Source organism: Exiguobacterium sp. PvP048 (assembly GCF_040549175.1).
Lineage (GTDB): Bacteria > Bacillota > Bacilli > Exiguobacteriales > Exiguobacteriaceae > Exiguobacterium_A > Exiguobacterium_A artemiae.
In genome coordinates, this window is the sequence record NZ_JBEPSU010000004.1 from 115,344 (window position 1) to 196,937 (window position 81,594).

Sequence of the window (81,594 nt, forward strand, 5' to 3'; positions counted from 1 at the left end):
CTGACAACGTCATCCGGTACCCTGATTTCAAAAGGTCTCGCCTTGACTGTCATCGGCGGATTGACGACGTCAACACTCTTGACGCTCATCATCGTCCCGGTCGTCTACGAGCTCTTCTTCTTCAAAAAAGTAAAAAAAGAACGTCAATCTTAATCTAAAAAAATCCTCCCCTCTTGATGAGGGAAGGATTTTTTTGATTATTTTTCGAGCAATTCATCTGTCCGATCAATCGTTCCATTATGTTTCGCGACCAGTCCATCCAGTACGGATGGTTCGAATTCTTCCCCGATTGCAATGATTCCCGTCTTACCAGGTGGAATCACACCAAGTGTCCGTTTAAATGTTTCTTGAACAGCTTGATTCTCTTTTAAGTCTTTTGATCCGCCAATCAGCATCCCGGTCATCGAACCTAATAAAATACCGAACGGTCCCCCGAGAATCCCGACTGCCATACCGATTAAAGAACCTTTAAAGGCTTTGTTGGAGCCGCTCAAGTCGACAGCATCTTCAAAGGAAAAAGCTCCGCTTTCACTTCGTTTAATGACAGCGATTTGTTCAAAATCGACTTGGCCATTCGCATGATATTTCTTTAATTCACTGAATACCTGATACTAGGTCGCTTCTTCTTCAAATGTAAAGGTCATGATATGGTGCTTTTCTTCTTTTTTCGCCACAACTTTCCACCTCTTTCGAAAAAAGACAGACCGCTGCTGCTGACGATGAGGAATACACCATTTCTTTACCATTTAAAGCTTGAAGTGAAACCTGTTACGGTGTACTTGGTTTACCCGGTGCCAATTGATAGTATTCTTCCATTGTCAATCCGGTCATTTTCAGCTGCGCCGCAAGCGTTGCTCCGACATAACGGTAATGCCAACTTTCATATGTGTAGCCTGTCCATGATTCTTTTCCGAGCGGGTAACGGAGATGGAATCCAAAACGGTGGGCATTGGCAGCCAGCCATTTTGCTTCTTTTGTACTTGAGAAGCTGAACTTGGCATATTTTGATGAATCGGCGCCTCCGATATCAAAACCCAGTCCTGTTTGATGTTCACTTTTTCCCGGCTGGGCACTGTACGTGCTGGCTTTCTCAAAACCATCCCGTGCCACATATTTTTCAAATAAGGCTTTTTGATACGCATATGAACGGTATGTACTGAATGCGACCAGCGTAATCTTTTCCGCTTTGGCAGCCCGTTTCATTTTTTCAAATGCGGCCCGTGCAACTGTACTTTCTCCCGGCGCATACGTCGAACGTAACGGAAGATTTGGATTAACGATTAATGTCTTGCCGATGCGTAACCCACCGATTTGTTGATCGGTCAGTAAATATTTTGTACTGGCATACCCTGTCTGTGTTCCATAACGAACTTTTGACCATGTCCCGAGTCGGCTGATTTCATTGACATAGACAGTAGTCGGAATCACTGCGACGACTGCTTTTGTTGTCGAAGCCCCGCTTCGAAGATTGAGCGGTGTTTTCGCCTGGCGGTAACTGGATGCTTCTGCGGCCAGTGAAAAACTGACGAGTGAGAGGAGAATCGCCAGTAACCCGATCACCGTTTGCTTTAATTTTTTCATATCTCTTAAAACTCCTTTTTTCCAAAACAGGGTAATTAGTCTTTAATTTTAGAATAACATTCATTTCAAAATGCCACCATTTTTTGTACAGGTGTAATCAAAATGAATTAATTCTCAGTTTGCCAAAAGAAGCTGGATTGTCCGACACAAGGATTGAATGTTCAGCCTTTCGGGTAAAGATTTCTTGTATGCGTTTTCTTTAAATAATGATTAGTATCAGTCAGGGGCGAATCTTATGACCATTTTAGATAAAGTGTTCATTGCCGTCTCTCTTCTTTGGTTATTCGAATTGTTTCTGTTCCGAAACCGTAAGAAGGAACCTTCTCCACTGGAAGAACGGCAAAGTTTTTATTGGATTTTAGCTACGTTAATCACCACAATCCTTTTTTCCGTTCTGTTCAGTGATTCAATTCGACTTCCCTTGTCACGTGAAATCGGATTGCTCCTTTTGACTTCCGGTGTCGTTCTGCGCTATTGGGGGATTTATCATCTCAAGCATCAGTTCACCCGCCATGTTGCTGTCAATCCGGGCGACCGGCTTGTCAGCACGGGTCCTTATCGGGCATTACGCCACCCCCTCTATTCCGGTCTGTTTTTTATCACGTTAGGTTTCCCGTTATACTTCGGGAATTTGTTTGTCACGTTATGTGCCGGAATCCTGATGTTCATCGCTTTGCTTCACCGTATTCGAATCGAGGAACAGATGTTAACCAAAGGATTTGGTCCTGCTTACACGGACTGGGCCCGCAAAAGAAAACGTTTGATTCCGTTTATTTACTAAAACATAAGGAGATGTGATTTTTTTGAAGAAACAGGCAGTCGTTATTGGAGCAGGTTTAGCAGGTATGTCAGCAGCAATCCGCCTTGCGGGAGACGGTTATGAAGTCACGATGCTAGAACAAAATGGAAATGTTGGCGGGAAATTAAACCAACGTAGCGGCCAAGGATTTACGTTCGATACCGGTCCTTCAATCTTGACGATGCCTTGGGTACTCGAACAATTGTTTACGAGCGTCCACCGTCGACTCGACGACTATTTGGAAATCGAACGCATCGAACCGCAATGGCGGACTTTCTTTGAAGACGGTACACAACTTGACGTCAAAGGCGATCTCCCGGGAATGCTTGAGGAATTTAAAAAAGTTTCCGATCAAGCGGATTTCGTCGAATTGTTCAGTTATTCTAAAAAGATGTATGACCTGTGTTTAGACAGTTTCTACAAATACAGTCTCGAAGATTTAAAAGACTTAAAAAAATACCATACGATGTCTGAATTACTTAAGATGGATCCACTCAATACAGTAGCAAGCGGTACAAAAAAACATTTGAACAACAAATATCTGGAGCAGCTGTTTAATTATATGGTCATGTACGTCGGATCCAACCCTTATGAAGCTCCTGCTGTCTTCAATCAAATGATTTATGTTCAGATGGGTCTCGGCATCTATTATGTCAAAGGTGGTATGTACAATATCGCCCGTGCCATGAAGACGGTGCTTGACGAACTCCGGGTGACCATTCACGTCAACACACCTGTCGCACGTGTCGTCACAGAAGGCAAGCGTGCAATCGGCGTGGAAACGACAGACGGTACATTTTATCCGGCTGATGTCGTCGTCTCGAACCTTGAGGTCATTCCGACCTATCAACATCTCATTTCAGAGAAAAAAGGACCAAAACAGGCTAAAAAATTAAATCAGTCATTCGTGCCTTCCGTTTCCGGTCTTGTTCTGTTACTTGGGGTTAACCGTGAATACAAAGACTTGAAACACCATAATTTCTTCTTCTCTGATAATCCGGAACGGGAATTTGCCCAAATGTTCAAGGATGGTGTTCCGCCAGAAGATCCAACGATTTATGTCGGTGTTTCTTCTAAATCCGATGCGTCACAGGCTCCTGAAGGAAAAGATAATTTGTTCGTCTTGACACACGTGCCACCACTGACGAAACAAGATGGAAAAACCGATTGGGATGCGTACCGTGAAGTCGTCCTCGATAAATTGGAACGGATGGGACTGACTGATTTACGCGAATCGATTGAATTTGAATACCGCTTTACACCAGAAGACTTGAAATCCCTATATGGTCCGAACGGTGGCTCGATTTATGGTGTGGCAGCCGATCGGAAAAAGAACGGTGGATTTAAGATTCCATCGAAGAGTGATCTCTACGAAGGTCTCTATTTCGTCGGTGGTTCCACACATCCAGGTGGTGGTGTCCCGATGGTCACCTTATCAGGTCAGCTGACAGCTGATTTAATCCAAAAACATGAAAAGGTAAAAGCATAATCAAAACAGGAGAAGGTCCCTTATCGAAGGGACAATCTCCTGTTTTTTTAGTTATGCTGACAAACTTCTTCAATCTGAAGGAAGGTTTCGTCTTTAAATGTCATTTGATACACAGCCGGCATCTTTAGCGTTTTCCAGAACGCATATCCATATGCCGGATCAAAATGTTGCATTAATAACACCATGATATTCCCGTGTGTTCCGATGACGACGGTTTGATCTTTATGTTTTTCTAGTAATCGTTTGATTTCAGGCACGATCCGCCGTTGTGCCGTAACGTTTGATTCACCTCCATACGGATTTTCATCCGGATGTTCCCATACATAACCGACAGCCTGTTGAAAATCCGGCAGTTCTTCGGGCGCCAATAACCGTTCTTGAAAAGCCGCTGCTTCTTGAATGACTAATCCATATTGTTCTGCTAAAGGCTGGACCGTCTCAATCGCTCGCCGATACGGACTCGCGTAAATCTGGTCCGGTTTAATCCCTTCAAAAAGAGTCGTCAGTTGTTCCGCATCGTATCTCCCTTGTTCTGATAAAGGACGCGCTTTTTCGTCTGTAGAATAGGTCGAATGCGCATGACGGACCAAATAAATTGTCGTTGTCATTTCAATTCTCCTTTTAGCTGTCTTTTGTCTGCTCCAGTAAACGATAACCCACACCTCGGACAGTCTCCAAATACTCATCGATTGGAAAACCGGAACGGCGCAATTTCTCACGAAGATGACGCATATGAGAATCAATCGTTCGTGGTTCAATCGATTGATCATTGCCCCACAGCGACAAAACCAATTGTTCTCTTGATAAGACGCCATTCACGGACGTCAAGAGTTTTCCTAAAAGTTGAAACTCTGTTTTCGTCAGTAAGATTTTTTGTCCGTCGAATGTACAATGATATCCTGCGACGTCATACTGCAGTCCATGAAATGCATACTGCTCCCGCTTTTCTCGACCAATCAACAGTTCGATTCGTCCTAATAATTCTCCTTCATGAATCGGCTTTGCCACATAATCATCTGCACCGACTTTGCGCCCCCGTAGCACATCTTCCATTTGATTCCGCGCTGTCACCATAATGATTGGAAAATCAGCCATTCGTCTTATATTTTCACACAACGTCCATCCATCCATATCGGGCATCATGACATCGAGTAAGGCCAAATCGATGGGAACGGTCTTGACGATGTCGAGCGCTTTTTCGGCCGTGTCGGCTAAATGACATGTATGACCATAGGGTACCAGATATAACTTCATTAATTGAAGCATCCGTTGTTCATCATCAACGATTAAAATTCGAGCCATTTCTTCACACCTTCCATTGAATCATCACACTCGTCCCGGCATTCTTTTCACTCTTGATATCTAATGTCGCATCGTGTGCTTGAACGATTGCCAAGGCAATCGTCAAACCAAGCCCTGATCCGCCCCGGCTTCGTGATCGTGACGGTTCACTGCGGTACAGACGTTTTGTCACATGGGGTAAACTTTCTTGACTGATGCCGCTTCCTGTATCACGTACTTGAAAATACGGTCCTGTTTCATTCCTGCCGTATCGGACGACGATTTCACCGGTTGCTGTATATTTTTTTGCGTTATCTAATACATTTATCAGCACTTGCTTGAGCCGAATTTCATCTCCTGCTATCTCTACCGGTTCCCCTGATACATGCAAATGCAGCCCTTTTTCTTCAATTGCAGGTCGCATTTTCTCTGTCGTCGAGACAATCAATTGATCGAGCGCAAGCGGCACTCGTTCGACTGAGAATGCATTCGTATCGGAACGTGCCAGTAACATCAGCTGTTCAATCAATGTGCTCAAATGATCGCTTTCTTCTTTGATAATCGACAGATAAGCTGTTTTTTCAGATTCCGGCAAGTTTGGACGATGTAATATATCTGCATAACCCTTCATGTAGGTCAGCGGAGTTCGAAGTTCGTGCGAGATATTTGCTAAAAATTCTGTCCGTTCACGATTCAAAAAATCAAGATCTTTTGCCAACTGTGTGATGGAGCGTGCCAGTGCCCCAAGCTCATCCGAGCGGTTTACCGGTAAATCCACGTCAAGGTTTCCTTCTTTCAACTTGGCCGTCGCACGCTCCATCTCAATGAGTGGTCTTGAAATCAATCGTGTACACAGCACGACAGTCGTAAGCGATAGAAGGACGGCAATGATACCAACTTGAATGAATTGTTGTCTTAACGGGTCGACGACTTGTTGAATTAACGTTTCCGGAGCAAACATGAAGACATGCCCACGATGAACACCTGAAATCGTGATTGGACTATCTGTCATAAAAAAACCCTTCGTTTCCGCTTGAGCTCTTAAAATCCGATCTTTTCGTTGTGTTTGAAATTCCGTATGGATAAGCTCTACTTTCATTTTGGGAGTAAGTGGATGCGAAGCCTTTAAAATTTTTCCTTTTTGATCCGTGATAACGACGGTAAATTCGGATGCTGATTCCATCAAACTGACATGTTCCAATGTTTCCGCATGAAATGATTCCTCGAGGACATCGCGGTGCGTGTTCCCTCGGTTCAGCAAACCGAGGACCACTTCATTCGTCCTTTGATTCACAAGGTTTAAATAGAGGGTACTGAACAGAATGCCGCCGATGACAAGAATGGCAGTCAAAAAAAGTAGACCAATGTAGTATGAAATATGCCGCACGCCCTGCTCCTCCTTTTTCTTCACTATTACGATACACTTTTCCAATGACTCATTCAGTCAGGTAATTGAATTGTCACTCTTTCTGCACGGTTTCTGCACGAAACACGGGTATAGTAGTCACATAACCAAATTACTACAGGAGGTCAATTTTCATGAAAAAACAACTACTCGTTACATCACTCGCTCTTTCTGCTGTCCTAAGTTTAGGTGCCTGCGGATCTGATTCCAATTCCTCTACTTCACACGATACGCATGATAATAAGAACGATTCCCATGCAGGGATGATGCATTCAAGTGATGGGAAAATTCCCGCTGGACTGAAACAAGCTGAAAATCCGAAGTTTAAAGACGGATCAGACGTCCTTCTGTCCTCTGATCATATGAAAGGGATGGATGGCGCAAAAGCAACAATCGTCGATTCATTTGATACAACAGTATATGAAGTCAGCTATACACCAACGAACGGTGGTAAAAAAGTCAGTAATCATAAATGGGTGATTCAGGAAGAACTCAACCCGGTTCCGGCTTCACCGTTGCAAGCAGGTGATGAGGTAACTTTAGCGGCTGATCACATGAAAGGGATGGATGGTGCAAAAGCGACCATTGATCAAGCCGATCAGACAACCGTGTATATGGTCGATTTTAAACCGACAACCGGTGGAAAAACGATTAAAAATCATAAATGGGTGACAGAAGATGAACTTCAAACCAATGATTAAAACAAAAAAACCCGCTCATCCAAGGATGAACGGGTTTTTGGTATGATTCTGACTGGGCTCGAACCAGCGACCTCTACCCTGTCAAGGTAGCGCTCTCCCAGCTGAGCTACAGAATCATGATGCAGTACGTTATGTACTTGCTAGGACATGTATTAATATAGCAAGAAACTAACCATCTGACAAGTACTTTTCTAAAAAAATATGAAAAATAAAAATGAACGGGGCTGAACTCAATGTTGATTCAGCCCCTCTCTTTTACTTATAGAATAGTCGTCACTTGATCGACCGGTAAACGGAGCGCCGGACGTTTTTTCGCGTCTTCGACTGCTTTCCCGACAGCAATCAACATGACCGGGACATAACGTTCGTCTGTAATAAACGTTTCTGTAAAGAGTTGGTGATTGAATCCGCCCATCGCGAGTGTCGAGAGTCCTTTTGCTTCAGCAACTAGCATCAGTTGCATCGCAGCTAAACTTGCGTTTGACATGGCTGCATCTCTCGCGTAAGCCTCGCTTTGATAAGCCCCTTCTACTTGTCCTTTGATCGAGTCAAACAAGTCTTCCGTCATGCCTCCTGCTTCTACAGCTGGTCCATAAACCGGATTATAGTTTCGGTTTGCCTGTAAATCCCCTAGTACGGCAATGACGACGGAAGAAGAACTGATGGCCGGCTGATTGTAAGCGATTGGAGCTAATCGTTGTTTCGCTTCTTCCGAATGGAAGGCAACGAAATGCCAATGTTGCAGGTTCCAGGCACTTGGCGCAGCTGTCGTCAATTCAACCAATTCTTGTACTTCTTTTTGTGAAAGCGTGAATGTCTCATCGTAATGACGAACTGACCGGCGTTCTGTCAAAATCGATAGTGTGTCAGATAATGTTTGATTCATAATGATCCCCCTCTAGGTACATCTGTTTACTATGTTATCGTATCATCCTCTACGCTTACCTGTCATATGACAAGACTTGCTAAAGAATCTTCTGTTATAAAACAAAGATTGACATACCGCTTCTGTACTAGTACAATAAAATAAATTCAGTGTTGTTTGCTGGTACATCCATATACTAAGAGGAGGAACACAATCATGGAACAACCCCTTTACCAAGAGACCTCTCCCGAGTTTTACCGTCAACTTCCGGTCAAAACCTGCTCCCATTGCGGAAAAGAAATGGATGAACAATGCGAATCGTATAAAACAGAATGTGATGAGTGTGCTGTTACAGAACACTAATCGCAAATTTGCTTGAAGAAGGAAGTCTACCGTAGCGGATGGACTTCTTTTTTTGTTTGAAAATATAACATTATTTCTATCTTAATCAACTTTTTTTGAATTACAGGTTCTCCAGTCATCTTTTTGTAATATTTTCGTTACAAATGAAACAGACAAAATGTTACATTTAACTCATAACATTTTCCGTAAAGGAGCTCAGACATCAATGGATTCATACAACTCAGGCAATCCCATCGGACTTGGTCCAAGATACCGAAAACCCAAACGAAAGTATTTCGCTAAGCTTTTGATCGTGCTGGCGCTGATTCTTCTTCCGATTGGCGGTTACATCGTTTATCAGTACTTGACTTCGACACAACAACAAGCGAGCGTAAAAACCGTCCAATCTTTACAGGAAGTTCCGACTCCGAACCTGGACAAGGCACGCGTCGAGAAATGGAACGGGATTACTAAAAAAGTGGCGTATCTGACATTTGAAGACGGACCGACCGCTTTGACTTCAGACATCTTGAAATCATTAAAAGAACAAGAAGTTAAAGCGACTTTCTTTTTGATCGGAAGTAACATCAATGAGCAACCGGATGTCGTCCGCTCGATGGCAAAGGCTGGACATTACATCGGACCACACAGTGAAACTCATGATTACGACACGTTGTATAAGAAAAAGCAGTATGTTCCCGAGATGCTGCGGGTACAGAAACAAATCAACCAACTGACGAATCACAGCCCGTTGTTGACACGTCCTCCTTATGGATCAACACCCGGCATTACCAAGTCGATTGCAAAAGAGATCGAACAGGCGAAACTTCGGGTGTGGGACTGGTCGATCGATTCGATGGACTGGTACTACAAAGACAGTGCGAAAGAAGTTGCGAAAACCGTTATCAACCGGGCAGAAGATCCGGTCGAAATCATCCTGTTACATGAACAACCGCAAACATTGCGGGCATTGCCTGCGATCGTCGCCGGACTAAAGAAAAAAGGATATCAATTTTCCGTCTATGATGAAGACTTTCATATCCCGTATAATTTCGCAAAATTCTCTAATTTGTAAGGAGTTACTTTCATGATCAAAAAACGGATGATTTTTAATAGCTGTTTCACTTGTCTCGGCGTCTTGTTTCTCAGTGCCTGCTCGAGCGATCCCGCTGCTTCGATATATAACCAGTTGGAAGAACAGGCCAAGTTTGAACGAAAAGCCGCAGCGATTGCTGAACAACGGACACGCCAAGACGAAATTTCCGTTAATACGTATCAAGCCGTTCTCGAAGCCGGAGCCGATGACATCAAACGGGCACAAAATGAACGGGAAGAATTAACCGCTTCGAATCAAGATCGTGTCGATTTGTTAAAGCAGGAAAAAACCATTCGTACCCGTGCTTTTGATGAGTTGGATCTTTCGGAACTAACGGGCAGCTTATCTTCGTTACCCGCCGCTAAAAAAGACGGGACCGCTCTTATTAAGGCCTTTAAAGAGCGGGAGAAAGCTTTTGATACGTTTTTAAAACGTTACACGGCAGCAATCGCGTCAGAAAAGAAAGTGCTCTCCTACTTGACCGAAAAACCGAACTTCGTTAAGATTGACGAAGCGACAGCTGATTTAAACCGGACTTCCCGTCAAGCGACAGAAGCACTCAAAACCTTTAATCGATTGACCGTCCGATACAATGAATTAAAGCCCGTCTTTTATAAAAAGGCTGGACTCAACATTAAATAACTCACACAGGTTGCAACCAAACCCTGTCCAAAAAACCTGGACAAGGCCCCGTTGCAACCTTTTTTGTGCGTTCTAAAACATGGAGGAATCTGTATGAATCGTTCAAAAGCAACACTTTTCGTCTTAATCGGCGCCATTAGTTACGGCGTCCTGTCGACAATCGTCAAACTGGCTTACGAGGCAGGATTTAATTCAGCCGCTGTTTCCGGAAGTCAATTTTTCTTCGGATGGCTGATGATTTTTGTCTTAGCCCTGCTGTCAAAAAATCTTCGTCTGAATCCGAAAACAGCTCTTACTTTAATGGCAATCGGGATTTCAAGCGGCACGACCGGTTACCTGTATTATCAGAGCCTACAAACCGTCTCCGCTTCAGTCGCCATCATTCTCCTCTTCCAATTCACATGGATTGGTGTCGTGATTGATTCGATTTTGGCAAAACGTCTGCCGTCGCGTTCTCATTTCTTGTCTGCCGTCCTATTGATCGGCGGTGCCATTTTAGCGAGCGCTGCTTATACGAGCGCCCTTGACGTGCGCGGTACGTTGTTCGGACTCGGCGCAGCCGTCAGTTTCTCGATCTTCCTGCTTGCGAGCGGACGGGTCGCAAACCATGTACCGGTCATTAAAAAAAGCTTTTATATGATGACAGGCGGACTTCTGTTCGTCATGATCATGTATCCACCTACGACATTCTTGACTGCAGCGAATTTCGAACAAGGACTGATCTGGTATGCCCTTCCGCTTGGTCTGTTTGCCTTAATTTTACCACCGCTGTTGTTCGCAGCAGGAGCTCCACACCTAAGTCCTGCCAGCGTCTCACTGCTTGGTGCAGCAGAACTGCCGACTGCCGTCATTTGTTCCGTCCTCATCCTCGGAGAGCATCTTTCCGGTTCACAGTGGATTGGGATCATCATCATACTGATTGGGATTTTCTATCCGATTTATATCAGCAGTTTGAAACAGTCGACCAGCTCTGCCCCACGTCAAAACGACCTTTCCTGATTAATCAGGAAAGGTCGTTTTTTTGACATTATTTTTGACGTTTCATCGCATCAGCGACAAATTCAACATCCGTCCCAATGATGATTTGGACATTTTTTGCCCCCATCTTCATGACACCTTTTGCGCCTGCCGCTTTAATCGCTGCTTCATCAATGATAGTCGAATCTTTCACTTGGAGACGGAGACGTGTCGCACAGTTATCAATCGATGTGACGTTTTCCGTTCCTTGTAATCCCGCAAAAATCCGGGCTGCTTGTTGCTCATACTTATCGTCCGATACCCCTGTGACCGGTCCTGCATCCGTCACAAGTGTTTCATCTTCACGCCCTGGCGTCTTCAAATCAAATTTCGTGATCATGAAGTAGAACAGGAAGTAATAGATGACCGCGAACACCAGACCGACGACCAGTAAAAGTAACGGCTTTGTCGCGATTCCGAAGTTCAGGACATAATCGATGAATCCGGCCGAGAAGGAGAATCCGTGCAGTATACCGAGCAGGTTGACGACTGCCATGGAAACACCTGTCAATACGGCATGAATAACATATAATACCGGAGATAAGAACATGAACGAAAACTCAATCGGTTCCGTAATCCCTGTCAGGAATGATGTTAATCCAAGACCAATCATCGCCCCTGCGACGGCTTTCCGATTTTCTTTGCGTGCCGCCATGACCATGGCTGCTGCTGCAGCCGGTAAAGCGAACATCATGATCGGGAAAAATCCGGCTTGATAAATACCGGCTGTCGGATCTCCAGCGAAGAAGCGTGCGATATCTCCATTCGCAATTGTTCCATCCGCTTTTTCATATGAACCGAAGACAAACCAGAAAATATTGTTCAAGACATGGTGAAGACCGACAGGAATTAACAGACGGTTGAAGAATCCAAACAGTGCGGCCCCTCCTGCTCCAAGGCTGACCATCCATTCTCCCGCATTATTGATTCCGTCTTCAATGAACGGCCATAAGTAACCAAAGACAAACGCTAAGACCAGCATAGCGGCTGACGTGATGATCGGAACAAAACGGCGTCCGCCGAAGAATGCTAACCAATCCGGTAATTTAATATTGTAAAATCGGTTGTACAACAAACCGGCAACGATACCGGCAATAATTCCGCCGAAGACAGCCATGTTGACCATTGATCCTAAGGTTGCCTGATTGGCAATGGAACTTAAGGTCGCTCCGTCCACTTTCGTCGAGGAGTCATTGACAATGGCGGCGATTGCATCGTACTTAGCCTGAATTTGAGCGTTCGAATAATCCTTGTTCATGGAGTCGACACCCGTTTTTAAGACCAGATACCCGACTGCTCCTGCCAAGCCGGCAGCGCCACTTGCATCAATCGATAATCCGATCGCGACACCAATCGCAAAAATTAGTGGAAGATTATCAAAAATCGCACCACCTGCTGCCACCATTAACGGAATATCCAACATATCGGCTGAACCGAGTCGAAGGACAATTCCCGCGGCTGGTAAAACGGCGATCGGCAGCATTAAAGCTTTACCGATTCGTTGAAGAAACTGCAACATATACTTCATCCTTTCCTAAATAAAAACAAATAATGACATGACGATGAAAACGCTTTAACATCTATTATTATTCCACATACACGTCTAAATGACTAGACCTTTATACATATTTTTCCATAAAAAAAGATCCCTTTAGATAAGGGACCTTACGGGTACAGATTAACGACGATTCGTATCTTCGAGATTCTGTTGAACATTACCAACTGTTTTTTTAGCATCGCCTTTAAGCTGATCTTTTTTGCCTTCACGTTCTGTTGATTTATCTCCTGTTGCTTTTCCGAGCGCTTCTTTCGCTTTTCCGGCAACTTTATCAACTAAACCATCCGTTTTTTTGTTTAATCCGCTATCATGTGACATGTTCATTACCCCCTATTTTTTTTAACGCATAGTAGTATGTTCCCACCTGAAACAGATTCAAACATTTCTCTGCTCTCATTTGCTCCCAGTCTTAGGGGTCCATCAATCGAAAAACTCCCTATCGCTTTCCGATAGGGAGTGGACTGTCACTGTGCAACCGAGACGCCGAGGACTTGTTCAATCCGTTCGAATGCCCAGTCTAATTCTTCTTTTGTGATGACGAGTGGTGGTGCAAAACGAATGACTGTCTCATGTGTTTCCTTGCAGAGCAATCCTTTTTCTTTTAATGCTTCGCAATACGGACGAGCAGCTTCTGTCAATTCGACACCGATGAACAGTCCACGTCCACGAACTTCTTTAATCATCGGATTGTCGATTTCTTTTAGACGGTTCATAAAGTATGTTCCGAGCTCAAGTGAACGTTCTGGCAACTTCTCTTCTTCCAAAACTTCGAGTGAAGCGACAGATACCGCACAGGCCAATGGATTCCCACCGAATGTCGAACCATGCGATCCAGGATTAAAGACACTCAGGATATCGTGGTTGGCAGCCACACAAGAAATCGGGAACACGCCGCCACCCAGTGCTTTTCCTAAGATGTACATATCTGGTGTTACATTGTCCCAGTCCGAAGCAAACCATTTACCCGAACGGCCCAGTCCTGATTGGATTTCATCCGAGACGAGTAGTACGTTTTGTTCCTTACAGACGTCTTGAGCATCTTTCAAGAATCCTTCGTACGGAATCAGGATACCCGCTTCACCTTGGATCGGCTCAACGATGAAGGCAGCTGTATTTTCCGTGATGGCACCTTTCAGTGCTTCCAAATCCCCGTACGGAATCGTTTTGATGCCCGGTAAGAGTGGTCCGAATCCGCGTTGATATTCGGCTTCTGTTGACATCGAAACAGCCGTCATCGTCCGACCATGGAAGTTTCCTTCGCAGACGATGATTTCGGCATCTCCCGGAATTTGTTTGACTTCGTACGCCCAGCGACGTGCTGCCTTGACTGCCGTCTCGACCGCTTCCGCTCCCGTATTCATCGGCAGGACCATATCTTTTCCTGTCAATTGCGCGACCTTTTCATAAAAGAATCCGAGCTGGTCATTGTGAAAGGCGCGGGATGTCAGCGTAATTTTATCCGCTTGCCGTTTTAAGGCTTCGATGATTTTCGGATGACGGTGTCCTTGGTTTACAGCTGAATAGGCACTAAGCATATCCATATACTCGCGGCCTTCCGGATCTTTAACGAAAACCCCTTCTGCCTCCGAGATGACGATTGGGAGTGGATGATAATTGTGTGCCCCGAATTTCTCTGTCTGTGAAATAATTTTCTCTGTTTGATTCATGATAAATCCCCCTTTTTTCACTTAGAGAACGCTTTCATTCTGATTATAACAGATTCAAACAGATAATCTTCAATCGAAATACAGGATTTATCCGCATGAAAATTGAATATACTGGGAATAGACAAGACAAGTGAACCGTCATCTCTGATCATTTAAAAGGAGTGTGCGTCCGTAATGGATCGTTCGACCATTAATTCCTATGAAACTGTCATGCAAGGATTTCCCTTACCTGCATTTATTCTGCACGTCGATTTAACTGTTCATTCCTGGAATGAGGCTGCCGAATCCTGCTGGGGCTGGTCGGCACAAGAAGTTATCGGACAATTGATTCCGCTCCTTGATCCGGAAGATGCTGCGTTCAGTCGGCAAATCTGGCATTCATTTTTAAAAAAACGACAATCGATCCAATTACCGAATACAACATTTCTGCATAAGTCAGGTGAACATTCAGCAGCGACGTTACTCGTCTCACCGCTCTTTGATGACAAAAATGAGCCGTTTGGTGCTTTTTTCTGTCAGTTGCCTTCTTCTACTCAACAAAATGCAAGCAAACCGTTATTCCAGGGATTGATGGATTTACGATATGCGTTTGATCAAATCGCTTGTGTCGCCATCTTCGACGCACGGGGAACGATTCAATATGCCAATGCCAATTTGACGGATATTACGGGTTTTTGCCCACACCTGTTGCTCGGTCAACCTTGGACGATATTACTAGATTCGTCTGAAGACGTCCTTCCCATGATTCGCTCTCAAATCAAGAAGAAAAAAGCCTGGTCCGGGAAGCTGTCCATATCGACACAGGATGAGTCTAAAAAAGTGTTTCATGCCACTTTGATTCCGGTTTATGACGTAAACGGTGTCCGTTTCCAACATCTTTTCATTGGTACCGATATTACGGAAACCGAACATCTCGAACAGGAACTTGATTTTTTAGTCCATCATAATGAATTGACCCATCTGCTGAATAGACGTGGCTTTCTTCGGGAAGGTCAGGTCTTATTCTCCAAAGCATCTGATGATCTCCCGATCTCACTCATCTTATTTGATATTGATCGTTTTAAAGTCATCAACGATTCCTTCGGGACACATGTCGGCGACCAACTTTTACAAGCGTTAGCCAAACGTTTGTCCGAACATGCAAAACAGCTGTTAACGTTCCATCCGACGAGTGACTTGTTTGGTGTGGTGCTCGAAGTCACAGACCGGAATGCCTTGTTCCAATATGCCCGGAAACTGCAACAAGTATTGCAACGTCCCTATTATATTAATGGGCATTCCTTAATCATCTCCTGTACGTTCGGAATTACCGTCTATCCTTCGGAAGCCAAATCACTTGAAGATTTGTACCGTCGTTCGGAGATGGCCCTGTATGCCGGAAAATCAATCGGCACAGGAACAATCCAGTATTTGACCCATGAAATGGATGAGCAGTTCACCCGGAAATTACAGCTCGAACGCTCATTATTTACGGCTTTAGAGGATCAAGCCCTTCATTTAGTCTATCAACCCATCATCAACTTGAAAACCAAGCATGTCGATGGTTTTGAAGCGCTGTTGCGTTGGAATCATACGGCACTCGGGAGCATTCCTCCGGATGAGTTCATTCCCCTTGCCGAAGAAGCGGCTTTGATTACACCCATCAACAACTGGGTCGTCATCGAAGCCTGCGAACGACTCGCACTTTGGCAGAAACAGATTGCACCTGATTTGACGATGGCCATCAACATTTCACCGCATCAGTTCCAAAGCGATTCGTTTGTCCGGACCTTACAGCATGTCGTGTCTCAAAAAAAGATCGATCCCCGATTCGTGACACTCGAACTGACGGAAAATATCGCAATTTTACAGACACAGCGGACAATTGAACGGATGCAACTGATCCAAGCGCTTGGTTTCCGATTATCGATTGATGATTTTGGAACAGGTTATTCTTCCTTACAATATTTGCGTGCTTTTCCGATTGATGAACTCAAGATCGATAAAGTCTTCATTGACGGCATCGATTTAGGAGAAAACGGGTTGCTCGACTCAATCATTCAACTTGGTCAAAACTTAAAGTTGAATCTGGTCGCAGAAGGCGTCGAAACGACGACTGCCCTGAGTTATCTGGAAGCGACCGCCTGCCAGCAGATGCAAGGATTCATTTTTTCCGAACCGTTGTCTGTTGAGGAAGTAGAACTGCGTTTTGGTTCATCCAATCCTGAAGAACCGGACAATAAGGACAACTAAAAAACAGGAGCCGGACTAGACTCCGGCTCCTGTTTTTCGTATAAAGACGGTTTTTGAAGTCCGCCGATGAGATTCGTCCATTGTCTTACAATTGAATTTGTCCACCGATCATCCCGTAAACTGCAACCGCAGCTAAGATAATTAAAATTCCACTCGCAATCATTTCGTAACGCGACATACCGCCCCGCTTCTGCTCCCGCTCCGCCATCAGATAGGCGATGATACCCGGTGCATAGACGAGGGCTGCGATGACGATATACCAAATCCCTGAAGCGTAGACGAGCCACAGTGAATAGGCGGCGGCAATCGTCGAGAAGATCAGCATCTTTGTATTGCGTTCTGCCCGTGAAAAACGGACACTGTACACGGCAGACAACAGATACGGCAACAATGCACAAATTCCGGCAATACTGGATAAGACTAAATACGTCTGTGCAGAAAATAAGGCGATACCTGCAACGAACTGGGTCGCAATTTGAGTGATCAGCAACGCACCGACCGGCGCCCCTTTCCGGTTCGTTTTGGCAAAGAACTTTGGAAAAGCACCGTCTTTAGCCACGAGATAAGAAATTTCAGACGCCAGAATCGTCCATCCGAGCAGTGCTCCGGATAACGAAATGATCAGTCCGACCATAATCAACGTTGCTCCAAACGGACCAATCGCAGCTTCGAGCACATAAGCCATTGTTGGTTCTTGTAATCCTGCTAACTGTTCCTGGTTCAAAACACCGAGCGATAAGACGGAAATCAGGATGTAGATGACAAGTACTCCGACAAGCCCTACGACTGTCGCCTTCCCGACATCACTCCGTTTGCTGGCGCGTGTCGACAAGACGACAGCCCCTTCAATCCCGACGAAGGCCCAAAGCGTCACAAGCATCGTTCCTTTGACTTGCGTAAAGATACTGCCTAATTCCGTTCCTTCTCCCCAAAAATTCAGGTTAAACGTCTTCACATTAAAAGCAATTGCTACCAATAAAATAAAAATCAAAATGGGAACGAGCTTTGCGATCGTCGTAATCAGGTTGACAAGTGTCGCTTCTTTAATCCCGCTCGAGACGATGAAAAACAGTCCCCATACGACAACGATACTCATCACTAACAAAAATACACGATTTTCTGATGAGAAAATCGGGAAAAAGTAACTGAGTGCATTAAAGACCAACGTTATGTTGGCAACTGTCCCGATCCAGGCCGAGACCCAATATCCCCAGGCGCTGTTAAAACCGACAAATCGTCCGAATCCTTCACGGGCATATGCGTAAATGCCGCCTTCAAGTTCCGGTTTACTGTTTGCCAAGTGTTGAAAGACCAGCGCCAGCATAATCATGCCAAGACCAGTAATTCCCCATCCGATTAGAATCGGACCTGCACTCGCTTTTTGAGCCATTGCTCCCGGCAGATTGAAGGCACCTCCACCGACCATCGATCCAATGACCATTGCGGCTAAAGCAAAAAAGCCGATTTTTTGTTGATTCATCCTCTAACACGTCCTTTATTTCTTGTATATCTATTCATATCAAACGTATATTAATTCGAAAGACACAAAATTCATTATAACAAAATCAAAGCCATTGTAAAGAAAGGATTTGATCAATATGAATTGGATCCATTCGTTCCAACTAGAGGACTTTTTTAAATTGATGATAGCCGCACTGTTCGGTATCATCATCGGATTCGAACGCGAAATCAAAAATAAGCCTGTTGGTATACGTACTAGCCTCGTAATTACCCTGATCAGTTGTCTGTTAACCATCGTATCCATTAAGTCTGTCGTGCTGTACAGTACGATTGCCCCCAATGTCCAAATGGATCCGATGCGTCTTGTCGCTCAAGTCGTCGCCGGAATCGGCTTCATCGGCGCCGGCGTGATTTTAAGACGTCCGCACGATATCGTCAGTGGTTTGACGACTGCTGCCATCATTTGGGCAGCCAGTGGAATTGGCATTGCACTCGGAGCTGGCTTTATCCTAGAAGCCACGTTTTTAGTCCTCTTTTTATTTTTTTCATTGGAAGGACTGACTTGGGTCATGAAGCGGGTCAACAATAGTCGATTCGAAGCTAACGTCATCGTTGCCCACCTGACTCTCGCAGCGGATACGGATGCTCAAACGGTCAAAACAGCATTAGAAAAAAAAGGAGTCCGCATTACTAATATCCGGTTACGCGGTCATGCGCGGCAGTTGACTTTACGGATGTATTCTCCTCATAAACTGACGATATTCATACTTTATGACTACTTGAAAACACTCAGAATTGAGCATATAGACCTTGATCAATAGAAATTGTCAGAAAATTTGTGTTGCATTTTTACTCGCTTTCACTTAAATTTACATTATGTTCACACTTTTCTGAAATCATTTCAATCTAATCGGGGGGTCATCTTTCATATGAAGAAACAAACTAAAATTGCCTTTGCTGGACTATCCAGCATGGCGCTGCTCGCAGTAGCAGCTTGTGGCCAAAGCAATGAATCAGATGGAAACTCTTCTTCCTCAAAAGAAAAAAAACAAGAGATGACACTCATCTCGACTACGGATGTGCCACAACTTGATCCAACAAAAACAACGGACTCAACATCCATCATCGTCACGAACAACGTCTTTGAAGGTCTCTACCGTCTTGACGGCGACAACAAACCGACTGCCGGAATCGCAGAAAGTGTCGAAGTATCAGATGATAAGAAAACATATACATTTAAACTCCGTAAAGATGCCAAGTGGTCAGATGGTTCAGCTGTTACGGCAGACGACTTCATCTACTCTTGGAAACGTGCACTCGATCCAAAAACAGGAGCAGAGTACGCATACATCCTTCAGGATTTAAAAAATGCTAACAAAATCTTAGCCGGTGAAGCAGAACTCGATTCGCTCGGTGTCAAGAAAGTAGACGATCAAACTCTTGAAGTGCAATTGGAAGCTCCGGCTCCATACTTCCTCGGATTGACAAGTTTCCCTACTTACTTACCACTCAAGCAATCGTTTGTCGAAGAAAAAGGCGACAAGTTTGCGACAAACGTCGACTCGATGCTCTTCAACGGACCATTCATTTTGGATAAGTGGCAATCTAATTCCGGTTGGACATATAAGAAAAACCCGGATTACTGGGATAAAGCAAACGTCAAAATGGAAAAAATCGATGTAAAAGTCGTTAAAGAAATTTCGACTGGTGTCAACTTGTTCGAGTCGAAAGACGTCGACTTCGCACCTATCACATCGGAGTTCGTCTCACAATACGAAAAATCCGACAACTACAAGACACGTCCAGATGCACGGATCAACTTCCTCCGATTCAACCAAAAAAATAAAGCACTTAAAAACGAAAACATCCGTAAAGCGCTTGCACTTGGTTTTGAAAAACAAGGAATTACAGACGTCATCTTAAATGACGGTTCAAAACCGGCTAACTTCATCGTCGCAAAAGACTTTACATTTACACCGGATGGCGAAGATTTCCGTGCCAAGTACCCGGATCTCCAAAGCTTTGATGCAACAGAAGCGAAAAAATCCTGGGATGCCGGCCTAAAAGAACTCGGTGTCAAAACAGTAGAACTCGATATGTTGTCACGTGATGAAGATGCCTTCAAGAAAGTTTCTGAATTCTTAAAAGGGGATCTCGAGAAAAACTTACCGGGTCTTACTGTCAACATCAAGCAGCAGCCGTTCAAAAACTTCCTTGACCTCGAGTCTAAAGGTGATTATGACATCTCTGCTGCCGGTTGGGGCCCTGACTATCAGGATCCAATGACGTTCCTCGATATGTGGTTAACAGGCGGAAGCTTTAACCGCATGGAATATTCGAACAAAGAATTCGATAAGATGATCAAAGAAGCAAAAGCAGAGCCGGATGAGGCAAAACGTTGGTCAACACTCCAGGAAGCTGAAAAAATGCTCTTGGCAGAAGACTATGCGATTGCTCCAATCTACCAAAAAGGTGAAGCGTACTTGCAACGTGCGAACATCGACAAACTATATCGTCACCCATTCGGAGCAGATATGAGCTTCAAATGGATGGAAGTAAAATAATTATTTCCTTACCGGTTGCCAATTTTTCCTTTGGTGACCGGTTTTTGTATACAACAAAGACCCCTTCTGCCGGAGCCGATCGGGGTCTTTACTGTGCGATTTGTTTATAAAATTCGATTTCTTCCCGCTGTCCTTCTTCGACAGCACGGAAAAATTCAGCAAAAAATGCGTACAAGACGGTTCGTTCCTGATAGGTCGGACCTGCCTGTCGAATGACTGAAAACGCAAGATTTCGTAACTGACGTTTTGTACGTCGATTATTCGGCAGTTCATGAAACTGATCGATAAACGAACGGTACACATCAGCAATCAATTTTTCATGACCTTCAAAATATGACTTATCCATTGAATCTGTCCTTTCTGATTGTTCTCTTCTTTTCTACGGAGTATCCTCCTGAAAAGTTTCATCAAGCTACACTTTTCACAAAGATATAAGACCTACTATAACAAGGATCAAATAATGATTCAACCGGAAAACTATTAAGAAAAGGTAAAGTCCACGTCATCACCTTTCGTGGACTTTACCTTTTCATTTAAGCTTGGACTGCAATATGTTGGAACGTTTTAACGTCAAACAATCCGCTGTCCGTTAACTTCAGATTCGGGATGACAGGCAAACAGAGGAACGACATCGTCAAGTACGGATTAAAGGAACGGTCGGCTTCTAATACATCAAGTGCATCATTGAGCGCTTCGAGTGTATCTCCGACTTCCTGGAAAGGACGACTCGTCATCAATCCAGCGATTTCAAGCGGCAACTCCGCCAGAACTTCTGTCCCATTGACCGCAATGACACCTCCACCCGCCTTAATCAGATGCTCTGCCGCAAGTTTCATCTCGGCATCCGATGTTCCGACGATGACAAGGTTATGCGAATCATGGGCGACCGTCGCCGCAATGGCACCTCGCTTCATGCCAAACCCTTTAACGATGCCGACTGCTGAGAAGTTGGTCGCATTATGACGCTCGATGACGGCGATTTTCAATAAGTCTTGTTCCGGGACGGGGACAAATTTCCCGTCCTGTAAAGGCACATCCAAAATCAAATGTTCCGTGACAATACTTTTCGGGATGATTCCGATGACATGCGCTTTCGGTTTTTCTAATACGAGTTCAAAAACTTGATCCGTGATCGGCTTCGTTTTCAGTTCGCCGCGCAATGTCGACGGTACCGCTATCTTTTGGGATGAGATGATTGTTTTACCGGCTCGGGCGACCGCCTGTCCATTGACGAAGACTTCCTTAATCGTCACTTGATCGGCATCCTGCAAAATGACAAAGTCCGCACGGCGTCCCGGGACGATTGCTCCACGGTCATTTAGTTGATACGCATTGGCTGCATGAAGAGAAGCCATCGCATAGGCTGTTTCACGCTTAATCCCGTGCTGTATGGCGTAGCGGATATTATAGTCGATCGTTCCTTCACGTAACGTGTCGTCCAGGTGCTTATCGTCCGTGCAGAAGAGGAATCGACCGGCATTGCTTTCCGTGACTGCGTCGAGCACTTCCTTGAGATTCCGGGCAGCCGATCCTTCCCGGACTTCGACGTATAATCCGCGACGTGCCCGCTCAATCGCCTCTTGTTTACTGACTGCTTCGTGATCCGTCCGAATACCTGCTACACCGTAGATATTCAATTCACGTGCGCCAAGTCCTGCGGCATGGCCATCGACCAGTTTGCCGGCACTCTCGATTTGTTCAATTTTTTTCAGCATATCACGATCAGCCCGTTCGACAGCAGGATAGTCCATGACTTCCCCTAAGCCATGCACTCCCGGATGCTTAACAAAAGGTTCGAGTGCCGCTGCATCGAGCGATGCCCCGGCATGTTCAAATGATGTCGCCGGAACACAGCTCGGCAACATCATTCGCACGTCAAGCGACAGTCCTGCTGCATCGTCCAACATGAACTGGAGCCCTTCCGCTCCCTTTACGTTCGCAATCTCATGCGGATCGGCAATGACGGTCGTTACACCGAGCGGTAAAATCGCCTGTTCGTATTCACTTGGTGTCACCATCGATGACTCGATATGGACATGGCCGTCAATGAAACTCGGCGCAATGAATTTTCCTGTTCCGTCAATCATTTCAATTCCTTCATATCCGTCGCCGACAGCGGCAATGTAGCCGGAATCTACCGCAACATCCGCTTGATACGTCTCACGTGTCATGACATCGATGACCTGAATGCCTTGATAGACGACCGCTGCTTTCTCTTTTTTGGCGGCAATGGTAATAAGTCGTGCCCGAATTGTCTGATTCATCCTGTTTCCTCCTGGTGTGAACGGTATTTTTACCATCTTACAATTAGTATGTAAGCAGTTGCAATTTATTTTTCCAACAGTCAAGATGAAAACGTACACTTGAAAGTAAAAGGGAGGAACAGACATGAAATATCGTGTAGGTCAATTGGTTCCAAACGTCGATCCGAGCGTCTACATCGCAGACGGCGCCAAAGTCATCGGAGAGGTCGAAATCGGTAAAGATTCGACTGTGTGGTTCAATACGGTCATCCGGGGAGATGAAGGTCCGATTAAAATTGGCGAGCGTGTCAATATTCAGGACGGATCCATGATTCATCAGTATGAAGGGTATCCGACCATCATTGAAGATGATGTCACGATCGGACACATGGCAATGATTCACGGAGGAATCATTCGCCAAGGCGCTTTGATCGGGATGTCGGCGACGATTTTGGACCAAGCTGAAATCGGAAGCGGTGCATTCGTTGCAGCCGGCAGTCTGGTCCCACCTAAAATGGTCGTTCCTCCGAATTCGATGGTCATGGGCGTTCCGGCAAAAATCTTTCGTGAAATCAGTGATCATGACCGGTTCATCATGGAACGGACGATCCGGAAATACGTCAAACGGGGTCAACAATATGCTGCTGACTGCACGCCACTCGAAGAAGATTTGACGACAATGTGAAAACGTTTACAAAGTTCACCTGTTTTTAACAATTTACCTCTCGTTTATTTACATCTCTCCCTTACACTGTAGAAGTAAGGCAGGAATCACGACGGGGGAGGATTTAAAATGACACCATTATTCGAAGAACGGTTGATGGCTGACTTGTTTTCATCCACAAATAATCCGAGTTACGGTTTGCCGACTTTACCTGTATACGAAACAGATGGGTTGACGAAAGAGTTGCAAGCACGTATTGTTAATGATGCCGAGCAAAAATCCTTGAGTTTAGGAATAATTCAATCAAGAGAGGAAGAACATGTATGATTCAGCAAAATACAGTTCGCGCTTGGCTCGCTAGTCGAATCAAAAAATAATGATCTACCAGGATTACCTATTTTCCAAAACGATATAGCGCGTCAGCGCGCATGATAAAGAGCCGAAGCGGATTCCCGCCTCGGCTCTCTTTTTTTACTTTTTAATGAGTCCTTCTTCAATCAAGAATTCACGTGCCACATCTTCCGGACGTTCTTTTTCGACATCTGCTTTAAAGTTCAATTCCTGCATCTTTTTATCTGTGATCTTATCTTTTAACAGGTTCAGGACTTCTTTTAATTCCGGATGTTCTTCGAGTGTTTCTTGACGAACAAGTGGTACAGCGTAATATGGCGGGAAAAATTCTTTATCATCTTCAAGAACTGTCAGATTAAACTTTTTCAGTAGACCGTCTGTCGAGAAGCTGTCGATGACATTGGTTTTTCCGTTCGTTAAAGCCGTATAACGTAATCCGCCGTCGACCGGCTGGACATCTTTAAACTTCATGTCGGGATATTTTTTCTTTAATCCCAAGTACCCGTCTTCGCGGTTGGCGAATTCAATCGTTGATCCGAGAATCAATCGGTTACTGACTGCTGCCATGTCGGAAACAGTTTTCAAGTCATATTTTTTAATATCTTCTTTTGTCATCGCAAGAGCGTACGTGTTGTTAAAACCGATTGGATCGAGAACATCAACCTGGCTCTTTTCCGGAATCATTTTTCCGACCTTTTTATAAACAGCTTCCGGATCAGTTTCCAGTTTTTGTTTCAGGACATCAATCAATAATGTTCCCGTGTACTCGACATAAGCATCAATTTCGCCTGTTTCAAGTGCTCCATAGGCGACTTTTGTTCCGCCGAGATTGAGTTGACGCTCGACTTCTAAATCTGTTTTGTCTTCAATGAGATCCGCTAACATATTTCCTAAAATCAATTGTTCCGTAAAGTTTTTTGAACCGATGACGATTTTATCCGTTTTTAAGAACGAATAGGCAACGGTTCCGCCAATCAATAGGAAAACAATCGCTGCAATTGCAATTTTCTTTCCGGCCGACATTGCTTTCCGGCGTTTACGGGCTCTGCTTTTCACCCGACCGTCCGCAAGCGGAATTCCGTTCGGCGCGACGGAATACTCAATCCGGCTAACGATGAAATCAATCGCTAATGCTAAGATGCCTGCAGGAATGGCACCGGCAAGAATCTGATTGTTATCAACAGTTTGAATACCGGAGAAGACCAGATACCCCAGTCCACCTGCACCGATGAAGGCAGAGATCGTCATCAGACCGACAGCCGTCACGGCAGAGATCCGAATTCCGGCCATCATGATCGGTAACGCCAGTGGAATTTGAACTTTACCCAAAATCTGACGATCCGTTAACCCGATTCCTTTCGCTGCTTCCAGCATGTCTCCCGGAATACTTGATAACCCGGTGTACGTGTTTTTGACAATCGGAAGCAGTGAGTAGAGAACGACCATGATAATAGCAGGTGTTGAACCGATTCCGATGAACGGAATCAGGAATCCGAGCAAGGCAAGACTTGGCACAGCTTGGACGACACTTGTCAATGCAAGGATCGGCTTCGCAAAACGTTGATACCGCGTGATGAGAATACCGATTGGAATTCCTAGTACAACGGCAATGACGACTGCCAACACAGTCAACTGTAAGTGTTCGAGCAATAAGTCAAAAATTTGACCGGTATTATTTTGAACATAATCTAAAAATCCATTCATTGAACTTCCTCCTCCTGAATGAACTGCTCACTCAAGACGGAAAGCAAGCTACTTCTTGTAATTAATCCACGTAATTGTCCTGATTTATTTGTTACCGGCAGATACCCTGTCTCTTCATGGTTCATGACTTCCAGTACATCAAGCAAGGAGTCCTGCTCATCAACAGCAACCAGCTCCCCTTCCATGACGTCTTCAATCCGGACACCTTTATCAGGAGCCGTTTGAATGTTCTTCAGTTTGACGATTCCCTGGAGGATACGATCGCGGTCTGTGATCAACAGGCTGTCGACTTTACGTCCGCGCATGATTTCAATCCCTTGCAGCAGCGTCCGTTTCCCACTGATCGAGACAGGATCTTCAATCATGATGTCCTCTGCTTTAATGAACGCCGGACTGCTCCAAATCTTATTTTTCCCAATAAAGGATTCGACGTATTCGTCTTTCGGATGACGTAAGATTTCTTCCGGTGTATCAAACTGAACGATTTCCCCATCGCGCATGATACAAATCCGATCAGCCAGCTTGATCGCCTCATCCATATCATGTGTGACGAAAACAATCGTCTTCTTGACTTCTTCCTGGAGGTTGAATAATTCTTCTTGGAGGTCATTTCGTGTGACGGGGTCAAGCGCACTGAACGGTTCATCCATCAGGATGACGTCCGGGTCATTCATTAAGGCACGGGCAAACCCGACGCGTTGTTGTTGTCCACCACTGAGTTCACTCGGATAACGGTCAATGAATTGTTTAGGATCAAGACCGACCATCTGTAACAGTTCTTCCGTCCGAACATCCATCTGATCGTGGTCTTTCCCTTCAAGCCCGGCAATCAATTGAATGTTCTCCCGGACAGTCATGTGCGGAAAGAGACCGGTCTGTTGGATGACGTATCCCATATGACGACGCAATTCAATCGTATCCGTCTTCATGATGTCCTTTCCGTTGACTAAAATCGTTCCTGACGAGGGTTCAATCAAACGATTGATCATTTTTAAGGATGTCGTTTTCCCACATCCACTCGGTCCGATGAACACAACCAGCTCGCCCTCTTTGATTTCGAGAGTTAAGCCTTTTAAGACAACGTTGTCTTTAAATTGCTTCCCGACGTTTTTAAATTCAATCATTCGTTTCCACTCCTTTTACTATTTCCATATACCATATGTTCCCTATTCATTTCAGGGCTAAACAATTATTTAAGATTAATCCGTTTAGACTCATAAAAATTCGGGAATTATTTCCCTATTTTTTAGTTTTTTTGCTCAAAAAGGGTAATAGATAAGTAGAGTCAAGTGAGAGGCAGTCATCCTAGAAAAAGGAGGCGACGTACACATGCACGGGAAATGGATTCGGATCATCATGATCATGTTAATATCGCTTTTTCCTTTCTTTAGTTACGGTTTGACGGCAGATGCAGCCAGTTCGACGTTTGTCACAAAAGGATCGACGACGAGTAAAGTCGTCGCACTGACGTTTGATGACGGAGCAGATGGTGGAAACATCACTAAGATTTTGAGTATCTTAAAAGCCAACAATGTCAAAGCAACCTTTTTCTTAACAGGTACCGGTGCCAATAATCATCCACAATTGATTAAAAACATCGCCACTGCAACTCCGACGCATCAGCTTGGAAATCACTCCTATACGCATCCTGATTTTACGAAATTAACCGCCACTCAGATGACGAGTGAACTCTCAAAAACCGAAAACTTAATCAAGTCATTGACCGGACGGACGACTAAACCGATTTTCCGCGCACCATTTGGCGCGAGCAACAGCGCTGTCCTTGCCGCCGTCGGGAATGCCGGATACACGAAAACGATTCAGTGGAACATCGATACAACTGACTGGAAAGGTATCAGTTCAACAGCCATTTTGGCGCGTGTCGTTCCGAACATCGTCCCGGGATCCATCGTTCTGATGCATACGGGGGCTGGTGCACCCGGTACACCGGTTGCACTTCCATCGATGATTTCGCAACTTAAAGCGAAAGGCTATAAATTCGTCACAATCTCCGAATTATTAAAATTGCCTCCAAGCGGCAGTAAAACGTATACGGTTAAATCGGGCGATACCCTTTATAAAATCGCCAACCTCTACAATGTCACCGTCGCTGCTCTCGCTAAAGCCAATAACATCACGAACTACAATCTGATCACTGTCGGACAAGTGCTTGTCATTCCGGGAACGACACCTCCTCCGCCAACAACAGTCACCTATACCGTCAAAGCCGGGGACACGCTCTACTCCATTGCAACGAAGTACGGCGTGACGGTCACCGCGCTTGCCAGTGCCAATAAAATCACGAATGTCAATTTGATTTCCGTCGGGCAAGTCCTTGTCATTCCGAAGTAACACAAAAGCGTCCCGGTCTTTACGACCAGGACGCTTTTGAATGTTTTCAGTTCTTAAGAAGACGGGATATTTTCAAGACCCAGATCACATTGAATTAAATCGACGTACGTCTGGCGACGGACAACTTCACGCGATTCACCTTGATTAACGAAAACAACAGCCGGTCGTAAAAATTGGTTGTAGTTGCTTGCCATCGAATAGTTATAAGCGCCTGTCCCGAAGACCGCTAATGTATCTCCACTGACGGGTTCTGCTAAATCAGCAGACTCAGCAACCAAGTCGCCGGATTCGCACGCTGCACCGACAACTGTCACATGACGTGTTTCTCCTTTGATTCGATTGGCAATGACGGTTTCGTACACCGCTCCGTATAGAGCAGGCCGGATATTATCCGCCATTCCGCCGTCCACCGATAGGTACGTTCGTACACCTTGTACTTCCTTGATAGCACCAACCGTGTACAGCGTCGTTCCGGCATTTGCGACGACCCACCGCCCCGGTTCAATCCCGATTCGCGGACGATCGATCGCAAGACACGTTGTTTCTTCATCGATGATCGCCATAACCCGCTCCATCGTTTGTTCGAAATCAAGCGGCTGATCATCTTGCGTATAGGCAATTCCAAATCCACCGCCGAGATTGACTTCGCTTGCGACGAAAGAAGTCCGCTCGCGAATCGTTTCGACGAATCCCATCATCGTCCGGGCCGTCCGCTCAAACAGTTCAATTTCTTGAATTTGCGATCCGACATGGCAATGAATACCGAGTAACACCAAATGTTCCGCTGCTAAAACAGCTTCGACGGCTTGCAGGTACGAATCATCATGCGTCGAAAAACCAAACTTCGTATCGACACCACCGGTCTGGATTTTCGTGTGCGCACCACCGATGACTTGCGGAACAATCCGGATCAGAACCTGAACGGTTTGACAGGTATCGCCCGCAATCTGGTTGAGTTGAGCGATTTCCTCGTAATGATCGATGACGATTTTCCCGACACCCTCTTCGACGGCATACCGTAAATCCTGCGTCGATTTATTTGAACCGTGGAAATAAATCCGTTCCGCCGGCACACCGGCTTTACGGGCGATGAACAGTTCGCCGCCTGTGACGACGTCAATGCCAAGACCATGTCGGACAACTTGCTGGTAAACGGCACCGATTGTCAAGGCTTTAGAAGCAAACGAAGCATACGTATTCGGATATTTCTTTAAAAAGGCGTCGCGTACGGTCGCCAGACGGTCCGTCAATTCACGTTCTGCCATGACATAAAGCGGTGTCCCGTATTGTTTGGCAAGCTCTGTTGCTGCCACCCCGTCAATCTGTAGTTCATTGTTTTGTTCCGTCAAATAGCGGCTTCCGTACATCTTGCTTCCCCCTTATAAATAACGATGTGTTAAACGCCACGAACGGGCACACATCTGTTCCGAATTATTGGCTGTCCCAGTCCGGGTGATGTCATCAATTTCGATGCCGTCTCCGTACAGAACAACTTTATCACCGATTTCCACCGTCGAATCGACGGCGATGAACGTATGACTCATAAATAACTTACTGATGATCGGATAACGTTTTCCGTTGATGATGACCGGCAGTGACGACCGTCCGCGGACAACCCCGTCCCCGTAGCCGACCGGCAGAACGGCGACACGAATCGCTGTCGGTGCCGTATACGACGTACCGTAGCCGACATGTTCCCCTGCTTCCACTTGACGAATCTCAACGACTTCCGTCGTCATCCGGAGTGAGGGGACGAGCCAATCCATTTTTTCGATCGGCGAATAGCCAAACAGGAATATACCGGGCCGGACGTAATTGCAACAGGCGAGGCGCGGATCATGCTTGACGATCGTTGCACTGTTTTCGGCATGGATATAAGTAAAGCTATGTTTCGCCTGTAACGGATTTCCGATTTCAAGGAACCGTTCAACCTGACCGTCGTGATTGGCTCCCGGTTCATCGGCAAGCGGGAAATGCGTGTAGAGCCCTGTTAACGTCAGCTCTTGCTCCCGTACGGTTTCAAGCACCGCTAATGCTTCTTCGAGCGAACTGACACCAAAACGGTTCATCCCGACATTTATTTTTAGATGCAGTTCAATTCCCGATAAATCCGCCTGATGACGTGTCAGCCAATCGAGCGAAGGAATTCCGAGCGCTACTCCATGCAAGCGGACCTCTTTAAAATCCGATGCCGGATTCATCGCCAGGACATAACTGTCTGGAAAATTCGTTTTGATTTCAATTGCTTCATAGACTTCCGCCACTGCGAAATGCCGGACACCGGCTTCCATCAATGTGGCGACCATTTCAATCATCCCTAAGTTGTAAGCATTGTTTTTGACCACGGCAAAAATCTGCTTGTTAGACCGGGCGAAAACCGATGCGACATTATGCCGCACCGCTTCCCGATCAATGGTAACGACAGTTCTTGAACTCATTCGGCGACAGCAGGTGTCACATGTGTCAACCAGTCCGCATATTGCGGCAATTGACCTGAGACCGTCTGTCGGTAAAGATCAAGCAACTCATCCGCGACAGTCCGTGTTCCGCCGTTGATGACGATGTGATCAATTTCTCCGACACTTGTAATTTCTGCTGCTGTACCCGTCAAGAAGATTTCGTCTGCGACGTATAACTCATCACGGCCGATATGACGCTCGACGACCGGATACCCTTGATCCTGCGCCAAACGCATGATGACTTGACGTGTGATGCCGTCTAATACCGAGCAGTCGAGTGAAGGTGTATAAATCGTGCCGTTTTTCAACATGAACAGGTTGGCGACACTCGCTTCACTGACGTTTCCGTTCATATCGAGGGCAATCGCCTCGTCGAATCCGTCACGTTGTGCTTCGCCTTTTAAGAGCTGCGAGTTCATGTAGTTGGCGGCAGCTTTTGCCTGCATCGGCATCATTGTCGACGAAACGCGGCGGTAAGAAGCGACTTTCGCACGGATACCGGCGCCTTTATCGAAGTACTCGCCCAGTTCCCAACAAGAAATTCCGACGTGAACCGTCGTATCTTTTGCCATCAATGCCTGCCACGGTGTACCGAGGAAAACAAACGGGCGGATGTAACAAGATTCAAAGCCGTTTTTGGCGACCAGATCAATTGTCGCTTGGACAAGTTCTTCCACTGTATAAGGAATCGTCACGTGATAGAACGCGCAACTGCGGAACAGACGTTCAATGTGTTCCGTCAATTGGAAAATCGCCGGACCATCCGGTGTCGCATACGCACGGATACCTTCGAAGAATCCGCTTCCGTAATGAATCGCATGGGACATGACGCTCGTATTTGCCTCTTTTGGATCATGAAAAACTCCGTCTAACCAAATTGCTTCTCCATACTGTGTATCCACTGCCATGTGTTTTCCTCCTCTTCGACGTCAATCAGAGTGAACGTAAATCATCCACCAATTGCGTCTTCTCTGCTGTTTTTTCGTCTTTCTGTTTGATGACGCGTGCTGGCGTACCAGCCACTACGCTGCCTGCAGGAACGTCTTCTGTGACGACACTGCCTGCTGCGACGACGGCATCTTTTCCGACGCGGACACCTTCAAGAATGACGGCATTCGCTCCGATTAAGACACCATCTTCAATGATGACCGGTGTTTTTGAAGGCGGTTCAAGAACCCCTGCGACCACGGCGCCGGCGCCGACATGAACGTTTTTGCCGATTGTACCACGTGCTCCGACAACGGCGTTCATATCAATCATTGTACCATCTCCGATTGATGCACCGATATTAATGATTGCTCCCATCATGACGACAGCATTGTCACCGATGACGACATGATCACGAATCCATGAACCCGGTTCGATCCGTGCGTTTAAATGGCGCGTATCAAGCATCGGTACGGCACTGTTCCGGCGGTCATACTCGACGTGAACTTCCGTGATCCGGTCTGCATTCTCTTCTAAGAAAGTTGACGCAAGTCCTGCATCCGCGAAGAAAATTTTAGATTGATCGGTTCCGAAAGCTGTTGCACCTTCAATCGTCAGTCCTGCCAGGTCCCCATTAACGTACAGTTTGACCGGTGTTTGTTTTTTAGCGTCTTTAATAAATTTCGCAATTTCAAAAGCATCAGTTAATAACATGTGAATCCTCCTGTGTGTAAAGCGTCTCCAGTGTATAGAGTCCCGCTGATTTTTGGATGAGTGCTTCTGCTGCCTTGATGGCACCTGAAGCAAAGACTTTTTTTGACAACGCCGTATGCTTGATTTCAATCAATTCGTCAACACCGGCGAACAATACTTCATGTTCCCCGAAGATCGTTCCGCCCCGCATCGAGTGCATCCCGATTTCATTTGCTTCGCGCTTCTCGCGTGTTGATTCCCGTTCGTAGACGGGTGTGACGTTCCGCAAATCTTGAATCGTCCGCAACAGCAGCTCCGCCGTTCCGCTTGGTGCATCGACTTTTTGATTATGGTGTTTTTCCAGCAGTTCGATATCGAATGCGCCGGCGAGCGGAACGAGTGTTTTTAACAGCTGTTGCATCATCGCGATCCCAAACGACATGTTATACGATTGGAAAATCGGAATTTGTGTCGAAGCATCGCGAATCGTCTGCAGTTCTGCTTCCGAGAAACCGGTCGTCGCAATGACGAGCGGGGTTTTCGTTTTGATCCCGTAAGCAAGCAAATCCGGTAAGAGACTCGGATGTGAAAAATCAATGATTGCATCCACTGACTCCGGCATTTCGGCAAGCGTACCGTAAGACGGTACCTGTTCCGCCGTTTTTGTTTTGTCGATGACGGCGACGACGGCATCCGGTGCCAGTTCATGCACGTAATGTCCCGTTGCCCCGTATCCGTGAATGGCGAGTCTCATCCAACCACTCCTTTGTAACTCCGCATCGTCTCAAGAAGATGGCTATGACCGGCTTCCGACTGGCGAACAAGCGGCAGACGCGGTGCACCGACAGCCAGACCGATTTCTTCGAGTGCTGCTTTGACCGGAATCGGGTTGACATCGCTGAACAATGCCGAGATGACAGGCATCAAATCACTTTGAATCCGGCGCGCCGCCGTATAGTCATTCGCAAGTAACGCTTCTGCCAGTGCTTGAGTTTCCGCCGGATATGGATTCGACAAGACGGAAATCACGCCTTGTGCCCCCCATGCCATATAAGGAAGAATTTGATCATCGTTACCGCAGAAGACTGCAAAGCCATCTGGTAAGGCCGTCATCAATTCCCCCATGAAACTGACGTCTCCACTTGCTTCTTTAAACGCTTGGATGTTCGGATGTTTGGCAAGTGTGACGGCTGTTTCGACGGAAATCGCGACCCCTGTCCGTGACGGAACATTGTAGAGCATGATTGGCAAATCGACTGCATCCGCAACCGCCGTGAAGTGGGCGACGAGTCCTGCTTGTGATGTCTTATTGTAGTAAGGTGTGACCAGCATCGCTGCATCCGCACCGAGCCGGGCTGCCGTCTGTGTTTTCTCAATCGTCTGTGCCGTGTTGTTTGTTCCGGTTCCGGCAATGACCGGGACACGGCCGGCTGTCACACGGACTGCCGTTTCAAGTAACGTCTCAAACTCTGCATTCGTCAACGTCGACCCTTCCCCGGTCGTCCCGCCGACGACCAATGCTTGAATGTTTGCTGCGAGTTGTTGCTCGATCAGTTGCTCGAATACCGCTAAATCCAGTTCACCGGTTGAGGTAAACGGTGTAGCGAGTGCTGTTCCTGCTCCTTTAAACATATCGGATTCCTCCTCGTTTCTTACGAATGGATTGAACTTTCAAGCGCTTGACGCGCGACTTGGACGGCGTTCGAAGCGGCCCCTTTACGGATGTTATCAGCGACGCACCAGATGTGGAACGTATTGGCGAGACTTTGATCCTGACGAATTCGTCCGACATAGACGTCGTCTGTTCCGCTTGCATCAAGCGGCATCGGATATTGATTATGACTGACATCATCGACTAAAACGACGCCAGGTGCTTCGGCCAGAGCAGCACGAATCGCTTCAACACTTGTTTCCTGCTCAAACGTGACATTGATGGCAACGGAATGTGAATTCGTGACCGGGACACGGACACACGTCGCGCTGACGGGCAACTCCGGCAAACGAAAGATTTTCCGAGTTTCGTCAATCATTTTCTGTTCTTCCTTTGTATAACCGTCCGGTAAGAACACATCGATATGCGGCAAAATATTATCATGAATCGGGTGTGGATAGTTGACCGGTTCTTCGCCGCGACTGCCGCGGGCTAAATCCTCGATTCCCTTTTGACCGGAACCGGATACGGCCTGATACGTCGTATAGTTGACGCGCTTCAAACCAAATGGTTGAAGCGGTGCCAAGGCGACGACCGATTGAATCGTTGAACAGTTCGGATTGGCGATCAAACGATCGTTCGGTCCGATTGCCTGCGAATTTACTTCCGGTACGACAAGCGGAATATCTGCCTGCATCCGGAACGCACTGGAATTATCAACGACGAGTGTTCCTGCTGCAGCAAGCAACGGGGCATACTGTTCACTGATGGTACCGCCAGCTGCGAACAGTGCGACATCAATCCCGTCTTTCGTGATGTTTTCCGATAACGCTTGAATCGTGACGTCCTGTCCTTTGAACTGAACGATTTTCCCGGCTGAACGGGCTGAAGCATAAGCTGAAATCTGACGGACCGGAAAATCGTGTTCCGCCAGGACTTGTAACATTTTTTGACCAACGGCGCCGGTTGCGCCAATGACTGCGACATGATACATATGATTTCCTCCTTACAGGTCGAATGCTTGAGCGATTGCTGCGACAGTCCGTTCGATATCGGCCTGGGCAATCGTATATGAGATGCTGATTTCTGATGTCGTGACTTGATAAAACGTGATGTTTTCCGCCCGGAACGTCGCAAACAATTTCGAAGCGACCCCGGTTGCGTCCCGCATCCCGATTCCGACGACGGATAACTTGGCATGCTGGTTATGACGGTCGACTTTGACCGTCGGGAAACGATTGATGATATCCTGCAGTGCTTCTTCCAAAAACTCTTCTTCATCCAGCGGACAAGAGAAGGAAAGGAAGATGTCACTGTCAAACGTCGTCTGACTGATCATATCGATGTTGACGTGACGTCCTGATAACAGTTCAAAGATATCCGCGACCGCCGAGTTCGTCTGCGGTACATGCTTGATTGACACCGTCAACACGTTTTTCGTTACACTGACGCTCGTGACCGCTTTTTGTTCCATCGTTTCCGTTGCCTCCATGATCCAAGTCCCTCTTTCCGATTCTAATGTTTTTCCGACGAAGATGTGGACGCCGTATTTTTTACCGAGTTCGACACTGCGCATCTCCATGACTTTTGAACCGAGTGCACTCATTTCCATCATCTCATCGTATGAAATGTGTGGAATCGGTTGTGCCGTTGCATGAATCCGTGGATCAGCTGTGTAAACACCGTCGACGTCCGTGTAAATTTCACATCGTTTATCAAGAACCGCGGCCAATGCGACGGCTGTCGTATCCGATCCGCCGCGACCGAGTGTCGTGACATCCCCGAGCTCATTGACGCCCTGGAAACCGGCGACGATGATGACGTCGTATGTCTCCAGTTTTTTCCGGAGCAATTCGCCGTCAATCTGTTTGATTTTACTTTTCGTGTGCAGTCCCATCGTGCTGATGCCTGCCTGGGCCCCTGTCTGTGACAAGGCTTTTATCCCGAGTGAGTTCAGGGCGATGCTGAGTAATGAAATCGTCTGTTCTTCACCGATTGCAAGCAGCCGGTCCAGTTCGCGTCGTTCCGGACGGTCCGTTATCGCCTGCGCCTGAGCAATCAATGAATCGGTCATTTTCCCCATTGCCGACACGACGACGACTAATTTTTCCCCTTGTCCCGTCCGATTCTTCAAATAATTCGCAATTGACTGAATCTGTTCGACAGTCGCAACCGAACTACCACCAAATTTAAGTACAGTTGTCACAATCCTATCTCCTTTTGTCCCGAAACAGAAAAAAACGACGGGCCGGTAGGAGCGTTCCTACGGCCCGTCGTTATCACGATCGGACAAACGATGACAGCGTCATACGTTCTTTTACGTAAGATAGCGCTCCGAAACGTGGGTTTCGGCAGTACAACGGATCTTAACCGTTGTACCAGCAATCAAGAAAAAGCATTTTCTTGTTCACTTCGGCGGATTTCCCCTTTCACATCACTTGGCATGCTTGCCTTGAATAAGTGTTGCTACTGATGTCATCCGCGCCTCTATCTGTCGGTTGTTAGTTACAGTTATAGCAAACATTTTTTGTTAAATCCAGTGATTTGCCAAACTTTTTTTGAATTTTATAATTTTTCAAGTTGCTTCTTCGCTAATGCGAGTTGATCCCGGACGGCCGTAAAACCGGTCCCGCCGTAACTTCCCCGTCGTGCGACCGCCTGAACCGGATCTAACAACGGATAGACATCTTCTGCAATGACCGGATGGAACGTCTGATACGTGGACAGCGTCAAATCTTTTAAGAAACAGCCGCTTTGGACACAATGTAAGACGGCTTTCCCGACGATTTCATGTGCTTCCCGGAACGGAATCCCTTTTGTGACCAGATAATCCGCCAGTTCCGTTGCATTCGAGAAGTCTTGCATCGTCGCCTTCTTGAGCGCTTCTGTCTTAAACGTAGCCGATTCGATCATGCCTGTAAAAATTTGAACGGATTGTAACACGGTATCAGCGGTGTCAAAGACACCTTCCTTATCTTCCTGCATATCTTTATTGTATGCGAGTGGTAATGCTTTCATTGTCGTCAGGAAACCCATCAGATTTCCGTAGACACGACCTGTTTTGCCGCGGATCAGTTCCGCGAAATCTGGATTTTTTTTCTGCGGCATCATGCTTGATCCCGTCGAAAACGCATCGGACAGCTCAATGAACGAAAATTCTTGCGACGCCCAGATGATGATTTCTTCGCAAAAGCGTGACAGATGCATCATGACCGTCGACGCGATGCCAAGGTATTCAATCACGAAGTCCCGGTCTGAGACCGCGTCCAAACTGTTCGGATAGACCTGTTCAAACCCAAGTAACTCGGCTGACTTGAAGCGGTCAATCGGGAAAGTCGTTCCCGCCAGTGCCCCGGCACCGAGCGGCGACATCCGAATCCGTTTCAGGTTATCGGTCAATCGATCGGCATCCCGTTCAAACATCCAAAAATAAGCGAGCAGATGATGCGCGAGTGAGATCGGTTGCGCCCGTTGCAGATGGGTATAACCCGGCATGACCGTCTCCACATGTTGCTCCGCCTGTTCCGTAATGACGGATTGCAGGTTGCGAAGACTCGACAGGAGTTCTAAAACATGCTGTTCCATCCAAAGGTGGAGATCAGTCGCGACCTGGTCATTTCGACTGCGGGCTGTATGCAGTTTACCGGCGACCGGACCAATCTGTTCCGTCAGTAACCGCTCGAGATTCATGTGGATGTCTTCATCCACTGTCGTATAGACGTGTTGCTCGAGTGTCGTTTGCAACTGTTTAAGACCGGCTTCGATTTGTTCCCACTCGGTCTTTTCAAGAATTCCCTGTTCATATAACATCTGCGCGTGCGCAAGACTCCCCTGTAAATCAACGGCTGCTAATTTCTGATCAAACGAAATCGATGCTCCGAAGGCCTCCGCTTGAGCGGAAGCACTTTCCGTAAAACGTCCGCCCCATAGTTTCGTCATTTTTTCACGCCTTCCTGACGATGGACACTGGCATGTGTCGAAATCGCAAGACCGTGTAATTTGATGAATCCTTTCGCTGCTTCGTGATCAAAGGCATCTTCTTTTGTATACGTCGCGAGTTTCTCATCGTAGAGCGAAACTGCTGACTGACGTCCTGTGACGGTTGCGTTCCCTTTATACAGTTTGACACGGACTTCACCGGTCACGTCCTGTTGCGTTGCCGTCAAGAACGCTTTGAGGCCTTTTGTCAGCGGGGCATGGAACAATCCGTTGTAAATCGTTTCTGCATATTGTTTGCTGAGAATCGGTTTAAAGTGGGCAACGTCTTTCGTCAATGTGATCGTTTCAAGTGCTGCGTGGGCTTTGAGTAAGACTGTCGCACCCGGGCACTCATACACTTCACGTGACTTGATGCCGACCAAACGGTTTTCGACATGGTCAATCCGTCCAACACCGTGTGCACCGGCAATGATATTCAGTTCTGTAATCAGCTTCGCCAGCGGATACGCTGTCCCGTTGATCGAAACCGGAACACCTGCTTCAAAACCGATGATGACTTCTTCCGCTTGATCCGGTGCGTCTTCCGGTGCGACCGTCAAAGCGTATGCATCTTGCGGCGGCTCTGTCCATGGATTTTCAAGGACACCACATTCGTTACTGCGTCCCCATAAGTTCATGTCGATTGAATACGGGCTGTTGAGATTAATCGGAATCGGAACGTTGTTTTCTTTTGCATAAGCGATTTCTTCTTCACGTGACCATTTCCATTCGCGAACCGGTGCGATGACTTCGAGCGACGGATCAAGAGCAGCAACCGAAACTTCGAACCGGACTTGGTCGTTTCCTTTTCCGGTACATCCGTGGGCGACTGCTGTGGCACCGTGGGCATGTGCCACTTCAACCAGTTTTTCAGCAATCAACGGGCGAGATAAAGCGGAAATCAATGGATACGCACCTTCGTAATGCGCACCATATTGGAGGGCCGGCAAAACAAAGTCATTTGCGAATTCATCTTTGACATCAAGAACAATCGATTCGATCGCACCGACGAGTAACGCTTTTTCTTTGATGACCGACAAATCTTTTCCTTCGCCGACATCCATGCACAATGCGACGACGTCATAGTCCTTGCTTAACCATTTGATGGCGACTGAAGTATCCAGTCCACCCGAATACGCTAAAATCAATTTTTGTTTTGTCATTCTTATTTCCTCCTTGAATTCGACTGTATCTGTCTGTATAAAAATTCACTATGAATTATATATATACATAGACTTTCAAAAAAAGAAACCCTTTTTTCAGGATTTCTCAAAAAAATCAGCATTAAATTTTTTTCTCCATCGTCCGGTGCGGAATGCCCGCATCGTCAAATTCATCGGAAACAATCGCATAACCAAGCCCTTGATAAAACGGAATGGCCTGTACTTGGGCACCGAGCGTTAAAATCGTCCGGCCTTCCCGGCGGGCAATCCGCTCCATCGCCTGCATCAGCTCGCCGCCGTATCCTTTTCCTCTTGTCGCCGCAAGGGTCGCGACGCGTTCGACCTTCATCCGTTGCTCATCGTACGGACGGGTCCGCCCCGTCGCAACCGGACGATTCATCTCATCGAGGACAAGCAAGTGAATCGCTGTTTCATCATGCGTATCATATTCCAAATGGCTCGGAACGCCTTGTTCCTCGACGAAAACCCGTTCCCGGATCATTCGGACCGCTTGTTTTTGTTCGGTTGTTTTTACTTGAATCACTGTCATGTATGTAATTCCTCCTTTAATGCTTCTGCATAAGCTTGTGCCTCTTCATACGTTTGGAATACTGCTTGGGCATTGTTTTCACTTCCGCCGCCCCGTCCATTAAACTGCTTTAAATGGGTTTTGGCAAATTTTCCGAGATGAATGGATCCAGCGCTGCACATGAATAATTTTTTGGCGTTTTCGTTCCAGACGAATCCTGTCCGTCCTGTTTCAGCCAGGGCTTTCAACAGTTTTTCTGAAAAACGGACATCCTCTTGATCATGCCGTACGGTGAGAACCGGTTCATCCGTTGCGAGCAACTGTTTTAAGACCGTTTTGACATGCAAATCTTCTGCCTGTCCGATTTGACGGTTCAGACGGACTTGCTCCTGTTTCAGGTCTTCCACAACAAGATGGACCTGATTTTTTTTAGCTGATACTGCACGTGCAGTTTCTGTCAGGACACGCCGTTCGGTCGTCAGTAATCGAAACGCTCGGTCTTTTGCAACGTACGCTAAACGAATATTCCCGCGAACCTTTTCAAGTCCCGTGAATAAAATCAGTTCCAGTTCCGACGTCGAGGCGAGATGCGTTCCTCCACAGGCACTGTAATCCAGTTCACCGATTTGAACGACCCGGATTTTTCCTGTGACTTGTGGTGTTTTTCGTAACGGTAACTGCAATGCTTCTTCTTCTGTATATTCCGTTGCCGTAATCAAGAGGTTCGCTTGAATCACCGTCCGTAAACGTTCCTCCAAACGACTTTGAAGCGTCTCATCCCAGTCACCGAGATCGAGATCAAGCGTCGATTCTTCTGTGCCGGTTCGGAAACTGACTGTCTTGATTTGAAATTCGTCTTGAAGAATGGCAGAAATAACGTGTTGTGCTGTATGTTGCGCCGCATGATCCGTTCGAATTACATCATCGACCTCACCTTGCACTTCGTTTTCAAGAAGCGGACTGTCGAGCAGGTGCCAGACATCCCCTTCTTGAAGCTGGACATCGAGGACGGAAACCCCGTTGAGTGTTCCCCGATCGGCAGGCTGCCCCCCGCTCTCCGGATAAAAGTAACTTTGTTCTAATCTTACCCAGTAGCCTTGTTCTTCCTTCGTACCTGTCACGATTGATTCGAAAGTCCGGACGTCCGGATAAATTTGCTCTGAACGCATCTTCATTCCACCTTTTCAGCACTGAATTTGCTTCTATTATGACACAAATCACTTACAATCGTTTGTCGACATCTCCATTTCCTAGTACACTAGATGAAAGACTATCGACCGCGAAGGGACGAAATGCCGTGATTCAGCATATTAATAAAAATTCACCACTTCCAATCTACTACCAAATCGAGGCTGCCTTGAAGCAACAAATCGAGGAGGGTCTGTTACAACCCGGCGATTTGATCCCCTCGGAACGCGAGTTTGCCGAAGCCCATCAAATCAGCCGGATGACTGTCCGTCAAGCCATCTCGAATCTTGTTAACGCTGGTTATCTCATTCGTCAAAAAGGACGCGGCACATTCGTCGCCAACAAAAAAATCGTCATGCAACTGTCCGGATTAACCAGTTTTTCCGAAGAGATGGAACATCTTGGTTTGGAACCGGCGAGTGAACTGCTGTCTTATCAAACGATTGCTGCTGAAATGACGATTGCGAATAAACTCGGGATTCGTGAAGGTGCCAAAATTTATGAATTAAAACGGTTACGCATCGCAAACGAACAACCGCTTGCGCTCGAAACTGTTTATATCCCAGAACAGCTGTTGCCGGGTTTGAACCAGGATGTCGCCATTACGTCCCTTTATGCCTTTGCTGAAGCCAGTGGACTCAACCTGGGTCGCGCCAGTCAGACTTTCGAATCACGTCTCGCGACAAAAGAAGAAGCACAACACCTCGGTCTGTCGGTCAGTTCACCTGTTTTGTCCGTCGAACAACTGACTTTCCTTGCCACCGATCAACCGTTTGAGTATGTCATTTCCGCGTATCGCGGTGACCGGTATACGTTCACGGTCGAAATGGAACGGCAACGCTGATTCTGATTTGAATACAGAGGAGAACTCATCTTCCTTTCCGAAAAAAAGCACATGTTTCAGGATACTTTTCAAGAAAGTATCTGAAACGTGTGCTTTTTAACATCACCCGTTAGCGTTACTGAACGGGTTGCTCGACTGTCGTCGAATCATCTGTTGTTGTCGGGTCCGTGGCTCCCGGTGTCCCTGTCTCTTCTTTCATCGGTGACACTTCTTGTCCTTGCATCGCCTTGGCCAGGTTGGCTTTCACCCGGTCAAGTTGATTCGGATCCAGATGGTACTCCCATTTCCCGCTGATTCCAATGTATCCTTCACCTGCGAGCTGGTATTCTGTCGTATTCCGTAAAGCTGTCGTAAAGTCAGCTAACCGGAGATAATCGTTCGGACCTAAGTTCGTCTCGACGTTGTCGCCGACAGCGTCCAAGATGTCACGGTACGCCCCGAGCGAACGGAAGCTTGCCGCTTCTTTTGCAACAGCTTGGATGACCTGCATCTGCTTTTGTCCCCGGCCGATATCCCCGAGTGGGTCATCATGACGGTTTCGAACGTAAGCGAGTGCCTGTTCCCCGCTCAAATGCTGCATTCCCTTCGGAACGGTAATCGTCCCTGCTTTACGCGCCGAATCCTGTTCCTTGAAGGCATAACGGACATCGATATCGACTCCGTCCAGTGCATCAATCAACTGAACGAATCCTTGGAAGTTAACTTTTACGACATGGTTGATTTCAATACCGAGCAGATTTTCGGTTGTCTCACGTGCCAGTTTGATTCCGTTGTATGAACTCGATTTGTCCATTGAACCGAAATAATGAGCATGAGTGATTTTATCCTGCTCGACACCTGTTTTCCCGTACGGCACATCATATTTGGAATAATCGATATTGACGAGTGAGTCCCGTGGAATACTTGTCAGTACCAATTGTTCGGTCTTCTTATTCAGGACACCGACAATCATGACATCCGATCGTGCCGGCTCATGCCGGTCTTTACTGGCTTTCGTTTCATCCGTTCCTAAAATCAAGAAAGATTCGGACGGCACATCATCATATTTCGAACTGACTTTTGAACCCGGAATGTTGATTTGTGTTCTTGCCAGCGTTTCCTGTGTTTTAATGAAAACCGCTCCCGCATAACCGGAACCGATGACGGTCAAAAGTAATAACAAGGCAGCAATCACTTTGATGAACATCTTGCCAGCACTTGGTTGCCTCTTTCTTGCTGATCTCGTCTGCATCTGTACGCCCTCATTTTCATGTAAATTTTCTGTAAAGTTCACTATTCTCCATTATCCCGACTTTTATTAAAATGTCAATTTACGATTCGATTAAGATCATGTGATTTCACTGTTTTTACACTCGCACGACTTGACGCATACAAAACAAAAAACCCGTCTGTTGAGAAGACCGGTCTGAAGCAGTCCGGTCTCATCAGAGACGAGTCATCGATTCATTTCATGAAGTTCGTATAGGCAGCTCGCCCTGTACGTTTCGCTTCGTCCGATAACAAGCTTGCCGCTTCTTCGTCCAGAACGACCATGACATCGGCGTGCCGCTGTAAAATCGTTGCCGGACAATCCGTCGTCGCCGGACCTTCCATCATGTCGCGGATCGCCTCCGCTTTCCGCTCGCTTGAAGCAACCAATAAAATCTTCTTCGCTTCCATGATCGTTCCGATTCCCATCGTGATCGCTTCGGTCGGCACATCCTCCAACCGGTCGAAAAAGCGCTGATTGGCCTGTCGGGTCGACTCGGTCAGCTTAGTCACGTGGGTTTTGGCATCAAACGGAGTACCGGGTTCATTAAACGCGATATGACCGTTCGAACCGATACCGAGCAGTTGAATATCAATCCCTAATTGCCGGACAAGCGCTTCATAGCGGTCACTCTCTTCCCGTGGATCCGCCGTGCTTCCGATCGGCACATACGATTCTTTAAAGTCGACCGCATCAAACAAGTGCTCCTGCATGAAGGTATGGTAACTGTGTGGATGATCCGGACTGAGTCCGACGTATTCATCCAAATTAACGGTCGTCACATGCTGGCAATCCACTCGATCTTTGCGCCATTCTTCATACACACCGAGCGGAGAACTGCCGGTCGCAAGTCCGATCGTTAATCCTTCCGGGTGTCTTACAATCTCCTGTTTGAGCAGTTGATACGAAACATTTGCCAATTCTTCTGCTTTTTCTACAATCATCCATTTCATCAGTTGTTACCCCTTTCCGTTTGTAAATCGGTGCACTTTCCCGCGGTGAACGGTTTGTTCCACTTCCAAGTCTGCTGTCAATACGACAAAATCGGCATCCTTGCCCTGCTCGAGTCGTCCTTTATGTGTTAAGCCGAATTCCTCTGCCTGATTAATCGACGTCATCTGGACGGCTTGTTCGAGTGAACAGCCAGTAAAGCGGATGATATTGCGTAGCGCCTGATCCATCGTCAGGACACTGCCGGCTAAGTTCCCGCTCGCAAGACGGGCAGCTCCGTCCTTGACGTGTACGGTTTGTCCGCCGAGTTCATATTCTCCATCCGACAATCCTTTTGCCCGCATCGCATCGGTGATGACCGTCAAACGGTCTGGTCCTTTCATCCGGTAAGCGAATTCGACCATCTCTTTTGAACTGTGAATCCCGTCCGGAATGATTTCCGCAAAGACTGATCGTTCGAGAAGACAATATCCGACCGTCCCTGGTTCCCGGTGATGCAAGGGACGCATTTGATTGTAGAGATGTGTCCCGTGGGTGACATTACCTAAATGACTTTGGTCAAATGTCGCATCGGTGTGTCCGGCAGATGGAATCGCCCCCGTCTTTCGAACCGCCGCTTCAAAATCACGGGCACCGGGCTGTTCCGGAGCGTACGTGACGAGTTTGATCTGATTTCCGGATGCCTGTTGCCATTTTAAAAACTGATCTGCATCGGGTTCGACGATGTATTCAAGCGGTTGTGCTCCGGCATAATCCGGATTGATGAACGGTCCTTCCAGGTGAATCCCTTCAATCGTCGTCTCCCGAGAGTCGATGACATCGCGCGCGACTTCCAGGGCCCGTGTAATCTGATGCCAGTCTTGGGTGATCGTCGTCGCAAAAAAGGACGTGACACCTTCCGCAAGCATGGCTTCACTCAATCGGTACAGCGCTTCCGCACTTACGTCCATCGTATCGACGTCGTATCCGCCATGGATATGGACATCAATCATTCCTGGAATCAATCGTTTCCCCGCAAGATCAATAACTGTTTCGTCACGCTCTGTGTACGCGGACATCGGCCCGATTTCCTGAATCGTCTCCTCAAAGCGGATGAATCCATCGTGAATAACGGTCTGTCCCGTATAAATTTCGGCATGAATCATAGTTGGCATCTTGTGACTTCCTTTCTCGTTTGAATTCCGGCAAATAATCTCTCTTCCCTTTTAGTATACTGCTGTTCATTCTAGTTGTATAGACCTTTATACATTTAACCGATTGTGAAAAAGAAGATCCCGGCGTCTGATCCGGAATCTTCTTTAGTCACGGCAATAAAATCCGGTCTTTTTTCTTCGAAATCAGACGTGTCGCTTTTAAGATCGCAATCGTCAGTGATTGGCGTTTACGGTAGGCGAGGTAACGTCCTTCCCATTTCGGATCGTATTTTTCCTTGTATCGTCTCAGTCCTGTAAAGCTGTACATATACCGGATGTTATTGAACACATCCGCTGCCACGCGTTCCTGCCAAAATGAGGTTTCGTCCTCACCAACGGACGAGAGCGGAGCCATTCCCATATTAAAGGTGTGGTAGCCTTGCTCAGTTGCATAGTCAAACAAACGGATGAACATGGCATCCATGATTCCGTTCGGACCATCCGGACGAAAACGCATCAAATCAATCGAGAGAACACCTTCCTGATAAGCCGGCATGAACGTCATGAAGCCGAGCATCTGCTGATTGGCATCACGCATGATGCCGATCGGCGCTTGATTCAAATAAGACTCGTTGAAATAACCTAATGAAAATCCTTTTTCGGATTTCCCTCCCAACCACTCATCCGAGACGTCACGTAATTGATCCAATAACGCTTCACTAAACGGAGGCGATACGACTTCAAACGTCATCCCTTCCCGTTCAAAACGATTTTTAATGGAACGTAAGCCGGCCCGTTTTTTCCCGGAAACGGTAAAGGTCGTCATGTCGACGATCGCCTCTTCACCAAGCTTAAAGAAATTAAAGCCGAAATCATGATACAACGACATGTTCTGTGCCTGAATCTGATAGATGTTCGGGATATAACCTAAATCCTCGACACGCCGTAAGAAACAGGCAATCAACTGGGAATGCTCTTCCGGATTTCCGCTCGGATCACCAAGCATCATAATCCGGTTTCCGGTCTGACTGAACTGAATAAATGAACGTCCGGATTCGGAGAAGAAAAAGCGTTTATCGCCGAGAAAAGCCAGGTGACTTAAATAATTTCCCCCTTCTTCCGTCAAGACATCCTTAACTTTTTGCAGATCTAACTTTTCACCCAAGACCGGCTGATTAAAGGTATTGAACAAACGAATGAAGACGAGTGTGTAGACAAGTGCAAAAATCGCTGCACTCGCGGCAAACATGAAGATCTCATGGGCAGGATACACCTTTGTCCCGTCAGCCGAACCGAGTGTGTAAAAGGCGTATCCGAAAAAGATGAATCCACCGAGGTATAAAAAACCGGCAAAAGCGGCCCGGATCAGTCGAGTCGTCGTGATCAGCGTCCGTTCACGATGAAAGGCACTTCGTGACATCGTCACTAAAACCAGTACGATCAACACGACAGACAAGGAAATCAAGTTAAATCCGCGCAGTGCCATCCCGATCAAAGCAAAAGCCGAAACACCATAAATCATATACAGTGAACGCTTCGTCCGTCGGTACAGAGACGGGGCAAGCAGGACATACAACAAGCCGGCCATCAAAAAGAAACTGTTCGCAAGCAACAACAACTCATGCGGCAGACGGGCTTCCAAATATTCATACTGTGTCGAGTTTGGCGGCAAAATCGCCAGACCCCAAATCGCGATGCCAGCGAGTAACGTAATCAAGGCCAATGTAAAATGTCGGACTTTACTTAAAAAACGTAACTGAAGCCGCCAGATGACGCCGCCGACTTCAACCGACGGACCGACAATCGGTTTATCCTCAATCATTTTGACGACCGGACCGCTGAACTCACGCGCCGAGAAAATGACCCCGATCACGAATGGAATCAAATAATACACAAGACGATAAATCAACAATCCGGTAAGGACGATCCCTTCTTCGACGCCGGCACGCTGCATACCGATCAAAAAGACCAAGTCGAACGAACCGAATCCACCCGGTACCATCGAAATCAGACCGGCTGTCGCGGCGATGATGAAGACGCCGATGACTTTAGAAAAACTGACATCCGTCCCGAGGGCCGCCAAAATAAAATAGACGACGACTCCCGCACTGAACCATTCCGCAAGCGATACAAGCGAATAGAGGGCGATCGACGACGGACGGATACTGCTGCTCCCCCGTCGGAAAGTAAACAACAGATAGACCGGGAAGAAGAAGGCAACACCGATGATGACCGGCCATAACCATTTCTTTAAATCCAACACTTCAAATGCCGGAAAGACGTTTAATAAGGATAATGCCGATAAAATCGATAATCCGCTGATCAGTGTCGGTGCCATCCAACCGATGGCTTTCAATAACCGGGTTCCTTCGACGAACGGTCGATAGAGGGCGGTTCTGACCCCCATTCCGGCAAGTCCGCCGAAACCGATGATGCCGTTAAACGAGTTGGCAATCCAGGATGCCCGGAAAATCAATCCGATCGGAACCTTCACTTGAAGCGAACGCAATAAAAAGAAATCATAAAAGAACATCGTCGCGACCGCTGCAAGCCCCGATACAATCAATAAAATAAACTTCCAGGACGGAATTTGCTGAATCGCCCGAATCGATTCCTTTAACGACAGACTTCTTAATTCGTTTTGACCCTGATAAAAAATGAATGCAATCAAGATAATCGGCAAAATGATTTTCGCCACTGTCAACACACGTTGTTTATTGAATCTCATTTCACGACCTCCTTTGATTTTCTGACAAGATGCATCAGGCGGAGCAAGAGAAGACTGGCTCCGACGGCAAGCCCGATGATCAATCCCCACCAATACCCATCCGGTCCAAGTTCCGTAAACCGCTCAAAATAAAATCCGAGTGGTAGTCCGATGACCCAGTACGCGGTAATCGTCAAAATAAACGTGACGTTGACATCTTTGAATCCGCGAAGTGCCCCTTGAGTGGGTGCCGCGACTGCATCGGATAATTGAAAGAAAATCGCTAAAATCATGAAATGAGCCGCCATTTTGATGACTGCCGGATCGTTGCTGTAAAGTGCCGCAATCCGTTCATTTTGAACGTACAGCAGTCCACCTGAAAACAAGGAAACGACCAGACACAGCAACAAGCCGATCCACACGTACTGGACGGCGTCCTTGACCCGCTTGGCTCCCATCTCGAACCCGACCGTAATCGTCAGGGCTGATGCGGCCGAGAGTGGAATCATATAAACGAACGAAGCAAAGTTGATGGCTGCCTGATAGGCTCCAATGACGACATCGCCGTAGGCGCCAAGCAGCAAAGTCACGGCTGAAAAGATACTGACTTCCGAAAAGATTGCTAATCCAATCGGTGCACCGAGCAATACCAATTCTTTGATTCGTGTTACATCCGGTTTATAAAAACGACGGAGAATCCCGAGCCGTTGAAACAGTTCACCTTTCAAGACAACACCAATAACCGCGATACATAAAATCCAGTATGTGATGGCTGTTGCCACTCCTGCTCCAATCCCGCCCAGTTCCGGAAAACCAAACTTTCCGAAGATAAACAGATAATTGAAAGCCACATTAATGGGTAAAGAGAATAATAATAACGTCATTGTGATGTTCGATTTGCCTAACGAATCAATTAAAGTGCGCAGGACAAAGAAGACGAACATCGGAATGATTCCAAAACCTAACATGACGAGATAGATGCGGGCAACATGACGTGCCTGATCCGATAATTCCATTTGGTTCAAAATCGGATTCACGAGCACGAGTCCAAGCAGAACCGTCAAAACGATGATGACGACGGACACATACAATGCCTGAATCACGATCCGCTTCACTTCCCGCTCTTTTCGTGCCCCCATTGCTTGGGAGACAAGCGGTGCCACGGCTAATAAAATACCCGTCAATCCTGTGTAAACCGGTGCCCACAGACTGGCTCCGACGCCGACGCCCGCTAAATCAGCCGACCCATATCGTCCGGCCATGACCGTATCAAAAAAACTAATTAAGTAAAACGCTACCTGTGTGACCAGAATCGGAAAGAAAATCTTCATGAACTGTTGAATCTTTCCCGATAGCGTAGTTGTCTCTAACATTGTTCCACCACATTCCAGGGCAACCTGCACCCTATTTTTATTGAAGCATTCAAGTTTGCTATTTGTTCTACGTAAATTATTTAAGGAGGGATTCATTTGAATCATCGTGATGCGGAAAATTTAACTTTTGAATTACTCGAGACCTGGTCGACATTTAATCATTATGCCGAGGAAGCCCAAACATTTAAAAACCCGGAAGACGTTCACCAGGCGCGGATCCGTTTACGTAAATTAATCACCTTCGCGAAGTTAGTCGATCAAACGGAGGAACCAATCTATCTCATCTGGAAACGATTGATGGCTGCGTTCGGTCAAGTCCGGGATCTTGATGTTCAACTCAGTCAACAAGGTGTCACTTCTCCGATTGAGCAGTTATTCGCGGAACACCTCGCCTTACAACTGCAAGGCAAACGGGCCACGTTACTCGAAACGATGCATCTGTTGATTTCCGACGAACTCGACCGCTCCGTCCGTCGATTTTTAGCCGGTCGCTTGACGAAACAATTAAAACGGATTGATGAAAAAGATCTTCTTCAGACAGCTGAAAAACGATTCGACAAAAAGAAACTTCATTATGAAAAAGTTCAGCATAAGGAAGGGAAGAAGCGTATTCAGATGATGCATGAGTTACGGCTTGCAACGAAGTTCTACCGCTATACGGTCGAGTATTTACGTCCGTATACCGATTTCCCGAAATCGTCCGTCGACCGGTTAAAACGGATTCAAACCCAATTAGGTGACATCAATGATACGTATAACCGCCTCGAACGCTGGCGTCTTTTCAGCGTTCCGGACGACCAGCTTGCGCAACAACAAAAAGAAATCACCCGTCTTGAGAAAAAGCTTTCGAAACTGCTCGATCAACTGTCGTTTGATTAAGGATGACGCTGGACGAGCAACTCCAGCATCTTCGTTCCGGCAATCGAATTTCCTTTCAGGTCAAGTGCCGGTCCGAAGATACCGATTCCAAGGTCCGCCATGTCGAAGTCACTGCGACCGCAGGCAACGATCGCACCCGATACCCCGCTTTTTCCGGGTAACCCGACCTGGACTGAAAATTCACCGGACGCATCGTACATGCCGCATGTCGTCATGATCGCCCGGATGATCCGTGCATTCCGGCGGGAGATGACTTGATTCCCGGATGGTGTTTTTCCGGATTGACTTAAAATTTTCCCCATCATCGCGAGTCCTTTACAATTGGTCAAAATCGCACATTGTTTTGTATAGACATCGATGATTTCTTCGACGTTCCCTTCGATGACTCCATGATACCGCATGAAGTACAGCAGAGCCCGGTTTAAGTCGGTCGTCTCGAATTCGGACTTCGCGACCTCTGCATCGTATTTGACCATATCGAGTTCGATATCCAGCAGATCGGCAATGAATTGGCGTAACCGGTTCAGCTTATCGGCTGCATCTTCCCCCGGTAACATGCTCGTCACAGCGAGTGCTCCGGCGTTGATCATCGGATTCAGGGGTTTCGTCGGAATCGTCTCTTCAAGCTTCGCAATCGAGTTGAACGCGTCTCCCGTCGGTTCCATACCGACCTTCGAGAACACGTAATCTTCACCAAATGTCTCGAGGACAAAGGCTAACGTGATGATTTTTGAAACACTTTGTAAGGTGAACATCGTTTCGGCGTCTCCCGCGGATACAAAACTGCCGTCTGCATTACAAACAGCGATTCCGAGTTGGGTCGGTTCCGATTTTGCCAGTTCTGGTATATAACTCGCCACCTGCCCGAGCACCGTATAGGGGCGGCATTCAGCGATTAATTCTTCTAGTTGTTGTTGCGTTACGTTCATCGGAGTCCCTCTTCCTGTCGTTTTCATTAGCTTATCATGCTTTTTCGTCACGAGGTATGCCGTTATTCTTTTTTAGTTTTCCTTCTCATTCAAAAGGTCGTCTCTCCCCTGACTGTCAGAGGATGAGACGACCTTTTAAACTATAGTTTAGCGGATAACGAGTTCTGTACCGTCTGTATCGATTGCCACATGTGAACCATCTTGGATGGATCCACTAATCAGAGCCCGTGCCAGTTTCGTTTCAATCGTCCGCTGGATATACCGGTTAATCGGACGGGCACCGTACTGTGGTTCAAACGCTTCATTGAAAATTAACGTTTTCGCCGCTTCTGTGACATCAATCGTAATTTCACGACCTGACAGACGTTCTGCCATCTTGCTGACGGCCTTGTCGATGATCCGTTCGATTTCCGCCCGGTGGAGAGGATGGAACAGAATCGTGTCATCAATCCGGTTCAGGAATTCCGGCCGGAAATACTTTTTCAGTTCTTGGCGGACCGCTTCTTCTTCGGCCGCATCAATATCACCGTCTTTTGCTGCTTCGAGTAAAATATGCGATCCAATGTTCGATGTCATGATGACAATCGTGTTCTTGAAATCGACCACCCGTCCTTGCGCATCGGTCAAACGGCCGTCGTCCAGTACTTGAAGTAAGATATTGAAGACGTCCCCGTGTGCTTTTTCGATTTCGTCAAACAACAGCACCGAATACGGACTCCGACGGACGGCTTCTGTTAATTGACCGCCTTCTTCATAACCGACATAACCGGGAGGTGCTCCGACCAGGCGGGAAACGTTGTGTTTCTCCATATACTCGGACATATCAATCCGGACGATGTGTTCTTCACTGTCAAACATGGCGGCTGCAAGAGCTTTCGCAAGCTCCGTTTTCCCGACTCCTGTCGGTCCAAGGAACAGGAACGAACCGATTGGACGATTCGGATCTTTGATTCCTGCACGCGCCCGGATGACAGCATCCGACACCAGTCGGACGGCCTCATCCTGACCAAAAACACGTTCATGCAACGTATCTTCTAAATACAGTAACTTTTCGCGTTCCCCTTGTGCGAGACGGCTGACGGGAATTCCCGTCCACTTCGACACGATATCGGAAATCTCTTCGTCCGTTACGGCTTCCCGGACGAGTTCATGCGCGACGTGTTCCGCTGATTCTTCCGCCACTTTCAACTGATTTTCAAGTGCCGGAATCTGTCCGTATTTGATTTCCGAGGCTGTATTCAAATCATACCGTCCTTCAGCTTCCTGAAGAGCCAGTTTTGCTTTTTCAAGATCTGCCCGCAACTGCTGGACATTTTGGGAACTGTCTTTCTCGCGTTCCCATCGTGTCCGGAGCGCACTTTCGTCTTCCCGGACAGAACTGAGTTCCTGTTGCAGGGTCTCGAGTCGTTTCCGGGATGCTTCATCGGTTTCTTTTTTCAGTGCGGCTTCTTCGATTTCAAGTTGCATGACACGGCGGACGAGTGAATCCAGTTCCGCCGGCATCGATTCCATATCGGTCCGAATCATCGCACACGCTTCATCGACTAAATCAATGGCTTTATCGGGCATGAAACGGTCCGTGATGTACCGGTCTGACAGGATGGCTGCCGCAACCAGGGCATTATCATGAATCCGGACACCATGATGGATTTCAAACCGTTCTTTCAGACCACGTAAAATCGAAATCGTATCTTCGACATCTGGTTCCGCGACCAGCACTTGTTGGAAGCGGCGTTCAAGTGCAGGATCTTTTTCGATGTACTTCCGGTATTCATCTAAAGTCGTCGCACCGATACAGTGCAGCTCTCCGCGGGCAAGCATCGGTTTCAGCATGTTTCCGGCATCCATCGCGCCTTCGGTCTTCCCGGCACCGACAATCGTGTGCAATTCGTCGATGAACAACAGAATCTGTCCTTCTGCTTCCTTAACTTCATTTAAGACCGCCTGAAGACGTTCCTCAAACTCTCCGCGGTATTTTGCACCCGCGACAAGCGTACTCATATCGAGACTGAACAACTGTTTGTTTTTCAGACTTTCCGGGACATCTCCCCGGACAATCCGTTGCGCCAGACCTTCGACGATTGCGGTTTTCCCGACACCCGGTTCCCCGATCAAGACCGGATTGTTTTTCGTTTTCCGGCTGAGAATCCGGATGACACGACGGATCTCGTCATCTCGTCCGATGACCGGATCGGTTTTCCCGGACCGGAAGTCTGCGACAAGATCGCGGCCATATTTCTTCAAGACGTCGAAAGTCGCTTCCGGATTTTTAGTCGTTACTTTGCGGTTGCCCCGCATTTCGATGATTGCTTCCCGTAAGACCTGTTCAGTTACTCCCTCGTTCCGCAAATATTGTGTCGCCGGACTCGATTGTTTGACAAGACCTAATAATAAGTGCTCGACAGAAACATAATCGTCTTGCATCAAACGGGCTTCCGTCTCGGCTTCCGTTAAGACCTGCAACAAAGAGTTACTGATGCGCGGCGTCGAAGATTGACCGAGCGCCGGTAACCGTCCGAGTGCTTCATTCACACCTGTCTCCAACTGGTCGATCCGCTGGTCCAGCTTCTCAAAAACGATGCGTGCAATTCCCTCTTCTTGTGAGAGTAAGGCGAGCAACAGATGCCACTCTGTAATCTCACTGTGTCGACGTTGTTTGGCAATAGCTTGTGCCGATACGATGGCTTCATGTGCCCGGTCTGTTAATTTTTCGAAATCCATTTTTCCGTCACTCCTTCACAGATAAACGATTTTCCCACTCTTCATAAAACGACGGTTCCATTTCCGGTAACTTCACTTCCAGTTGAACGAGCTGAGCACCGCGGTGTCCTTCCCGGTTACTGAGTCCCCGATTCGGAATACGGAGCCGTGCCCCCGGTTTTGTGCCGGGCTTGATTTTCAATTTGACACGTTTTCCTTCCAACGTATCTGCCACGACTTCTCCCCCGAGAACAAAGACGGTCGGATAAACCCGGACTGTCGAGATGACATCGGTATCCTGACGGCGGAACTGCTCATCATCCTTCAGATGAATCGTCACGTACACATCTCCCGCAATTCCTTTACGGTTGCGTTTCGAACTTTTCCCGCGTAACCGGACTTTTTTCCCGTCATACAAATCTTTCGGCAGACTCATTTGAATGGCTCCTGTCGCCAGTCGGATCGTCACCTTGTCATTCTGACTGAGATGACTTAACGGAACCGTCAATTCGAGTTCTTCGTCCGTTTCTTCCGGTTCTTGACTAAAAAACGAACCGAACATATCTTCAAATCCAAACGATTGCCCTGCCGATCCCGCCGTCCGGGATTGACGTCCGTTGAATTGGCGGAAAAGATCGTCATAGTCGGCTGACTGTCCATACCCCGCTCCAGCCATCCGTTCATAGTTACTTCCATATTGATCATACTGTGCCCGTTTTTCTTCATCCCCGAGGACATCAAACGCTTCCTGGATATCTTTGAAGCGCTGATCCGCACTCGCTTCCTGATTGACGTCCGGATGGTATTGTTTCGCAAGCTTTCGGTAAGCCCGCTTGATTTCCTGGTTCGATGCCGTCTTCTCGACACCAAGCGTTCGATAATAGTCTTTCGCCACGCTGATCACTCCCTTAACTTTTTGTTCTGTATCTTAATTATAGAATTGGTCAGTCAATTGGTCAAATATAGTCAAACTTTTTTTGACGATTCTTTTGTTCTTTTCACTTTACGCATTTTCCTCAAACAAGTTTCGCTCCAGGAAACCATGATATACTGACAACTAGCATTATGAAAAAGGAGCGATCAAGACATGGATGGTAAAAAACGCGCCGATGTTAAAATCGGACAACACGTCAGTATCGTATTAAAACAAGACCAGCGGACAGGTAAACGGACGGAAGGAATCGTCAAGGATCTGTTGACCAAGTCGCCGAATCACCCGCACGGAATCAAAGTCCGTCTCGAAGACGGACAAGTCGGTCGGGTTCAAGAAATCTTATAAGAGAGCACATGAAAAAGACACCCGTCTTCCGGTCATCATCGGCCGGAAAACGGGTGTCTTTTCGTCAATTACTGGACTCTTCGAGATAACGTAAGGTCACTTCGATTAAAATACGGGCTGCATGCTGCATCGCCTGCTCTTCAAAGTCAAACTTCGGGTGGTGATGGGGATAAAAGGTTTCGTCCCCTGCTCCCGTGAAGAAAAAGGTGCCGGGTACTTGTTGCAGATAATACGCGAAGTCTTCGCCGCCCATCGTCGGAGCAATTTCAAAGACGTGATCCGCACCCATGATGTCAGACGCAACGGTCCGTAAAAGGTTCGTTTCTTGCGGATGATTGACGACCGCCGGATATCCTCTTTCGTACGTAAACGAATAGGTCGCCCCTGCCGCGTCACACACGCCTTTAATCGTCCGTTCCATTTCGTGGACGATTTGCTCAGCGACTTCCGGATCAAATGTCCGGATTGTCCCGGTCAGTTCCGCACTGTCGGCAATGACATTAAACGTATTCCCGGCATGCAGTGTTCCGATGGTCAAGACCGCTTGCTGAAGGGGATCGAGTCGGCGGCTGACGATACTTTGCAACTCTTTGACGACCGTCGCCCCGAGTACGACGGCATCAATCGTTTCGTGTGGCTTCGCGCCATGTCCCCCGCGCCCGAACAACGTCAACTCGAACTTATCGGCCGCTGCCATGACAGGACCGATCCGGTAACCAATCGTTCCAAGTTTCGTCGTCGACCACAGATGGGTTCCGAAGATGACATCGACACCGTCGAGGCATCCGTCGGCAACCATGTCCCGTGCCCCGCCCGGAACGACTTCTTCCGCGTGTTGGTGAATCAAGACGACGTTCCCTGCCAACTGTTCTTTCTGACGGACCAGAATTTCGGCGACGGCAAGTAACGTCGCTGTATGGCCGTCATGTCCGCATGCATGCATGACACCGGGCACGGTCGACCGGTAATCGACGGTTTTTTCATCCTGAATCGGCAACGCATCAAAGTCTGCCCGCAGTGCGACCGTTTTTCCCGGTTTTCCTCCGCGAATCGTTCCGACTACCCCCCGGCCACCGACACCGGTCCGGACTTCAATCCCAAGCTCCGTCAATCGATCCGCAATGAATTGCGGGGTATCGACCTCATGAAACGACAACTCAGGATGTCGATGTAAATACCGACGCCGTTCGACCATCACTGGAAATAACTGCTCCACCATCTCTTCCACTGTCTGTTTCATTATGTACGCCCCCTATTTTTTACTGTGCAACATCTTGACGCTTTCCCGTGTATACTGCAGCCGTTCGATCGTATCGTCATAATGGACGGCAGCATAGGATAAAAACAACACATCAATCGCAAACAACTGGGCGAGACGCGAACTTAAGGCCGCACTGCGTAACGGCGCTTCCGGCGCCCGTGACGTCCATAAGGCGATATCCGCCAACTGGCTGACCCGGTTATCCCCGAACCGCGTCAAACTGATGACTTTCAGCCCGCGAATCTTGGCAAGCCGGATTAACTCGACGACTTCCTCGGTTTCACCACTGTAAGAAATCGCAAAAAAGACATCATCCGGACTGGCGTTCGCAAGAATCGTCGCGACGAGATGTTGATCCGATTCCTGAATCGTCAGTTTCCCGACGCGTGTCCATTTTTGTGCAGCATCCAACGCGACGACGTTCGATGCCCCGATTCCGTAAAAGTAAATTGCGCGTGCCTGGTCCAAGACATCCGCCGCTTCGGCAATCCGGTCTTCACTCAATTGTTTCGCCGTATCTTGTAAGGCTTGAATGCTGTTGCTGACCGTTTTTTCCACTAAGTCAGCAGGCCGTTCATTTTTTTCAATATCATGATACCCCTTTAAATCGGTTCGTGCCGTATCCGCTGAAATCCGCATCCGCAGTTCTGGATATCCTTTTAAACCGAGTGCCCGGCAAAAACGGACGACCGCTGCGGCACTTGTTCCCGATTCCTCGGCTAAATGATGAATCGTCATCCCCGCGATTTCATTCATATGCGCTAAAACAAAATCAGCGACTTTCCGCGAAGAAGAAGGCAACTCTTCCTGGACGGCGCTAATCTGTGAAAAAATACCACCTTTCATGCGACCCGCTCCCTTACCATGGATTAAAACAGGCGAATCCAGCGTGTCTCTGCTGATTCGCATGATGCTTCTTTTCTATTATGCGCTTTCAAGACGGCTTTCGTAAATCTAAAGAAATCTGACAATAGTAAATCGTTGTTTTGTTGTGCTTAAAAGTCAGCTTAGACTCAACAAAAAAGACTCCTGCTTGCGCAAGGAGCCTGTCTGTTCAAATGAAATCAACGGATTTTGACAATCGGTTTTTTCGTATCCGGCTCGATGAATAACATCGCTTCCGTATCGCCGTTCAAGTTCGTGACGGTAATCGTTGTCGGGACATTCCGATTGTATTCCCAACGATTTTCGAGCAAGTAGGTCACATATTGAATGAACGCTACGAGTTCTGCTTTTCCGTAAAACTGAACCGGAATCTTGATTTCCAATTTCTTCAGTTCACCTTCCTGATAAAAGCCTTCTCCCATCATACCGGTGTAGTTCGGGAAATAGTCTTCGAGGCGGTCCTTGAACAAATCAAACTTCGCGGCATCATCACGGACATCGTTCGTCGCGGCACCCGATGGGTAGTAATAATATTTTTCATCATAGTTCTTCCAGTCGTTCGAACTGATCTGATTGCCGCGCCCGATAAAGGCGGAAGATACATAATGTCCGGAAACCGGTGACCCTTCACTTTCCTGCAAATACAAGGCGACGTGGATCGGTGTCGTTTTGATACCGTCCGTTTTCCGCATTTTCTTGACCAATTCATTTGCCATCCGTTTTCCTTCTGCGATGACTTTTTTCTCGTCGAGTTTCACGGTATAGGTCGGACCGTAGTTTTCATCCTGGAAAACATATTCGCTGTTTAAGACTAAAGCGACGGATGTCCCGCCGAGTTCGAGTTTTTTATCTTCTTCCAACATGTAGTCCTGTTCCAAAATGTGCGATAGAATCAAAGGAGACTTTTGGTTTTTTTCTTTGTAAGACTTTCCGGTCGTATAGGCAGGGTTCAAGCCGTTCGGATCACTGACACCATCCCCGGCTTTTCCTTTTCGTAACAACCACTGGGCAATTTGATCGGCCTCGAGCAGTTGTCCTTCTTGATAATAGTATTTATCAGGAGCAAAAAATTGAGTGGAGTGACGCATCAGGCCGGTCTCGATTTCATCCAGCTCCAGGCGGGAACTGACCCGCTTTTGTGTCATCCCGCGGGCGACACTCGGTCGGAACGGTAAGACGGTCCGATAATAGGAATCGGTTGTATCAATTGCCGGACTGACGACGGCTTGGACTTCTTTTCCTTGTTCGCTCTCTGTAATGACTTCTTTTGTATCGCTTTTCTGTGACAAATCAAACGAACACGCGCCGAGGAATAATGTACTCGTCAACGTCAACGCTGCTATTTTTTTAGATTTCATTTCTTTACGCACCCCATGTTTTTAAAATCGTTCTCTCTATCATAACAGAATAGTTTTCCATCCGGGAAGGTGTAGTTTTCCCCTGATTTTCAAAAAACGATCCTGCTGAAACAGCAGATGAAAGGATACTTCATGAAACGACAAAAATTTTTAGGCCTGCTTCTTCTGATTGCGGGCATCCTGCTGATTCTCTGGCCGCTGTATACCAACCATCAAAAACAGGCGGCCGCGGAAGAGCTGAAGCAACAGTGGACACAAAACTTAAAAGCGGTCGATGCAAAGGAAACGAAGCAGCCTGTCGCAACGAACGGCAGCGGATTATTGACGATTCCATCCCTTAATTTTGAGCAAGTCATTTTAGAAGGGGCTTCGACGGCTGTCCTCGATCAAAGCATCGGTCATCTGAAAGCGACCGGCGCTCCCGGTAAAGGCAATTACGCTTTGGCGGGACACCGCAGTTTCACAAAAGGACTGCATTTTAATCGTCTGCCGGAGTTGAAAACGGGTGCACATGTCATCGTGACGACAAAAAGTCATCGGTATACCTATCAAATGAAGACCTCACAACTTGTCAAACCAACGGATTTGTCCGTCTTAAATCAAGACGTCAAGCAAGCAACCCTTACACTGATTACGTGTGATCCGCCGGAAACGGCAACCAATCGGTTAATCAAACAAGGGGTTTTAATCAAAACCGAATCGCTGTAACATACCATTTCAACAGCAAACAGGGAAGGCGCCGTGAATCATGCGCCTTCCCTGTTTTTATTTAAATCATCCGTTTGATGGATGTTTGGTTAACCTTCGTATTTCGCCAGCTCTTCAAGCAGTTGTGTTTCATTCCAAATCTCGATTCCGAGCGACTCGGCTTTCGTTAACTTCGAACCGGCCTTTTCTCCGGCTACTAAAATGTCCGTTTTCTTACTGACGCTGCCGGTCACGTCCGCACCAAGCAACTCGAGCCGTTTCCCGGCTTCTGAACGCTTCAGTGATTCGAGCGTTCCGGTCAGCACAATCGTTTTCCCGGCGAGCGGAGCATTCGATTGATCGACCCGTTGTCCGAGAAACTGTTGATTCAGTCCGAGTTCTGCCAAATCCTTGATCAAGGCCTGCGCTTCCGGATGTTCAAAATACTTCGTCACAGAATCGGCAATCTTACTGCCAATTCCATCAATCGCTAAAATATCTTCATACTCCGCCTGTGCGATGCCCTCGAGTGAATCAAAACGCTCTGCCAGCAAATACGCCGCTTTTTGACCGACCAATCGGATCCCGAGACCAAACATCAACCGTTCCAAAGAGTTTTGCTTCGACGCTTCAATCGCCGTCAACAGATTATCGACCGACGTTTCGCCCATGCGTTCATACGTCAGCAATTCATCCCGGTCGAGGCGGTACAGATCGGCAAGCGTCCGGATTGCTTCGTGTTCGTACAATTGACGGACGACTTTTTCACCGAGACCGTCAATGTTCATCGCTTGACGCGATACGAAGTGAATGATGCCTTCGACGAGTTGAGCCGGGCACTCCGGACTGACACACCGAATATCCGCTTCGCCTTCAAGACGAACGAGTTCCGACTCGCAGGCCGGACAATGCGCCGGGAATTCAATCGGTTGTTCGTCCCCTGTCCGTTCCGAAACGACGACGCTGACGACTGCCGGAATGACATCTCCGGCTTTTTTGATGATGACTTGATCGTGCAGTCGAATGTCCTTTTCCGTAATGAAATCGGCATTGTGAAGCGTCGCATAACTGACGGTTGAACCGGCAACGACGACCGGGGCAAACCGGGCACGCGGCGTGACTTTACCTGTCCGTCCGACACTGAAATCGACTTCTTCGACCGTCGTCATGACTTCTTCGGCAGCAAATTTATACGCCGTCGCAAAGCGGGGACTTTTCGCCGTGAAGCCAAGTTCTTCCTGATCGTCATACCGGTCAACTTTCAGGACGATACCGTCGATTTCATACGGTAAATTAGAACGTTCCATCGTCCAGTGGGCAATGTAGGCTAAAATCTCTTCGACCGTCTCACACGTCTGCATCTCCTTGTTCGTCGGTAACCCGAGCTCAGCCAGCTGAAGCATCGCTTCGCTGTGCGAACGGGCACTCAGTGTATTGACACCGACACCGTAGACGAATAAGGACAGATTGCGGGATGCCGTAATCGACGAGTCGAGCTGGCGTAAGCTCCCTGCTGCTGCATTACGCGGATTGGCGAACAAGGCTTCCTCACGTGCTGCCCGGTCCGCATTCAAGCGTTCAAATGATTGTTTCGGCATATAGGCTTCCCCTCGGACTTCGACCGTCTCATTTCGACGTAACCGAAGGGGTAAGGCTTTGATTGTCCGCAGGTTTTGTGTAATATTCTCGCCGACCGTTCCGTCGCCCCGCGTCGCACCACGGACAAGTTGTCCGTCTTCGTACTTCAAGGAAATCGCAAGTCCGTCAAACTTCAACTCTGCCACATACGTCGTCGACCGGCCGAGTGAGCGTTCGATGCGGGCGACCCATTCCCGGATTTCTGTCTCGTCAAAGACATTCCCGAGCGACAGCATCGGTAAGTCATGCGTCACTTTTTCAAACGCATCGAGCGGCGCCGCACCGACCCGTTGCGTCGGTGAATCCGGCGTAATCAGTTCCGGATGCGCGGTTTCAAGTTCCGTCAGTTCCCGTAACAATTGATCATAGGTGCTGTCCGGAACAGTCGGTTGATCCTGCACATAATATTCATAACTGTATTGGTTTAATTTTTGGCGTAATTCCTCGATTCGTGCCTGTTCTATCATCTTGACGCCTCCACTCATACCTTTTTGATCGGTGCGAATTTCGCCAGCAACCGTTTGACACCGACTTCCGGGAAGGCGATATCGATTTCCAGGCTGTCCCCTGCTCCGCGTGTCTGAACGACGGTTCCACGGCCCCATTTTCCATGTTCCGCTTTGTCACCGACGTTCCAGCCGAGTGATTCCGCGCCTGATGTCTTCATCGCTGTCGGTTTCGTGACCGATCGGCCGATGACGGCTTTTCCTTGCGGTACCGGACGGTCTTCCCACGGTAACGGTTTCGGTTTTTTACCGGTCCGTTCCAGTACTTCCTCCGGTAATTCGGCAAGGAAACGGGATTCGAGATTGGCATTCGTCCGACCATACAGCGAACGCATCCGCGCGTGTGAGAGATACAGACGTTTTTCAGCCCGTGTAATCCCGACGTACGCTAGACGACGTTCTTCTTCCATTTCGTCTTCATCCTGCAGGGAGCGGCTGTGCGGGAACAAACCTTCCTCCATTCCAATCAGGAAGACGATCGGGAACTCAAGTCCTTTTGCCGAGTGCAATGTCATCAAGGTGACCTGTTCGCCCGGATCACTTTCATCGAGCGAGTCGACATCAGCGACCAACGTCAAATCCGTTAAGAAGGCGATGATTGTTTGGTCTTCCGGATCGGCTTTTTCGGTCTCTTTTTCAAAGTTTTGCGCAACCGTGATGAACTCGTTGATGTTCTCAAGACGGCTTTGTGCTTCCAGTGTTTTGTCTTCTTTTAACACTTGGCGGTATCCGGTTTTCTCAAGGACTTCTTCCACCAGTTCAGACAGGCTGATGAATTCCTGCATTTGCTGTAAGCCAAGAATCATTGTCCGGAAATCCGTCAGTTTCACTGCCGTTTTCGGGGCAATGCTCGACAATTCGATGTCGCGGATCGCTTCCATCAAGGACACGCCTTGCAGGTCGGCAAAATCACGCAGTTTATCAATCGTCGTCGCTCCGATACCGCGTTTCGGTTCATTGACAATCCGGGCAAACGATAAGTCTTCGTTCGGATTTGAAATCAGGCGCAGGTACGCCAGGACATCCTTGATTTCTTTACGGTCATAGAACTTCGTGCCGCCGATCATCTTGTACGGGACATTGGATTTCAGCAACGTTTCCTCAATCGCCCGCGATTGGGCATTCGTCCGGTACAGAATTGCGACATCGTTTAGTTTCATGCCGTAACGCAATGCATTCCGGATTTCCTGGACGATATAAAACGCTTCTTCCCGCTCATTTTCCGCTGTATGGACAATCAGTTTTTCGCCTTCTGCGTTTTCCGTCCACAGTTTCTTATCTTTCCGGGTACTGTTGTTTTGAATGACATGGTTCGCTGCATCCAAAATTCGTTTCGACGAACGGTAGTTTTGTTCGAGCAGGATGACTTTCGCTGTCGGATAATCTTCCTCAAACGACAGGATGTTTGCGATATCGGCTCCGCGCCAGCGGTAAATCGACTGATCCGAGTCCCCGACGACACATAAGTTCTGGTGGGCTGCTGCCAGGAGATTGACGAGATCATACTGGGCTTTGTTCGTATCTTGATACTCATCGACATGGATGTATTGGAACTTTCGTTGATAAAACGACAGGACGTCCGGATTTTGTTTAAACAGTTCTGTCGTCTTCCCGATCAAGTCATCAAAATCAAGGGCGTTGTTGCGACGCAGGACCGCTTCGTATCCTTTATAAATCTCAGCAACCGTTTTTTCATACGGATTCGTGACGATGGACGCGTAGAACTCGGCACTGCGCAGTTCATTTTTTTGACTCGAGATGATCGACAGCATCGACCGGGGATCCCACTTCTTCGGATCGAGGTTTTGTTCTTTTAAGACGAGCTTCAGTGCTGACTGTTGATCGCTCGAATCAAGAATCGTGAAGTTCCGGTTATAGCCGATTTTTTCGATGTCACGCCGTAACATCCGGACACACATCGAGTGGAAGGTCGAGACCCAGATGTCATTCGCGACACCGCCGACCAACCGTGAAATCCGGTCACGCATCTCACGTGCCGCTTTATTCGTAAACGTAATCGCCAGGATATTCCACGGAGCGACCTGTTTTGCTGCCATCAAATAGGCAACGCGGTGTGTCAGGACACGGGTTTTCCCGGAGCCTGCTCCCGCCATGATCAAGAGCGGTCCATCGGTGTGTTTGACTGCCTTTGCTTGTTCCGGGTTCAATCCGCTGACAAGCTGTTCACTTAAATTAAACATCTAAATAGCCTCATTTCTATATTCCGAACTTTTGTTCTTATATTTTATCGTGTTGCTGCGACAGTCGCAAGTGCCGCTTCTAAATTGTCATAGATGATGTTGCCGACGACGATCGTATCGGCATGTGTCAACATCTCCTGTGCCCGTTCGATGGAATCAATACCACCGCCGTAGAACAGACGGCCTTGCTTCAAGACCCGTTTGACGGAGGCGACGAGTGACGGATCACCATACATACCGCTGTACTCGAGATAAATGATCGGCATCCGAAAGACACTGTCCGCCAGTTGCGCGTAAGCGACCACTTGATCATCATTAAGAGGTTTTGCTTGTGTGACACGGGCGACCTTGGCGTCAGCGTTCAGGACGATATACCCTTCCCCGACCAGATCTTGATGCGCGAGCATATGTCCGACTTCTTCCAGCGCTTCGACTTGCTTGTCAATCACGTGCTCAAGCGTTCCGCTGTTGAGGACACTCGGCGTCAAATATGCATCAAATCCCATCGTCGCGGCCTCAAGCTCCGATACTTCCAGTGCCACAGCGACCGGATACCGCCGCAAGCGCATCAGTAAATCCAGTGTCGCATCGAGGGTGATATCATCGGTCCCTCCGACGATGATGGCATCCGTTCCCGAAGTCGCAATCGCTTGAAGAGCAGCCTCTTCAATCTCTTTTGCCGGATCGAGTTTAAAGACATGACGCCATTCATTATAAGGTAACAACATGTTCGTTCCATCCTCTCTTCTCATTCTCTTTCCCCAGTATAAAACAAAAACCCATCCCGCGCAGAGCGAGATGGGGCAGATCGATCAAGTACGGGTCCGGCGCTTCGTCAACAGCGTAGCGAGACCGAAAGCCAAAAAAGCATAAACGACGGCAAACGCCCACGGTTCTGCCAGGAAAAAACCCAGGACCTGGATATCCAGTAACGGGGAATCCGGCGAACAGAGCGCCCGTCCGTTGACGAGTGCTAAAAACGGTAACGCCGGCACCATAAAGATATAACCAAAGTTGATCCAAAATGTCCGATTCACGTCACAACCTCCTTAACCGATGATGACTGATTCTTTCGGATAATTGTAATTCCGTTTTGGTTGATTCGCCTTCAGCAACAGGACAAACGAAATAACACCAATCCGTCCGATGAACATCAGGACGGATAAGGTCCATTTGCCGACATCGGATAACTCATTTGTAATTCCAAGCGACAATCCGGTAGTTCCGAACGCGGAACAGGCTTCAAAAAACAGCACGAGGAACGGGGCATCTTCAAAGATCAGCAGGACAATCAGTCCAATCATCGTTACACCGGTCGAAACGACGATGACGACAAAGGCTTTCCAAATGTCCGACTGTCCGATCTCGCGTCCAAAAATCTTGATGCCGTATTCGCCGCGAATAAAGGCGATAACACTGAGGACGGCGACGGCAAATGTCGTCGTCCGAATCCCTCCCCCAACGGAGGACGGCGACGCTCCGATGAACATCAGAATTGACAAGACAAAAATCGAGGCTTGCGAGAACGACGTAATATCGACCGTCGTCAGTCCGCCGTTTCGGGTCGTCACCGATTGGAACAAGGCATCGACCATTTTTTCATTGACCGGCAATCCTTTAAACGATTGATTCCACTCAAACAGCAGCAGACTGACCGTTCCGAATAAAACCAGGATGAAGAACGTCGATGCGGTTAATTTCGTGAATAATGAAAAGTGATACGGTTGACGGGTCGCTTGACGGGTCGCCCGGTACGAGATGTACCGACGGACTTCAACGAGGACCGGGAAACCGATCGCACCAAGCGTCAACAGTAAAATCTGCATAAAGACGACAAATAAATCTCCCCGAAACGGAAGGAGGGATTCTCCGGTAATGTCGAACCCGGCATTGGTCGTCGCGCTGACAGAACCAAACAATCCTTGCAGCATCGCTTCGCCGAGCGTCGGAAAATATTTCGTATAATACAAACCTAAAATAAGAGCACCGATGATTTCAATTGACAGGATGATGATGATGACTTCCCGAATGTATTTGACGACCCCTTGCATCGTCGTCTGGTTCTGGTCACGGACGACAAGTTGCCGCTCCCGAAAGCCGATCCGCTTGCCAAGGATGACCCACATCGCAATATGCAGGGACATCAAACCGATTCCGCTGACCTGGACCAAAATCATGATCATAAAGTACCCAAACGTCGTAAATGTGTCCGAGACGGAGACGGTCGTCAATCCGGTCACGCTGACACAGCTGACGGCCATGAAGACAAGATCCGTGAAATCCCAGTCGTAATTGCCTTTTGTCGACCAGGGTAACCCAAGTAAAATGACACCAATGATGACGGCAACAAAATAAATGATGACGAGTGACTGGATCGGCGTCAGTTTTCGAATGAAGTGTTGCAGTTTTTGTTGATACGCTAAATCCATCCGGCTTCGTCCTCCTTCACAGAAATAGCGGATAACCAATTAGTTATCCGCTACTTCCTCCTCTACGAGACCTAATCGTGCGAGCGCCAAGTCGTAGCCGCCGGAACCGTAGTTCAGGCACCGTTTCACACGCGAAATCGTGGCTGTCGAAGCACCTGTCGCCTTTTCGATTTTATGATACGTATTGCCTTCCCGTAACTGACGGGCGACTTCGAGACGTTGTGCCAAGGCCTGAATTTCATTGACCGTCGCCAAGTCTTCAAACAGGGTATAACAATCTTCTAATGAATCCATCTTCATGATGGCTGTAAATAATTGATCGAGTTCTTTTCCACGCAATTTATCGAGTTGCATCGTCTAACTCCCTTTCCCATTTGTTGCTCTTTAACAGTTTAAAGTGCGACGTTTTAAATTTCAAGCGTCAGCGCAAAATTGCCGGGAAAAGTACTTTTTTCCGTAAGACTTCGTAAATTCCTTGCGGCGTAATCCGGACATACGGCAAATGGGTCGACGCCAGGAACAAAAGCGTATAAATCGGATCTTCAAACTGATAGCCACGGGCGAACAGTGCTTCACGGAGCGCCGTTTCCTGAACGATCAAATCTTCAAGCGGTAAATCGGACGTCTGCCCCATCAAGGTCAAAGGAACTTCTGCCACCACTTCGCCGTCTTCGACGAGAACCACCCCGCCGCCGAATGCTTTCATCCGATCAAAGGCAATCTGCATATCCCGTTTCGATTTTCCGATCAGCAGGATATCGCCGCTGATCGAATACGAACTGACGAGCCCGCCGACATGGGTCGCAAAATTTTTCAGCACGGTATTCAGACGCCATTTTCCTTCCCGGTCAACGAGCATCAAAAATGACTCATTGCATCCGGCAGGCAGCACCTGCATGCTGGTATCGTGTTCGACCTGATAGAGCTTCATGATGACCGAATTGACCATTTCAAGGCCAACCGGCATGCTGAACGAAAAGTCCTGTTCCGTCAACTCAAGACCGACTTGTGAAGCCGGCATCAAATCGATCGCCCGGTCGAGCGCTTCGACCGGATAACACGGGATATCGTTTTTGCGAACCCAGGTCCCGCGGGCGATGACGTCAACCGGTGTCGGCTTGTCTTTTGCTTCGAGGATGTTTAAATGGGCAATCCGTCCCGGAGCGATACTGCCAAGCAGATGATCGAGGTTAAAGTGACGCGCTGCGTTGTACGACGCAATCCGGTACGCTTCTTCCGGCGCAATCCCGGCGGCAAGCATCAGACGGATTGTCTCATCCATCAGACCGGCTTTATAAAAGGATGGTGTCGAGCCATCTGTCGTCACCAGTACCTTCTCGTAATTTTGTAATCCCGCTTCAACGAGACCGGCAAAGATATCCGGTAAATCCGGACGGATCGAGGAATAGCGGATCGTTGTCGTGTAGCCGAGTTCGAGACGCATCAGCGCTTCTTCGACCGTCATCGCTTCATGGTCACTCGTGACACCGAACAACGCCATTTTCGTTAACGTCTTTGCAGAAGCCCCCGGGAAATGTCCTTCAATCGGTTTACCGAGCTTCATCGCGTCCTGCATCCATTGCAATAGCTCATCATCACCTTGCGACAGTCGCGGCCAGCCCGTTAATTCACCGGCTTGGATGACTTGTGGATGTTTCAGCCACGCTTGAATTCGTCGGTTATCAATCGTGATGCTGTCGGCATCCAGTTCTGTTTGAGCATCCAGTCGCGCCCACCAGTACATCGATGTTGGAAGGTCTGCCAGTGCGTCGACCTGCGCAAACGCTTGCTCCGTCGGCTCTAATAAAAGCAGCATATTATCGTTGACGAGTGTCGTCGTTCCGCGCTCTGCCGCAAATTTTGCAAGTGTCGCCGGATTATACAATTGGAACGGATGGGCATGCGGTTCGATGTAGCCGGGGACGATAAATTTTCCCGTCGCATCGTAGACTTCATCCGCCGTTTCCGGCATGTCCGGTCCGACGTAGATAATCCGGTCGCCGCTGATCCAGATGTTGGCTGCCCGCCATGTTTTGAGTCCTTGATTTAAGTACGTCGCATTTTCAATCACGAGTGTAGGTGCAAGCTTTCCATTGATGACCGCTTGATGCGTGCGGACTTCTGTTTTCGTCCATGGGGACCGTCCACAATTTTTTTTCATGAAAGCTCGACCTCCTTTATATTTGAAAACGCTTTCTTATAGTTCTTATACTAAAATGTTACCGGAAAAGTTTCAAGCTTATTCGTCGTCAATTCGAGTCATTTCGCCAAAATAACACAAAACTGCCACGGAAGACAAGTTACGTTTTGTCTCGTACCCGTCAAAAAAGCCGGTCCTCTCACACTGATGTGAGCAGAACCGGCTTATCGAAAGTAAGAAATTATATCGTGCGAAATGCTTTTTTGGCGATATCCGTCCGGTAAAAGAAGCCGGTCCGGTCAAATGAATCAAGTCCACTGTAAACGCTCGCTACGGCCTGCTTCATGTCTTTTGCCTTCGCCACACAGACGAGGACACGTCCTCCGGCCGAAAGAATCACATCATCATCCCCTGCGGCCGTGCCCGCGTGGAAGACAAGGAGATTTGACCCGATTGTATCTGTTGGGACAGGCTGACCCGTAACCGGTTGTTCCGGATAACCGTTCGCCGCGATGACGACACCAACGACCGCGTCATCCGACCAGGCGACTTCCGGAATGTCACCCTGCATCAATGGCATGATGACGTCAAGCAGCTCCGTTTCAAGCCGCGGCAAAATTACTTCCGTTTCCGGATCGCCGAAACGGGCGTTGAACTCAATGACGGATGGTCCGCGACTTGTTAACATCAGACCCGCGTATAAGAAGCCGGTAAACGGAATCCCTTCGCTTGCCATCTGCTCGACAAGCGGACGGAGGACACGTTGCATCGCTTCTTCCGTCACGGCCTGTTCGTCAAATTGCGGCAAGGGACTGTACGCCCCCATTCCGCCTGTATTCGGGCCGGAGTCCCCGTCAAAAGCCCGTTTATGATCTTGCGACAGGACCATCGGAATGACGGTTTCTTCATGTACGAAAGCCATCAGCGAACATTCTTCACCGACGAGACATTCTTCAATCACGACACTGCTCTGCTGACCGAAATCGCCGCCAAAAATTTCGTCAATCGCTTGAACAGCCTGTTCAATCGTCGTCGCAACCGTGACACCTTTCCCGGCTGCCAGTCCGTCCGCTTTGACGACGATCGGTGCACCCTGCCGACGGATGTAAGCAGTCGCTTCAGCCGCTGATGTAAAGACGGCATGGTCCGCCGTCGGGATACCGGCCCGGTCCATCAAAGCTTTCGCAAATTGTTTACTGCCTTCAATCGCTGCTGCTTCGCGGGACGGTCCGAAAATCTTTAGGCCGGCTGCTTGAAACGCATTGACGATTCCGAGCACAAGCGGTCCTTCTGGTCCGACAATTGTCCAGTCGATCTGCTCTTCCCGTGCGAACTGAACCAATTCTTCAATCGCGTCTTCCCGGATCGGCACACAGACCGCTTCCGTCATCCCGACGTTGCCGGGTGCTGCATACACTGTCTCGATCCGGACATCCTGTGCCAATTTCCATACGAGCGCATGCTCGCGTCCACCTTTACCGACTACTAATACTTTCATTCGGCTCGCCTCCGCTTAGTGTTTAAAATGACGCACGTTCGTAAAGATCATCGTAATGCCATGTTTGTTGCAGGCATCAATCGATTCCTGGTCACGGATCGAACCGCCCGGTTGAATGATTGCTGTAATGCCTGCCGCAGCAGCTGCCTCAACCGTATCGCCCATCGGGAAGAACGCATCCGAGCCCATTGCGGCACCGACTGCTTTAGCACCGGCTTGGGTAATCGCGATATTGGCTGACCCGACACGGTTCATCTGCCCGGCACCGACGCCGACCGTCACTTCATCTTTCGCGATGACGATTGCATTCGATTTAACGTGTTTAACGGCACGCCAAGCGAGTTTTAAGTCTTCCCATTCACCTGCCGTCGGTTTCCGGTCTGTCACGACACGTGCTGACGCGTCATCGAGCGTCTCGTCGTCACTGTCTTGAACGAGCATCCCGCCGGCAACTGCCGTATACCGGATCGATTGAACCCGTTTGACGTCCAGTTCCAGTAACCGGAGATTTTTCTTCGCTGCAAGCAACGTAAACGCTTCTTCCGTAAAGGATGGAGCGATGATGATTTCGAGGAAGATCCCACTGAGTTGTTCTGCTGTCGCAAGATCGACTTCCCGGTTCAAGGCGACGATTCCGCCGAAAATCGAGACCGGATCCGCGGCATGGGCACGACGGAACGCTTCATCAATCGTCGGTCCGACCGCGACGCCGCACGGATTCATGTGTTTGACGACGACCGCTGCCGCTTCACGGAACTCATCGAGAATCTCAAGTGCCGCATTGGCATCCTGGATGTTGTTGTAAGACAATTCTTTGCCGTGGAGCTGCTTCGCGGACGCGAGTGAAGCCCCGCGGTAGATCGGTGTTTTGTAAAAGGCCGCTTCCTGGTGCGGGTTTTCTCCGTACCGTAAGTCCTGCACTTTTTCGAGCGTAATCGTCAATTGATCGGGGAACTTTTCACCCGTCTGCGTCAGGAAGTAATCGGCAATCAACGCATCATACGCCGCTGTGTGACGGAATGCTTTGGCTGCCAGCTTTTGACGGGTTTCGAATGTCGTTCCACCAAGATGAATTTCCTGGATGACCGCCTGATAATCTGCCGGATCGACGACAACCGTCACGGCGGCATGATTTTTGGCAGCCGAACGGATCATGCTCGGTCCACCGATATCGATGTTCTCGATCGCATCGGCATACGAGACATCTTCATTCATGACCGTTTCTTTAAACGGATAGAGGTTGACGACCACAAAATCAATCGGTTTGATCTGTTGTTCCGCCATCTGTTCGCGATGACTTTCAAGGTCTCGGCGTCCGAGCAGTCCACCGTGAACCATCGGATGGAGGGTCTTGACCCGACCGTCGAGCATTTCCGGGAATTGTGTGACTTCACTGATGCCAATGACCGGAAGTCCTGCTGCTTCAAGGGCTTGATGTGTCCCGCCTGTCGAAATTAATTCAATCCCTGCTTCATGCATCGCTTGTCCGAGTTCGACGATACCTGTTTTGTCTGATACGCTGATTAACGCTCTCATACGTTTGCCTCCTCTTTCATCCACTCTTCGATGACTTGCGGGTACAATCTATGCTCCACCTGCTGAATCGCTTGTTGGAGCGTTTCCCGTGTCATATCCTCTGTAATCCGAACCGCTTCTTGGGCGATGATTGGTCCTGTATCCATGCCTTCATCGACTATATGAATTGTAACACCTGTGATTTTGACTCCGCCACGAAATGCTTGCCCGATCGCATCTTTTCCCGGAAACGCCGGGAGCAGCGACGGATGGATGTTGACGATCCGTCCGGCATAATGCGACAGCAGGACGTCTCCGATCAACCGCATGTATCCGGCTAAGATAATCCGTTCCACGCCCCGCCGCTCCAGTTCCGCAACGATTTCCCGTTCGAACGACGGTTTATCCGGATAGTCTTTTGCCGTGAAGACGAAGACATCACAGCCGCGGGCCTGAGCCCGTTCAATCACTTTTGCTTGTTTTTGATCACAGACGACGAGTTCAATCGTAGCCTGCAGACGTCCTGTTTCAATCGCTTCGAACAATGCTTCGACATTACTGCCACTTCCCGAGGCAAAACAGGCAATCTTCATTGGTCGACTCCAAGAATTCGGACACCCGGTTCACCCGTCACTGTCCCGATCGTATAGACCGTCTCATTTTCACGGGCAAGACGTGCCGTAACGGCATCGACATCTTCCGGTTTGACAATCATCATGTAGCCGATTCCCATGTTGAAGACGTTGTACATATCGTGACGCGGCACGTTTCCGGCTTGTTCGAGCCAATCGAAGACCGGTAACGTCGGCCATTTTTTCGGGTCAAACGTCGCCCCGCAACCTTCCGGAAGCACACGCGGGACGTTTTCGTAAAAACCACCGCCCGTAATGTGGACCATCGCCTGAATTTTTTCTGTCTCAAGCGCGGCTTTGACCGCTTCGACGTAAATCCGTGTCGGCATCAGCAACGTATTGCCGATCGTACTGCCAAACATCATCAACTCATCTTCGTATCGCAGACCACTTTCGGCGACGATCTTCCGGACAAGTGAAAAGCCGTTCGAGTGAACGCCCGACGAAGCGAGACCTAAGATGACGTCTCCCGGTTGAACGTGTTCTCCTGTGATCAATTTTTGTTTTTCGACGGCACCGACGGCAAAGCCTGCAATGTCGTACTCACCGTCGGCGTACATGCCCGGCATTTCTGCCGTTTCCCCGCCGATCAGCGTACAGCCGGACTGGACACAGCCTTCCGCGACACCGGCAACAATCCGCTCGATCTTAGCGGGAATCGCTTTTCCGAGAGCAATGTAATCGAGGAAATAGAGCGGCTCCGCCCCTTGGACGATGATGTCATTGACACACATCGCGACACAATCGATTCCGATCGTATCGTGCTGGTCGAGGGCGAAGGCAAGCTTCAGCTTTGTGCCGACGCCATCCGTCCCGCTGACGAGAACCGGTTCTTTTAGATTTAATTGGCTGAGGTCGAACATTGCACCGAAACTGCCGAGTCCCGTCATGACTTCTTTGCGCATCGAGCGGGCCACGTGTTTTTTCATGCGGGAAACGGATTCGTATCCTGCTGTCAGGCTGACACCTGCTGCTTCGTATTGTTTACTCATGCTTTGTTCCCCCGTCTGTTCAAAGTTTGGCTTCTAGTTCTAATGCACCGATTGGTGTTGGATATTCGCCTGTGAAACAAGCCGTACACTGACCTTTTAATGGTCCGTCAAACGGGCGGTCGATTGCATTGACCATTCCATTGACCGTCAGAAACTCAAGTGAATCCGCTCCGATTTCCTGGCAGATTTCACTTGGTGTCAACCGGGCGGAAATCAATTCATCTTTTGAAGACGTATCGATCCCGTAATAACATGGATTCGTAATCGGCGGTGCCGTGATGCGGACATGAACTTCCGTTGCCCCGGCTTCCCGTAACAGTCCGACAATGCGGCGACTCGTCGTCCCGCGAACGATTGAATCATCAACCATGATGACCCGTTTGCCATTGACGACACCCCGTAGCGCCGATAACTTCATTTTGACGCCGCGTTCGCGCAGTTCCTGTGACGGTTGGATAAACGTCCGACCGACGTAACGGTTTTTAATCAATCCCATTTCATATGGAATGCCGCTTGCTTCCGCGTAACCGATCGCTGCCGAGATGCTTGAATCCGGCACACCGGTAACGACATCGGCCTCGACCGGTGCTTCTTCGAACATCTTTTTACCAAGTGCTTTTCGTGCTGTATGAACATTGACCCCATCGATCATCGAATCGGGACGGGAAAAGTAGATGTATTCCATCGAACACATCGCCCGCTCATGTGGTTCCATATACTGACGTGATGACATGCCGGACGTTGTGATGGTCACGAGCTCCCCAGGCTCGATATCCCGAATGAACTCGGCGCCGACGATATCAAACGCACACGTCTCGGATGAAAAGACAATCCCGCCATCCGGTGTTTTCCCGAGCGACAACGGACGCAGACCGTGTGGATCGACGGCGACGTACAACGTATCTTCCGTCAAGAACAAGAAGGCGAATGCACCGACGAGCCGGGCCAGACTATCGGCAATCCGGTCTTCAAGCGTAGGTAACTTACTCCGTTTGACGAGGTGGGCAACGACTTCCGTATCACTCGTCGTTTGGAAAATCGCCCCTTCCGCTTCAAGTAAGTGTTTTAACGAATCGGCATTGACGAGGTTTCCGTTGTGCGCCAGCGCCAAGTCGCCCGTTCGTGATTTAAAATGGAGCGGTTGTGTATTCTCGAGCGTATTTCCCCCGGCCGTCGAATAGCGGACATGTCCAATGGCATGGTGCCCCGATAAGGAATCAAGCGTCTCCTGCGAAAAAACTTCCGTGACGAGCCCTTGTCCCCGGTGCGGCAGAAGCAGTTTCCCGTCGCTCGCGACGATTCCTGCCCCTTCCTGTCCCCGGTGTTGTAAGCTGTGAAGACCATAATACGCAAGTTGCGCGGCTTCCGGTTGTCCGAAAATCCCGAACACCCCACACTCTTCATTTAATCCTTTGATGTCATATAACACGCGATCGCCCCTTCCCAGTCGGCTTGCAGTGTTGAACGTGTTGCTTCGATGAGTGTATCGTTAGTCTTAATTTGCAAAGCATCTTGATCGGTAACGTATCCTAATTTATACGCTCCTGTCTGCTTGACGAAGGCTGCTTCCTGTTCCGGCTTCACCGTCACGACGAAACGTGATTGCGATTCACTGAACAGGTGCAGGGCTGGTCCGTCAAATATCACGTCAAGACCAAGCGTCGTCCCGAATGTCATCTCGGCTAAGGCAACGGCGAGACCACCTTCTGCCACGTCATGGATCGCCGTGACAAGTCCCGCTTGAACCGCCGCTTGCAAGGCGAGTAACCGTTCTTGTTCGACGGCTAAGTCAATGTGCGGTGCTTTGCCGAATGATTTTTCGAATTGCAGGTATTGCAGTTCACTGCCGCCGAATTCCGCTGTCGTCTCTCCGAGTAGATAGACAGCGTCGCCTGCTTGCTTGACATGTTGTGTCGTAATCCACTCCGTTTGTTCGTGGAGACCGACCATCCCGACGACCGGCGTCGGATGAACTGCTTTTCCGGCAGATTCGTTGTATAAGGAAACATTCCCGCCGATGACCGGCGTCTCGAGCACACGACACGCTTCGGCCATTCCGGCCGTCGCTTGCTGTAGTTGCCAGAAGCCTTCCGGTTTATCCGGATTCCCAAAGTTCAGGCAGTCGGTAATCGCCAGTGGTGTCGCACCACTCGCAACGATGTTGCGGGCTGCTTCGGCGACGGCAATCTGTCCGCCGACGAACGGATCGAGGTAAACGAAACGGCTGTTGCAGTCTGTCGTCATCGCGAGTGCTTTGTTCGTTCCGCGAACCCGGATGACAGCTGCATCAGAACCCGGTGCAACGACCGTTGACGTTTGAACCATATGATCGTATTGGTCGTAGACCCAACGTTTTGAAGCAATCGTCGGTTGTTTGAGCAAGGTACGCCATGTCTCGACCACATCGTCAACGACTGGTAACGTTTCCTCCATCGTTTGGAACTCTTCATAATATGCCGGGACACGGGATGGTTTGTTATAAACCGGTGCTTCTTCCGCGAGTGCATCGACCGGTACTTCAGCGACAATCTTACCGTGGTGAACGAGACGAAGCACTTTCTCGTCGATAACTTCTCCGACATGCACCGCATGGAGTCCCCATTTGCTGACGATGGCTTCGATCTCTGCTTCGCGTCCGCGTTCGACGACGAGCAACATCCGTTCCTGTGATTCCGATAACATCATTTCATAAGCTGTCATCCCGGTTTCGCGCTGAGGAACGTCATCAAGATGCATCTCGATGCCCATACCGGCTTTCGAAGCCATCTCGGCTGACGAGGACGTCAGTCCGGCGGCGCCCATATCCTGCATCCCGACAAGTGCCGGATGACCGACGATTTCAAGACAGGCTTCAATCAACAACTTCTCCATGAACGGATCTCCGACCTGAACGGCCGGACGTTTCGCTTCGGTATCTTCCCCAAGATCTTCTGAAGCAAAAGTCGCTCCGTGAATGCCGTCACGACCGGTTGCGGCACCGACGTACATGACCGAGTTACCGGCGCCTTTTGCGAGACCCTTTTGAATGTCTTCGTGGTTGATCAAGCCGATACACATCGCATTAACGAGCGGGTTGCCTTCATACGAATGATCAAATCCAACTTCTCCTCCGATGGTCGGAATCCCGACACAGTTTCCGTACCCGGCGATTCCAGCGACTACCTGTTCAAACAATTGATTGACACGCGGCGTGCCGAGATGTCCGAACCGAAGTGAATTCATCAACGCGACTGGACGGGCTCCCATCGAGAAGATATCACGGATGATGCCACCGACACCGGTTGCTGCACCTTGATACGGTTCAACGGCTGACGGATGATTGTGGCTCTCGATTTTAAAGACGACGGCTTGATTGTCCCCGATGTCGACGACACCGGCTCCTTCACCCGGACCTTGCAGGACGCGTGGACCTGTCGTCGGAAACTGACGTAACACCGGCTTCGACGTCTTGTACGAACAGTGCTCCGACCACATGACGGAAAATAATCCGATTTCTGTGTAGTTCGGTTGGCGTCCGAGTAAGTTGACGACCATCTCATATTCCGCGTCGCTCAGTCCCATCGTTGCGTAGATCCGTTGTTCCTGAATTTGCTCCATCGTTGGTTCAGACTGTTGTTTTAACATGGTGTGCCCCCTGTTTGACGAGTGAAGTGAATAACTTAAGTCCATCCGTTCCGCCCGTCAGTAGCTCGACTGCCCGTTCTGGGTGCGGCATCATGCCGAGGACGTTCCCGGCTTTGTTCGTGATGCCGGCGATGTCGCCGCGTGATCCGTTCGGGTTATCCGTATACGTAAAGGCAATTTGACGGTTCGTCTGTAGCATCGCGTATGTGGCGTCATCACAGTAGTAGTTGCCTTCTCCGTGTGCAATGGGAATCGTTATCGTTTCCTGCGCAGCATAGTCTGATGTAAAGCGTGTCTCGTTGTTTTCGACTTTCAGTTCAACCGTGCGGCACATGAACTTCAGTCCCGTGTTGCGGTGTAAGACACCCGGGAGAAGTCCGGCTTCAACAAGAATCTGGAACCCGTTGCAGACGCCTAGAACCGTTTTGCCTTCTGCCGCAAAGCGTTTTACCTCTTCCATGATCGGTGAGAATTGAGCGATCGCGCCACACCGGAGATAGTCCCCGTAAGAAAAGCCACCCGGCAACAAGACGCCGTCATATCCTTCGAGAGACGTTTCCGTATGGAAGACGTATTCTGCTTCTTCACCAAGCGCATCTTTCACAGCATGATACATATCTAGATCACAGTTAGATCCGGGAAAAACGATAACGGCAAACTTCATGCGGTCGTCACCTCTTCTACATCAAAACGATAATCCTCCATCACAGTATTAACGAGCAGCTTCTGACACATCTCATGAATCATCGCGTCTGTCGTTTCATCCGCAACGAGCAACTCGATCCGTTTACCGATCCGTACTTCTTCGACACCCGCAAAACCAAGCTGAACAAGACCGCCTTTAACCGCAACACCTTGTGGATCTAAAATACTTTCCCGTAATGCGACCGCTACTGTAACCTTTTTCATTGTCCGTTTCCCCCTAGGCGATTGAATAGTGTTTGGTACGTGTCGATGAGTGATCCGATATTACGGCGAAAGACATCTTTATCGAGATGTTCGCCTGTTTCCTTATCCCATAACCGGCATGTATCCGGTGAGATCTCGTCTGCGAGTAAAATCTCGCCAGCCGGTGTTTTACCGTATTCGAGTTTAAAATCAATCAATGTGATTCCTTTTTCATCAAAGTAAGGACGTAAGACATCGTTGACACGGTTGGCTTCCTGTTCAAGCAAGGAAAGCTCCTCCGTAGTCGCAATCTTCAGTAAATTGATGTGTGCCGGTGTGACAAGCGGATCGCCTAAGCTGTCATCTTTATAATAAAACTCGACGATCGGTGTTTCGAGAACCGTTCCTTCTTCGATGCCCAGCCGTTTACTCAGGCTGCCGGCGACGACGTTTCGAACGACGACTTCCAGTGGAATGATCGTGACACGACGTACGAGCTGTTCGCGCTCCGATGTCTGTTCAATGAAGTGTGTCGGAATTCCTGCCGCTGCGAGGACCTCAAAAAAGTGGCTCGTTAAGCGGTTGTTCAGTTCTCCCTTACCGGCAAACTCTGCCTTCTTCTCTCCATTAAATGCCGTAGCTTCGTCTTTGTAGACGATGCGGAGCACATCCTGATCCTGCGTCGTGTATAATCGTTTTGCTTTTCCTTCATAAAGTGGTTGCATCGATTTCGTCCCCCATGATCCTAAGATGTAGACGGGAGTCAGACTCCCGTCTCAGGTTGATTAGTTCAAGCCACACCGTTCAAAGATTTCATCGACCCGGCTCGTATGATACGTCGGATCAAAACAAGCATCGAGTTCTTCTTCTGTAAAGAGTTCTTGAATATCCGCTTCCTGCCATAAGACATCGCGGAACATGATTTGTTCTTCCCATGCCTGCATCGCCCGCGGTTGGACGAAGTCGTACGCTGCTTCACGTGACCAACCTTTTTCAATCAAGGCGAGTAAGACGTGACCGGAGAAGATGACACCAAACGTCCGGTCCATGTTGCGTTTCATATTTTCCGGGAAGACCGTCAGATTTTTAATGATGTTACCGAACCGGTTCAGCATGTAGTTGAGTAATCCCGTCGCATCCGGCAAAATGATCCGTTCCGCAGACGAGTGGGAGATATCGCGTTCATGCCACAGCGATACGTTTTCGTACGCTGTCACCATATGGCCGCGGATGACCCGGGCAAGACCGGTCATGTTCTCCGAACCGATCGGATTCCGTTTATGCGGCATCGCCGATGATCCTTTTTGACCTTTAGCGAAGAATTCTTCGACTTCACGGGTCTCCGTTTTTTGCAGACCACGAATTTCCGTCGCCATCTTTTCAATCGATGTCGCGATTAAGGCAATCGTCGACATGTAATGGGCATGACGATCACGTTGCAGGGTTTGCGTCGAGACCGGTGCCGGTTTCGTACCAAGCTTCTCACAGACATATTTTTCGATGAACGGGTCGATGTTCGCAAACGTTCCGACCGCTCCCGACATCTTGCCGTATTCGACTGTTTCCCGTGCTGCCTCGAACCGGACTTTATTGCGTTTCATTTCTTCATACCAAAGGGCCAGCTTCAGACCAAACGTCGTCGGCTCGGCGTGTACGCCGTGTGTACGTCCCATCATGACCGTATATTTATGTTCGTTGGCTTTGACTTTTAAAATCTCGATGAAACGATCGAGATCGGCCGCCAAGATATCATTGGCTTGTTTCAACAGATACGATAACGCCGTATCAACGACGTCCGTTGACGTCAGTCCGTAATGAACCCATTTGCGTTCTTCGCCAAGTGTCTCCGATACGGCACGTGTGAAGGCGATGACGTCGTGTCGTGTCTCCTGTTCAATCTCATTGATGCGGTTGACATCAAAGGAAGCTTTTTCCCAAAGCAACTGGACATCTTCTTTTGGAATCACGCCAAGCTCACTCCAGGCTTCACATGCTAAAATCTCAACTTTCAACCAGGCTTCGAATTTGTTCTGTTCTGTCCAGATCGCTTTCATTTCAGGACGTGTATAGCGTTCGATCATCTAACCGTCTCCTTCCATATCTGCAGGCGCTCAACTTCGGCTAACGCTTCTTCGACCGAATCAGCCAAGATGTTCAGATGCCCCATCTTCCGCCCCTGTTTTGCGTCCTGTTTTCCGTATAAATGGACTTTCGTCCGCGAGGATAACATCGGTAATGCCTCGTCTAATGCCGTGATATGCTGACCTAGGATGTTCGCCATGACGACCGGTGTCGTCAAGCGGGTGTCGCCAAGCGGCAGTCCGCAGATAGCGCGGATGTGCTGCTCGAACTGTGACGTCTCGCACGCATCAATCGAATAATGACCCGAGTTGTGCGGGCGCGGCGCCAGTTCGTTGACGATCAGTTCGGAGCCGACGACGAACAGTTCGATTGCCAGTGTGCCAATCAAATCGACATCGTTTGCGAGACGTGTCGCCAGTTCAATCGCTTTTTGTTCCAAGTCGATTGGGATGCGGGCGGGAACGATTGACAGATGCAGAATGTTGTCTTGATGGATATTTTCACTGACCGGGAAGACCTTCGTTTCCCGCTCGCTTCGCGTGACGATGACGGAAATCTCCTGATCAAACGGTAACCATTTTTCAGCAACATATTCGGTTGCTTCAAAGGTCTTCATCGCTGTTTGTAAATCCAGCTCTGTCCGAATGACCGTCTGGCCTTTCCCGTCGTAACCAAAGCGGGCTGTTTTCAAGACGAATGGGAAACCTAACTGCCGTTTGGCTCCAAGGAGATCTTCACTTGTCTGAACTCCCTGATACGGTGCCACCTTGTAACCAAGCTGTTCAATCAGTTCTTTCTCCCGAATCCGATGTTGGGTCCGAAACAAAAGCTCTGTCCCGTGAATCAGTTTATAACCGATTGCTTCCGCTACTTCGTGTGAGATATTCTCAAACTCATAGGTCACGACGTCTGATTCAGCAGCAAGTCGCTTTGCGGCCTCGACATCCGTGAACGGTGCTTGAATCTGTTGATCCGCTACTTGCGCACACGGTGCGTTTTCAGTTGGATCAAGTGTGATGAGCGAATAGCCCATTTGGCGTGCAGATAAAGCCATCATCCGACCTAATTGACCTCCACCTAAGATACCAACCCGTTTCATGTCAGATACACCTCGGAAGCGATGACGTCTCCTTCCAGTTCGACACGCATATGATCAAGAGCTCGGGCAATCCGTTCGTCAACCGTTCCAAGAATCTGAGCAGCAAGTAAACCCGCATTTTTGGCTCCGGCGTCACCAATTGCAACTGTCGCGACTGGAACACCACCGGGCATTTGGACAATGGAGAGTAAGGAATCGATGCCTTGAAGTGCTTTGCTTTGAATTGGGACACCGATTACCGGTAATGTCGTCTTCGCAGCAACCATTCCCGGAAGATGAGCGGCTCCGCCTGCCCCGGCAATGATGACCTTGAGCCCTCGTTCCCGGGCTGACTCGGCATATCGAAACATTAAGTCAGGTGTCCGATGTGCCGATACAACTTTCTTTTCATAACCAATGTCCAATTGATCCAGTACATCACACGTTTTCTGCATGGTCACCCAATCCGATTGGCTGCCCATGATGACTCCGATTTCTACCTTACTCATCTGCGTCTCCTCCTCTTTTTGCATAAAAAAAGCCCAAACCACGTCTAAAAGGGTGGCTTAGGGTATAAAAAGGTACGCCAAAGAATTATCGACGAACATCCATATACCCCATAGTCCAACGATTTAGGGTCGTCGGGTAGAAACTTGCAAGCCATATCCCTGCTATTATACGAGGTGTTATATTCAATCTTCCTATCACGCCTTCATCTTAACAAGACTTCGGTCCGTTCGTCAACCAAAGGCGAACAATTTAATTATCTGAAAATTCATCGTTCGGTTTTATGGATAAATTGTTGAATTCATTTCGTTCAGCATTCGGAAATTTGAAAAGCATTCAACACGAACGACAAGAAAACCACAAAAAAATACGACCCTTTCTTTTACGAAAGAGTCGTGTGTTTGAGAAGAGACCTCGATTCAGACATTCTCAGCTTCGAGCTTCGGTTTGCAGTCAAAAATGATTTGCTGACGGATGGGATACGGTTCATCATTCGCATCCAGTCCAAAAATCGGTTCTTCCCGTCGGACGGTCGGACGATAACCCATGGCATCGATCCGATCCAGACAATCACTGATCGTTTCATTTTCTTCTACGGCAACGCGCATTTTTTGTTTTTTTGCCATGAGTATCACATTCCTTCCTTATTATATATGTGAAAAAACCAAAAAAAGTCCATAAAAAAGCGGCGGCCCTTGAGCGTATGCTCCAGAACCACCGTTTGCCTGGCAACGTCCTATCCTCACAGGGGGAAGCCCCCAACTACTTTCGGCGTTCAAGTGCTTAACTTCCGTGTTCGGCATGGGAACGGGTGTGACCACTTGGCTATCGTCACCAGACGACGGGCTCGCGCCCTCAAAACTGAAGTCATCAACAATGCATCTGCTAGAACAAGGCCTCGACCGATTAGTATCACTCAGCTCCGCATGTCGCCATGCTTCCACCCGTGACCTATCTACCTCATCGTCTCTGAGGGGTCTTTCTTGATTACTCAAAGGGAAATCTCATCTTGGAGGGGGCTTCATGC

At 48.2% G+C, this 81,594-nt stretch carries 75 protein-coding genes, 1 tRNA gene, 2 rRNA genes and 2 riboswitches (1 of these 80 cut by a window edge); of the genes, 18 read left to right on the forward strand and 60 right to left on the reverse strand.

Annotated elements, in window-relative coordinates; all coding sequences use genetic code 11:
- Positions 1 to 153: the end of an efflux RND transporter permease subunit gene (locus tag ABIC15_RS09970; protein WP_354020596.1), read on the forward strand. The gene continues 2,952 nt to the left of window position 1, outside the view; 153 of the gene's 3,105 nt are visible here — the last part of the coding sequence; its start codon lies beyond the left edge, outside the window; its stop codon occupies positions 151 to 153.
- A gap of 44 nt (positions 154 to 197) precedes the next feature.
- Here the strand turns inward: ABIC15_RS09970 and ABIC15_RS09975 are convergent, their stop codons facing one another.
- Together ABIC15_RS09975 and ABIC15_RS09980 are read right to left on the reverse strand one after the other, a co-directional pair.
- A complete protein-coding gene (locus ABIC15_RS09975) occupies positions 198 to 494 on the reverse strand; it encodes a hypothetical protein (protein WP_354020597.1) in 297 nt (98 codons plus the stop codon).
- 274 nt (positions 495 to 768) lie between these two features.
- On the reverse strand, positions 769 to 1,581 hold the full coding sequence (locus ABIC15_RS09980) for a D-alanyl-D-alanine carboxypeptidase family protein (RefSeq protein ID WP_012369425.1): 813 nt from the start codon (positions 1,579 to 1,581) through the stop codon (positions 769 to 771).
- A gap of 235 nt (positions 1,582 to 1,816) precedes the next feature.
- Here ABIC15_RS09980 and ABIC15_RS09985 point away from each other — a divergent pair, with 235 nt between their 5' ends.
- Both ABIC15_RS09985 and ABIC15_RS09990 read left to right on the forward strand, forming a co-directional pair.
- Positions 1,817 to 2,362 (forward strand): methyltransferase family protein, encoded by a 546-nt coding sequence (locus tag ABIC15_RS09985; protein ID WP_012369424.1) that lies wholly within the window; start codon positions 1,817 to 1,819, stop codon positions 2,360 to 2,362.
- Positions 2,363 to 2,384: 22 nt separating this feature from the next.
- Positions 2,385 to 3,869, forward strand: a complete 1,485-nt coding sequence (locus tag ABIC15_RS09990; RefSeq protein WP_354020598.1) for a phytoene desaturase family protein — start codon at positions 2,385 to 2,387, stop codon at positions 3,867 to 3,869.
- Between the two features lie 47 nt (positions 3,870 to 3,916).
- On the opposite strand, the gene ABIC15_RS09995 is transcribed toward ABIC15_RS09990, so the two are convergent.
- From ABIC15_RS09995 to ABIC15_RS10005, 3 genes are read right to left on the reverse strand one after another with little or no spacing between them, the layout of a single operon-like run.
- Positions 3,917 to 4,477: a histidine phosphatase family protein gene (locus ABIC15_RS09995; protein ID WP_012369422.1), complete on the reverse strand. Its 561-nt coding sequence runs from the start codon at positions 4,475 to 4,477 to the stop codon at positions 3,917 to 3,919.
- A 13-nt stretch (positions 4,478 to 4,490) separates the two neighbouring features.
- Positions 4,491 to 5,171: a response regulator transcription factor gene (locus ABIC15_RS10000; RefSeq protein ID WP_354020599.1), complete on the reverse strand. Its 681-nt coding sequence runs from the start codon at positions 5,169 to 5,171 to the stop codon at positions 4,491 to 4,493.
- 4 nt (positions 5,172 to 5,175) lie between these two features.
- Complete coding sequence (locus ABIC15_RS10005; protein WP_214766625.1) at positions 5,176 to 6,537, reverse strand: sensor histidine kinase; 1,362 nt, start codon at positions 6,535 to 6,537, stop codon at positions 5,176 to 5,178.
- A 152-nt stretch (positions 6,538 to 6,689) separates the two neighbouring features.
- Between ABIC15_RS10005 and ABIC15_RS10010 the strand changes: the two genes are divergently transcribed.
- The gene (locus tag ABIC15_RS10010; RefSeq protein ID WP_354020600.1) at positions 6,690 to 7,256 is read left to right on the forward strand and encodes a YdhK family protein; all 567 of its coding nucleotides are present in this window, start codon (positions 6,690 to 6,692) and stop codon (positions 7,254 to 7,256) included.
- A 43-nt stretch (positions 7,257 to 7,299) separates the two neighbouring features.
- Here ABIC15_RS10010 and ABIC15_RS10015 read toward each other — a convergent pair.
- Both ABIC15_RS10015 and ABIC15_RS10020 read right to left on the reverse strand, forming a co-directional pair.
- Positions 7,300 to 7,372 (reverse strand) — tRNA-Val (locus ABIC15_RS10015).
- 143 nt (positions 7,373 to 7,515) lie between these two features.
- On the reverse strand, positions 7,516 to 8,142 hold the full coding sequence (locus ABIC15_RS10020; RefSeq protein WP_114596911.1) for a nitroreductase family protein: 627 nt from the start codon (positions 8,140 to 8,142) through the stop codon (positions 7,516 to 7,518).
- Positions 8,143 to 8,337: 195 nt separating this feature from the next.
- Between ABIC15_RS10020 and yhfH the strand changes: the two genes are divergently transcribed.
- The 4 genes from yhfH to ABIC15_RS10040 all read left to right on the forward strand — a co-directional run bounded on the left by yhfH (position 8,338) and on the right by ABIC15_RS10040 (position 11,200).
- Positions 8,338 to 8,484, forward strand: a complete 147-nt coding sequence (gene yhfH, locus ABIC15_RS10025; RefSeq protein WP_251135546.1) for a protein YhfH — start codon at positions 8,338 to 8,340, stop codon at positions 8,482 to 8,484.
- Between the two features lie 205 nt (positions 8,485 to 8,689).
- Positions 8,690 to 9,538 carry a polysaccharide deacetylase family protein gene (locus tag ABIC15_RS10030; protein WP_354020601.1) on the forward strand — a complete coding sequence of 283 codons (849 nt, stop codon included), beginning with the start codon at positions 8,690 to 8,692 and terminating at the stop codon, positions 9,536 to 9,538.
- 12 nt (positions 9,539 to 9,550) lie between these two features.
- Positions 9,551 to 10,201: a YkyA family protein gene (locus tag ABIC15_RS10035; protein ID WP_354020602.1), complete on the forward strand. Its 651-nt coding sequence runs from the start codon at positions 9,551 to 9,553 to the stop codon at positions 10,199 to 10,201.
- A 93-nt stretch (positions 10,202 to 10,294) separates the two neighbouring features.
- On the forward strand, positions 10,295 to 11,200 hold the full coding sequence (locus tag ABIC15_RS10040) for an EamA family transporter (protein WP_354020603.1): 906 nt from the start codon (positions 10,295 to 10,297) through the stop codon (positions 11,198 to 11,200).
- 28 nt (positions 11,201 to 11,228) lie between these two features.
- Here the strand turns inward: ABIC15_RS10040 and nagE are convergent, their stop codons facing one another.
- The 3 genes from nagE to ABIC15_RS10055 all read right to left on the reverse strand — a co-directional run bounded on the left by nagE (position 11,229) and on the right by ABIC15_RS10055 (position 14,443).
- Positions 11,229 to 12,737 (reverse strand): N-acetylglucosamine-specific PTS transporter subunit IIBC, encoded by a 1,509-nt coding sequence (gene nagE, locus ABIC15_RS10045; RefSeq protein ID WP_354020604.1) that lies wholly within the window; start codon positions 12,735 to 12,737, stop codon positions 11,229 to 11,231.
- Between the two features lie 159 nt (positions 12,738 to 12,896).
- Positions 12,897 to 13,094, reverse strand: a complete 198-nt coding sequence (locus ABIC15_RS10050) for a CsbD family protein (RefSeq protein WP_354020605.1) — start codon at positions 13,092 to 13,094, stop codon at positions 12,897 to 12,899.
- A gap of 146 nt (positions 13,095 to 13,240) precedes the next feature.
- Positions 13,241 to 14,443, reverse strand: a complete 1,203-nt coding sequence (locus ABIC15_RS10055; RefSeq protein WP_131504292.1) for an ornithine--oxo-acid transaminase — start codon at positions 14,441 to 14,443, stop codon at positions 13,241 to 13,243.
- 174 nt (positions 14,444 to 14,617) lie between these two features.
- Here ABIC15_RS10055 and ABIC15_RS10060 point away from each other — a divergent pair, with 174 nt between their 5' ends.
- Positions 14,618 to 16,675, forward strand: a complete 2,058-nt coding sequence (locus ABIC15_RS10060; protein ID WP_354020606.1) for an EAL domain-containing protein — start codon at positions 14,618 to 14,620, stop codon at positions 16,673 to 16,675.
- Positions 16,676 to 16,760: 85 nt separating this feature from the next.
- Here ABIC15_RS10060 and ABIC15_RS10065 read toward each other — a convergent pair whose 3' ends face one another.
- On the reverse strand, positions 16,761 to 18,155 hold the full coding sequence (locus tag ABIC15_RS10065) for a basic amino acid/polyamine antiporter (protein ID WP_354020607.1): 1,395 nt from the start codon (positions 18,153 to 18,155) through the stop codon (positions 16,761 to 16,763).
- 118 nt (positions 18,156 to 18,273) lie between these two features.
- On the opposite strand from ABIC15_RS10065, the gene ABIC15_RS10070 reads away from it, so the two are divergent.
- Both ABIC15_RS10070 and ABIC15_RS10075 read left to right on the forward strand, forming a co-directional pair.
- Positions 18,274 to 18,957 carry an MgtC/SapB family protein gene (locus ABIC15_RS10070; protein ID WP_354020608.1) on the forward strand — a complete coding sequence of 228 codons (684 nt, stop codon included), beginning with the start codon at positions 18,274 to 18,276 and terminating at the stop codon, positions 18,955 to 18,957.
- 108 nt (positions 18,958 to 19,065) lie between these two features.
- Positions 19,066 to 20,700: a peptide ABC transporter substrate-binding protein gene (locus ABIC15_RS10075; RefSeq protein ID WP_354020609.1), complete on the forward strand. Its 1,635-nt coding sequence runs from the start codon at positions 19,066 to 19,068 to the stop codon at positions 20,698 to 20,700.
- A gap of 88 nt (positions 20,701 to 20,788) precedes the next feature.
- Here ABIC15_RS10075 and ABIC15_RS10080 read toward each other — a convergent pair whose 3' ends face one another.
- On the reverse strand, positions 20,789 to 21,046 hold the full coding sequence (locus tag ABIC15_RS10080) for a hypothetical protein (RefSeq protein WP_012369405.1): 258 nt from the start codon (positions 21,044 to 21,046) through the stop codon (positions 20,789 to 20,791).
- Between the two features lie 187 nt (positions 21,047 to 21,233).
- On the reverse strand, positions 21,234 to 22,964 hold the full coding sequence (gene ade, locus ABIC15_RS10085; RefSeq protein ID WP_354020610.1) for an adenine deaminase: 1,731 nt from the start codon (positions 22,962 to 22,964) through the stop codon (positions 21,234 to 21,236).
- Positions 22,965 to 23,088: 124 nt separating this feature from the next.
- Between ade and ABIC15_RS10090 the strand changes: the two genes are divergently transcribed.
- Entirely contained in the window at positions 23,089 to 23,628 is a 540-nt protein-coding gene (locus ABIC15_RS10090; RefSeq protein WP_354020611.1) for a gamma carbonic anhydrase family protein, read from the forward strand.
- Between the two features lie 108 nt (positions 23,629 to 23,736).
- A complete protein-coding gene (locus tag ABIC15_RS10095; RefSeq protein WP_012369402.1) occupies positions 23,737 to 23,934 on the forward strand; it encodes a hypothetical protein in 198 nt (65 codons plus the stop codon).
- A 144-nt stretch (positions 23,935 to 24,078) separates the two neighbouring features.
- Here ABIC15_RS10095 and ABIC15_RS10100 read toward each other — a convergent pair whose 3' ends face one another.
- Complete coding sequence (locus ABIC15_RS10100; protein WP_354020612.1) at positions 24,079 to 25,662, reverse strand: ABC transporter permease/substrate-binding protein; 1,584 nt, start codon at positions 25,660 to 25,662, stop codon at positions 24,079 to 24,081.
- Complete coding sequence (locus ABIC15_RS10105) at positions 25,659 to 26,786, reverse strand: ABC transporter ATP-binding protein (protein ID WP_012369400.1); 1,128 nt, start codon at positions 26,784 to 26,786, stop codon at positions 25,659 to 25,661. The genes ABIC15_RS10100 and ABIC15_RS10105 overlap by 4 nt, the downstream gene beginning before the upstream one ends.
- A 205-nt stretch (positions 26,787 to 26,991) precedes the next feature.
- Between ABIC15_RS10105 and ABIC15_RS10110 the strand changes: the two genes are divergently transcribed.
- Entirely contained in the window at positions 26,992 to 28,014 is a 1,023-nt protein-coding gene (locus ABIC15_RS10110; RefSeq protein WP_012369399.1) for a LysM peptidoglycan-binding domain-containing protein, read from the forward strand.
- A gap of 53 nt (positions 28,015 to 28,067) precedes the next feature.
- On the opposite strand, the gene lysA is transcribed toward ABIC15_RS10110, so the two are convergent.
- From lysA to ABIC15_RS10170, 12 genes are all read right to left on the reverse strand, one after another.
- The gene (gene lysA, locus ABIC15_RS10115) at positions 28,068 to 29,381 is read right to left on the reverse strand and encodes a diaminopimelate decarboxylase (RefSeq protein ID WP_354020613.1); all 1,314 of its coding nucleotides are present in this window, start codon (positions 29,379 to 29,381) and stop codon (positions 28,068 to 28,070) included.
- Between the two features lie 12 nt (positions 29,382 to 29,393).
- Entirely contained in the window at positions 29,394 to 30,452 is a 1,059-nt protein-coding gene (gene alr, locus ABIC15_RS10120; RefSeq protein ID WP_354020614.1) for an alanine racemase, read from the reverse strand.
- Positions 30,449 to 31,381, reverse strand: coding sequence for a branched-chain amino acid transaminase (locus ABIC15_RS10125; RefSeq protein ID WP_012369396.1), 933 nt, complete (start codon positions 31,379 to 31,381; stop codon positions 30,449 to 30,451). The genes alr and ABIC15_RS10125 overlap by 4 nt, the downstream gene beginning before the upstream one ends.
- 25 nt (positions 31,382 to 31,406) lie before the next feature.
- Positions 31,407 to 32,114, reverse strand: coding sequence for a 2,3,4,5-tetrahydropyridine-2,6-dicarboxylate N-acetyltransferase (dapD, locus tag ABIC15_RS10130; protein WP_290829615.1), 708 nt, complete (start codon positions 32,112 to 32,114; stop codon positions 31,407 to 31,409).
- Complete coding sequence (gene dapB, locus ABIC15_RS10135) at positions 32,101 to 32,847, reverse strand: 4-hydroxy-tetrahydrodipicolinate reductase (RefSeq protein WP_354020615.1); 747 nt, start codon at positions 32,845 to 32,847, stop codon at positions 32,101 to 32,103. Before dapB ends, dapD begins: the two co-directional genes overlap by 14 nt.
- Positions 32,844 to 33,725 carry a 4-hydroxy-tetrahydrodipicolinate synthase gene (dapA, locus tag ABIC15_RS10140; RefSeq protein ID WP_354020616.1) on the reverse strand — a complete coding sequence of 294 codons (882 nt, stop codon included), beginning with the start codon at positions 33,723 to 33,725 and terminating at the stop codon, positions 32,844 to 32,846. The genes dapB and dapA overlap by 4 nt, the downstream gene beginning before the upstream one ends.
- 20 nt (positions 33,726 to 33,745) lie before the next feature.
- Entirely contained in the window at positions 33,746 to 34,738 is a 993-nt protein-coding gene (locus ABIC15_RS10145) for an aspartate-semialdehyde dehydrogenase (protein WP_354020617.1), read from the reverse strand.
- 12 nt (positions 34,739 to 34,750) lie between these two features.
- Positions 34,751 to 35,950: an aspartate kinase gene (locus ABIC15_RS10150; protein ID WP_354020618.1), complete on the reverse strand. Its 1,200-nt coding sequence runs from the start codon at positions 35,948 to 35,950 to the stop codon at positions 34,751 to 34,753.
- Between the two features lie 113 nt (positions 35,951 to 36,063).
- Positions 36,064 to 36,242: riboswitch (Lysine riboswitch) on the reverse strand.
- 67 nt (positions 36,243 to 36,309) lie between these two features.
- Positions 36,310 to 37,683 carry an argininosuccinate lyase gene (argH, locus tag ABIC15_RS10155; protein WP_012369390.1) on the reverse strand — a complete coding sequence of 458 codons (1,374 nt, stop codon included), beginning with the start codon at positions 37,681 to 37,683 and terminating at the stop codon, positions 36,310 to 36,312.
- Positions 37,680 to 38,885: an argininosuccinate synthase gene (locus tag ABIC15_RS10160; protein WP_214850294.1), complete on the reverse strand. Its 1,206-nt coding sequence runs from the start codon at positions 38,883 to 38,885 to the stop codon at positions 37,680 to 37,682. The genes argH and ABIC15_RS10160 overlap by 4 nt, the downstream gene beginning before the upstream one ends.
- 121 nt (positions 38,886 to 39,006) lie before the next feature.
- Entirely contained in the window at positions 39,007 to 39,435 is a 429-nt protein-coding gene (locus tag ABIC15_RS10165; RefSeq protein ID WP_290829602.1) for a GNAT family N-acetyltransferase, read from the reverse strand.
- Positions 39,432 to 40,583: an alanyl-tRNA editing protein gene (locus ABIC15_RS10170; RefSeq protein ID WP_354020619.1), complete on the reverse strand. Its 1,152-nt coding sequence runs from the start codon at positions 40,581 to 40,583 to the stop codon at positions 39,432 to 39,434. Before ABIC15_RS10170 ends, ABIC15_RS10165 begins: the two co-directional genes overlap by 4 nt.
- A gap of 128 nt (positions 40,584 to 40,711) precedes the next feature.
- On the opposite strand from ABIC15_RS10170, the gene phnF reads away from it, so the two are divergent.
- Positions 40,712 to 41,446: a phosphonate metabolism transcriptional regulator PhnF gene (gene phnF, locus ABIC15_RS10175; protein WP_012369386.1), complete on the forward strand. Its 735-nt coding sequence runs from the start codon at positions 40,712 to 40,714 to the stop codon at positions 41,444 to 41,446.
- A 115-nt stretch (positions 41,447 to 41,561) separates the two neighbouring features.
- On the opposite strand, the gene ABIC15_RS10180 is transcribed toward phnF, so the two are convergent.
- From ABIC15_RS10180 to ABIC15_RS10200, 5 genes are all read right to left on the reverse strand, one after another.
- Positions 41,562 to 42,677, reverse strand: a complete 1,116-nt coding sequence (locus tag ABIC15_RS10180; protein WP_354020620.1) for an LCP family protein — start codon at positions 42,675 to 42,677, stop codon at positions 41,562 to 41,564.
- A gap of 212 nt (positions 42,678 to 42,889) precedes the next feature.
- Positions 42,890 to 43,648 (reverse strand): glucosamine-6-phosphate deaminase, encoded by a 759-nt coding sequence (gene nagB / locus ABIC15_RS10185; RefSeq protein WP_354020621.1) that lies wholly within the window; start codon positions 43,646 to 43,648, stop codon positions 42,890 to 42,892.
- 6 nt (positions 43,649 to 43,654) lie between these two features.
- Positions 43,655 to 44,800 carry an N-acetylglucosamine-6-phosphate deacetylase gene (nagA, locus tag ABIC15_RS10190; protein ID WP_354020622.1) on the reverse strand — a complete coding sequence of 382 codons (1,146 nt, stop codon included), beginning with the start codon at positions 44,798 to 44,800 and terminating at the stop codon, positions 43,655 to 43,657.
- Between the two features lie 148 nt (positions 44,801 to 44,948).
- On the reverse strand, positions 44,949 to 47,507 hold the full coding sequence (mprF, locus tag ABIC15_RS10195; protein ID WP_114596940.1) for a bifunctional lysylphosphatidylglycerol flippase/synthetase MprF: 2,559 nt from the start codon (positions 47,505 to 47,507) through the stop codon (positions 44,949 to 44,951).
- A complete protein-coding gene (locus ABIC15_RS10200) occupies positions 47,504 to 48,859 on the reverse strand; it encodes an MATE family efflux transporter (protein ID WP_012369381.1) in 1,356 nt (451 codons plus the stop codon). The genes mprF and ABIC15_RS10200 overlap by 4 nt, the downstream gene beginning before the upstream one ends.
- Before the next feature lie 96 nt (positions 48,860 to 48,955).
- On the opposite strand from ABIC15_RS10200, the gene ABIC15_RS10205 reads away from it, so the two are divergent.
- Complete coding sequence (locus ABIC15_RS10205) at positions 48,956 to 49,738, forward strand: CHAD domain-containing protein (RefSeq protein ID WP_012369380.1); 783 nt, start codon at positions 48,956 to 48,958, stop codon at positions 49,736 to 49,738.
- On the opposite strand, the gene glsA is transcribed toward ABIC15_RS10205, so the two are convergent.
- The 3 genes from glsA to ABIC15_RS10220 all read right to left on the reverse strand — a co-directional run bounded on the left by glsA (position 49,735) and on the right by ABIC15_RS10220 (position 54,262).
- Positions 49,735 to 50,667, reverse strand: a complete 933-nt coding sequence (gene glsA, locus ABIC15_RS10210; RefSeq protein WP_012369379.1) for a glutaminase A — start codon at positions 50,665 to 50,667, stop codon at positions 49,735 to 49,737. The two genes, ABIC15_RS10205 and glsA, sit on opposite strands and share 4 nt — an antisense overlap.
- A 147-nt stretch (positions 50,668 to 50,814) precedes the next feature.
- Positions 50,815 to 53,388: an ATP-dependent chaperone ClpB gene (clpB, locus tag ABIC15_RS10215; RefSeq protein ID WP_012369378.1), complete on the reverse strand. Its 2,574-nt coding sequence runs from the start codon at positions 53,386 to 53,388 to the stop codon at positions 50,815 to 50,817.
- A gap of 7 nt (positions 53,389 to 53,395) precedes the next feature.
- Entirely contained in the window at positions 53,396 to 54,262 is an 867-nt protein-coding gene (locus tag ABIC15_RS10220) for a DnaJ C-terminal domain-containing protein (protein ID WP_354020623.1), read from the reverse strand.
- A 192-nt stretch (positions 54,263 to 54,454) separates the two neighbouring features.
- Between ABIC15_RS10220 and ABIC15_RS10225 the strand changes: the two genes are divergently transcribed.
- Positions 54,455 to 54,646 (forward strand): YwbE family protein, encoded by a 192-nt coding sequence (locus ABIC15_RS10225; RefSeq protein WP_012369376.1) that lies wholly within the window; start codon positions 54,455 to 54,457, stop codon positions 54,644 to 54,646.
- Positions 54,647 to 54,710: 64 nt separating this feature from the next.
- Here ABIC15_RS10225 and ABIC15_RS10230 read toward each other — a convergent pair whose 3' ends face one another.
- From ABIC15_RS10230 to ABIC15_RS10240, 3 genes are all read right to left on the reverse strand, one after another.
- Positions 54,711 to 55,886: a M20 metallopeptidase family protein gene (locus ABIC15_RS10230; RefSeq protein ID WP_354020624.1), complete on the reverse strand. Its 1,176-nt coding sequence runs from the start codon at positions 55,884 to 55,886 to the stop codon at positions 54,711 to 54,713.
- A 12-nt stretch (positions 55,887 to 55,898) separates the two neighbouring features.
- Entirely contained in the window at positions 55,899 to 56,753 is an 855-nt protein-coding gene (locus ABIC15_RS10235) for a MurR/RpiR family transcriptional regulator (protein WP_354020625.1), read from the reverse strand.
- A 218-nt stretch (positions 56,754 to 56,971) separates the two neighbouring features.
- On the reverse strand, positions 56,972 to 58,150 hold the full coding sequence (locus ABIC15_RS10240; protein WP_354020626.1) for a CamS family sex pheromone protein: 1,179 nt from the start codon (positions 58,148 to 58,150) through the stop codon (positions 56,972 to 56,974).
- Positions 58,151 to 58,282: 132 nt separating this feature from the next.
- Between ABIC15_RS10240 and ABIC15_RS10245 the strand changes: the two genes are divergently transcribed.
- Entirely contained in the window at positions 58,283 to 58,858 is a 576-nt protein-coding gene (locus ABIC15_RS10245; protein ID WP_012369372.1) for a class D sortase, read from the forward strand.
- Positions 58,859 to 58,947: 89 nt separating this feature from the next.
- Here the strand turns inward: ABIC15_RS10245 and ligA are convergent, their stop codons facing one another.
- The 22 genes from ligA to ABIC15_RS10355 all read right to left on the reverse strand — a co-directional run.
- Entirely contained in the window at positions 58,948 to 60,942 is a 1,995-nt protein-coding gene (ligA, locus tag ABIC15_RS10250; RefSeq protein ID WP_354020627.1) for an NAD-dependent DNA ligase LigA, read from the reverse strand.
- A 14-nt stretch (positions 60,943 to 60,956) separates the two neighbouring features.
- Positions 60,957 to 63,182, reverse strand: coding sequence for a DNA helicase PcrA (pcrA, locus tag ABIC15_RS10255; RefSeq protein WP_354020628.1), 2,226 nt, complete (start codon positions 63,180 to 63,182; stop codon positions 60,957 to 60,959).
- Between the two features lie 44 nt (positions 63,183 to 63,226).
- Positions 63,227 to 63,910, reverse strand: a complete 684-nt coding sequence (gene pcrB, locus ABIC15_RS10260) for a heptaprenylglyceryl phosphate synthase (RefSeq protein WP_131504455.1) — start codon at positions 63,908 to 63,910, stop codon at positions 63,227 to 63,229.
- An 84-nt stretch (positions 63,911 to 63,994) separates the two neighbouring features.
- On the reverse strand, positions 63,995 to 64,219 hold the full coding sequence (locus ABIC15_RS10265) for a hypothetical protein (protein ID WP_354020629.1): 225 nt from the start codon (positions 64,217 to 64,219) through the stop codon (positions 63,995 to 63,997).
- Positions 64,220 to 64,231: 12 nt separating this feature from the next.
- Complete coding sequence (locus ABIC15_RS10270; RefSeq protein WP_012369367.1) at positions 64,232 to 65,611, reverse strand: TrkH family potassium uptake protein; 1,380 nt, start codon at positions 65,609 to 65,611, stop codon at positions 64,232 to 64,234.
- A 39-nt stretch (positions 65,612 to 65,650) separates the two neighbouring features.
- Positions 65,651 to 65,965, reverse strand: a complete 315-nt coding sequence (locus ABIC15_RS10275; protein WP_012369366.1) for a YerC/YecD family TrpR-related protein — start codon at positions 65,963 to 65,965, stop codon at positions 65,651 to 65,653.
- Positions 65,966 to 66,032: 67 nt separating this feature from the next.
- On the reverse strand, positions 66,033 to 67,772 hold the full coding sequence (locus ABIC15_RS10280; protein ID WP_354020630.1) for an adenine deaminase C-terminal domain-containing protein: 1,740 nt from the start codon (positions 67,770 to 67,772) through the stop codon (positions 66,033 to 66,035).
- Positions 67,773 to 67,992: 220 nt separating this feature from the next.
- Positions 67,993 to 69,249 carry a phosphoribosylamine--glycine ligase gene (gene purD, locus ABIC15_RS10285; protein WP_354020631.1) on the reverse strand — a complete coding sequence of 419 codons (1,257 nt, stop codon included), beginning with the start codon at positions 69,247 to 69,249 and terminating at the stop codon, positions 67,993 to 67,995.
- 15 nt (positions 69,250 to 69,264) lie between these two features.
- Complete coding sequence (gene purH, locus ABIC15_RS10290; protein ID WP_354020632.1) at positions 69,265 to 70,785, reverse strand: bifunctional phosphoribosylaminoimidazolecarboxamide formyltransferase/IMP cyclohydrolase; 1,521 nt, start codon at positions 70,783 to 70,785, stop codon at positions 69,265 to 69,267.
- The gene (gene purN, locus ABIC15_RS10295; RefSeq protein ID WP_354020633.1) at positions 70,782 to 71,357 is read right to left on the reverse strand and encodes a phosphoribosylglycinamide formyltransferase; all 576 of its coding nucleotides are present in this window, start codon (positions 71,355 to 71,357) and stop codon (positions 70,782 to 70,784) included. Before purN ends, purH begins: the two co-directional genes overlap by 4 nt.
- Positions 71,354 to 72,388, reverse strand: coding sequence for a phosphoribosylformylglycinamidine cyclo-ligase (gene purM / locus ABIC15_RS10300; protein ID WP_354020634.1), 1,035 nt, complete (start codon positions 72,386 to 72,388; stop codon positions 71,354 to 71,356). Before purM ends, purN begins: the two co-directional genes overlap by 4 nt.
- A gap of 19 nt (positions 72,389 to 72,407) precedes the next feature.
- Positions 72,408 to 73,817: an amidophosphoribosyltransferase gene (gene purF, locus ABIC15_RS10305; protein ID WP_012369360.1), complete on the reverse strand. Its 1,410-nt coding sequence runs from the start codon at positions 73,815 to 73,817 to the stop codon at positions 72,408 to 72,410.
- The gene (purL, locus tag ABIC15_RS10310; RefSeq protein WP_354020635.1) at positions 73,793 to 76,012 is read right to left on the reverse strand and encodes a phosphoribosylformylglycinamidine synthase subunit PurL; all 2,220 of its coding nucleotides are present in this window, start codon (positions 76,010 to 76,012) and stop codon (positions 73,793 to 73,795) included. The genes purF and purL overlap by 25 nt, the downstream gene beginning before the upstream one ends.
- Positions 75,993 to 76,676, reverse strand: a complete 684-nt coding sequence (gene purQ / locus ABIC15_RS10315; RefSeq protein ID WP_131504446.1) for a phosphoribosylformylglycinamidine synthase subunit PurQ — start codon at positions 76,674 to 76,676, stop codon at positions 75,993 to 75,995. Before purQ ends, purL begins: the two co-directional genes overlap by 20 nt.
- Complete coding sequence (gene purS / locus ABIC15_RS10320) at positions 76,673 to 76,921, reverse strand: phosphoribosylformylglycinamidine synthase subunit PurS (protein ID WP_012369357.1); 249 nt, start codon at positions 76,919 to 76,921, stop codon at positions 76,673 to 76,675. The genes purQ and purS overlap by 4 nt, the downstream gene beginning before the upstream one ends.
- Positions 76,918 to 77,625, reverse strand: coding sequence for a phosphoribosylaminoimidazolesuccinocarboxamide synthase (gene purC, locus ABIC15_RS10325; protein ID WP_012369356.1), 708 nt, complete (start codon positions 77,623 to 77,625; stop codon positions 76,918 to 76,920). The genes purS and purC overlap by 4 nt, the downstream gene beginning before the upstream one ends.
- A gap of 60 nt (positions 77,626 to 77,685) precedes the next feature.
- Positions 77,686 to 78,981: an adenylosuccinate lyase gene (gene purB / locus ABIC15_RS10330; RefSeq protein WP_012369355.1), complete on the reverse strand. Its 1,296-nt coding sequence runs from the start codon at positions 78,979 to 78,981 to the stop codon at positions 77,686 to 77,688.
- The gene (gene purK, locus ABIC15_RS10335; RefSeq protein WP_354020636.1) at positions 78,978 to 80,081 is read right to left on the reverse strand and encodes a 5-(carboxyamino)imidazole ribonucleotide synthase; all 1,104 of its coding nucleotides are present in this window, start codon (positions 80,079 to 80,081) and stop codon (positions 78,978 to 78,980) included. The genes purB and purK overlap by 4 nt, the downstream gene beginning before the upstream one ends.
- Positions 80,078 to 80,569: a 5-(carboxyamino)imidazole ribonucleotide mutase gene (purE, locus tag ABIC15_RS10340; protein WP_012369353.1), complete on the reverse strand. Its 492-nt coding sequence runs from the start codon at positions 80,567 to 80,569 to the stop codon at positions 80,078 to 80,080. Before purE ends, purK begins: the two co-directional genes overlap by 4 nt.
- Before the next feature lie 91 nt (positions 80,570 to 80,660).
- Positions 80,661 to 80,762, reverse strand: a riboswitch (purine riboswitch).
- 224 nt (positions 80,763 to 80,986) lie between these two features.
- Positions 80,987 to 81,193 (reverse strand): NETI motif-containing protein, encoded by a 207-nt coding sequence (locus tag ABIC15_RS10345; protein ID WP_012369352.1) that lies wholly within the window; start codon positions 81,191 to 81,193, stop codon positions 80,987 to 80,989.
- A gap of 97 nt (positions 81,194 to 81,290) precedes the next feature.
- Positions 81,291 to 81,406, reverse strand: a 5S ribosomal RNA gene (gene rrf, locus ABIC15_RS10350).
- 47 nt (positions 81,407 to 81,453) lie between these two features.
- A 23S ribosomal RNA gene (locus ABIC15_RS10355) occupies positions 81,454 to 81,594 on the reverse strand; the annotation flags it as partial.

Bases quoted from the DNA above. Each gene is read 5' to 3' on its own strand.
- ABIC15_RS09980 (WP_012369425.1), bottom strand. From the start codon at position 1,581: ATGAAAAAATTAAAGCAAACGGTGATCGGGTTACTGGCGATTCTCCTC.
- ABIC15_RS09985 (WP_012369424.1), top strand. From the start codon at position 1,817: ATGACCATTTTAGATAAAGTGTTCATTGCCGTCTCTCTTCTTTGGTTA.
- ABIC15_RS09995 (WP_012369422.1), bottom strand. From the start codon at position 4,477: ATGACAACGACAATTTATTTGGTCCGTCATGCGCATTCGACCTATTCT.
- ABIC15_RS10000 (WP_354020599.1), bottom strand. From the start codon at position 5,171: ATGGCTCGAATTTTAATCGTTGATGATGAACAACGGATGCTTCAATTA.
- ABIC15_RS10010 (WP_354020600.1), top strand. From the start codon at position 6,690: ATGAAAAAACAACTACTCGTTACATCACTCGCTCTTTCTGCTGTCCTA.
- ABIC15_RS10020 (WP_114596911.1), bottom strand. From the start codon at position 8,142: ATGAATCAAACATTATCTGACACACTATCGATTTTGACAGAACGCCGG.
- yhfH (WP_251135546.1), top strand. From the start codon at position 8,338: ATGGAACAACCCCTTTACCAAGAGACCTCTCCCGAGTTTTACCGTCAA.
- ABIC15_RS10030 (WP_354020601.1), top strand. From the start codon at position 8,690: ATGGATTCATACAACTCAGGCAATCCCATCGGACTTGGTCCAAGATAC.
- ABIC15_RS10035 (WP_354020602.1), top strand. From the start codon at position 9,551: ATGATCAAAAAACGGATGATTTTTAATAGCTGTTTCACTTGTCTCGGC.
- ABIC15_RS10040 (WP_354020603.1), top strand. From the start codon at position 10,295: ATGAATCGTTCAAAAGCAACACTTTTCGTCTTAATCGGCGCCATTAGT.
- nagE (WP_354020604.1), bottom strand. From the start codon at position 12,737: ATGTTGCAGTTTCTTCAACGAATCGGTAAAGCTTTAATGCTGCCGATC.
- ABIC15_RS10050 (WP_354020605.1), bottom strand. From the start codon at position 13,094: ATGTCACATGATAGCGGATTAAACAAAAAAACGGATGGTTTAGTTGAT.
- ABIC15_RS10055 (WP_131504292.1), bottom strand. From the start codon at position 14,443: ATGAATCAAACAGAGAAAATTATTTCACAGACAGAGAAATTCGGGGCA.
- ABIC15_RS10060 (WP_354020606.1), top strand. From the start codon at position 14,618: ATGGATCGTTCGACCATTAATTCCTATGAAACTGTCATGCAAGGATTT.
- ABIC15_RS10065 (WP_354020607.1), bottom strand. From the start codon at position 18,155: ATGAATCAACAAAAAATCGGCTTTTTTGCTTTAGCCGCAATGGTCATT.
- ABIC15_RS10070 (WP_354020608.1), top strand. From the start codon at position 18,274: ATGAATTGGATCCATTCGTTCCAACTAGAGGACTTTTTTAAATTGATG.
- ABIC15_RS10075 (WP_354020609.1), top strand. From the start codon at position 19,066: ATGAAGAAACAAACTAAAATTGCCTTTGCTGGACTATCCAGCATGGCG.
- ABIC15_RS10080 (WP_012369405.1), bottom strand. From the start codon at position 21,046: ATGGATAAGTCATATTTTGAAGGTCATGAAAAATTGATTGCTGATGTG.
- ade (WP_354020610.1), bottom strand. From the start codon at position 22,964: ATGAATCAGACAATTCGGGCACGACTTATTACCATTGCCGCCAAAAAA.
- ABIC15_RS10090 (WP_354020611.1), top strand. From the start codon at position 23,089: ATGAAATATCGTGTAGGTCAATTGGTTCCAAACGTCGATCCGAGCGTC.
- ABIC15_RS10095 (WP_012369402.1), top strand. From the start codon at position 23,737: ATGACACCATTATTCGAAGAACGGTTGATGGCTGACTTGTTTTCATCC.
- ABIC15_RS10100 (WP_354020612.1), bottom strand. From the start codon at position 25,662: ATGAATGGATTTTTAGATTATGTTCAAAATAATACCGGTCAAATTTTT.
- ABIC15_RS10105 (WP_012369400.1), bottom strand. From the start codon at position 26,786: ATGATTGAATTTAAAAACGTCGGGAAGCAATTTAAAGACAACGTTGTC.
- ABIC15_RS10110 (WP_012369399.1), top strand. From the start codon at position 26,992: ATGCACGGGAAATGGATTCGGATCATCATGATCATGTTAATATCGCTT.
- lysA (WP_354020613.1), bottom strand. From the start codon at position 29,381: ATGTACGGAAGCCGCTATTTGACGGAACAAAACAATGAACTACAGATT.
- alr (WP_354020614.1), bottom strand. From the start codon at position 30,452: ATGAGTTCAAGAACTGTCGTTACCATTGATCGGGAAGCGGTGCGGCAT.
- ABIC15_RS10125 (WP_012369396.1), bottom strand. From the start codon at position 31,381: ATGGCAGTGGATACACAGTATGGAGAAGCAATTTGGTTAGACGGAGTT.
- dapD (WP_290829615.1), bottom strand. From the start codon at position 32,114: ATGTTATTAACTGATGCTTTTGAAATTGCGAAATTTATTAAAGACGCT.
- dapB (WP_354020615.1), bottom strand. From the start codon at position 32,847: ATGAGACTCGCCATTCACGGATACGGGGCAACGGGACATTACGTGCAT.
- dapA (WP_354020616.1), bottom strand. From the start codon at position 33,725: ATGTTTAAAGGAGCAGGAACAGCACTCGCTACACCGTTTACCTCAACC.
- ABIC15_RS10145 (WP_354020617.1), bottom strand. From the start codon at position 34,738: ATGTATCATGTCGCAGTCATTGGCGCAACCGGCGCCGTTGGTCAAAAA.
- argH (WP_012369390.1), bottom strand. From the start codon at position 37,683: ATGACGAAACTATGGGGCGGACGTTTTACGGAAAGTGCTTCCGCTCAA.
- ABIC15_RS10160 (WP_214850294.1), bottom strand. From the start codon at position 38,885: ATGACAAAACAAAAATTGATTTTAGCGTATTCGGGTGGACTGGATACT.
- ABIC15_RS10165 (WP_290829602.1), bottom strand. From the start codon at position 39,435: ATGACAGTGATTCAAGTAAAAACAACCGAACAAAAACAAGCGGTCCGA.
- ABIC15_RS10170 (WP_354020619.1), bottom strand. From the start codon at position 40,583: ATGCGTTCAGAGCAAATTTATCCGGACGTCCGGACTTTCGAATCAATC.
- ABIC15_RS10180 (WP_354020620.1), bottom strand. From the start codon at position 42,677: ATGCAGACGAGATCAGCAAGAAAGAGGCAACCAAGTGCTGGCAAGATG.
- nagB (WP_354020621.1), bottom strand. From the start codon at position 43,648: ATGAAATGGATGATTGTAGAAAAAGCAGAAGAATTGGCAAATGTTTCG.
- nagA (WP_354020622.1), bottom strand. From the start codon at position 44,800: ATGCCAACTATGATTCATGCCGAAATTTATACGGGACAGACCGTTATT.
- mprF (WP_114596940.1), bottom strand. From the start codon at position 47,507: ATGAGATTCAATAAACAACGTGTGTTGACAGTGGCGAAAATCATTTTG.
- ABIC15_RS10200 (WP_012369381.1), bottom strand. From the start codon at position 48,859: ATGTTAGAGACAACTACGCTATCGGGAAAGATTCAACAGTTCATGAAG.
- glsA (WP_012369379.1), bottom strand. From the start codon at position 50,667: ATGAACGTAACGCAACAACAACTAGAAGAATTAATCGCTGAATGCCGC.
- clpB (WP_012369378.1), bottom strand. From the start codon at position 53,388: ATGGATTTCGAAAAATTAACAGACCGGGCACATGAAGCCATCGTATCG.
- ABIC15_RS10225 (WP_012369376.1), top strand. From the start codon at position 54,455: ATGGATGGTAAAAAACGCGCCGATGTTAAAATCGGACAACACGTCAGT.
- ABIC15_RS10230 (WP_354020624.1), bottom strand. From the start codon at position 55,886: ATGAAACAGACAGTGGAAGAGATGGTGGAGCAGTTATTTCCAGTGATG.
- ABIC15_RS10235 (WP_354020625.1), bottom strand. From the start codon at position 56,753: ATGAAAGGTGGTATTTTTTCACAGATTAGCGCCGTCCAGGAAGAGTTG.
- ABIC15_RS10240 (WP_354020626.1), bottom strand. From the start codon at position 58,150: ATGAAATCTAAAAAAATAGCAGCGTTGACGTTGACGAGTACATTATTC.
- ABIC15_RS10245 (WP_012369372.1), top strand. From the start codon at position 58,283: ATGAAACGACAAAAATTTTTAGGCCTGCTTCTTCTGATTGCGGGCATC.
- ligA (WP_354020627.1), bottom strand. From the start codon at position 60,942: ATGATAGAACAGGCACGAATCGAGGAATTACGCCAAAAATTAAACCAA.
- pcrA (WP_354020628.1), bottom strand. From the start codon at position 63,182: ATGTTTAATTTAAGTGAACAGCTTGTCAGCGGATTGAACCCGGAACAA.
- pcrB (WP_131504455.1), bottom strand. From the start codon at position 63,910: ATGTTGTTACCTTATAATGAATGGCGTCATGTCTTTAAACTCGATCCG.
- ABIC15_RS10270 (WP_012369367.1), bottom strand. From the start codon at position 65,611: ATGGATTTAGCGTATCAACAAAAACTGCAACACTTCATTCGAAAACTG.
- ABIC15_RS10275 (WP_012369366.1), bottom strand. From the start codon at position 65,965: ATGCAACTCGATAAATTGCGTGGAAAAGAACTCGATCAATTATTTACA.
- ABIC15_RS10280 (WP_354020630.1), bottom strand. From the start codon at position 67,772: ATGAAAAAAAATTGTGGACGGTCCCCATGGACGAAAACAGAAGTCCGC.
- purD (WP_354020631.1), bottom strand. From the start codon at position 69,249: ATGAAAGTATTAGTAGTCGGTAAAGGTGGACGCGAGCATGCGCTCGTA.
- purH (WP_354020632.1), bottom strand. From the start codon at position 70,785: ATGAGAGCGTTAATCAGCGTATCAGACAAAACAGGTATCGTCGAACTC.
- purN (WP_354020633.1), bottom strand. From the start codon at position 71,357: ATGAAGATTGCCTGTTTTGCCTCGGGAAGTGGCAGTAATGTCGAAGCA.
- purM (WP_354020634.1), bottom strand. From the start codon at position 72,388: ATGAGTAAACAATACGAAGCAGCAGGTGTCAGCCTGACAGCAGGATAC.
- purL (WP_354020635.1), bottom strand. From the start codon at position 76,012: ATGTTAAAACAACAGTCTGAACCAACGATGGAGCAAATTCAGGAACAA.
- purQ (WP_131504446.1), bottom strand. From the start codon at position 76,676: ATGAAGTTTGCCGTTATCGTTTTTCCCGGATCTAACTGTGATCTAGAT.
- purS (WP_012369357.1), bottom strand. From the start codon at position 76,921: ATGAAAAAGGTTACAGTAGCGGTCGCATTACGGGAAAGTATTTTAGAT.
- purC (WP_012369356.1), bottom strand. From the start codon at position 77,625: ATGCAACCACTTTATGAAGGAAAAGCAAAACGATTATACACGACGCAG.
- purB (WP_012369355.1), bottom strand. From the start codon at position 78,981: ATGATCGAACGCTATACACGTCCTGAAATGAAAGCGATCTGGACAGAA.
- purK (WP_354020636.1), bottom strand. From the start codon at position 80,081: ATGAAACGGGTTGGTATCTTAGGTGGAGGTCAATTAGGTCGGATGATG.
- purE (WP_012369353.1), bottom strand. From the start codon at position 80,569: ATGAGTAAGGTAGAAATCGGAGTCATCATGGGCAGCCAATCGGATTGG.
- ABIC15_RS10345 (WP_012369352.1), bottom strand. From the start codon at position 81,193: ATGGCAAAAAAACAAAAAATGCGCGTTGCCGTAGAAGAAAATGAAACG.